Source organism: Mycobacterium sp. 852002-51971_SCH5477799-a (genome assembly GCF_001667145.1).
Classification (GTDB): Bacteria; Actinomycetota; Actinomycetes; order Mycobacteriales; family Mycobacteriaceae; genus Mycobacterium.
This window is the reverse complement of sequence record NZ_LZIF01000122.1, coordinates 1-112731: the sequence shown is the minus strand read 5'-3', so window position 1 is coordinate 112731 and position 112731 is coordinate 1. Positions and strand designations below refer to the sequence as shown.

At 65.2% G+C, this 112731-nt stretch carries 121 protein-coding genes and 3 pseudogenes (1 of these 124 only partly in view); 69 read left to right on the top strand and 55 right to left on the bottom strand.

Annotated features, from left to right (window positions below; translation table 11 throughout):
* The 4 genes in view from A5753_RS22790 to A5753_RS22775 are tightly spaced (at most 41 nt apart) and all read left to right on the top strand, a layout consistent with a single transcriptional unit that may run on beyond the window.
* Positions 1–141, top strand: partial view of an LLM class flavin-dependent oxidoreductase gene (locus tag A5753_RS22790; RefSeq protein WP_067133879.1) — the 3' end only. The gene continues 1161 nt to the left of window position 1, outside the view; only the last 141 of its 1302 coding nucleotides appear in the window; the start codon falls outside the window, past its left edge; its stop codon occupies positions 139–141.
* A gap of 41 nt (positions 142–182) precedes the next feature.
* Positions 183–1010, top strand: a complete 828-nt coding sequence (locus A5753_RS22785) for a coniferyl-alcohol dehydrogenase (RefSeq protein ID WP_067133876.1) — start codon at positions 183–185, stop codon at positions 1008–1010.
* Positions 998–1987 (top strand): cyclase family protein, encoded by a 990-nt coding sequence (locus tag A5753_RS22780; RefSeq protein ID WP_067133873.1) that lies wholly within the window; start codon positions 998–1000, stop codon positions 1985–1987. The genes A5753_RS22785 and A5753_RS22780 overlap by 13 nt, the downstream gene beginning before the upstream one ends.
* On the top strand, positions 1987–2802 hold the full coding sequence (locus A5753_RS22775) for an alpha/beta fold hydrolase (protein ID WP_067133870.1): 816 nt from the start codon (positions 1987–1989) through the stop codon (positions 2800–2802). The genes A5753_RS22780 and A5753_RS22775 overlap by 1 nt, the downstream gene beginning before the upstream one ends.
* A 69-nt stretch (positions 2803–2871) precedes the next feature.
* On the opposite strand, the gene A5753_RS22770 is transcribed toward A5753_RS22775, so the two are convergent.
* Positions 2872–3639 (bottom strand): SDR family oxidoreductase, encoded by a 768-nt coding sequence (locus A5753_RS22770; RefSeq protein ID WP_067134014.1) that lies wholly within the window; start codon positions 3637–3639, stop codon positions 2872–2874.
* A gap of 159 nt (positions 3640–3798) precedes the next feature.
* Between A5753_RS22770 and A5753_RS22765 the strand changes: the two genes are divergently transcribed.
* Positions 3799–4605: an SDR family NAD(P)-dependent oxidoreductase gene (locus tag A5753_RS22765; RefSeq protein WP_067133867.1), complete on the top strand. Its 807-nt coding sequence runs from the start codon at positions 3799–3801 to the stop codon at positions 4603–4605.
* A 30-nt stretch (positions 4606–4635) separates the two neighbouring features.
* Here A5753_RS22765 and A5753_RS22760 read toward each other — a convergent pair whose 3' ends face one another.
* The 4 genes and pseudogenes from A5753_RS22760 to A5753_RS22745 all read right to left on the bottom strand — a co-directional run bounded on the left by A5753_RS22760 (position 4636) and on the right by A5753_RS22745 (position 8667).
* The gene (locus A5753_RS22760; protein ID WP_067133864.1) at positions 4636–5514 is read right to left on the bottom strand and encodes a glycosyltransferase family 2 protein; all 879 of its coding nucleotides are present in this window, start codon (positions 5512–5514) and stop codon (positions 4636–4638) included.
* Positions 5514–6446: a glycosyltransferase gene (locus tag A5753_RS22755; RefSeq protein WP_231990147.1), complete on the bottom strand. Its 933-nt coding sequence runs from the start codon at positions 6444–6446 to the stop codon at positions 5514–5516. The genes A5753_RS22760 and A5753_RS22755 overlap by 1 nt, the downstream gene beginning before the upstream one ends.
* A pseudogene (locus A5753_RS22750) lies at positions 6385–7624 on the bottom strand (glycosyltransferase). Before A5753_RS22750 ends, A5753_RS22755 begins: the two are co-directional and overlap by 62 nt.
* On the bottom strand, positions 7621–8667 hold the full coding sequence (locus A5753_RS22745; protein ID WP_082971437.1) for a glycosyltransferase: 1047 nt from the start codon (positions 8665–8667) through the stop codon (positions 7621–7623). Before A5753_RS22745 ends, A5753_RS22750 begins: the two are co-directional and overlap by 4 nt.
* Before the next feature lie 244 nt (positions 8668–8911).
* On the opposite strand from A5753_RS22745, the gene A5753_RS22740 reads away from it, so the two are divergent.
* From A5753_RS22740 to A5753_RS22700, 9 genes are all read left to right on the top strand, one after another.
* Positions 8912–9577: a TetR family transcriptional regulator gene (locus tag A5753_RS22740; protein ID WP_067133856.1), complete on the top strand. Its 666-nt coding sequence runs from the start codon at positions 8912–8914 to the stop codon at positions 9575–9577.
* Positions 9578–9588: 11 nt separating this feature from the next.
* On the top strand, positions 9589–9783 hold the full coding sequence (locus A5753_RS22735; RefSeq protein ID WP_067134010.1) for a ferredoxin: 195 nt from the start codon (positions 9589–9591) through the stop codon (positions 9781–9783).
* 1 nt (position 9784) lies between these two features.
* Positions 9785–11029 (top strand): cytochrome P450, encoded by a 1245-nt coding sequence (locus A5753_RS22730; RefSeq protein ID WP_067133853.1) that lies wholly within the window; start codon positions 9785–9787, stop codon positions 11027–11029.
* A 153-nt stretch (positions 11030–11182) separates the two neighbouring features.
* The gene (locus A5753_RS22725; protein ID WP_197694777.1) at positions 11183–12244 is read left to right on the top strand and encodes an amidohydrolase family protein; all 1062 of its coding nucleotides are present in this window, start codon (positions 11183–11185) and stop codon (positions 12242–12244) included.
* Positions 12244–13488, top strand: a complete 1245-nt coding sequence (locus A5753_RS22720) for a Xaa-Pro peptidase family protein (RefSeq protein WP_067133850.1) — start codon at positions 12244–12246, stop codon at positions 13486–13488. Before A5753_RS22725 ends, A5753_RS22720 begins: the two co-directional genes overlap by 1 nt.
* Positions 13478–14605 (top strand): Xaa-Pro peptidase family protein, encoded by a 1128-nt coding sequence (locus A5753_RS22715; protein ID WP_067133846.1) that lies wholly within the window; start codon positions 13478–13480, stop codon positions 14603–14605. The genes A5753_RS22720 and A5753_RS22715 overlap by 11 nt, the downstream gene beginning before the upstream one ends.
* Before the next feature lie 2 nt (positions 14606–14607).
* Positions 14608–15603, top strand: coding sequence for an enoyl-CoA hydratase/isomerase family protein (locus tag A5753_RS22710; RefSeq protein WP_067133844.1), 996 nt, complete (start codon positions 14608–14610; stop codon positions 15601–15603).
* Positions 15603–18032 carry a CaiB/BaiF CoA-transferase family protein gene (locus A5753_RS22705; RefSeq protein WP_067133840.1) on the top strand — a complete coding sequence of 810 codons (2430 nt, stop codon included), beginning with the start codon at positions 15603–15605 and terminating at the stop codon, positions 18030–18032. The genes A5753_RS22710 and A5753_RS22705 overlap by 1 nt, the downstream gene beginning before the upstream one ends.
* Positions 18033–18038: 6 nt before the next feature.
* On the top strand, positions 18039–18848 hold the full coding sequence (locus tag A5753_RS22700; protein WP_067133837.1) for an SDR family NAD(P)-dependent oxidoreductase: 810 nt from the start codon (positions 18039–18041) through the stop codon (positions 18846–18848).
* Here A5753_RS22700 and A5753_RS22695 read toward each other — a convergent pair.
* Complete coding sequence (locus A5753_RS22695; RefSeq protein ID WP_067133834.1) at positions 18845–19684, bottom strand: SDR family NAD(P)-dependent oxidoreductase; 840 nt, start codon at positions 19682–19684, stop codon at positions 18845–18847. The two genes, A5753_RS22700 and A5753_RS22695, sit on opposite strands and share 4 nt — an antisense overlap.
* Positions 19685–19769: 85 nt before the next feature.
* Here A5753_RS22695 and A5753_RS22690 point away from each other — a divergent pair, with 85 nt between their 5' ends.
* Both A5753_RS22690 and A5753_RS22685 read left to right on the top strand, forming a co-directional pair.
* Entirely contained in the window at positions 19770–20261 is a 492-nt protein-coding gene (locus A5753_RS22690) for a MarR family winged helix-turn-helix transcriptional regulator (protein WP_067133831.1), read from the top strand.
* A gap of 20 nt (positions 20262–20281) precedes the next feature.
* Positions 20282–20698, top strand: coding sequence for a DUF5313 domain-containing protein (locus A5753_RS22685; RefSeq protein ID WP_067134006.1), 417 nt, complete (start codon positions 20282–20284; stop codon positions 20696–20698).
* Between the two features lie 3 nt (positions 20699–20701).
* On the opposite strand, the gene A5753_RS22680 is transcribed toward A5753_RS22685, so the two are convergent.
* Positions 20702–21550: a mycofactocin-coupled SDR family oxidoreductase gene (locus tag A5753_RS22680; RefSeq protein ID WP_067133828.1), complete on the bottom strand. Its 849-nt coding sequence runs from the start codon at positions 21548–21550 to the stop codon at positions 20702–20704.
* A gap of 232 nt (positions 21551–21782) precedes the next feature.
* On the bottom strand, positions 21783–22433 hold the full coding sequence (locus tag A5753_RS22675) for a TetR/AcrR family transcriptional regulator (protein ID WP_067133825.1): 651 nt from the start codon (positions 22431–22433) through the stop codon (positions 21783–21785).
* Positions 22434–22674: 241 nt separating this feature from the next.
* Here A5753_RS22675 and A5753_RS22670 point away from each other — a divergent pair, with 241 nt between their 5' ends.
* Complete coding sequence (locus A5753_RS22670) at positions 22675–23850, top strand: acyl-CoA dehydrogenase family protein (protein ID WP_067133822.1); 1176 nt, start codon at positions 22675–22677, stop codon at positions 23848–23850.
* An 8-nt stretch (positions 23851–23858) separates the two neighbouring features.
* On the opposite strand, the gene A5753_RS22665 is transcribed toward A5753_RS22670, so the two are convergent.
* From A5753_RS22665 to A5753_RS22630, 8 genes are all read right to left on the bottom strand, one after another.
* Positions 23859–24125: a DUF4190 domain-containing protein gene (locus tag A5753_RS22665; RefSeq protein WP_067133819.1), complete on the bottom strand. Its 267-nt coding sequence runs from the start codon at positions 24123–24125 to the stop codon at positions 23859–23861.
* A 149-nt stretch (positions 24126–24274) separates the two neighbouring features.
* Complete coding sequence (locus tag A5753_RS22660; RefSeq protein ID WP_197694776.1) at positions 24275–25033, bottom strand: acyl-CoA dehydrogenase family protein; 759 nt, start codon at positions 25031–25033, stop codon at positions 24275–24277.
* Between the two features lie 75 nt (positions 25034–25108).
* Complete coding sequence (locus A5753_RS22655; protein WP_067133813.1) at positions 25109–26206, bottom strand: acyl-CoA dehydrogenase family protein; 1098 nt, start codon at positions 26204–26206, stop codon at positions 25109–25111.
* A gap of 18 nt (positions 26207–26224) precedes the next feature.
* Positions 26225–26695: a nuclear transport factor 2 family protein gene (locus A5753_RS22650; RefSeq protein ID WP_067133810.1), complete on the bottom strand. Its 471-nt coding sequence runs from the start codon at positions 26693–26695 to the stop codon at positions 26225–26227.
* Positions 26673–27893: an amidohydrolase family protein gene (locus A5753_RS22645; RefSeq protein ID WP_067133807.1), complete on the bottom strand. Its 1221-nt coding sequence runs from the start codon at positions 27891–27893 to the stop codon at positions 26673–26675. Before A5753_RS22645 ends, A5753_RS22650 begins: the two co-directional genes overlap by 23 nt.
* Before the next feature lie 3 nt (positions 27894–27896).
* The gene (locus A5753_RS22640) at positions 27897–28220 is read right to left on the bottom strand and encodes a hypothetical protein (protein WP_067133804.1); all 324 of its coding nucleotides are present in this window, start codon (positions 28218–28220) and stop codon (positions 27897–27899) included.
* Positions 28204–29481: an aromatic ring-hydroxylating dioxygenase subunit alpha gene (locus A5753_RS22635; protein ID WP_067133801.1), complete on the bottom strand. Its 1278-nt coding sequence runs from the start codon at positions 29479–29481 to the stop codon at positions 28204–28206. Before A5753_RS22635 ends, A5753_RS22640 begins: the two co-directional genes overlap by 17 nt.
* A gap of 14 nt (positions 29482–29495) precedes the next feature.
* The gene (locus tag A5753_RS22630; RefSeq protein WP_067133798.1) at positions 29496–30041 is read right to left on the bottom strand and encodes a carboxymuconolactone decarboxylase family protein; all 546 of its coding nucleotides are present in this window, start codon (positions 30039–30041) and stop codon (positions 29496–29498) included.
* Positions 30042–30417: 376 nt separating this feature from the next.
* Here A5753_RS22630 and A5753_RS22625 point away from each other — a divergent pair, with 376 nt between their 5' ends.
* From A5753_RS22625 to A5753_RS22590, 8 genes are all read left to right on the top strand, one after another.
* A complete protein-coding gene (locus tag A5753_RS22625) occupies positions 30418–31716 on the top strand; it encodes an amidohydrolase family protein (protein WP_067134003.1) in 1299 nt (432 codons plus the stop codon).
* 127 nt (positions 31717–31843) lie between these two features.
* A complete protein-coding gene (locus tag A5753_RS22620) occupies positions 31844–33010 on the top strand; it encodes an acyl-CoA dehydrogenase family protein (protein ID WP_067133795.1) in 1167 nt (388 codons plus the stop codon).
* A gap of 108 nt (positions 33011–33118) precedes the next feature.
* Positions 33119–34273: a thiolase family protein gene (locus A5753_RS22615; RefSeq protein ID WP_067133792.1), complete on the top strand. Its 1155-nt coding sequence runs from the start codon at positions 33119–33121 to the stop codon at positions 34271–34273.
* A gap of 127 nt (positions 34274–34400) precedes the next feature.
* Positions 34401–35015 (top strand): TetR/AcrR family transcriptional regulator, encoded by a 615-nt coding sequence (locus A5753_RS22610; RefSeq protein ID WP_067133789.1) that lies wholly within the window; start codon positions 34401–34403, stop codon positions 35013–35015.
* Positions 35012–35518, top strand: coding sequence for a hypothetical protein (locus A5753_RS22605; RefSeq protein WP_067133786.1), 507 nt, complete (start codon positions 35012–35014; stop codon positions 35516–35518). The genes A5753_RS22610 and A5753_RS22605 overlap by 4 nt, the downstream gene beginning before the upstream one ends.
* A 148-nt stretch (positions 35519–35666) precedes the next feature.
* The gene (locus A5753_RS22600) at positions 35667–36938 is read left to right on the top strand and encodes a cytochrome P450 (RefSeq protein WP_067133783.1); all 1272 of its coding nucleotides are present in this window, start codon (positions 35667–35669) and stop codon (positions 36936–36938) included.
* Positions 36935–37123 carry a ferredoxin gene (locus tag A5753_RS22595; protein WP_067133780.1) on the top strand — a complete coding sequence of 63 codons (189 nt, stop codon included), beginning with the start codon at positions 36935–36937 and terminating at the stop codon, positions 37121–37123. The genes A5753_RS22600 and A5753_RS22595 overlap by 4 nt, the downstream gene beginning before the upstream one ends.
* A 32-nt stretch (positions 37124–37155) precedes the next feature.
* Positions 37156–37440, top strand: a complete 285-nt coding sequence (locus A5753_RS22590; protein ID WP_067133777.1) for a DUF1330 domain-containing protein — start codon at positions 37156–37158, stop codon at positions 37438–37440.
* A 3-nt stretch (positions 37441–37443) separates the two neighbouring features.
* On the opposite strand, the gene A5753_RS22585 is transcribed toward A5753_RS22590, so the two are convergent.
* From A5753_RS22585 to A5753_RS22560, 6 genes are all read right to left on the bottom strand, one after another.
* The gene (locus tag A5753_RS22585; protein ID WP_007777398.1) at positions 37444–37644 is read right to left on the bottom strand and encodes a ferredoxin; all 201 of its coding nucleotides are present in this window, start codon (positions 37642–37644) and stop codon (positions 37444–37446) included.
* 9 nt (positions 37645–37653) lie between these two features.
* On the bottom strand, positions 37654–38859 hold the full coding sequence (locus tag A5753_RS22580; RefSeq protein ID WP_067133774.1) for a cytochrome P450: 1206 nt from the start codon (positions 38857–38859) through the stop codon (positions 37654–37656).
* Positions 38860–38989: 130 nt separating this feature from the next.
* On the bottom strand, positions 38990–39805 hold the full coding sequence (locus A5753_RS22575) for an NAD(P)-dependent oxidoreductase (RefSeq protein WP_067133997.1): 816 nt from the start codon (positions 39803–39805) through the stop codon (positions 38990–38992).
* Positions 39805–40647, bottom strand: a complete 843-nt coding sequence (locus tag A5753_RS22570) for an alpha/beta hydrolase (protein WP_067134000.1) — start codon at positions 40645–40647, stop codon at positions 39805–39807. The genes A5753_RS22575 and A5753_RS22570 overlap by 1 nt, the downstream gene beginning before the upstream one ends.
* Positions 40648–40697: 50 nt before the next feature.
* Positions 40698–42404 (bottom strand): OB-fold domain-containing protein, encoded by a 1707-nt coding sequence (locus A5753_RS22565; protein ID WP_231990145.1) that lies wholly within the window; start codon positions 42402–42404, stop codon positions 40698–40700.
* 100 nt (positions 42405–42504) lie between these two features.
* On the bottom strand, positions 42505–42825 hold the full coding sequence (locus A5753_RS22560) for a hypothetical protein (protein ID WP_067133768.1): 321 nt from the start codon (positions 42823–42825) through the stop codon (positions 42505–42507).
* A 171-nt stretch (positions 42826–42996) separates the two neighbouring features.
* Here A5753_RS22560 and A5753_RS22555 point away from each other — a divergent pair, with 171 nt between their 5' ends.
* From A5753_RS22555 to A5753_RS22545, 3 genes are read left to right on the top strand one after another with little or no spacing between them, the layout of a single operon-like run.
* Positions 42997–43920 (top strand): NAD(P)-dependent oxidoreductase, encoded by a 924-nt coding sequence (locus tag A5753_RS22555; protein ID WP_067133765.1) that lies wholly within the window; start codon positions 42997–42999, stop codon positions 43918–43920.
* Between the two features lie 11 nt (positions 43921–43931).
* On the top strand, positions 43932–44675 hold the full coding sequence (locus A5753_RS22550) for a hypothetical protein (protein ID WP_067133762.1): 744 nt from the start codon (positions 43932–43934) through the stop codon (positions 44673–44675).
* Between the two features lie 12 nt (positions 44676–44687).
* Positions 44688–45644, top strand: coding sequence for an LLM class F420-dependent oxidoreductase (locus A5753_RS22545; RefSeq protein ID WP_067133759.1), 957 nt, complete (start codon positions 44688–44690; stop codon positions 45642–45644).
* On the opposite strand, the gene A5753_RS22540 is transcribed toward A5753_RS22545, so the two are convergent.
* The 3 genes from A5753_RS22540 to A5753_RS22530 are packed head-to-tail and all read right to left on the bottom strand — an operon-like array spanning position 45645 to position 48433.
* Positions 45645–46820, bottom strand: coding sequence for an acyl-CoA dehydrogenase family protein (locus A5753_RS22540; RefSeq protein ID WP_067133757.1), 1176 nt, complete (start codon positions 46818–46820; stop codon positions 45645–45647).
* Between the two features lie 21 nt (positions 46821–46841).
* A complete protein-coding gene (locus A5753_RS22535) occupies positions 46842–47138 on the bottom strand; it encodes a ferredoxin (protein ID WP_067133754.1) in 297 nt (98 codons plus the stop codon).
* On the bottom strand, positions 47135–48433 hold the full coding sequence (locus A5753_RS22530; RefSeq protein ID WP_067133994.1) for an NADH-ubiquinone oxidoreductase-F iron-sulfur binding region domain-containing protein: 1299 nt from the start codon (positions 48431–48433) through the stop codon (positions 47135–47137). The genes A5753_RS22535 and A5753_RS22530 overlap by 4 nt, the downstream gene beginning before the upstream one ends.
* Before the next feature lie 36 nt (positions 48434–48469).
* Between A5753_RS22530 and A5753_RS22525 the strand changes: the two genes are divergently transcribed.
* Positions 48470–48943 (top strand): hypothetical protein, encoded by a 474-nt coding sequence (locus tag A5753_RS22525; RefSeq protein WP_067133752.1) that lies wholly within the window; start codon positions 48470–48472, stop codon positions 48941–48943.
* A 17-nt stretch (positions 48944–48960) separates the two neighbouring features.
* Here the strand turns inward: A5753_RS22525 and A5753_RS22520 are convergent, their stop codons facing one another.
* The 6 genes from A5753_RS22520 to A5753_RS22495 form a co-directional block, all read right to left on the bottom strand.
* Positions 48961–49827 (bottom strand): alpha/beta fold hydrolase, encoded by an 867-nt coding sequence (locus A5753_RS22520; protein WP_067133749.1) that lies wholly within the window; start codon positions 49825–49827, stop codon positions 48961–48963.
* A gap of 15 nt (positions 49828–49842) precedes the next feature.
* Positions 49843–50241, bottom strand: a complete 399-nt coding sequence (locus A5753_RS22515) for a Rieske (2Fe-2S) protein (protein WP_064882584.1) — start codon at positions 50239–50241, stop codon at positions 49843–49845.
* A 1-nt stretch (position 50242) separates the two neighbouring features.
* Complete coding sequence (locus tag A5753_RS22510; protein WP_067133746.1) at positions 50243–51388, bottom strand: amidohydrolase family protein; 1146 nt, start codon at positions 51386–51388, stop codon at positions 50243–50245.
* 29 nt (positions 51389–51417) lie between these two features.
* Complete coding sequence (locus A5753_RS22505; RefSeq protein ID WP_067133991.1) at positions 51418–52509, bottom strand: amidohydrolase family protein; 1092 nt, start codon at positions 52507–52509, stop codon at positions 51418–51420.
* A 249-nt stretch (positions 52510–52758) separates the two neighbouring features.
* Complete coding sequence (locus tag A5753_RS22500) at positions 52759–53718, bottom strand: NAD(P)-dependent oxidoreductase (RefSeq protein ID WP_255361373.1); 960 nt, start codon at positions 53716–53718, stop codon at positions 52759–52761.
* A complete protein-coding gene (locus A5753_RS22495) occupies positions 53705–54097 on the bottom strand; it encodes a carboxymuconolactone decarboxylase family protein (protein WP_067133743.1) in 393 nt (130 codons plus the stop codon). Before A5753_RS22495 ends, A5753_RS22500 begins: the two co-directional genes overlap by 14 nt.
* A 202-nt stretch (positions 54098–54299) precedes the next feature.
* Between A5753_RS22495 and A5753_RS22490 the strand changes: the two are divergent.
* The 3 genes and pseudogenes from A5753_RS22490 to A5753_RS22480 form a co-directional block, all read left to right on the top strand.
* A pseudogene (locus A5753_RS22490) lies at positions 54300–54630 on the top strand (nitroreductase family protein); the annotation flags it as partial.
* A gap of 146 nt (positions 54631–54776) precedes the next feature.
* Positions 54777–55775 carry an acyl-CoA dehydrogenase family protein gene (locus tag A5753_RS22485; RefSeq protein WP_067133740.1) on the top strand — a complete coding sequence of 333 codons (999 nt, stop codon included), beginning with the start codon at positions 54777–54779 and terminating at the stop codon, positions 55773–55775.
* Positions 55759–56934 (top strand): acyl-CoA dehydrogenase family protein, encoded by a 1176-nt coding sequence (locus A5753_RS22480; protein ID WP_067133737.1) that lies wholly within the window; start codon positions 55759–55761, stop codon positions 56932–56934. The genes A5753_RS22485 and A5753_RS22480 overlap by 17 nt, the downstream gene beginning before the upstream one ends.
* A 5-nt stretch (positions 56935–56939) precedes the next feature.
* On the opposite strand, the gene A5753_RS22475 is transcribed toward A5753_RS22480, so the two are convergent.
* The 7 genes from A5753_RS22475 to A5753_RS22445 form a co-directional block, all read right to left on the bottom strand.
* On the bottom strand, positions 56940–58322 hold the full coding sequence (locus A5753_RS22475; protein ID WP_067133734.1) for an alpha/beta hydrolase family protein: 1383 nt from the start codon (positions 58320–58322) through the stop codon (positions 56940–56942).
* 208 nt (positions 58323–58530) lie between these two features.
* Positions 58531–59103: a hypothetical protein gene (locus A5753_RS22470; protein WP_067133731.1), complete on the bottom strand. Its 573-nt coding sequence runs from the start codon at positions 59101–59103 to the stop codon at positions 58531–58533.
* A complete protein-coding gene (locus A5753_RS22465) occupies positions 59100–59987 on the bottom strand; it encodes a hypothetical protein (protein ID WP_067133729.1) in 888 nt (295 codons plus the stop codon). Before A5753_RS22465 ends, A5753_RS22470 begins: the two co-directional genes overlap by 4 nt.
* A gap of 55 nt (positions 59988–60042) precedes the next feature.
* Positions 60043–60456 carry a hypothetical protein gene (locus A5753_RS22460; RefSeq protein WP_067133726.1) on the bottom strand — a complete coding sequence of 138 codons (414 nt, stop codon included), beginning with the start codon at positions 60454–60456 and terminating at the stop codon, positions 60043–60045.
* A 105-nt stretch (positions 60457–60561) separates the two neighbouring features.
* Positions 60562–61926, bottom strand: a complete 1365-nt coding sequence (locus A5753_RS22455) for a cytochrome P450 (protein ID WP_067133723.1) — start codon at positions 61924–61926, stop codon at positions 60562–60564.
* A gap of 46 nt (positions 61927–61972) precedes the next feature.
* A complete protein-coding gene (locus tag A5753_RS22450) occupies positions 61973–62170 on the bottom strand; it encodes a ferredoxin (protein ID WP_067133720.1) in 198 nt (65 codons plus the stop codon).
* Between the two features lie 52 nt (positions 62171–62222).
* Complete coding sequence (locus A5753_RS22445) at positions 62223–62924, bottom strand: SDR family NAD(P)-dependent oxidoreductase (protein WP_067133717.1); 702 nt, start codon at positions 62922–62924, stop codon at positions 62223–62225.
* A 367-nt stretch (positions 62925–63291) separates the two neighbouring features.
* Between A5753_RS22445 and A5753_RS22440 the strand changes: the two genes are divergently transcribed.
* The 10 genes from A5753_RS22440 to A5753_RS22400 all read left to right on the top strand — a co-directional run bounded on the left by A5753_RS22440 (position 63292) and on the right by A5753_RS22400 (position 74491).
* Positions 63292–64497, top strand: coding sequence for a CaiB/BaiF CoA-transferase family protein (locus tag A5753_RS22440; protein WP_067133713.1), 1206 nt, complete (start codon positions 63292–63294; stop codon positions 64495–64497).
* A gap of 211 nt (positions 64498–64708) precedes the next feature.
* Positions 64709–64888 carry a hypothetical protein gene (locus tag A5753_RS24475; protein ID WP_156656206.1) on the top strand — a complete coding sequence of 60 codons (180 nt, stop codon included), beginning with the start codon at positions 64709–64711 and terminating at the stop codon, positions 64886–64888.
* Positions 64878–65696 carry an ABC transporter permease gene (locus tag A5753_RS22435; RefSeq protein ID WP_067133710.1) on the top strand — a complete coding sequence of 273 codons (819 nt, stop codon included), beginning with the start codon at positions 64878–64880 and terminating at the stop codon, positions 65694–65696. The genes A5753_RS24475 and A5753_RS22435 overlap by 11 nt, the downstream gene beginning before the upstream one ends.
* Positions 65697–65710: 14 nt before the next feature.
* Positions 65711–66556, top strand: coding sequence for an ABC transporter permease (locus A5753_RS22430; protein WP_067133706.1), 846 nt, complete (start codon positions 65711–65713; stop codon positions 66554–66556).
* Between the two features lie 19 nt (positions 66557–66575).
* Entirely contained in the window at positions 66576–67838 is a 1263-nt protein-coding gene (locus A5753_RS22425; protein ID WP_067133703.1) for an MCE family protein, read from the top strand.
* Entirely contained in the window at positions 67835–68857 is a 1023-nt protein-coding gene (locus tag A5753_RS22420; protein ID WP_067133700.1) for an MCE family protein, read from the top strand. The genes A5753_RS22425 and A5753_RS22420 overlap by 4 nt, the downstream gene beginning before the upstream one ends.
* Entirely contained in the window at positions 68857–69975 is a 1119-nt protein-coding gene (locus A5753_RS22415) for an MCE family protein (RefSeq protein ID WP_067133697.1), read from the top strand. Before A5753_RS22420 ends, A5753_RS22415 begins: the two co-directional genes overlap by 1 nt.
* On the top strand, positions 69972–71390 hold the full coding sequence (locus tag A5753_RS22410; RefSeq protein WP_067133695.1) for an MCE family protein: 1419 nt from the start codon (positions 69972–69974) through the stop codon (positions 71388–71390). Before A5753_RS22415 ends, A5753_RS22410 begins: the two co-directional genes overlap by 4 nt.
* Entirely contained in the window at positions 71387–72733 is a 1347-nt protein-coding gene (locus tag A5753_RS22405) for an MCE family protein (protein ID WP_067133691.1), read from the top strand. Before A5753_RS22410 ends, A5753_RS22405 begins: the two co-directional genes overlap by 4 nt.
* Complete coding sequence (locus A5753_RS22400) at positions 72734–74491, top strand: MCE family protein (protein ID WP_067133688.1); 1758 nt, start codon at positions 72734–72736, stop codon at positions 74489–74491.
* A gap of 56 nt (positions 74492–74547) precedes the next feature.
* On the opposite strand, the gene A5753_RS22395 is transcribed toward A5753_RS22400, so the two are convergent.
* The 3 genes from A5753_RS22395 to A5753_RS22385 form a co-directional block, all read right to left on the bottom strand.
* Positions 74548–75069 (bottom strand): hypothetical protein, encoded by a 522-nt coding sequence (locus tag A5753_RS22395; RefSeq protein WP_067133685.1) that lies wholly within the window; start codon positions 75067–75069, stop codon positions 74548–74550.
* 132 nt (positions 75070–75201) lie between these two features.
* Positions 75202–75807 (bottom strand): hypothetical protein, encoded by a 606-nt coding sequence (locus tag A5753_RS22390; RefSeq protein WP_067133683.1) that lies wholly within the window; start codon positions 75805–75807, stop codon positions 75202–75204.
* Positions 75804–76523, bottom strand: a complete 720-nt coding sequence (locus A5753_RS22385) for a hypothetical protein (RefSeq protein WP_231990144.1) — start codon at positions 76521–76523, stop codon at positions 75804–75806. The genes A5753_RS22390 and A5753_RS22385 overlap by 4 nt, the downstream gene beginning before the upstream one ends.
* Before the next feature lie 212 nt (positions 76524–76735).
* Between A5753_RS22385 and A5753_RS22380 the strand changes: the two genes are divergently transcribed.
* Positions 76736–77125 (top strand): hypothetical protein, encoded by a 390-nt coding sequence (locus A5753_RS22380; protein ID WP_067133676.1) that lies wholly within the window; start codon positions 76736–76738, stop codon positions 77123–77125.
* Positions 77126–77130: 5 nt separating this feature from the next.
* Here the strand turns inward: A5753_RS22380 and A5753_RS22375 are convergent, their stop codons facing one another.
* Complete coding sequence (locus tag A5753_RS22375; RefSeq protein WP_067133674.1) at positions 77131–77733, bottom strand: TetR/AcrR family transcriptional regulator; 603 nt, start codon at positions 77731–77733, stop codon at positions 77131–77133.
* A 101-nt stretch (positions 77734–77834) separates the two neighbouring features.
* Between A5753_RS22375 and A5753_RS22370 the strand changes: the two genes are divergently transcribed.
* The 4 genes from A5753_RS22370 to A5753_RS22355 are packed head-to-tail and all read left to right on the top strand — an operon-like array spanning position 77835 to position 80293.
* The gene (locus tag A5753_RS22370; protein WP_067133671.1) at positions 77835–78620 is read left to right on the top strand and encodes a hypothetical protein; all 786 of its coding nucleotides are present in this window, start codon (positions 77835–77837) and stop codon (positions 78618–78620) included.
* Positions 78617–79432, top strand: coding sequence for a hypothetical protein (locus tag A5753_RS22365; RefSeq protein WP_067133668.1), 816 nt, complete (start codon positions 78617–78619; stop codon positions 79430–79432). The genes A5753_RS22370 and A5753_RS22365 overlap by 4 nt, the downstream gene beginning before the upstream one ends.
* Positions 79429–80007 carry a cytochrome c oxidase subunit 3 family protein gene (locus A5753_RS22360; RefSeq protein ID WP_067133665.1) on the top strand — a complete coding sequence of 193 codons (579 nt, stop codon included), beginning with the start codon at positions 79429–79431 and terminating at the stop codon, positions 80005–80007. The genes A5753_RS22365 and A5753_RS22360 overlap by 4 nt, the downstream gene beginning before the upstream one ends.
* A 4-nt stretch (positions 80008–80011) precedes the next feature.
* A complete protein-coding gene (locus A5753_RS22355) occupies positions 80012–80293 on the top strand; it encodes a cytochrome C oxidase subunit IV family protein (protein ID WP_067133662.1) in 282 nt (93 codons plus the stop codon).
* Between the two features lie 22 nt (positions 80294–80315).
* Here A5753_RS22355 and A5753_RS22350 read toward each other — a convergent pair whose 3' ends face one another.
* Positions 80316–81611: a cytochrome P450 gene (locus tag A5753_RS22350; RefSeq protein WP_067133659.1), complete on the bottom strand. Its 1296-nt coding sequence runs from the start codon at positions 81609–81611 to the stop codon at positions 80316–80318.
* Positions 81612–81804: 193 nt separating this feature from the next.
* Between A5753_RS22350 and A5753_RS22345 the strand changes: the two genes are divergently transcribed.
* Entirely contained in the window at positions 81805–82524 is a 720-nt protein-coding gene (locus tag A5753_RS22345) for a TetR/AcrR family transcriptional regulator (protein ID WP_067133656.1), read from the top strand.
* On the opposite strand, the gene A5753_RS22340 is transcribed toward A5753_RS22345, so the two are convergent.
* On the bottom strand, positions 82440–82802 hold the full coding sequence (locus tag A5753_RS22340; protein WP_067133653.1) for a hypothetical protein: 363 nt from the start codon (positions 82800–82802) through the stop codon (positions 82440–82442). The two genes, A5753_RS22345 and A5753_RS22340, sit on opposite strands and share 85 nt — an antisense overlap.
* Before the next feature lie 68 nt (positions 82803–82870).
* A complete protein-coding gene (locus tag A5753_RS22335) occupies positions 82871–83626 on the bottom strand; it encodes an enoyl-CoA hydratase/isomerase family protein (RefSeq protein WP_067133650.1) in 756 nt (251 codons plus the stop codon).
* 107 nt (positions 83627–83733) lie between these two features.
* On the opposite strand from A5753_RS22335, the gene A5753_RS22330 reads away from it, so the two are divergent.
* From A5753_RS22330 to A5753_RS24130, 5 genes are all read left to right on the top strand, one after another.
* A complete protein-coding gene (locus A5753_RS22330; RefSeq protein WP_067133647.1) occupies positions 83734–84153 on the top strand; it encodes a lipoprotein LpqH in 420 nt (139 codons plus the stop codon).
* 86 nt (positions 84154–84239) lie between these two features.
* Positions 84240–85430: an amidohydrolase family protein gene (locus A5753_RS22325; RefSeq protein ID WP_067133644.1), complete on the top strand. Its 1191-nt coding sequence runs from the start codon at positions 84240–84242 to the stop codon at positions 85428–85430.
* 90 nt (positions 85431–85520) lie between these two features.
* Positions 85521–86924: a FadD3 family acyl-CoA ligase gene (locus A5753_RS22320; protein ID WP_067133641.1), complete on the top strand. Its 1404-nt coding sequence runs from the start codon at positions 85521–85523 to the stop codon at positions 86922–86924.
* A complete protein-coding gene (locus A5753_RS22315; RefSeq protein WP_067133638.1) occupies positions 86921–87547 on the top strand; it encodes a fatty-acid--CoA ligase in 627 nt (208 codons plus the stop codon). Before A5753_RS22320 ends, A5753_RS22315 begins: the two co-directional genes overlap by 4 nt.
* Before the next feature lie 10 nt (positions 87548–87557).
* The gene (locus A5753_RS24130; RefSeq protein ID WP_082971434.1) at positions 87558–87743 is read left to right on the top strand and encodes a bacterioferritin-associated ferredoxin; all 186 of its coding nucleotides are present in this window, start codon (positions 87558–87560) and stop codon (positions 87741–87743) included.
* A gap of 4 nt (positions 87744–87747) precedes the next feature.
* On the opposite strand, the gene A5753_RS22310 is transcribed toward A5753_RS24130, so the two are convergent.
* Positions 87748–89433, bottom strand: a complete 1686-nt coding sequence (locus A5753_RS22310; protein WP_067133635.1) for an alpha-keto acid decarboxylase family protein — start codon at positions 89431–89433, stop codon at positions 87748–87750.
* A gap of 65 nt (positions 89434–89498) precedes the next feature.
* Here A5753_RS22310 and A5753_RS22305 point away from each other — a divergent pair, with 65 nt between their 5' ends.
* Genes A5753_RS22305 through A5753_RS22290 form a run of 4 tightly spaced genes read left to right on the top strand, consistent with a single transcriptional unit; the run spans position 89499 to position 92031 of the window.
* Positions 89499–89942: an SRPBCC family protein gene (locus tag A5753_RS22305; protein WP_067133632.1), complete on the top strand. Its 444-nt coding sequence runs from the start codon at positions 89499–89501 to the stop codon at positions 89940–89942.
* A gap of 5 nt (positions 89943–89947) precedes the next feature.
* On the top strand, positions 89948–91027 hold the full coding sequence (locus A5753_RS22300) for a CaiB/BaiF CoA-transferase family protein (RefSeq protein WP_067133629.1): 1080 nt from the start codon (positions 89948–89950) through the stop codon (positions 91025–91027).
* A 58-nt stretch (positions 91028–91085) separates the two neighbouring features.
* Positions 91086–91541 carry an SRPBCC family protein gene (locus A5753_RS22295; RefSeq protein WP_067133626.1) on the top strand — a complete coding sequence of 152 codons (456 nt, stop codon included), beginning with the start codon at positions 91086–91088 and terminating at the stop codon, positions 91539–91541.
* 49 nt (positions 91542–91590) lie between these two features.
* Positions 91591–92031 carry an SRPBCC family protein gene (locus tag A5753_RS22290; RefSeq protein WP_067133623.1) on the top strand — a complete coding sequence of 147 codons (441 nt, stop codon included), beginning with the start codon at positions 91591–91593 and terminating at the stop codon, positions 92029–92031.
* Here the strand turns inward: A5753_RS22290 and A5753_RS22285 are convergent.
* Positions 92028–93209: a pyridoxal phosphate-dependent aminotransferase gene (locus A5753_RS22285; protein WP_067133620.1), complete on the bottom strand. Its 1182-nt coding sequence runs from the start codon at positions 93207–93209 to the stop codon at positions 92028–92030. The two genes, A5753_RS22290 and A5753_RS22285, sit on opposite strands and share 4 nt — an antisense overlap.
* Before the next feature lie 277 nt (positions 93210–93486).
* On the opposite strand from A5753_RS22285, the gene A5753_RS22280 reads away from it, so the two are divergent.
* Together A5753_RS22280 and A5753_RS22275 are read left to right on the top strand one after the other, a co-directional pair.
* Complete coding sequence (locus A5753_RS22280) at positions 93487–94698, top strand: acetyl-CoA C-acetyltransferase (RefSeq protein ID WP_067095083.1); 1212 nt, start codon at positions 93487–93489, stop codon at positions 94696–94698.
* 4 nt (positions 94699–94702) lie between these two features.
* The gene (locus A5753_RS22275) at positions 94703–96847 is read left to right on the top strand and encodes a 3-hydroxyacyl-CoA dehydrogenase NAD-binding domain-containing protein (RefSeq protein ID WP_067133617.1); all 2145 of its coding nucleotides are present in this window, start codon (positions 94703–94705) and stop codon (positions 96845–96847) included.
* A gap of 77 nt (positions 96848–96924) precedes the next feature.
* Here the strand turns inward: A5753_RS22275 and A5753_RS22270 are convergent, their stop codons facing one another.
* From A5753_RS22270 to A5753_RS22260, 3 genes are all read right to left on the bottom strand, one after another.
* On the bottom strand, positions 96925–97530 hold the full coding sequence (locus tag A5753_RS22270) for a bifunctional 2-polyprenyl-6-hydroxyphenol methylase/3-demethylubiquinol 3-O-methyltransferase UbiG (RefSeq protein WP_067133614.1): 606 nt from the start codon (positions 97528–97530) through the stop codon (positions 96925–96927).
* Between the two features lie 25 nt (positions 97531–97555).
* On the bottom strand, positions 97556–98416 hold the full coding sequence (locus A5753_RS22265; protein WP_067133611.1) for an LLM class F420-dependent oxidoreductase: 861 nt from the start codon (positions 98414–98416) through the stop codon (positions 97556–97558).
* A 67-nt stretch (positions 98417–98483) separates the two neighbouring features.
* Positions 98484–99692: an FAD-dependent monooxygenase gene (locus A5753_RS22260; protein WP_067133986.1), complete on the bottom strand. Its 1209-nt coding sequence runs from the start codon at positions 99690–99692 to the stop codon at positions 98484–98486.
* Between the two features lie 79 nt (positions 99693–99771).
* On the opposite strand from A5753_RS22260, the gene A5753_RS22255 reads away from it, so the two are divergent.
* From A5753_RS22255 to A5753_RS22245, 3 genes are all read left to right on the top strand, one after another.
* Positions 99772–100308: a TetR/AcrR family transcriptional regulator gene (locus A5753_RS22255; RefSeq protein ID WP_067133608.1), complete on the top strand. Its 537-nt coding sequence runs from the start codon at positions 99772–99774 to the stop codon at positions 100306–100308.
* 214 nt (positions 100309–100522) lie between these two features.
* The gene (locus A5753_RS22250; RefSeq protein ID WP_067133604.1) at positions 100523–101512 is read left to right on the top strand and encodes an LLM class F420-dependent oxidoreductase; all 990 of its coding nucleotides are present in this window, start codon (positions 100523–100525) and stop codon (positions 101510–101512) included.
* Positions 101513–101572: 60 nt separating this feature from the next.
* Positions 101573–102625 carry an FAD-dependent monooxygenase gene (locus A5753_RS22245; protein WP_067133601.1) on the top strand — a complete coding sequence of 351 codons (1053 nt, stop codon included), beginning with the start codon at positions 101573–101575 and terminating at the stop codon, positions 102623–102625.
* 4 nt (positions 102626–102629) lie between these two features.
* On the opposite strand, the gene A5753_RS22240 is transcribed toward A5753_RS22245, so the two are convergent.
* Positions 102630–102923, bottom strand: coding sequence for a putative quinol monooxygenase (locus tag A5753_RS22240; protein ID WP_067133598.1), 294 nt, complete (start codon positions 102921–102923; stop codon positions 102630–102632).
* A 148-nt stretch (positions 102924–103071) separates the two neighbouring features.
* On the opposite strand from A5753_RS22240, the gene A5753_RS22235 reads away from it, so the two are divergent.
* Together A5753_RS22235 and A5753_RS22230 are read left to right on the top strand one after the other, a co-directional pair.
* The gene (locus A5753_RS22235; protein ID WP_067133595.1) at positions 103072–103485 is read left to right on the top strand and encodes a Zn-ribbon domain-containing OB-fold protein; all 414 of its coding nucleotides are present in this window, start codon (positions 103072–103074) and stop codon (positions 103483–103485) included.
* Positions 103486–103501: 16 nt separating this feature from the next.
* Positions 103502–104647 (top strand): thiolase family protein, encoded by a 1146-nt coding sequence (locus A5753_RS22230; protein WP_067133591.1) that lies wholly within the window; start codon positions 103502–103504, stop codon positions 104645–104647.
* 44 nt (positions 104648–104691) lie between these two features.
* Here the strand turns inward: A5753_RS22230 and A5753_RS22225 are convergent, their stop codons facing one another.
* Entirely contained in the window at positions 104692–105876 is a 1185-nt protein-coding gene (locus A5753_RS22225) for an FAD-binding domain (RefSeq protein ID WP_067133588.1), read from the bottom strand.
* A gap of 138 nt (positions 105877–106014) precedes the next feature.
* Between A5753_RS22225 and A5753_RS22220 the strand changes: the two genes are divergently transcribed.
* A complete protein-coding gene (locus A5753_RS22220) occupies positions 106015–106491 on the top strand; it encodes an STAS/SEC14 domain-containing protein (protein WP_255361374.1) in 477 nt (158 codons plus the stop codon).
* A 57-nt stretch (positions 106492–106548) separates the two neighbouring features.
* Here A5753_RS22220 and A5753_RS22215 read toward each other — a convergent pair whose 3' ends face one another.
* Together A5753_RS22215 and A5753_RS22210 are read right to left on the bottom strand one after the other, a co-directional pair.
* A complete protein-coding gene (locus A5753_RS22215) occupies positions 106549–108198 on the bottom strand; it encodes a DNA repair helicase XPB (RefSeq protein WP_067133980.1) in 1650 nt (549 codons plus the stop codon).
* Positions 108199–108250: 52 nt separating this feature from the next.
* Entirely contained in the window at positions 108251–110509 is a 2259-nt protein-coding gene (locus A5753_RS22210) for a helicase-associated domain-containing protein (protein ID WP_067133584.1), read from the bottom strand.
* Between the two features lie 151 nt (positions 110510–110660).
* On the opposite strand from A5753_RS22210, the gene A5753_RS22205 reads away from it, so the two are divergent.
* Genes A5753_RS22205 through A5753_RS22190 form a run of 4 tightly spaced genes read left to right on the top strand, consistent with a single transcriptional unit; the run spans position 110661 to position 112295 of the window.
* A complete protein-coding gene (locus tag A5753_RS22205; RefSeq protein ID WP_197694773.1) occupies positions 110661–110861 on the top strand; it encodes a hypothetical protein in 201 nt (66 codons plus the stop codon).
* Positions 110862–110869: 8 nt separating this feature from the next.
* Positions 110870–111394: a cyclic pyranopterin monophosphate synthase MoaC gene (gene moaC / locus A5753_RS22200; protein WP_067133578.1), complete on the top strand. Its 525-nt coding sequence runs from the start codon at positions 110870–110872 to the stop codon at positions 111392–111394.
* Positions 111391–111873: a molybdenum cofactor biosynthesis protein B gene (locus A5753_RS22195; RefSeq protein ID WP_067133977.1), complete on the top strand. Its 483-nt coding sequence runs from the start codon at positions 111391–111393 to the stop codon at positions 111871–111873. The genes moaC and A5753_RS22195 overlap by 4 nt, the downstream gene beginning before the upstream one ends.
* Positions 111870–112295 (top strand): molybdenum cofactor biosynthesis protein MoaE, encoded by a 426-nt coding sequence (locus A5753_RS22190; RefSeq protein WP_067133574.1) that lies wholly within the window; start codon positions 111870–111872, stop codon positions 112293–112295. Before A5753_RS22195 ends, A5753_RS22190 begins: the two co-directional genes overlap by 4 nt.
* A gap of 89 nt (positions 112296–112384) precedes the next feature.
* Here A5753_RS22190 and A5753_RS22185 read toward each other — a convergent pair.
* Positions 112385–112731: pseudogene (locus A5753_RS22185) on the bottom strand (resuscitation-promoting factor RpfA); the annotation flags it as partial.

The following is a 112731-nucleotide window of genomic DNA, read 5'->3' as shown; positions in this document are numbered from 1 at the left end:
TTCGACGAGGATTACTCGTTCGGTGGACTCCCGACCGGTCGCGGCGGTAAGTTCACCGCCAGCGAGATCCCCGAAGCCATGGCGGAGATCAACGAAGGCCGCGTTCAGGCGGCGCAGCGCGCGAAGGACCAGCAGAAGTAGTGCCGGACTGCATCTGAGCCGGGAGAATTTCGAGGCGAGCCTTGGGAGAGATCGACGAGCTGTGGCGCTACGACGGCCACCGCGCGGTGGTGACCGGATGTGCTTCCGGCATCGGCGAACACGTCGTACGGCAGCTCATCGAGCTTGGTGCTGAAGTCATCGGGTTGGACCAACGGCGACCGGCCTTCGCGATCGACCAGTTCCATGAGGTCGACCTGGCCGATCAAACATCGATCGAGTCGGCGGTGGCGGCGATTACCGGACAAATCGATGCACTGTTCAATGTCGCGGGCGTGTCGTCCGGGATCGGCGACCCGCTGCGCGTCGTGGCCATCAACTTTCTGGGGATGCGCCATGCCACCGAGGCGCTGCTTCCGAAGATGGTCGCCGGGTCGTCCATTGTCAGCGTGTCATCCCTCGCGGCTGCCGCGTATCGGGAGCATCTCACAGACGTGGCGCCGCTACTGCATACCGCGACGATGCAGGACGGTATCGACTGGTGCCGTGAGCATCCCGATGCGCTCGGCACCGGCTATCAATTGTCCAAGGAAGCGATCATCCTGTACACCATGCGCAGCGCCACGCCACTGGGCGCGCGGGGAATCCGCATCAATTGCACGGGTCCCGGCGTGACCGAGACGCCGATCCTGGACCAGCTGCGCACCGCCTACGGGCAGGGCTTTCTCGACGACATCCCCAAGCCGCTGGGTCGCGTTTCCGATCCCGCCGAGCAGGCCTCGGTGCTGCTCTTCCTGAATAGCAATGCCGCCAGCTATATTTCGGGCCAGGTGTTGTGGGTTGACGGCGGAAACGTGGGAGCCGCGATCGCGCGTGAACTCGAGGAAGGGCGTGCTCCGTGGCCAGTGTGACCGACTTTCGCCGCGCTGCACGCGACGTCAGTAACTGGGGCCGCTGGGGCGCTGACGACGAGCTCGGCACGCTGAACTTCATCACCTCCGAAAAGATCGCCCAGGCCGCGAGTCTGGTCCGGCACGGCAAGGTGTTTCCGCTCGGTGTGGACTTCGGGTCATCGGGGCCCCAGGGAACCTTCGGTTTCCGGCACAATCCGATCCACGTGATGACGGTCGACGGCGGCGACGCCAGCACTCTGGCCGAATACGGGCCCGATTGGGACCGCAATCCGACGGCGGCGCAGATGGGTCCGTATTTTGTCGACAATCTGTTTCGGTTCAACGACGACATGATCATCATGCCGTTGCAGGCGGCCACCCAGTGGGATGCGTTGTCGCACGTCTATTACGACGACCAGCTTTACAACGGTATCCCGGCCGGTTCGGTGACCAGCCTCGGCGCCCGCCGGCTCGGCATCGAGAAGGTGGACGGCAAGGGAATCACCTCGCGCGGTGTGCTGCTCGATCTGGTGCGTCATCGCGGCGCGGAGGTCTTCCTGGAGCACGGGAATCCCATCGCCCCCGAGGAATTGGACGACGTCGTGCGCGCGCAGGGTGTGACGATTGGTCGCGGCGACATCCTGCTCATCAAAACCGGTTGGTGGACAAGATTTCTGCAGACCGGAAACAAGACCGAACGGTATTCCGGCCTGGACTGGCGATGCGCGCAGTGGCTGCACGATCACGAGATCGCCGCGGTCGCATCCGACAACCTTCAAGTCGAAGACCCGGTGTCTGGGGTCGATGGCGTGTTTTTGCCCTTCCACCTGTTGACGCTGCGCGACATGGGCATGATGCTCGGTGAGTACTGGGACCTGACCGCACTGGCAGCCGACTGCGCGGCCGACGGCGTATATGAATTCCAGCTCATCGCGCCGCCGCTGAGATTCGTTGGGGCCGTGGGCTCACCGGTGAATCCGATCGCGATCAAGTGATGCGGCGTAACACCATATCGGTTGACGGGCTGACCACCAGCTATTTGGAAGCCGGCGACGGCGACCCGGTGGTGTTGCTGCACGGCGGTGAGTTCGGTGCCGGTGCCGAGCTCGGTTGGGAACGCAACATCGAAGCGCTTGCCGCGCGGTACCGCGTCCTTGCGCCGGATCAGCTGGGGTTTGGCGAATCGGCCAAGGTCATCGACTTCGTCGACGGCCGTGGCATGCGGATTCGGCATGTGGCGCGGTTTTGTGAACTGCTCGGCGTCGACTCGGCGCACTTCGTGGGCAATTCGATGGGCGCCATCAACCTGCTCACCGACGCCACGTCGGGCACGCCGTTACTGCCGGTGCGCAGTCTGGCGATCATCTGCGGCGGCGGGGAGATACAGCAGAACGCGCATTTCGAGGCGCTGCAGAACTACGACGCGACGGTGCCGGCGATGCGCCGCATCGTCGAAGCCCTGTTCTTCGACTCCGGCTATCCCGCCGACGACGACTACGTGCGCCGCCGCCACGAATCGAGCACCGCGCCGGGGGCATGGGAAGCCGTCGCCGCTGCCAGGTTTCGCCGCCCCGGCGCCACGTCGTCCGCGCCCCCGTCGACCACACGAGCTTACGAACGCATCGGCGTGCCAACGCTTGTCGTCGAGGGAGGAGAGGACAAGCTACTTCCGTCCGGCTGGGCCGCCGAGATCGCCAAGCAGATCGATGGGGCCCGTTCGGTCGTCGTCGACAAGTCAGGACACTGTCCCCAGATTGAGCAGCCCTCGGTGGTCAACCAGCTGCTGATGGATTTTTTGGGCGCAGTCTGAACGTCAGTGTCGCTGTGCGCGAACGTATGTGGGCCGAGCAAAGCTCGAGCGGAGTCGTCCTCGAGAACCCTATTGGGCACCGCGCGGCGCCTGCGCGGCTATCCAGTCACCGAAGGTGGTCGGGTAGGTGACCACTTCCTCGCCGTCGGTGGGAACGATGCTGTGGTCATCGAGCACGGCACCGTAGTAGCGGGCATTATCATCCGCCTGCACCGTGCGCGCGTCGCCGGTCGCCGTCAACCGGGTCCGGATGAAATCGTCCATGCCACCCCTTTCGGGGCCGGCGATATTGATCACCCCGTTGACCGGATCGCCCGTCGCCGCGCGGGTGACCGCCAGGGCCACATCCGCGGCAGCAATGGGCTGGAACGCCCCGTGCGGCGCGCGAACGGTGTCACCCTCGCTGAACGAATCGGCAATGTCGTCAACGAATTCGAAGAACTGCGTCGCCCGCACGACCGTATATGGTGCTCCCGATTCCGCAATCTCTTTTTCCTGCGCGACCTTGGCTCGCATGTACCCACTTTCGGCCGCCCGGTCGGCGCCCACGATCGAGAGGGCGACGTGGTGCTGCACGCCCGCGGCCCGCTCCGCGTCGAGCAGGTTGCGGGTAGAGGTGGTGAAGAAGTTCAGGACGTCGTCGTCGGCCCAGGATGGCGAGTTGGACACGTCCACGACCGTGTTGACTCCGGCGACCGCTTCGGCGACACCTTCGCCGGTCACGGTGTTGACGCCCGTCCTCGGCGATGCCGAAATGGCCTCGTGTCCCAGCTCGGTGAGATTGGCGACCACCTGTGACCCGATCAGCCCGCTGCCGCCGATTACCAACACCTTCATGCTCATGCCTTTCCCATTTCCCGACGAACTGGCCTACTCAGCATGGCCTAGCCGTCGACGGGCCGGAAGGCTGGCCGGCCGATCATGCCGCATACGAGGGACCCGTCTCGTTAAATCAATTGCTTGACTTAATACCGCATGCGCCGATTAACTCGTCGTGTGGCTAACGAATTGGACGGCAAGGTCGCCATCGTCACCGGCGCGGCCTCGGGCATCGGCCGCGGTCTCGCGGAGCGGTTTGTGGCCGAGGGCGCACGGGTCGTCATCGCCGACGTCGAGACCGATCGCGGCGAGGCGCTTGCGAAATCGCTCGGAGACAACGCCGCCTTCCGCCGGACCGACGTCTCCGACCCCGAACAGGTGGGAGCGCTGATTTCCGACGCCGTCGAAAAGTTCGACGGCCTGCACGTGATGGTCAACAACGCCGGGATCTCCAGCCCGCTGCGCAAGTTGCTGGACGACGACCTCAGCGATTTCCACCGCGTGATGGGGGTCAACGTACTGGGCGTGATGGCGGGAACCCGAGATGCCGCACGGCACATGGCCGAACACGGGGGCGGATCGATCATCAACATCACCTCGATCGGCGGCATCCAGGCCGGCGGCGGCGTGATGATCTATCGCGCCTCCAAAGCGGCAGTCATCCAATTCACCAAGGCCGCGGCAATTGAGTTGGCTCACCACGAGATTCGGGTGAACGCCATCGCGCCCGGCAACATACCCACGCCGATCCTGGGGAAGTCGGGGACCGGCATGGACCCCGAACAGCTGAAACAATTCGAGGCGCGGATCCGCGAGACGATGCGGGAGGATCGACCGCTGAAACGCGAGGGCACTGCCGATGACGTCGCCGAAGCGGCGCTGTACTTCGCCACCGACCGCTCGCGCTATGTCACCGGGACGGTGCTTCCGGTCGACGGCGGGACCGTGGCGGGCAAACCGATCCGATCCAAACGCAAAGATTGACAGCGTTTGCGCCAAGATCACACACCACGATCATCCGTCTGCCACAACGTGAATCCCGGTGGACGCGGGCGGATGATGGCCCTGCGATGCTGTACGGACAGGGCGCCCGTCGGTGTGGCGGTGGATCAGGCCCTTGTCCGCGAAGGAGGACAACCAGTTTTCCATCGGCCACCATCCCCAGCGTCGGTGAAAGATCGTCGCATTGCGCAGTATGTCGTCCAAGTGGTCCACAGGCGGGTCCGCGACTGCATGGTACTGATGGAACGCGTGCGCACCGCCAACCCAGCGCATCGGAACGTGTGACGCCGCTGCGCACTGCCCGAAGTCGGTGTCCTCTCCGCCGTAACCGCGGTACAGCTCGCAGAATCCACCGATTCGCTGCCAGGTAGGGACTCTTACCGCGAAAGACAGCGACCAGAACAGTGCATAATCCGTCGCGGCGACGACGGTGCCATCTGGCGGCGCGGGCCGGCCACGATGCGGGTCAGGCTTCGACCGCACCGCGGAGATCACGTAGCCGCCCGGCGGTGGCGGCGACAAATATGTGACTGGACCGTTCAGTATTGCGTCCTCGTGCTCGGTGACGCCGGCGACGGTGTGGTAGCGGTCGAGCAACTCCGCGCCCGGAATGCAGTCGACGTCGAGGAAAACCAAAAGTTCGGCCCCATTTCGGGCCGCGGCGGCGGCACCCACGTTGCGCCCCATGGCCAACGGCAGTGGGTGGGAGGCATTGCGGTCAAGCGTTATTGCCGGCGCCCCCAGCTCATCCACGACCTTGGCGACATCGGGGTCACCGAGCGCGACGACAACATGCATATCCGGCCGCAATGTGGAGGTGGCGAGACCTTGCAACTGCCTGCGCAGGTGTGCGGTCCTGCCGTGGACAACGGTGATGACGGCGGTGCGCACTACGTGCCCTGCCTACAGCGACGGGCTGTCGCCTCGATCGCTTCGGCGGCGCGGTGCGCGGCTCCATCCACTTCCCACTGCCGCCAGCGGTCCGGATCGGTCGCCGTTGCTTTAGCCAGCAGAGCGGGCCAAGCCCGTGGGTCAGGCCAGCGTTGCGCGACCACAGCTAGCCGATGGCGCTGCAGCGCCCGGGCGGTGGCGTGCTGCTCATCAAACGGGCGGGCTCGCGGAATCACCACCGCAGGGCGTCGTGCCGCAGCGACATCAGCAATACAGCCCTGACCCGCATGGGTGACGACGACATCCGCCGCCCGGATTTCGGGCCACGGATCATGCTCCCACACAGAATTCTTGCCGCCGAGCGCCGTCCACGAAAACGCGGAATGTGCTGCGGCGCAGTCCTGTAACGATGCGTCGAACGTGTCATCGGCTCCGCTCAAAACCACCACATGCGTCCGGTCCAAATGGGTAGCACGCGCAGACGATTCGGACTCGTAGCGGGGGCGATCGCGTCCCTCGAAGCGGCTGATGCCGCCGACATAGCTAGTCTTGCGTTCCCACTGCCGCAGCCAGGTCGGCACACACAATGCCCGCGGCCACCCCGCAACGATGTGATCGGCTATGCGGTGTACCAGCAGATGCGGGGCGTCCATTCGGTTGCCGGGCAAGGCCATGACGATCACAGGAACACCGAGCAGCCGGACGAACACCGCGACTTCGACCGACACGTCGACGACTACGGCTTCGGGTTGCGTTTCAGATACCCATCCCGCGATCTCGGTCATTCGCGAGCTGAACCCAGCATCGTGGTGGGGCGCCCAATGCAGCGCGCCGTGTGCCGTGACTTCGCGCGGTCGCGGATCCTCGTCGTCACGCGGCAATTGCAGGACCCTCGAAAACGGGTGTGGCTCGGGGACATTCATCGATGTCATGACGGTCACGGGGCGGCGCATTTGAGCGCAGACGCTCATGGCGCGGGCCAAATGCCCGAAACCGTGGTGGTGAACGTAGTACCCGATCATGCGGACCTGGCCGCGGAGTCGTGAATCAGTTGACGGTACAAATCTGTGTAGGCGGTTACCATCGCGTCCGCCGAGCAATGACGAATGGCGTGTTCGCGCACCTGCTTTCGCGGCAACCGCACTGCGGCGGAGATGGCGTCCGCCATCGCGGCGATATCACCGGCAACGACGAGCCGACCCGACGAGCTGTCGATGAGTTCGGGGATGCCGCCGCGGGCGAAGGCAACGACAGGAGTACCGCATGCCATCGCTTCGGCGACGACAAGGCCGTATGGCTCGTCCCAGGTAGGGGTGACAAGCGCTGCTGCGGCATGACCGACCAGGTAGGCCAGACGCTTATGGTTGAGATGACCCGCATACGTGACGTCATCATCTAGATGAGGCTCAATGTCGGTCAGATAGTACTTCTGGTCGGAGATCGGCCCGGCAAGCACCAGTTGCCTGCGACTGCGTCGGGCTACCGCTATTGCCAAGTGGGGCGCCTTTTCCGGTGTGATGCGACCAAACCACACCAGGTACCGGCCGCCCGGACCCAGCGGCCACTGGCCCGTGTGGACACCGTTGGGAACCACGGCAATATCGCCGATAAGGTCTCGCCACGCGGCCGCGGTGTGTTGGGAAACTGCGGCAAAGCGGGTGCGTTGTCCGATGGAGGCGCCGATCGCGGACTCGAGCCAGGGCGTCGGTGGGGTGTGCACCGTGGTAAGCATCGGAGTGGACAACGTCGAAGCCATCGCGACGGGCAGGTAATGCAGGCTGTGGTTGTGGATGACGTCGAACTCTTGGCTGCCGGCCCCCGCAAGCCACAGCATGAACGAGAGGTACGCATGGTGATCGGCCATGAACGCCGCTGGCGGCATCGAGACGTCGCGCCTAGCCGCGTCGGACAGATTTAGCGGACGCACGTCGAGCATCCGGCACCTCAAGCCGGGGTCCGAACCGGAAGCTGCGAACAGCGACACTCGATAACCGCTGGAAGCGAGGGCCCGGGCCAGGTGGCAGACGTGTGCTTCGAGTCCGCCCGCGAAGGGTTGCCGAATCGGATAGCGGGTTGATGCGATCAGCGCCACACGCAATGGTTCCGTCATCTCAGGACGCTCCGGTAGATGGCACGATGCGCGGCTGCAAGTTCTCGCCTTTCGGCGAGTCGCTCCTCCCAGCTGGCCCTGGGAGCTGGCTCGCCGGCAGCCCAACGCGCGTGTGCCCAATGAATCGCATGGCAGAGAGATGCTTCATCGAAACCTTCGTCGCTGTACCCGAAAACTCCGCATGGACGTTGCTGGTGATAGAACCCGCAGGTGGGCGCCACCACAGCCGTTCCGAGGTCGTAACTGGCCTCCAGCCAGCCTGAGTGGGTGCCGAACCGGTAAGGCAGGACAGACACCGTCAACGACGCGAGGTACTCCCACAGTTCGTCGTCTGTGAAGTACGGGTGCACGCGGACGTCTACGTGCTTGTACCGGTCATAACCCAGCAGCGCCGCGCCGGTCTTGGGTGCGAACCAGTGATTGTCGGGATCGAAGATCTCATCGTGGACGTCGACCTGCAGGGTCGCGTCCGGCAGCGAGGACAAGATCACCGTGAGTGCCTGCACGATGGGCAACGGGTCCATGTTGGCCCGCAAGCTCTTGGCGTGCAGCCCCACCACGAATCGCTCATTGTGTGCGCGTGGCTTTTCGATCCATTCCCTCTCCAGCACGTGGGGATGCGGCAGTACCTGAGCGCGCTGTCCCCAGGTGTGCCGAATCAACCCTGCAGCGCCGGGCGTCAGCGTAATCAGCTCATCGGCGGCGGCGATCAGGACATCTTGCTGCGCGCAGTGGGCTTCGGGTTCCGGGTGATGTGGATTGCGCAAGTCATGCACCGTGTACACCAAAGGCTTGTCGTGCATTTTGAGTTCCTGGACAACCGCGGCCAATGCCTCGGGCCCGATGGCGTCGAATCCGAAGTGGATGTGGAACACGTCGAATCGTGAGTGATTGTCGCTGACCCAGCCCGGCTCCAGCATCAACGGCGGCCACCAGCCGCCCGGTACGGTCCGTCCATCCACCGGAACTGGATCGTCCAGACGCAGAACAGAATCCACGTTTGGGTTCGCCAGGTGGCGTACATAAACGTGTGACGCCGGCACCGAAGCGACGCGTAACAAGCCGCCCCCTTTCCCAGAACGCGTAGGGGGCAGCCGCGCTTTCTGGCGGCACTGTCCCGTCTACCGAGAACCAGAACCGTCCCTCCAGCCTGAAGGACAGTGCGACCGTGCAATACCCGCCAACCGAACGCCCAAACTGCGGACTCGTGGGAGTCCGCCTGTCGGCCGGATGTCGAATTTAAATCAATCGCTTGACTTAAACTCCGGCAAGAGGTTGACTGATCGAATGACCACCGCCGGGCGGACCGTTCGCACCGATCGGGCCAGTTCCACCCAGGAGGCGATCCTGGTGGCCGCCGAGCGCCTGTACGCGGAGCACGGCATGTTCGCGGTGTCCAACCGGCAGGTCAGCGAGGCCGCCGGCCAGGGCAACAACGCCGCCGTCGGTTATCACTTCGGCACCAAGGCCGACCTGGTGCGGGCGATCGAGCACAAACACCGCGGACCCGTCGAGGAGCTCCGCGAGAAGATGGTGTCCGACCTGCTGGCATCGGGCGAGCCCGGCGAATTGCGTTCCTGGGTGGCCTGTTTGGTGCGCCCGCTCACCGATCATCTGGAGCAGCTCGGAAACCCGACCTGGTACGCGCGTTTCGCGGCCCAGGCCATGACCGATCCGGCCTACTACAACATCGTCGTCAAGGGCGCGCTCAGCTCGCCGTCGCTGGTGCAGGTCGTCGACGGCTTCAACCGCTGCCTGCCCAACCTGCCTGTCGATGTGCACTTCGAACGCAACATCATGGCCCGAAACCTATTGATGCACACCTGCGCCGATCGTGAACGCGCTTTCGCCACAGGCGCATTGACGTCCCATCGTTCGTGGCGGGCTGCGGCATCCGGGCTCATCGACGCGATCGTTGGCCTGTGGTTGGCGCCCGTGACGGCGTACGAGTGAAGGACTCGCGGATGAAAGTGACTGTTGATCAAGAAGTCTGCGCCTCTTCGGGGAACTGCGTGATGAATGCGCCCGAAGTGTTCGATCAGCGCGACGACGACGGCGTCGTGGTCCTCCTCAACCCAGATCCAACTCCCGAACAGTCCGAAGGCGCGCGGCGGGCGGCGGCGGCCTGCCCAGCGCTCGCCATTCACATCGAGGAATGACATGTCAGACACACTGACGAGCACGGCAACAGCGCAGACCTCCGACATCCCGGACTACCCAATGGCCAGGGAGCCGCGCTGCCCGTTCGCCCCGCCACCGGACGTCATGGCACTGGCGGAAGCCAGGCCGCTGTCCAGGGTCCGGATCTGGGATGGCAGCACGCCCTGGCTCATCACCGGTTACGAGAAAGTGCGCGAGCTGTTTTCGGATTCTCGGGTCAGCGTCGACGACCGCCGGTCCGGGTTTCCGCATTGGAACGAAGGCATGCTGTCGACGGTGCACAAGCGCCCGCGGTCGGTCTTCACCGCCGACGGTGAGGAGCACACCCGGTTCCGGCGCATGCTGTCGAAGCCCTTCACGTTCAAGCGTGTCGAAGGTCTGCGCCCGACCATCCAGCAGATTACCGACGAGCACATCGACGCGATACTCGCCGGACCGCAGCCCGCCGACATCGTCACCGCACTGGCGCTGCCGGTGCCCTCGCTGGTGATCAGCCAGCTGCTGGGCGTCCCCTACGAAGACGCCGACATGTTCCAGCACCACGCCAACGTCGGCCTCGCGCGTTACGCCACCGGTGCAGACACCGTCAAAGGCGCGATGAATCTGAACAAATACCTTGCCCAGCTGGTCGAAGCCAAGATGGAGAATCCGGCCGAGGACGCGGTTTCCGACCTCGCCGATCGGGTCAAGGCCGGCGAACTCAGCGTGAAGGAGGCCGCCCAGCTGGGCACCGGCCTGCTGATCGCCGGCCATGAGACCACCTCCAACATGATCGGGCTTGGCGTGCTCGCCCTGTTGGAAAACCCCGACCAGCTGGCCGTCATCCGCGGTGCCGAAGATCCGAAGGTCGTCGCCAGTGCGGTGGAGGAACTGCTGCGCTATCTCAGCATCATTCAGAACGGCCAACGCCGCGTCGCGCTCGACGACATCCACATCGCCGGCGAGACGATCCGTGCCGGCGAGGGCATCATCATCGATCTGGCCCCGGCCAACTGGGATTCGGACGCCTTCGCCGAGCCGGACCGTCTGTACCTGCATCGCTCGGGCGCCGACCGCAACGTCGCGTTCGGCTACGGCCGGCATCAGTGTGTGGGACAGCAGCTCGCCCGCGCCGAACTGCAGATCGTGTTCCACACCCTGGCAAGGCGCATTCCCACTCTGCAACTTGCCATTGCGATCGAGGAGGTTCCGTTCAAGGACGACCGACTCGCCTACGGCGTCTACGAATTGCCGGTGACCTGGTAGCCCAGCTCGCTGCCTATCCAAATTGCGGATCCGAACGGAGGGTCAATGATGACGACTCAAGCAAGCACGCTTTACCCGCCCGGAGGTTATGGCGCTCCGAAGGATCGGCGCGGCCACGCCGCGGGCGCCGATGTCGGTTTGCCGCAGGGGACCGTGGTCTTCTCGGCTGACAACCACATCTCGCTGGCGGATGACATCTTCTATCAACGTTTTCCGGACGACCTGAAGGACAAGGCGCCGCGGATCTGGTACGAGGACGGCGCCTACCAAGTCGGACGCAAGGGACAGTCCTTCCTGCCGGGCGACTTCAGCGCCGTACTCATGCAGTACGACGACCTGCCCGGTGCCGCGAGCACCAACATCGAGGCCCGGATCCAAGAGCTGCACGACGACGGCGTCGAGAAGGAACTGGCCTTCCCCAACGCGGTGCTGGCGCTGTTTCACTATCCCGACAAGCAGCTTCGCGAGCTCGCCTTCCGCATCTACAACGAATACATTGCCGAGCTCCAGGAACGCTCGAACGGCCACTTCTACGGCGCCGGGCTGATCAACTGGTGGGATCCCCTAGGTGCCCGCAAGACGCTGGCCGAATTGAAGTCGTTGGGAATCAAGACTTTCCTGCTGCCGCTCAACCCCGGCAAGGATGACGACGGCAATATCATCGACTACGGCAGCACCGCAATGAAGCCGGTCTGGGACGAGATCGAGGCCGCCGGTCTTCCCGTGACCCACCACATCGGGGAGACGCCGCCGAAAACCCCATGCCAGTTCAACAGCGTGGTGGTCGGCATGATGATCAACATCGACGGCTTCCGCGAGCAGTTCGCCAAGTACCTCTTCACCGGAATCCTCGATGATCATCCCGGGCTGCGAATCGGCTGGTTCGAGGGCGGGATCGCCTGGGTGCCTTGGGCGTTGCAGGACGCCGACCACCTGATGGGGTCGTACCAACACATGTTCAACCGGACCCTCGAGCACGAACCGCGCTATTACTGGGACACCCACATGAGCGCGTCGTTCATGGTCGACCCACTGGGGCTGCAACTGATCGACCAAATCGGGGTGGACAAGGTGATGTGGTCCAGCGACTACCCGCACAACGAAAGCACTTACGGCTATTCCGAGAAATCGCTGAAAGCCGTCGTCGAGGCGGTGGGTCCGGAGGACGCGGTGAAGATCGTCAGCGGCAACGTTACGAAGTTCCTGGGCCTGTAGTGACGACGTTCGCGCAACTGGACACCAACACCGGTGACGGGCTGGTGATACCCGAAGCCGCCGACCTGACTCGCCTGCGCCGCGAGACGGGGGCCCGGTTGCGTTCGGCGATGAACGAGCGCGGTGTCGATGCGATGATCCTGTTGGGCAACAACGCGGTGGTCTATGCCACCGGCGCCAGCTGGCCTCTCGGCGACGCCGGATTGTCCTACGTCGAACGGCCGGTGGCCGTGGTGCTCGCCGACGACGAATGGCCGCACCTGTTCCTGCCCTTCCGGGAGGGGGCCTCGCAGGAAGCGGACTTGCCCGCCGATCACCTGCATGGGCCCGTCTACCTCGAATTCGACGAGGGCGTCGAGCATTTCGCGCGTCAGCTGGCCGATCTCATGCCGGCCAAAGCGGTCGTGGCGGTCGACGAGTTCACCGGCGCCATGTCGCGCGGCACGAAGCTCCTGTTCCCGGGCGGTGCACCCCTTGATGCCGCGGCCATCGTCAGCGCCGCCAAGTCGGTGAAGACGCTGGACGAATTGTCTTGCATGCGCACCGCAATCCGGATCACCGACGAGGCGATGGTCGAGGTGCAGAAACGCCTGGCGCCCGGCATCCGCCAGATCGACTTGTCGGCAAGCTTTTTGCGCCGCGCTTTCGAACTGGGCGCCACGGCCAGCATGCTCGAGCCGATCTGGCAGGTGATGCCGCCGAGCAAGGCCGAGGGCGTGTGGACCACGCACGGCGATTTGGCACTTCCGCTCCTGACCACCGAGCGTGAGCTGGCCGAAGGTGACGTGCTGTGGACCGACGTCAGCATCACCTATCAGGGCTACTGTTCCGACTTCGGGCGCACCTGGATCGTCGGCCGGGATCCGTCCCCGCTCCAGCAAGCGCAGTTCGACAAATGGTTCGAGATCATGAGCGCGGTTCTCGGCGTCGCCAAGGCCGGTGTCACCGCGGCGGATCTTGGCCGGGCCGCCATCGAGGCCAACGGCGGCACAAAACCGTGGCTGCCGCACTTCTACCTCGGCCACGGAATCGGCGTCAACGCCGCCGAAATGCCGATGATCGGAACCGATCTCGGACAGGAGTTCGACGATAATTTCGTCCTGCAATCCGGGATGGTGCTGGTTCTCGAGCCCGTCGTATGGGAGGACGGCACCGGCGGCTACCGCAGCGAGGAGGTCCTGGTGATCACCGAGGAAGGCTGGATCCGTTTGACCGACTACCCCTATGACCCCTATGGCAACTGAAGTCCTGCCCGACGAGCGCACGCTGCGCTCCGGGCGCCGCCAGCGGGCGCTGACCCAGATGGCGGCACACGATCTCGACGTCCTGGTCCTGGGCCGGCAAGCCAATGTCCGCTACGTCACCGGGGCTCCGCAACTGTGGGTCGCCGGCACTCGTCCGTTCGGCCCGACCTGTGTACTGGTGCGCGAGAGCGGCGCCGTGCACCTGCTGAGCACCTGGGACGAAGGCGTCCCCGAAGACATCCCCCACGAAAACCTCTACGGCATCTCGTGGAACCCCATTAACACGATGGCGGCCCTGCGGCGCATCGACGGCGCGGCAACCGCACGACGCGTCGGAACCGACGCGCTCTCCCCAGTTTTCGCGCAACTCTTGCCGACCGCGTTCCCCAATGCGCAGCTGGTCGACGGAGAACTGGCCATGCGCGCCGCGCGGCGCATCAAGACGGGCGAGGAGATCGCCGCGCTGCGCGAGTCTGTCGCAGTGGCCGAGTCGGCGCTGGCGGTGGCGGTTTCCGAATTGCGGCCCGGGGTCACCGAACAGGCGCTGGCCGGCGTCTTGTTAGAGGCCTCCGCGGCCGGCGGTGTGAGCACGCCGTCGAATCAAGATGTCGCATGGGTGACATCGCGCAAGCACCCATGGCGGCGCGCTCACGGCGATGGTCGTATCCAGGACGGCGATCTGGTGGCGTTCTCCGCCGGAGTGCTGGCGGGAGGCTACGTCGGCGAAGTCGGCCGGACCTGGCCCGCCGACAACCGGCGTGCGCCCGGCGGTGCGGCGGCCCTGCACGCGCGTTGGGAACGCCTGTGGGACAAGCTGATCGCCGCCTGCCGTCCCGGCACGCGCGCCGACGAACTGCTCGCCGCCTATCAGGCCGCGGGGGAGCCCGAGCCACCGATGCCGGTGGCCCGCGGCCTGGGCATGGGGTTCGACCCACCCGTCGTTTCCAAGCACCTGCCCACCACGGCGGCCGAGGAACGCCTGGAGCAGGGAATGGTTCTGGCCGTGGCGGGCTACGTGTGGGACGAAGGAGTCGGCGCGGTCTTCGGGCGAGAAGCGGTCCTGATCACCGCCGAAGGCGCCGAAGTGCTTACCGCGAGTCCGTTCTGGCAGCCCTAGCCATGCCCGAGCCCTCGGAGCCGCCGGCCGAAGAGATCATCCGGTACCGCAAAGACGCCGCGACGCGGATCGCCACGATCACGTTCGACCGGCCGGACCATCTCAACGCGCCGACCATCGCGGCGCGCCTGCGCTACGCGGACTTGTTGCACCGGGCCAACATTGACGACGAAGTGAAAGTTCTGGTGGTCCGCGGAGCCGGCGACGACGTTGGCTCGGGCGCTGATCTGGCCGAGGTCATGCGGATACGCGACGCGGCGGACCAGGGTCAGCGGCTCGCCGAATACCGGATCGGAGCCGACGAAGTCCGGCATCCCCCGCAAGGCTCGTTTCGCAACGGCGCCTCCCTCGGCCAGTGGTATGCCAACCCGAATTCGGGCATCCGCGGCCTGCAGGACTTCAAGAAGATCAGCATCCTGGAGGCGAAGGGCTACTGCTACGGCTGGCACTTCTACCAAGCCGCCGATGCCGACCTGGTCATCTCCAGCGACGATGCACTGTTCGGGCATCCGTCGTTCCGGTACTACGGCTGGGGTCCGCGCATGTGGTGGTGGGCGCAGACCATGGGCATCCGCAAGTTCCAGGAAATGGTGTTCACCGGAAGGGCATTCACTGCAGCCGAGATGTATGACTGCAACTTCCTCAACAGCGTGGTGACGCGGGACGAACTCGAGGCCGAGGTAGAGAAGTACGCGTTGGCCTGCGCGAGTAACCGCCCCACCGACACGGTGTTCATGCAGAAGGTCTTCTTCGAAATCATGAAACAGTTCCAGGGCGAATACCTGGGCAGCATGCTCAGCGGTGTCTTCGAGTCGATGGGCTCGGTCGTCCGCGCGGATGGCGGCGACGAGCTGATGCTCGACGACGCGATGAAGCGGGGCCTTGGCGATGCGGTCAAGGACAACGACGACAAGTTCCCCGCCGAATGGCGGCTGAGCAAAAAAGCGCGCAAGAAGGCGCGTCCCGACAAGGACGCCAAAGCGAAGAGAAAGAAATAGTGACGCGACACCGCGTCGAAGTGCCGCTGAGCGGCTATACCGTCGTCGACCTGTCCGCCGGTATAGCCGGCGCCTACTGCACCAAGCTGCTCGCCGACGGCGGCGCCGACGTCGTGAAAGTCGAATCGCCGCAAGGCGATCCGCTGCGTCGGTGGTCGGCCTCGGGCGCCACCATCCCGGCCGGCGGCGACGGCGCCTTGTTCAGCTTCCTGGCTGGGGCAAAGCACAGCGTCGTGGCCGATCCCACCAGCGGCGATGACACCGAACTGGTGAACCGGCTGCTGGCATCCGCGGACGCGGTGGTGTGGTCGGCCGGCTCGAAAGTGGGAGAGCAACCGGACTTCACGCCGCACGCCATCCACGGCCGCCACCCGCACCTCACCGTCACCTCGATCACACCGTTCGGGCTGGAAGGCCCCTGGCGAGACCGCCCGGCGACCGAGTTCACCCTGCAGGCGTGGTCGGGAGGGATCGTCGGGCTCGGCCGCGGCGAGCAGGAGCGCCCACCCGCCTTCGTCGGCGGTCAGGCCGGTGAATACCTGGCCGGCGTGTACGCAAGCGCGGCCACCTTGGCGTCCCGATGGCGTCGGATCGATGGCGGCGCAGGCGAACTGCTGGACCTCTCGATGCTCGAGACACAGATACTCTGCCTCACCTATTACCCGGTGTCCTACTTCGAGGTGCTCGGCCGGCCGTGGCGAGACATGCGGCGGCCGACGATTCCGGGAGTGGCTCAGGCCAAGGATGGGCTGGTGGACCTCGGGTGTGGGACCGCGCAGCAATGGTTCGATCTGTGCGCGATGGTGGGTCATCCGGAGTGGATCGACGAGGAATCGCCGCTGTCGATCACCGAGCAGGCCAACATCCACGCCGACGAGATCTTTTCCTGGCTGGCCGCCACCCCGGTCGACGAAATCCGGGAACTGGCCTCGGCGTTTCGTATCCCGAACGCGCCGGTCGCCAACGGCGCCAACGTCACCTCCTTCGATCAGTTCGTGGAGCGCGACTCATTCGTGCGTAATCCACGCGACGGGTTCCAGCAGCCGAGTCACCCCTATCGGATGCGGCCCGCGCAGCTGCGCCCGCCGCGGCCCGCGCCGCGGCTGGGGGAGCACACCGAGTACTACCGCGCCGCGGAGCTGCCGGCGCGATCGGCGCCGGCCGGTGTGGCGAAAGCGCTTCCCCTGAGCGGACTTCGGGTCTTGGACATGACGACCTTCTGGGCGGGACCGTGCTGCACCCATGCGTTGGCCCTGCTGGGTGCCGAGGTCATCCACGTCGAATCCACTAGCCGCCCGGATGGCACACGGATGATCGCCGGCATCCCGATGACCGAGGACCAGTGGTGGGAGAAGTCGCCGATCTTCGAGGCCCTCAACACCAACAAGAAGGGGCTGACTCTCGACCTGCAGAGTCAACGCGGTCGCGAATTGCTGCGTGAGCTCATCGCGACGTGCGATGTGATCGTCGAGAACTTCACGCCGCGAGTGCTGGACCAGATCGAGTTGGATTTCGCGGCCGTTCAATCGATTCGGCCGGACACGGTGCTGGTGCGGATGCCCGGCTTCGGCCTCGAAGGCCCGTGGCGCGACAACCCGGCATTCGCCTACGTCATCGAATCGGCGTCCGGCGTGAGCTGGCTTACCGGCTACCCCGATCGCACGCCATATGACCCCTATTCGATCGGTGATCCGAACGCCGGAGTGCACGCGCTCAACGCGATACTGCTCGCGCTCGAGCACCGGCGCCGCAGCGGCGAAGGGGTGTTCGTCGAAGCGGCGATGGTCGACGCCGCGCTCAGCATCTCCGCCGAGCAGGTCATCGAATTCTCGGCGTACGGGGCGCTGCTGGAGCGCGCCGGTAACCGGGGACCCACAGCTGCGCCGCAGAATCTCTACCTCAGCGCTGACATCGATGAATTCGGCCGGCTCGATTGCTGGGTCGCCATCGCGGTGGCCACCGACGACCAGTGGGGCGGTTTGTGCCGGGCCCTCGGATCACCCTCCTGGGCAACCGATCCCGGACTCTCGAACAAAGCCGGTCGGCACACGCACCACGATTTCATCGATGAGCAACTCGCCGCCTGGTGCGGGCACCGCAGCCGCGACGAGATCGTCAAAACCCTATGGGACGCCGGCGTGCCGGTGGCCAAAGTCATGCAACCGCACCGTCAAACTGAGCTGGAACAGTTGGCGTTCCGGGATTTCTTCGAAGAGGTCGACCATCCGGTCAACGGCCCGGCTAGGCTGAGCACCGTGCCGATGAGGTTCTCAGCCGGGCCCCACAAGTTCCATACCGACCATGCGCCGCTGCTGGGCCAGCACAACCACGAACTGCTGTCCGGGCTGGGCCTGTCCGACTCGGACATCGCCCGGCTGGAATCCGACGGCGTGATCGGCCGCGCGCCGGCCATGCGCGTGAGGAGCTGACCGAGCGTGGCGATCGACCCGTCGAACATACTGCTCACCGAACGGGTCGCGGTGGTGACCGGCGGGGGAGCGGGCATCGGGCGCGGCATCGCCGCCGGGATGGCTGCCTTCGGCGCCAAAGTTGCTATCTGGGAGCGCGACTCGCAGACCTGTGCGCAGGCAGCAGGATCCATTGGCGCCCTCGGCATCACTACCGATGTCCGGGACAGCGAGCAGGTGGACGCCGCATTGCAGCGGACCACCGCCGAACTCGGCACGCCCACGATTCTGGTCAACAATGCGGGCGGTGTATTCCCCTCGCCGTTGTTAGAGACAAGCGAAAACGGCTGGGACGCACTGTATAAGGCGAACCTACGACACGTGCTGCTTTGCACCCAACGAGTGGCTCGGCAGTTGGTGACCGCCGGAGTTGGCGGAAGCATCATTTCGGTGACGTCGATCGAGGGCGTACGTGCCGCGCCGGGCTACGCGGCCTATGCGGCGGCCAAGGCCGGCGTAATCAACTACACCAAAACCGCGGCGCTGGAACTGGCATCTTATGGCATTCGTGTCAACGCGATAGCACCCGACATCACCGTCACCGAAGGCCTGGCCGCACTCAACAGCGACACCGCGACTAGCGCCATGGGCAACATCGTCCCGCTCGGGCGTCCCGGCCATGTCGACGAAATCGCCGGCACCGCAGTCTTTCTGGCGTCCGACATGTCGGCCTATCTCACCGGGCAGACGTTGCATGTCGACGGCGGCACCCACGCCGCCAGCGGCTGGTACCACGACCCGCAGACCCGGGCCTACCGTCTGGGCCCGGCCGGTTAGTGTTTCCACCCTTCGGCGGCCTGGTCGTCGAAGGTGCGATCGATGCGCTCAAACCTGCGTCTGACGGAGTCCCGGGCCGCCTCGTGCGGCAGGATGTACAAGCGGTTGGCCAGAATCGCGTCGGCGGTGAGCCGCGCGACGCCTTCGACCGACACCGTGTCATCCTGGGTCGGCGGGAGTTGTCCGAACCCACTCGTCAGGTCGGGCGTTGACGCCAGCCCGTCATCCGCGCTGCGAATTCGTTCCGAGTTTGCGACCAACCCGGTCTCGATGACCATCGGGCAGAGCACCGAGACGCCGATGCCGTTGTCCTTTACTTCCCGGGCCAGCGTCTCGGCCAGCCCGACGACCCCGTACTTGGCGACGCCGTACGCCCCGAGACCGGCGTTGGGCACCAGCCCGGCGAAGGAAGCGGTGAAGGCGATGTGGCCGCCCCCGCCCTGCTCGATCAACTTCGGCACGAATGCCTCGACGGCGTGGATCGAACCCCACAGATCGATGTCGATCACCCAGCGCCAGTCCTCGTGCGTCATCGCCGCGAGCGGACCCGCGACGACGATGCCGGCGTTACTGAACACGACATCGACCTGACCCAGCAGCCGAAAGGACTCGTCGGCCAGATGGACCATCTGATCGAGGTGCCGCACGTCGCACGCCACTCCGTGCGCGTCGAACCCCTCGCCTTTCAGGTGCGCCACGGCCCGTTCCAATGCGGCCTGATCGACGTCGGCCAATACCAGGCGGGCGCCGCGGCGGGCGAATTCGGTGGCGGTGGCCAAACCGATGCCGCTCGCACCGCCGGTGATGACTGCCCCGCGTCCCTCGAAATCGTCCATGGAGTCCGAGCGTATTACCCGTGCCGGGGACGGTGTGAGAGACATCATCTAGATAGCCCCTTAACTATTAGCGCACTATGTACGTATGGCCACACCCACCGCGCGCGACATCGATCCGCTAGCGCTCGAACACCAGGTGTGTTTCGCGCTGGCAACGACCAACCGGGCGGTCTTGTCGGTGTATCGGCCGTTGCTGGAGCCGCTCGGCCTGACCCATCCGCAATATCTGGTGATGCTGGCGTTGTGGGAGCACCGCAAAAACCCCGGGGCCGAGCAGTTCCCGTTGTCGGTCAAGCAGATCGCGGCCGCATTGCAGATGGATTCCGCCACGCTCTCGCCCATGCTCAAGCGCTTGGCGGGGCAGGGACTGATCACCCGCGCCAAGAATGCGGGCGACGAGCGGACCACCGACGTGAGGCTCACCGAACGCGGAATCGCCCTGCGGGAGAAGGCGCTTGAGATTCCGCCCGCCGTCGTTGCCCGGCTCGGTGTGGACCTGACCGAACTCGAGAACCTGCATCAGGTCCTCACCCGCATCAACGCCGCGGCCGTGGCGGCCGGCGCATTGCAGGCCTGACATCACCCCGAGGAGCCATGATGACCGACGCGAAACCCAATCTCTGGCAGCGGATCGGCTATTCCTACGGCCAGCGACTGCCCGACTCGATGCGCGCCTGGGTGGCCCGAGATCTGGCCGGCGAGGGAGCCATCCGCCGGCACATGATCAGGTGGGCCATCCTGCCCCTGCTGGTGCTTGCTCCATTCTGGCTGCTGCCCGCCTCGCTCTATGTGCACACGGAGATGACCGCGCCGCTCTACATCTGGGCGCTGCTGATAACCCTTGCCCTGAACAAGGTCTGGCGTCGGCACCGACTGGCCGTCCATGGATTGGACCCGAACCTGGTCGACGTGCTCGCCCGCCGCAAACAGGCACGGATGCACGAGGACTACATCCGCCGCTACGGGCCGCGACCCGACTCGGCCGAATGGCAGTCGAATAGCAGCCCGTTCTAACGACTACTTCAGGCAGCTGCCCGCATCGATGGGCAGGGTCACGCCGGTGACGTAGCGAGACTCGTCGGAGGCGAAGAACAGCACCGCGTTGCTGATGTCGATCGGGTCGACCCAAGGAATCGGCAGCGTGTGAAACATCTGGCAGATCGGCGCCATGTCGTCGGGGCCGGGGTTCTCCAGGTCGGGCCGGAACATCTTCCAGGTGCCCTCGTTCATGATCATTGGGGTGCTCACGTGTGTGGGGTGCACGGAGTTGACGCGAATCATGTGCTGCCCCAACTCGACTCCGAAGGCGCGCATCAGACCGACGACGCCGTGTTTGGCGGCGACGTAGTGACCGGTGTGCGGGTAGGCCTTGAGCCCGCCGACAGAGCTGGTCAGGACGATGGAGCCACCGCGACCGCCGGACAGGATGTGCGGCACACCGGCTTTCACGCTCTTCCAGACCCCGGACAGGTTGACGTCGATCATCTCTGTCCAGTCTTCTTCGCTGGTCTTGTCCAAAGTCTCACCGCCGTTACCGATTCCGGCGTTGGCCACGATGATGTCGAGCCGGCCGAGCTGCTCGACACCATTGTCCACCGCCGCCTTGAGTGCGTCGAAGTCGCGCACGTCGACTTCGGCCGTGAAGATTCTGCGGTTGTGCCCCTTGACCAGGTCGGCGGTTTCGGCGAGGTCTTCGGGCGTCGACGCGGGGATCGCGGTATCCACCACTCCCTCGCGGATCGGCTTGCATATGTCGACGGCGATGATATCGGCGCCCTCCTCGGCCAACCGCACCGCGTGGCTGCGGCCCTGACCGCGCGCCGCTCCGGTGACGAAAGCGACTTTGCCCTCAACACGTCCGGTCATGGCTACATCAACTCCTGACTATCGATCGGCACGGCTCGGCGGAGAAGGAACGCGTTCTACAGGACCGCGGGTCTTGCCGCCTAGAACTCTGTCATTGAGCCGCCGCGGGTGTCAATGACGAATCCGTTTCGGCTATTTGTGATTCTAGATATTAGAGAATCTCATTCTCACCGGCAAATTGCGTGCGCTATTTGCTCATCGCGTGAGGGGCAGGGGCGGTGTGCCTGGTGCGCTACGCGACGAATCCGCGTGAGCAGAAGTCCCACACCTCATCGGCGGTGATGGGGTGCATCGTCGCGTCGTCGGGGCCGCCGCTGGATTGCGCGATGAACATGACGGTCTGCATGGTCATGGCGGCCACCCGCTTGGGATTGATGGTGCTGCGCAACCTGCCGGCGTCGTGCGCGGCGTCCATCAGTTCCGTCAGCAACGCAAGCAGCGGTGCATGAGCGATCTTGACCTCGGCGGGATGCGTCACCAGCAGCCGCGGGGCAAAGTCAGTGAACAACGGGCGCTTGGCCGTCGGATCCGGGCGGGAGGCCTCGTAGAGAAGCTGAACGGCGACCTGCAACCGCTCCAGCGGATCGGATTGGCTCTCGGTGGCCGCGCGGATCTGGTCGGCCGATCGGCTCAGGGCATCCTCGAAGAGCGCCAGCAGCAACTCGTGTTTGCCGTCGAACTGCAGGTAGAAGCTGCGCAACGATTGGCGGGAGCGGTCCACGACCTCCTGCACGGTAAAGTCCGTGCTGCCCTTTTCGATGATGATTGCCTGGGCCGCGTCGAGGAAGCGCTGAACACGCTGAGCGGCGCGCAGTTTCGCCGTCTTGATGGACCGCTCGACGGCGCGCTGCTTCCAGGCCGGCTCTTCGCTTGGATTGGTCACGGCCGGCTCAGGTGATTGCCGCGAGGGGAGAACATGGTTGGACTGTACCGGAGAACGCCGTGACATCGCTGCGCTCGACCCCCTCACGGATCACGTGTCGGAGATTGTAACTTTCTTGCCACGAGAATACTATTCTCTTAGACGTGTGTATGGAAGCTTAATCGCAAGAGCGAACCGCGTCGTCGGCGGAAACCTGGATCTACCGACGGCGCGGTGTGCTAGGACCATCCTGGGAAGTGTTGTGCAGCTGACTTTTGACGCCGAGGTGGAGGCATTCCGCGCCGAGTTCGTGGCTTTCCTCGACGCACACGTGCCCTCGGAGGCCGAGGCCCTGGTACGGCCCCATTCGAGTTCGGACATCCCGGAGTGGGCCCGCCGGTGGCAGCGCTTGCTGTTCGACAACGGATGGCTACAACCCGGCAATCCCCCGGAGTTCGGCGGCCGCAACGCCACGCTGTTGCAGCAATACGTGTACCACGAAGAATTGTCGCGGCGGCGCATCTATCAAAGCTTCAACCCGCAGGGTGTGGGCATCATCGCGGCGTCATTGCTGTCATTCGGCACGCCCGAACAGAAGCAGCGCTGGGCCGTGCCGATCCTGCGGGCGGAGATCACCGCGTCACTGGGGATGAGCGAACCCGGCGCGGGCTCGGATCTCGCCTCGCTGAAGACGCGCGCGGTGCGGGACGGTGACCACTTCGTCGTCAATGGGCAAAAAGTGTGGACGTCTGGCGCCCATCACGCCGATGTGCTGCTGACCTTCGTGCGCACCGATCCGGACGCTCCAAAACACAAGGGCATCAGCGCTTTACTGATTCCGACCGAGACCGCGGGTGTGGTCCGCCGCCCGTTCGCCTCGATGGGTGACATCGACGACGTCGACTTCAACGAGGTCTTCTTCACCGACGTACGGGTGCCGGCCGAGAACTTGGTGGGCGAGCTCAACGCGGGCTGGCGCGTCGCGACCGGTTCGCTCGGCCACGAGCGGGCGATGCTCTGGCTGGATTACGCGGACATGCTGCACGCGTTGACCGCCGAGTCCATCCCCTCGGGTCCGGTGCAGCGGGATCACTACGCGACGCTGGTGATGGACTTCTATGCGATGCGGCTGCTGGGGTCGGCGACGCTGGCCAAAGCCGCTCGCGGCGAAGAGGACGTTCCCGCCCAGTCGGTGCTCAAGCTGCTCGGCTCGGAAGCCATGCAACGCGCCAGTGAGGACGCGCTGGCCGCCAAGGACGGCGACGGACTGGCATTGCGTGCGGTCACGGCCCCGTTCGCGCCGCTCAATCTGGATAGCCACTACGGCAGCTGGTTCGACCGGTACACCCGCACCTTCGCCGCAACCATCGCCGGCGGGACATCGGAAATTCAGCGGAACATCATCGCAGAACGCGTACTCGGGCTGCCGCGCAATTGATTCGGGCGTCAGTGCTTTCGAGCATCCAGCTGAGCGTAATAGCCGATCGCGACGAGACCCGCCACTATCGCGATCGCCCCTAAAACCATGCCGGCTACCGCGGTTCGGGGATTGTTCGCCTCCCCACGGGCAACCCTTCGACGGGCTATGTCGCCCGTCACCACCGCCGCGATGCCAAAGGGCACTCCAAGCAACAACCAGCAGGTGACGAGTCCGATTAGGCCGAGTAGAAGCGACGCGACGCCGAACTGGTTTTGCGCTTGCGGCTGATTCATCGCGTTCCACCTCCCAGGGTTACGGCCGTGGTCGACATCCACGCTCACCGAACCACTAGGTGACCCTGGAAAGCGCTAGCACCCACGCTATCGTTCCAGCGAAGCATCTCATGCCCGGCGCACGGTGCCTGGTTCCGGGGCGCGACCCGTTACAGCTGCGCGAGCCGCGGCGCAGAGCCGGTCGCCACCAACGCTTTTCCGGCTGCACGCGTCAGTTCTCGAGAGCTGCCCAGCAGTCCGTCAAGAATCAGCGACCGCTTGATGTGGTGGTGCAGCGGATGCTCGGCGGTAAAGCCGATCCCGCCGAGTACCTGCTGGCAGTGGCGTGCTGAGGTCAGCGCGGCCTGACCGGCGGCGGCCTTGGCCAGCAGGGAAGCCAGTCCCTGCGGGTCGTCGCATTGCGTCGCGGCCTGCAGTGTGGCCTCGGCGCCCTCGATCGCGACGAGCGTCTCGGCCAGGCGGTGGCGGATCGCCTGGAACGAGCTGATGTGGCGGCCGAATTGAACGCGGTCCACCGCGTGCTGACGTGCCAGCGACAACATGGCGCGGCTGGTGCCGACCAGCCACCACCCCACGGCTCGCCAGCCCGCATGCAGCGCGGCTGACGGCAAGGGATCCTCCTGCGGCACAGGGTGTATCGGCAGCAACTCGTCGATCGCCGAATCGGGGCTGTCGCGGCGTTCCCACAGCACCCAGGCACCGCCGGCGAACGGCAGCGGCAGTGCGCCTCCGGGTGCGTCGCCGGCCGCGCACAGCACCACGTCGTTGAGCACGGGTGCGTGTGCGCCGGTCTCGCCGAGCAATTTGAACACCAGAGGGATTGCGGTATCGGGCATTTCGTCTAACATGTCGCGCCAGCCGAGTTCGGTCAGCGCGGCATCGAGCTTGGCCCCCGAAGCGGCGCCCATCGTCGTCCGCAGCGAATCTGCCAGTAGGCGAAGCGATTCGGGATCTGACTCGGTATCTGCCGAAGAAGCCACGGGTCACTCCTTCCCGAGATCGAGTAACCGGCGGGCGATGATATTGCGCTGGATCTCGGCGGTGCCGCCATAGATCGTCGCCGCGCGCGAGTACAGGTATTCCGAACGCCACGGCGTGTCTTCGAGCTCGAGCGCTCCCGGCAACACATCGCGGACGGTGTCGTAGAGCCGCTGTTCCGCGGAGGCGAGCAGCACCTTGTCGATGGAGGTATCGGGCCCCAGCCGGGCCCCGTCGCGCATCCGGTGCTGAGTTGCGCGCGACCGGCAGCGCAATGTGTGAAGCGCCAGATAGGCGCCGCCGAGCGCGGATTCGTCGGGATCACCGGCTGCGGCTGCGCTCGTGATCAGATCGTCGAAACGCGAATAGAGGTACGCGATCCGCTGCCAGAAACACGCGGAACGCTCATAGGGCAGCAGGTCCATGGCCAGCCGCCAGCCGTCGCCGGGCTTGCCCAGCATCCGGCTGGCCGGTATCACCACGTCGTCGTAGTACACCTCGCAGAACTCGTCGACGCCGTGCATCGTCCGCAGCGGACGGACGGTGATGCCCGGGGTGTCGAGATCGACGAAGAACGCGGTAATTCCGTCGTGACCGGGCGCGGTGCGGGTAAGCAGGACGCACCGGGTGGAGAACTGCGCGAAGCTGGTCCAGACCTTTTGCCCATTGACGATCCAGTCGTCGCCATCCTGGACCGCCCGTGTGGTCAGCGATGCCAGATCACTGCCCGAGCCTGGCTCGGAAAAGCCTTGGCACCATTGCTCTTCGCCACTGAGCAGGCGCGGGACCATTTCCCTGGCGAGCCCGGCCGGCGCGTAGTCGATCATCGTGGGCGCGAGCACCTCGAGCATCGAATAGGGCCCGGGTTCGGCCAGGCGCCGGCCCACCACCTCCTCGCCGACGATCGCGCGCAGCACCGCGGGACCGCCCAGTCCGCCCACCTCAACCGGCCAGCCGAACCGCATCCAATCGGCGTCGTAGAGCGCACGACTGACCCGGGCGAACTGCCGCATGTGCCCCTGCAGCGAGTGGTCGGGCCCGGGGGTCAGATCGTTGTCGTCGAGCCACGCGCGCAGGTCGGCCCGGAACTGCTCGACATTCACTTCGATTGGTCGGCTCCTTTAGGTCGCTGCCTGGGCCGCAGAGTCACCGGCGGGACGCCCGATGGCGTGCGGTCGTCCGGAGTCGTGCACGCCGCTACGGCGGATGAAGGTCATGGCGCGGGTCTTCAGTCGCCACCCGTCTGCGGTACGCACATAGGTGTCACGGTAGTAGCCGATCCGCATGTCGTGGGTGGCGTGATCGATGAAGCACAGCGGTTGGGTGCCGCTGGCCGAGTCACCGTCCAGGTCGACCACCGCGGTTCCGGTGAGGAACAAGCCCTTTGGGGCCGCGGCCACCAATTCCGGGAATCGGCTCAGGCTGTAGGTCTCACCGAAGGCACTGTAGGTGCCGTCGGGCGTGAAGACGGCCACCAGGCCCTCGATGTCCTGCTGGGTGATGGTGACCGCGTAGCGGCCCAGCAGCTGCTGAATCTCGACCAGGTCGTCAGTTCGGGTTGGGCCGCTCTTAGACTGATCGGGCGTCGACATAGACCTTGCCGCCTTTCATCACGTAGCTGACGTTTCGGGTAACGGTGATGTCTTCCAGCGGATTTCCGGGTACCGCGATGATATCGGCGAGCTGGCCCGTCGCGAGGCGCCCCCGGTCGGTCGAGTTGATCAGCTCGGCCGCGGTGATGGTGGCGGCCCGCAGCACCGCCAGCGGCGGCATCCCCCATTCCACCAGCGTGACCAGCTCATCGGCGTTCTTGCCGTGTGGGATGGCCGGGGCGTCGGTGCCGACCGCGATCTTCACCCCGGCCTCGTAGGCGGCCTTGATCGAGGTTTCCGCCTTCGGAAACATCTCGGCCGCCTTGTCCTGCAAGGCCTTCGGGGCACGGGACACGTCCATCGCCTGGGCCAGCCGGCGGGTGGTCACCAGGAACCTGTCGTTGTCGACCAGCATCTGGATGGCCTCGTCGTCCATCAGGAACCCGTGCTCGATACAGTCGATACCGCACGCGACGGCGTGCTTGACCGCTTCCGCCCCGTGCGTGTGTGCGGCGACGCGCAGCCCACGGCGGTGCGCCTCGTCGACGATCGCGCGCAGTTCCTCGTCCGAATAGTGTTGCGCCCCAGCCTCACCGGTCAGCGACATGACACCGCCGGAAACGCACACCTTGATCAATTCGGCGCCGTGCTTGATCTGATATCGCACCGCCTTTCGGATCTCGTCGATGCCATTGGCGATGCCCTCTTCGACCGTGAGCTCGAGTGCACCCGGCATGAAGGCGGCGAACATCGTCGGGTCAAGGTGCCCGCCGGTAGGCGTGATGGCGTGGCCGGCCGGGACGATGCGGGGCCCTTCGATCCAGCCGGCGTCGATCGCCTTGCCAAGGGCCACGTCGAGCAGGTAGCCGCCGGTCTTGACGAACAGGCCGAGGTTGCGCACGGTGGTGAAACCGGCGCGCAGCGTGCGCCGGGCGTTGCCGACCGCGCGCAGCACCCGCGTCGGCGGGTCGTCCTGCACCTGGGACAGCCCGGGCGTCTCGCCGCGCCCGCCCATCAGGAGGTTGACCTCCATGTCCATCAGGCCCGGCAACAGAATCTGGTCGCCCAGCTCGATGATTTCGCCTTCGGGGTCGCCGCCCACGCCGACGATCCGATCGTCTTCGATCTTCAGGATGCCGGGTCGAATGATCTCACCGGCGTCGACATCGAGCAGCCCTGCGGCCTTGAGCGTCAGCACCGCCTAGATCACCGGTTCCCGGATCACTTCAACCCACGCCGCGCCGCTGTCGGGAACGCGCGGTTGCTTCCACGCCTCGATGGGGAACGACACCATGACCAGCGACTGCATCATGTGCATCAACGTCTTTGCGTCATCGGGCAGGTCGTCGAGCGGGAACTTGTCGACATACTCGATGACAGCGTTGAGCTTCGGAAACGCCACGTCGTAGAAGGCCTGCATCTCGGGCATCGTCGAGGCCAGCCGCTTGGCGTAGCGCTCGGGCTCGGTGGCCAGGTCCCATTCCAAATACGGCTCCAGGGCCGCGAATTCAGACGGTAACGCCATTGCGCTGGTGCTCCTTCACGTAGTCGGCGGTCGTCTTGTGCAGATGGCGGATCAACACTTCCTGGTCGCAGAGCAGGAACTCCTTGACCGCCCGGGTGCCGATCATGGTCTGGGTCGCTTCCAGCGTGTTGGCGTCCTGCAGCGCGTACTCCTTGAACGTCACCGCGGCCAGCTCTTGGGCCAGCCGTTCGCGCGCATTGCGCGGCGGAACGAAATACAGGGTGGACTCGAAGATGTGCTTGTCCACCGCGGTAGGCCAGTAGTGATAGGTCAGGAACCAGCCCGGCTCCCAGATCAGCAGCATGAGGTTCGGGTAGAAGAGCCACGAGTCGATACCCCACTGCGGCACCCTCTTCACGTTCACACCCGGTGGCAGCTCCAGCTTTTCGATGATCTCCGGCTTGTCCCACGGACCGAACAGCCCGCTGCGCAACGCCTGGTCCATGGGCTTGACCATGGACATGTCCGGGGGTGGTGCCTGACCGCCCCACGTCGACTGCAGGTTGTGCGGGCCGGCCAACTCGTAGTGCAGCGCCTCGTAGCCGAACTTCTGGATCTTGGCGGCTTCTTCCTTGGTGTACTGCCCCTGATGCAGGATCGGCGCGTGGTAGAACTCGACGAACGCGTCGATGAACAGCTTCCAGTTGCTGCCGACCTCGGCCCGGTAGGAGTAGGTCTCAGTCATCTCGCCGAACGGGTAGCCCTCGATGCTTTTAGCCAGCGGCCCGAGGTAGTCGATCAGCGGCGCCGCGTTGTCGTCGAAGTTGATGAAGATGAAGCCCTCCCACACCTCGCACCGGACGGGTGCCAGGCCGAAGTTGCTCTTGTCGAGGTTGAAGAACTCTTCTTCTTGTTGGACGAAGGTCAGGTCGCCGTCGAGACTATAGCGCCAGGCGTGGTACTTGCAGGTGAACTGCCGGCAGGTGCCGGAGGTCTCCTCGTTGGGAAAGTCGTTCCACACCAACTTGTTTCCGCGGTGGCGGCAGACGTTGTGGTACGCCTTGACCGACCCGTCCTTGGTCTTGGTGATGATCACCGACGTACCCTTGCCGGCCGACGGCAGTTCCCTGGTGAAGTAGCTGCCGGTGCGGGGGAGGCGCTCGACACGTCCGACGTTCAGCCACGTCTTCCTGAAGACCGCGTCGCGTTCGGCTTCGAAGAACGCCGGGTCGATCGAGTCGGTGTAGTCAACCGGCGCGGTCCCGAGGTCGGGGTAGTTTTCTGTCCAGCTGCCGGCGGCTGGCTTCGGGAAGTGCGGCAACGTTCTTACTCCTCTTATTCGACGGTGTTAGCGGCTGTGGCGTGTTCGGGCTGGATGCCGAAAGTGTTGAAGGCCATGGCCAGCAGGGCGTAGCAGCCGACCGTGAAGACGAAATCCATGCGCTGCTGGTCGTTGAGGCGCTCGCCCAGCGCCGCCCAAGTCTGGTCGGACAACTCCGACTTCTCATCCAGCTCATCGACCCCGGTGATCACCGCGCGGTCGAAGGCGTCGAAGTCCTCCGCGCTGCCATCGGCGAATCGCTGCACCGCCGCGATCTGTTCATTGGTGATCCCTTCGTCCTTGGCCATCCGGACGTGGTGCGACCACTCGTACGCGCACTGGCGACGATGGGCCACCCGAAGGATGGCCAGTTCGCGGATGCGGGCCGGCAGCGTGGACGACATCAACAGGTGGACGTTGAAGCGAAGAAACGCCTTGGCGAGCGCCGGGTGGTGAGCCAGCGTGGAAAGCGCGTTGTTGGTGTCCGCTCCACGCATGGCCGAAAGTGCCTGCTGGGTAGCCTCGTCCCACCGGTCAGCGGGGAGCGGCTGCAAGCGCATCGGCAGAATCCTCTCGGTGAAAGAGAATCATATTCTCATTTGCAACTAACAGACTGGCACGAAACGCGCGCCCGGTCAATGCCGGCGCGTCGGCGGGTGCCGCGCGTCGGCCACCTAGCGTGCCGGGGCGGCCAGTCCGGCCGAGGGCCGACAGGACCCCGACACGCCGGGTTCTACCTCACCGCCTTGCGGCTTGGTGATGGGAAATTCGCCGGACCGCTGGGGCGCTGGTCAGGCCGCTGTGGAGGCTCGCAGCAGCGTCTGGATGTTGATTCTCGTCTGACGAGAAGATAGTTTTCATTTTAGTGATCTTGGCAAGGGGCAGCGATTCGCCGAGGCTGCAATCGATCCGATGGATCCGATGAAAGGGAAGCTCATGAACAAAGAAGACATGATGCTGATCAGCGTCGACGACCATACCGTCGAGCCACCCGACATGTTCGAGAACCACCTGTCGAAGAAGTACCAGGACGACGCACCTCGATTGGTGCACAACGATGACGGCTCGGACATGTGGAAGTTCCGCGACACGGTCATCCCGAACGTGGCATTGAACGCGGTGGCGGGCCGACCGAAGGAGGAGTACGGCATCGAGCCGACGGGGCTCGACGAGATCCGCCCGGGTTGTTACAACGTCGATGAACGCGTCAAAGACATGAACGCCGGCGGCATCCTGGCCTCGATTTGCTTCCCGTCGTTCCCGGGCTTTGCCGGGCGCCTGTTCGCCACCGACGATCACGACTTCTCGATCGCGCTGGTGCAGGCCTACAACGACTGGCACATCGACGAGTGGTGCGGCGCCTACCCCGCGCGGTTCATCCCGATGGCGATCCCCGTCATCTGGGATGCCGAGGCGTGTGCCGCCGAGGTGCGCCGGGTAGCCAAGAAGGGCGTGCACGCGTTGACCTTCACCGAGAATCCGGCCGCGATGGGCTACCCGAGCTTTCACAACGAGTACTGGAACCCGCTGTGGGAAGCCTTGTGCGACACCAACACCGTGATGAACGTCCACATCGGGTCCTCGGGCCGGCTGGCGATTACCGCGCCAGATGCGCCGATGGACGTGATGATCACGCTGCAGCCGATGAACATCGTGCAGGCCGCGGCGGACCTGCTGTGGTCGGCACCGATCAAGAAGTACCCCGACCTCAAGATCGCCCTGTCCGAGGGCGGCACCGGGTGGATCCCCTACTTCCTGGAACGCGCCGACCGCACCTACGAAATGCACTCCACCTGGACGCATCAGAACTTCGGCGGCAAGTTGCCGTCCGACGTGTTTCGTGACCACTTCCTGACTTGCTTCATCAGCGACAAGGTGGGTGTGGCGCTGCGCAACATGATCGGCATCGACAACATCTGCTGGGAAGCCGACTACCCGCACAGCGACTCGATGTGGCCGGGTGCGCCAGAAGAGTTGTGGGATGTGTTGTCCATCAACAACGTTCCCGACGACGAAATCAACAAGATGACCTACGAGAACGCCATGCGGTGGTACTCGTTCGACCCCTTCACGCACATTTCGCGCGAACAGGCCACCGTCGGTGCGCTGCGCAAGGCGGCCGAGGGACATGACGTGTCCATAAAGGCGGCGGGCCACGACAAGGACAGCCGAGGCGGCTCGTCCTTTGCCGATTTCGCGGCTAACGCGAAAGCCCTCACCGGCAACAAGGACTGATAGCCACGACTCCGGAAGGCAGGTGCGCCCGTGGCGGTCGTAAGCGCGGCGAAGCCGGACGCCGCGGGCCTACACCGAAAGCCGGTGCATTTCGATCGAAGGAGTCCGAGCAGTGCCCGGCGCTGGAATGAACTTTGAGCTGACCGATGACCAGGAGCTGATCCGTCGGTCGGTGGCGGAGCTGGCCGGGAAATTCGACGACCAGTACTGGATGGAAAAAGACCAGGCGCACGAATTTCCGACCGAGTTCTACCGCGCCATCGCCGACGGCGGCTGGTTGGGAATGACGATCCCCACCGAATACGGCGGTCACGGCCTCGGCATCACCGAAGCGACGATCCTGCTCGAGGAGGTCGCCAAATCGGGTGGCGCCATGAATGCCGCCAGCTCGATCCACCTGTCCATTTTCGGCATGCAGCCGGTCGTGGTGCACGGTTCCGAAGAACTTAAGGCCCGAACGCTGCCCGCCGTCGCGACCGGCGAGGTCCACGTCTGCTTCGGCGTCACCGAACCCGGTGCCGGGCTTGACACTTCGCGTATCACCACGTTCGCCAAGCGCGACGGCGATCGCTACATCGTCAACGGTCGCAAGGTGTGGATCTCCAAGGCGATGGAATCCGACAAGATCCTGCTGCTCACCCGGACACAAAGCTACGACGAGGTCACCAAGAAGACCGACGGGATGACGCTGTTCATCACCGATCTCGACCGCAGCCGGGTCGATATCCGCCCGATCCGCAAGATGGGCCGCAACGCGGTGAGCTCCAACGAGTTGTTCATCGACAATCTCGAGGTGCCGGTTGAGGACCGAATCGGTGAGGAGGGCAAGGGCTTTCAGTACATCCTTGACGGCCTCAACCCGGAGCGGATGCTCATCGCGGCCGAGGCTCTGGGCATCGGCCGGGTGGCGCTGGAGAAGGCGGTGAAGTACGGCAACGAGCGCGAGGTCTTCGGCCGGCCCATCGGGATGAATCAGGGATTGCAGTTCCCCCTCGCCGATTCACTGGCCCGGCTCGACGCCGCCGAATTGATGCTGCGCAAGGCAACCTGGCTGTACGACAACGGCAAACCCTGTGGGCGCGAGGCCAATACGGCTAAGTATCTTTGCGCCGATGCCGGCTTCACCGCCGCGGACCGGGCGCTGCAAACCCACGGCGGCATGGGTTACGCCGAGGAGTACCACATCACGCGGTACTTCCGCGAGGCTCGGCTGATGAAGATCGCGCCGGTCAGCCAGGAGATGATTCTGAACTTCTTGGGAGCCAACGTCCTGAAGCTGCCGAGAAGCTACTAGATCTAGCGCCGAACGCGTAGTCACCGCGAATTCTGGGCGATTATTTCGCTCTCGCTACACGTTCGGTGATGATGGGACAGTCGGGCGAGAAGCAATCGGAGTAGAGATATGCGCGAAACAGTCATCGTCGAGGCCGTGCGTACGCCGGTGGGAAAGCGCAACGGCGCGCTGTCCGGCATGCACGCCGCCGACCTGTCCGCGGTCGTGCTGACCGAACTCATCGAACGCACCGGCATCGGTCCAGACATCATCGACGACGTGGTCTGGGGCTGTGTGTCCCAGGTGGGCGACCAGTCCAGCAATATCGGCCGCTACGCGGTCCTGGCGGCCGGTTGGCCCGAGACCATTCCCGGGACCACCGTCAACCGCGCGTGCGGGTCCAGCCAGCAGGCGCTGGACTTCGCCGTGCAGGCGGTGATGTCGGGCCAGCAGGATGTCGTCGTGGCCGGTGGAGTCGAGGTCATGAGCCGCGTTCCGCTCGGGTCGGCCCGGGCAACGGGGATGCCGTATGGCCCGAAAGTCCTTGCCCGCTATGACGATTTCTCGTTCAACCAGGGCCTGTCGGCGGAGATGATCGCCAAAAAGTGGGGATTCTCGCGCACCCGGCTTGACGAATTCTCCGTCGAATCCCACGAGCGGGCAGCCGCGGCCCAGGATGCCGGCGCATTCACCGAGCAGATCGTGCCGGTGTTCGTCGACGGTGCCGACAACAACGTCGTCACCGCCGACGAGGGCGTGCGGCGCGGTAGCACCGTCGAGAAACTCGGCACCCTCAAGCCGGCCTTCGCCGAGGACGGCGTGATCCACGCCGGTAACTCTTCGCAGATCTCCGACGGCGCGGCCGCGCTGCTGGTGACCACCGCCGAGATGGCGGTCGAGCTGGGCTTGACCCCGATCGTGCGGTACCTGGCGGGCGCGGTGACCGGGGCGGCCCCGGTGTTGATGCTCACCGGTCCCATCCCGGCCACCGAAAAGGTGCTGAGCAAGGCTGGCGTTGGCCTGTCCGACGTTGGCGTCTTCGAGGTCAATGAAGCTTTCGCGCCCGTGCCGCTGGCCTGGTCGGCGGAGACCGGGGCGGACCCGGCACGAATGAATCCGCTGGGCGGCGCCATCGCGCTGGGGCACCCGCTGGGTGCATCCGGGGCGGTGCTGATGACACGCATGGCGCATCACATGCGCGACAACGGCATTCGTTACGGGCTGCAGACCATGTGCGAGGGCGGCGGCACCGCCAACGCCACGCTGGTCGAGCTGGTGAGCTGACGGCGGCGGCCTGCCGCGCGAAAACGTGCTCCGCGTGACCCTTGTCACAGCGATGCAACTAACCTACTGTGTGTTCACTAGGTTGGTTTTTCCTGGTGTCGATACGACGTGTTTCAAGGGGGTTTCGGTGCCCGTCGCGCGGCGATACGACACGCTTCTCGCCAAGGGAGAGGACCGTAAGCAGCGCATCCTCGACGTCGCGCAACGCCTGCTCACCCGTAACGGGTGGCGCAGCACGACACTCGCCCAGATCGCCGGCGAGGCCGGGGTCACCCCGGCCGGGCTGCTGCATCACTTCGAATCGAAGGATCAGCTGCTCCACGCGGTGCTCGATGCCCGCGACCTCGATGACGACACCCACGCCGACCGGACCGGTGACCTTTTCGGCCAGATCGCCGCGGTCGCGGACCGTTTCCACCGCGCCCCCGAATTGGTGGGCACGTTCACGGTGCTGCTGGTCGAGAACATCCTTCCCGAGGCCCCGTTGCACGACCGCATGCTCGCCAGGCACCGCGCCGCAACCGACATCGTCGCCGATCTCATCCGTCGCGGTCAGGCCGACGGCCGGTATCGCGAAGACATAGACCCCGCCGTCAAGGCAGTAGAAATCCTCGCCTTCGTCCACGGAATGGAAACCACATGGTTACTCGATCCATCGATCCCGCTAGCCGAGGCGTTCAAGCAGTACGCCGAGACACTGGCGCGGGATTTCGCGCCTCCGAAGAAGCCCGAGGCGATATGAGGTACCGGCTCGACGTCGTCGCCGCCACCGTCCTCAACGTGGTGAGGTTCGCCGGCGGCTGGATCTTCGACCGTTCGATGGCGGGTTGGGACGTCACCGTGCTGGTCGCCGACCACCCCGACGACCGACCGCTGCAGATCATCGGCGCCCAGGTGCTCGACCTCGAAGACGCGCTGGCGTCGGTGCACTCGCGTCCCCGCCCGCAGGCCCTGGCGGCCGCGGCGGATTTGTTCGGCTGCGACGCACGGGTACGCCAAGGCGTGCTGCAGGCGCTGGATCACGGCGTCACCGAGGTCACGCTGTGGGGAGAGAACTGGCCGTCCGAACTCGACGACAGCGTCGGCCTGGTGCAACACCAGCTGAGCATGGCCGCGCGGACGTTCAAGGCCCAAGCCCTGGCGGCGGCTGCTGCGCCGCGCGCCTTAATCGGTCACGTGGAGACCTTCCGGAGCGGGCTGCTGGCTTGGCCGTCGGTCGCCGCGGACCTGGTCCCCGCCAGCTAGCCCGCGCGGCCGGACTGCGCGCGGACCCGGCAATTCTTCGCGCACTTCGACGGCTGGGCGGGGGTTTGACGACCACCATCCCGTGTGAAAATGTAATACTCATCTGCGAGAGGCACGTTCTCACTAGCCGAGATTCAAGGAGCAGGAGATGGCGAACGAATTCTCCGAGTTGGACTTCTTTCGCGGCAGCGAGCTCATCGAGAACCCGTACCCCTACTACGAGGCGCTGCGGGAGCGGTGCCCCGTCACGCGGGAGAGCCATCACGACGTCACCATGATCACCGGTTGGGATGAGGCGTGCGCGGTGCTCAACGACGCCGAGACGTGGTCCTCGTGCATCTCGGTGACCGGCCCGTTTCCGGGCTTTCCGGTGCCGCTCGAAGGTGACGACATCACCGAACTGATCGAAGAGCATCGCGACGAGCTGCCGTTCAGCGACCAGCTCCCCACGCTCGACCCTCCGACCCACACCAACCACCGCTCCCTGATGATGCGGCTGATCACTCCCAAGCGCCTCAAGGAGAACGAGGACGCCATGTGGCTGCTGGCCGACCAGGCGCTCGACGACTTCCTGGCCCCGGGACGCGGCGAGTGGATCAAGGGCTTCGCGGGCCCGTTCACGCTGCTGGTCATCGCCGACCTGCTCGGAGTGCCGATCGAGGACCGCGACAAGTTCGTCAAGGGCATCGCTGAGCACGCGGGTGGCGGCATCGGCGGCACCAAGGGATCGCTGGCCCACAGTCCGCTGGAGTTCCTCTACGGCCTGTTCGCCGACTATGTCCGTGACCGCCGCAGTGCGCCCCGCGACGACGTGCTCACCGGCCTGGCGACCGCCACCTACCCGGACGGTTCCATCCCGAATGTCGAGGATGTGGCCCGCGTCGCCAGCAACGTCTTCTCGGCCGGCCAGGAGACCACCGTGCGGCTGCTCGGCGCCGCGCTGCAGACCATAGGCGAGCGGCCCGACATCCAGGCGCAACTGCGCAAGGATCGCAGCCTGATTCCGAACTTCATCGAAGAGTCGCTTCGCTACGAGAGCCCCGTCAAGGGCGACTTCCGGATGAACCGCAGGCCGGTCAATGTCGGCGGGGTGGACCTGCCCGCGGGCAGCACCGTGATGATTGTGCAGGCGGCCGCCAACCGGGATCCACGCCGGTTCGAAGAGCCCGCCACCTTCGATCCGGCCCGCAAGAACGCGCGCCAGCACATCTCCTTCGGTCGAGGCATTCACAGCTGCCCCGGCGCGCCGCTGGCCCGGGCCGAGACCAGGGTCGCGATCGAACGATTGCTCGACCGCACGACGGACATCAGGATCGACGAGAGCATCCACGGGCCGGCGAATGACCGCCGCTACCAATATGTTCCGACGTACATCCTGCGCGGCCTGACCGAACTACACCTGGAGTTCACGCCGGCATGAAAGTTTGGGTAGACGACCAGAAGTGTCGCGGTCACGGCATGTGTCTGACGCTGTGCCCCGACGTCTTCAGCCTGACCGACGACGGTTACGCCGTGGCCATAGATTCCGACGTCCCAACCGAATTGGAGTCGGCGGCTCAGGAGGCGATCCAATGCTGTCCCGAGCAGGCGATCGGCGAGAAGTAACCGAATACACCGAAGAGTAGGGAGATCTGTCAGTGGCTAAGGGCTATGTCATCCTGACCGAGGCCATCAAAGATCCGGAAGGCATGAAGGCGTACGCCCAAGCCGCCGGCTCGGCGATGAACGGTGCCACCATCCTTGCGGTGGACACCGCGCCCAAGGTCATCGAAGGCGACTGGCACGGCGACCAGACCGTCGTGTTGGAATTCGAGTCGGTCGATGCGGCTCGGGCTTGGTACGAGTCCGACGGTTACCAGAAAGCCGCGAAACTGCGCCAGGCCGCGGCCGACTGCAACGCGGTCATCCTCTCCGGATTCTGATCGCTACTCGCCGACGATGGAGATTGCCTGCCGGGGGCATTGACGGACGGCCTCGCGCACGTCCGCCTCGTTCTCCGGGGTGACTTCTTCCTGGTGGACGGTCAGCATGTCGTCGTCGCCGAGTTCGAAGATGTCCGGGTTGATGCCCATGCAGACGCCGTTGCTCTCGCAGAGTCCCCAATCGACTTCGATCTTCTTGGTCACCGTGACTCCTTACCGAAGCACCTTGACGGGCACGTTTTTCCAGCCCGCCACGTTTTGCATGTTCACCCGTTTGCAGCCCGACCAGTCGACTTCGTAGCGCGGCATGAAGTCGAGCAGCCTCTCCAGCGCGATCCGGCTTTCCAGGCGGGCCAGCGCGGCGCCGAGGCAGCTGTGAATCCCATACCCGAGCCCGAGGTGCTGCGCCTCGGTCTGGTCACGTTCGATGTCGAATGTGTCGGCGTCGGTGAAGGCCTCCGGGTCGCGGTTCGCCGCGGCGCCGCAAAGGAACACCGGCTTGCCCGCCGGGATCACCCCGCCGCTGACGTGGGCCTCTTTCAGGGTGTAGCGGACGTTGTACTGCACCGGTCCCTCGTAGCGCAGTAACTCTTCGACGGCCCCGGGAATCTTGTCGCGGTCCTCCTGCAGCTTCTGCCACTGGTCGGGGTGACGGGCGAAGATCACCGCCGCGTTGCCCATCAGCTTGGTGACGGTCTCGGCGCCCGCCCCGCCCAGAAGGGTTGCGAACCCGCAGATCTCGATGTCGTCGAGCTTGCGAAGCTCACCGTTTTCGGCCGGGACCTCGGCCGCGATCAGCCGGCTGATCATGTCTTCCTGCGGCTCCTGACGCCGCTCCTGGACCAGGCTGAAGTAGTACATCGCCGTATCGATGTTGGCCTGCACAGCGGCCTCGGAGGGTTCGATCTGTCCCGGTTCGTGGTGCAGGCCGGTGTCGATCCAGTGCCGCACCTGTTGGCGGTACTCCTCCGGTACCCCGGCCATCCGGGTGATGACCTCCACCGGGAACGGTCCGGAGAAGTCCTGCACCACGTCGAAGTTGTCCGGGTCGGCGGCGCCCAGGTACTTGTCGATCACCTCGACGATCGTCTCGCGCTGCGATTGAATCGCCCGCGGAGTGAACGCCTTGTTGAGCAGGCTGCGCATGTGGCGGTGCTCCGGCGGGTCCATGAAGATGATCGACTTCTGCTCGGGCGGTATTCCCTTTCGCACCATCGCCAGGTCGCAGCCGCGTGCCGAGGAATAGGTTTCGAAATCCTTGAACGCGGCCGATACGTCTTCATGACGGGTCAGCGCGTAAAAATCCTCCTTTTCGTCGTAATACAGAGGGGCGTCCTCGCGCATCCGCCGATAGATGTCGAACGGATTGTTGAAGTAGTCCTCGGCGTACGGATCGAAGACAACTTTCGGTTTTGTCACTGAATCCTCCTCAGCGGCGAGGTCGGGCTGAACCTTTACAGCGGAGTCCCTGACTGTAACGCTAACGGTAATACCTTCGTGTCGAACCGGAAAGACCAAAACGCTGGCATTTCAAACCCTCTTTTGACTCTCATCGTGGGTGGTTCATCAGGACCAGCGCCGCGTCGGCAGCGTCGAGCACGGCGCCGCCGTTCGCCCCGGCCCGGTCGGCAAGGTCGACCACCAGCCGAACATCCTTTTGCAGCAGCCCGCCCGCGACGCCGGCCAGCCGATCCAGCCCCCCGATCCCGCCCAGGGCGTTCAGCGCGAAGCTGTTTCCACTGCTGCGGGAGACCACCTCGGTGAGCCGGCCCGGTTCGACGCCCAGCTCCTTGGCCAGTGAGAGGGCGGTGGCCGCGGTGGCCAGGTGGGCGGTGAACAACAAGTTGTTGAGCAGTTTCGTGGTCTGTCCGGAACCCAGCTCGCCGAGGTGAACGACCGGATCGGCATAGGTTGCGAAGACCGGGCGACAGCGCTCGACAGCATCGGTGTCGCCGCCGACCATCACCAACAGGCGGCCCTCGGCCGCCGCGCCTCCCCCGCCGCTCACCGGCGCGTCGATGACGGAGACGCCCAGCGGGGCGGCCTTGTTCGCAAGCTCTCGGCAGGTGTTCGGGTGCACCGTGCTGTGCACGGCGATGACGCTGCCGGATTTCATCGCCGACAACATTCCGTTTTCGCCGCAGGCGAGTTCGTCGATGTCGGCGTCACCGACTACGCAGAGGCAGACCAGATCACTGGCCGCGGCGAGCTCGGCCGGAGACCCAGCGACCTTTGCCCGGGTGTCGGCGAACGCGTCGAGTACCTCAGGCCTCCGCGCCCACAACGTGGTGGGGTAGCCGCCCTCGGCGATCCGCCGCGCCATGGGGCCGCCCTGGCTGCCCAGCCCGATGAATCCGACGTGCATCATCCGGCCTCCAGATCGGATTCCGTGTCCGCCGAGCCCTCGGTCACGCGTTCCTGCACGAACGCAAGGACTTTCGAGTGGTATTCGGGGGCGGCGTGGCTGAGGCTGATGTTGTGTCCGGCGTCCGGTTGTCGATGCACCACGAACTGCGGGACACCGGCGAATAAGGCGCCGATCTCGGTCACGGCCGCATCGTCGGTCTGCCAGACCTTTTCGTGCTCGGCGATGCTGAAGTGCACCGGGACGCGCACCGCGGGCGCGAGCTCCGGAAAAGTTTTGCGCGCCCAGTCCGACACCATCTGGTCCTCGTAAGCCGGGGCCGACGGCGAAACCGTGGCTCCCCCGAGGACCTGGGGCGGATAGAGCTCTTCTGGGCTCCACAGCAATTCGCGCATTCCCGACGGGCGGTGTTCGCGGGTAGCCGTTTTCAGGATCTCCTTGGCCGCGGGGTGATAGTGCCGGCCGGTGCCCGCGAGCTCGATACCGAGCAGGTCGACACCTCGCGTGTCGGCGGCCATCCGTAGCGTCAGCTCGCAACCGCCCGAATGGCCCCACACGAATACGCCTGCACCACAAGGCCGTTCGCCGACGATTCGATCGACAGCACCGTAAGAAAGGTTGACCCGCTGTTCGCCGGAGACCATCGCCTCGGGATAGGGTGCCGAGCTGCCATAGCCGGGCCGATCGAGGGCCACCACGGTGAATCCTGCTGCCGCGCCGGTGCGTAACAGCGAGTACGACGGATGGCCCGGGCAGTCGAAATAGATGGCGGTGGTGCCGCCACCGTGAATCGCCACGATCACGGCCTTCGGATCGTCGGCCTCAGCCACCAACGCCGACATCGGCACGCCGTCCACGATGACGAGCCGGGGCCGGGGAGTCGGCGCGGTACTCACGTGTCGGCCCGTAGCAGGATCACGCCGCTGGGTGTCAGTCCGCCGCTGCTGACAACACCGACGCGGGCATCGGCGACCTGACGGTCACCGGCCTCGCCACGCAACTGGGTGACGGCCTCGTGCAGCAGGCCCATGCCGTGGGTGCGGCCATGCGAGAGCTGTCCGCCGTGCGTGTTGAGCGGCAACTGCCCGTCGCGCGCGATGTTCTTACCGCCGTCGAGGAAGTCCTTGGCCTCACCGATCCCGCAGAAGCCCAGCGCTTCGATCCATGAAAGACAATTCATGGTGAACCCGTCGTACAGCTCGGCCACGTCGACGTTGGCCGGCCGCAGCGAGGTGCGCGTCCACACATGCGCCGCCTGGCCCAGCACCTGTGGCTCGTGGGTGAGAGTGCTTTGATCCCAGTCGATTCGCTCGATGATCTGCGTTCCCACGGCGTCCACCAGCACGGGCGGCTTGGCGAGGTCGCGGGCTGCGTCGACGGCCGAGACGATGACGGCGATCGCGCCATCGCAGGGCACATCGCAGTCGTAGAGACCGAACGGCGTCGTGATTGGCCGCGCGTTGAGGTAGTCGTCCATCGTCATCGGCGACCGGTAGATGGCGGTCGGGTTGAGTTCGGCGTTGGCGCGCTGATTCAGCGCGATCCAGCCCAGCGTTTCCTTGGTGGTGCCATACCGGTGAAAGTGCCGCTGCGCGTTCATCGCCAGCGTGTGCGCCGCGGACGTGGCGCCGAATGGCATCTGCCAGCCCGACATTCGCCCCATCGACGGGGCGGTCTTGCCCTGTTTCATCAGCTCGCCGCTGGTGGCTTCCCACAGCGTCCGGAAGCACAGCACATGACGCGCCAAACCGCATGCGACCGCAAGCATCGCGGCGATTACCGAGCCGCCCGGGCCGAACGTCTCCATGGCGCCGTTGTGCCATGTCGGCCGAATACCCAGCGCGCCCTCGAGAGCGGTGGTGCCTCCCTCGCCGAATCCGCCGACGTTGATCGCGCCGGGATACGTGGACAGGCCGTCGATATCGGCGTAAGTGAGGTCGGCGTCGGCGATGGCCGCTTCGCAGGCCTGCACCGTCAGCGCCAGCGGCGGCCGCATCAACCTGCGCCCGATCGGTGACATGCCGATCCCCGTCAGCGCGACCTTGTCTTCGAACTTCTCGGTGGTGAGCATCGGCCGGACGTGCTCGCCGAAGCGTTCCGGTGCGATCTCGTCGACCGGCAGGGGAGCGGGCTCGGCATCGACCCCCGCCTTCTGCATGGGCCGAAACAGCGGAAACCACACGTCTTCGACCTGTTCGAAAACGACCTGGACCTGCTGTCCGAGCTCGAGTTGATCGGGATTGCATTCAACGATGTTCGTGGTCAGCCGCACCCGCGGGTCCTCGGCGATAGCCACTTGCGCGATTACGTAGGGCGCCGCCAAGCCGGGCAGACTGAACCGCTCGTTGACGGTGAACCCCGCCAGCGTCGCCTTGCCCGAGAGCGCGCGCACCCCGATGTCCAGTGACCGGCAATAACGGCATACCGGCGCGGGCGGATGGATCAGCGATTCGCAGTTTCGGCATTCCTGCAGCCGGAGCTTCCCGTCGGCGCCTGAGGTCCAGAAGAATTCGTTGTCCTGCGTGACCTGGGGCAGTGGGCGGCCCGGTGCTGCTGACACGTCACCTCCGGGAATCCACGGCCGGCCCGGTAGGGCCATTATGCAAATTGGAGAATTACGTTATCACCCTAGGCAGGCGCGATCTAGACGGCATTGACAGCGCTCGTGCTGCATGCCTGGTGAGGTGGGCCGAGTGCTGTCAGTACGGCACCCAGGTGCCGTCGAAATAGGCACCCCATTGATGGAAACCGACACTCCACATCGGGTCGTTCGGTGACCACCATGGCCGTGGCGGCGGAGGCGGCACGTCCTGTCCGGCGAACGACGGCGCATATGGAGGTGGGGCTGCATACCACGCCGGGAGCGGCGTCGGCGGTTTGCACTCCCACGTCGCCACATTGAACGACATGTTGGGATCGCAGTCTGCCGAGCTGATTGCCGGCGTGGCGATCACCGCGGTCGCCGCCGGCACGAAGGCGAGCGCAATGACAGCGGTCAGACGACCAAAAAACCACCTCATGGCGGGCCTCTCCTTGGCGCCATCCCCACGTTGGCTGGTCTCAGCTTATTCCGCCGACGCCGCCACGACCAGATCCGGACAGAAACAGCGCCGAGTCTGGCGTGGCGTTTCCATTGGGCCGAAGGTTATGCTCGCAACGCGGTATCAAGTACTTAATATTCGGAGGGCTGGTTGCTCGACGCGGAGAAGATCCTGGTCACCGGGGCGACCGGCAAGATCGCCTTCCCCATCGCGCGTGCCCTGGCGGCGGCGGGAAACGAGGTATGGGGCGCCGCTCGCCTGAAAGATTCCGCGGCGCGGCAACAACTCGCTAACGCCGGTGTCAAACCGGTGGCGCTGGACGTCGGTGTCGGCGACTTCTCCACTCTCCCAGTCGATTTCACCTATGTTTTTCACGCGGCGGTGGACCCCGGCGCGGACGACTGGAACCGTTGCGTGCAGACAAACGCACAGGCATCCGGCGAATTGCTGTACCACTGCCGCGCCGCAAAGGGATTCGTCTTCTGCTCTACCGGCTCGATTTACGCATACCAGGGCCACCGACCGCTGACCGAGGCCGATCCGCCGGGGGCGCCGCTGCGGGCGAACTACAGCTTCTCCAAGGTTGCGGCCGAGGCGGTGTGTACCTGGGTCGCAAAGCACTACCAGGTTCCGCTCACGATCATCCGGATTTGTTCGACGTATGGCCCACAGGGCGGTGCACCCGCCGATCGTCTCGATGCGATGTTGGCGGGCAGGCCCATTCGGCTGCATCCGGACAAGCCAAACAATTACAACCCCATCTATGAAGACGACTACGTGGAGCTCGGCATCCGTGCCATGGAGGTCGCAGCCGTACCGCCCGTCGTGGTGAACTGGGCCGGTAGCGAGACGGTGAGCGTCGAAGAGTATTGCGCCTTCATGGGTGAGTTGGTCGGTGTCGAGCCGATCTTCGAGTACACAGACCAGGCGCATACCCCGCTATGGCCCGACGTCGCCCACATGCACGACGTCCTCGGGCGCACGAAAGTGCCGTGGCGAGAAGGGTTCCGGCGGATGGTCGCGGCTCGCCACCCTGAAATTCAGCTGCCCCAGCATGATTCGACGAGAGGTTGAGGACCAAGTCTATGCATCTTCCCGGCACGCCATCGGACGAGGTTGCCGAGGTTCTCGCGACCGGCAGTGGCGAGATCACCACCCTGTTCGTCTCCATGGCGACCCGGCACCCCGACGGCAAGGACGCCGAGTACCTGCGCTGGCACACCCTGGACCACCGCCCGGAGCAGCACCGGCTGGCCGCGGTGCGCGCCTCATTGCGCCTGGTGTCCACCCCGGCCTGTCGATCCGCCCGAGCGATCAGCGGCGGCCGCTTGGACACCGTCGACCACGTGATGACCTACTTCTTCACCGACACGACCGGGCTACAGGATTTCAATGAGCTGTCAACGGCATTGGGGGATGCCGGCCGTAAACTCCCGCTACTGCCCCCGGTGGAGCGCGGCGTATACGAAGTGCAACGGAAAGCTGCCGCGCCGCGCGTCAAGCTCGGCTCGGACGTCCTGCCCTGGCTGCCCGTCCGGGGCGCGTTCGTATTGGTCGAGCGAGGATCCGCGTTGCCGAACCCGCTAGTGGAAGTCGACGGAGTGGCTGGTGTCTGGTCCGCACTATCGCTTCGCGTCGACGCCAGCTTGGCAAGTGCCCAAGAAAACCAGACGATCACATACTGCTTCCTCGATGACGACCCGATCGTCACCGCGCAACGGCTGCGCCCTGTGCTCAAGGCCCGGTGGGCCGAGTCGGACATCGAACCTGTGTTCGCCGCACCCTTTTTTGCGGTCGTTCCGTACGAGTGGGATCGCTATGTGCCATAGGAGAGGGGTCGCGTGCGCATCGGCTTGATGGTTGGTTCTGATAAGGAGCGCTCACGCGCCGATCGGTTAGCCGGGCTGATAGACGATGCTGTCGCGGCCGAAAGCGACGGTTTTACCGCGTTTTGGATGCCACAGGTCCCCGGCTACCTCGACGCGATGACCGCCGTAGCCGTGATCGGTCAGGCCACCGACCGTATCGAGATCGGAACGGCCGTCGTTCCGATACAGACTCGCCATCCGATGATCATGGCGCAACAAGCCTTGACCACCCAGGTCGTGTGTGGCGGCCGGTTCACGCTCGGCATCGGGCCCTCGCATCATTGGATCGTCAACTCTCAATTGGGATTGCCCTATGATCGCCCGGCCCGCTTGGTGGGTGACTACCTCGACGTGCTCGCCGCGGCCTTCGCCGGACCGGGGACCGTCGATGTCGACAACGAAAACTATTGTGTACATTCGCCGGTCGACGTCGCGGACGGCGTCGAAATGCCGATCTTGTTGTCAGCGCTCGGCCCGACCATGCTGCAACTCGCCGGTGAGCGGACCGGCGGCACCATTCTCTGGATGGCCGACGAGCGGGCGATCGAAAACCACGTCGTTCCTCGCATCGCCGCGGCGGCTGACCGGGCCGGGCGGCCCGCGCCACGGATCGTTGCCGGCGTTCCCGTCGCGCTCTGCTCGAATGATGAGACAGACGATGCTCGCCGCTGCGCCAGCGAGGTGCTCGGGCACGCGGACTTCTCGCCGAACTATGTGCGGCTGCTGCAGCACGGTGATGCCCAAGACGTCGGCGACACCATGGCGGCAGGCGACGAGGCGGCCGTCCTGGATCGGCTGAACCGGTACCGCGACGCGGGCGTCACCGACCTCGCGGTACGAATCGTGCCGCTGGGCAAGGACATTGAGGAGCGAACCACATCGCGACGCCGAACCCAGCAGTTTCTGTCCTCCCTCTGTCCGGCGTTGTGATCAGCGCGACGGCAGTCCGAGGACGCGCTGGGCGATGATGTTGCGCTGGATCTCCGACGTGCCGCCGGCGATGGTGCCCGCGTAGCTGCTGATGTAGCGCGCGAACCAGCTGGCGGTGAAAAGATCTGGGGCGTAGGGGTTGTACGGTGCCGTGAGGGTTTTGTCGCGTAAACCCTCGGCCCCGGCCGCGTCCAGCGCGTGCCGCAGTGCGCTCTGCTCGGCTTCCGAACCGAAGACCTTCAGCACGGACAACGCCGCCACGTCTACCTCACCACGGGCCGCGCGGCCCAGCGCAGCCGAACCGAGCAGCCGCAGCGCGTAGTAGTCCATCACGATAGTGGCGTAGTGGTCCGCGTTCACCGCGTCCGCCGGGCGGTAATCCTCGAGCAGTTGCTCGAGCCGATTCGCGAAGGCCATCCACATCAGGGTGCGCTCATGGCCGAGCGAGCCGTTGGCGACCTGCCACCCGCCATTGAGCGCACCGACCAGGTTATCCGCGGGGACCCGGACATCGTTGAAGAACACCTCGTTGAAGTCCAGCTCGTCGGAGTCATAGACCGACGGAAATGGGCGACGCGCCACCCCGGGGGTGTCGGTCGGGATGATCAGCGCGCTGATTCCTTTGTGGCGGGGAGCGTTTGGGTCCGTACGAACGAAGGTCAGGATCACGTCGGCGTCATGAGCGCCAGACGTCCACACCTTCTGCCCGTTGACTACGAACTCATCGCCGACCAACTCCGCCTTGGTCCGCAACCCGGCCAGGTCGGAGCCGGCTCCGGGTTCGCTCATTCCCAGCGACGCGGTCTTTTCCGCTCGCAGGATCGGGACGGCCCAACGCCGCTTCTGCTCCTCGGTGCCGAAGGACAACAGCGACGCCGCGATGATGCCGACGCCTTGCGGATTGAAGCAGTGATAGATCCGGCGGCGCGACAACTCCTCGCGATGTACGAACTGCTGCAGGATGTTTGCGTTGCGGCCGCCGAATTCCGGTGGGTTGCCCGGCAGTAGCCACCCGTGGTCGAACTGGAGTCGCTGCCAACGACGCGACCATGCGGGCACGTGCGAGGTCGACGACGGCCGCTCCGCGGCCTGGGCCTGCGCCGGGAGATGTTCGGCCAGGAAGCTCACGAACTCGGCGCGAAACGCTTCCACATCGGCGTCAAAGGTGAGTTGCACCGAACTACTCCTCCGGACGGTTCAGCGCGTGAATCCCCACTCCGCCTCGTTCTCTTCGGTTTTGAGGTGTTCGGCCGGGTCCTCGGTGTCGGCGAGCGGGGGCTGAGAAGCGCGGTTGGTGCGCTGACCGATTTCGGTGATGGCGTGAACGGGGCAGTCGAGCAGCGCGCGCATGACCGCGTCGCGATCCGACTCCGCCACCGTGCCCTCCCCGATGAGGGATGCGTATCCCCAATCATCGAGCGAGAAGTATCCCGGCGCATGCTTGGCGCAGATGCCGAAACCGTCGCAAATGGTGCGGTCCAGACGGATTTTCATGCTTGCCTCACAGGTTCCGCCTCGTAGGGACGGTCCGCGCGGAACGCGCCGCGTGCGCAGTCCGGGCACGTGCCGTCGAGATGCACGCTGACTTCGTCGGGGAATTGATCGAGCAGGCTGGCGGCGACGTTGGTAGCGGCATCCAGGGTGGCGCATGCACCGCGTCCACGCAGCAGCACCGACCAACGCCGCAACCGTTGGACGTCCTCTGTCGTCGCGGCGCCGTCGCGCAGCGCCCCGGCGGCCGCGGCCATCGCCGCCGTCCCGTTGAAACACGATCCGCACTGCCCAGCGTTTTCGCGGTCGAAGTACGCGAGCACCGATGCCGCGACCGCAACGGGACAGTCGTCGGTGATGACCGAGATCGCTCCGCAGCCAAGTCCACTGCCGACGCGCCGCATCGTCTCGTGGTCCAGGGTCGTCTCCAACACAGAGCGGTTGAGCAGACCGGCGAAGTAGCCGCCCATCAACGCCCCGCGCACGTCGTCAGGCGAAACACCATGCAAGGCAAGCATTTCAGTGAATGCCAGTCCGTGCGGAAGCTCGTAGAGGACCGGCGGTTTGCCCCCCCCGGTGATGGTGGCCAGGAAGGTTCCCGGCGACAGTGTCGTGCCTTGCGACCGATAATCTGCCGAGCCGTGGCTTTGCAGGTAGGGCAGATTCGCCAAAGTCTCGACATTGCTCACCAACGTGGGCCGGTCGTCGACTCCCGCCTCGAAGGGCCGCGGCGGTTTGTCTGTGGGCTTGGCCGGGCCACCGTTGATGGCCCGAACCGCCGCGGTCTCCTCGCCGGCCACGTATCCCGGCTGCACGGTAAGCATGTCGATCGCGACGCCGAGCGTCTCGGGATCCAGCTCGCCGAGCGCGGCTGCAACGCTGTGCGCCGATTCCGCGTCGGACACGTAGATGCAGCCGCGGTCGGCGGCAACGATCGTCGCGGCGAGCCGCAGTCCGTCCAGGACCAGGTGCGGGCGATTACGTAGCAGCCAGCGGTCCTTGACCGAAGCCGGTTCTCCCTCTTCGCCATTCGCGACGACGACGGGGACACCCATCACGCGTCCGTTGTCGCGCACCGCGCGCAGCTTCACCGCCAGCGGAAACGCCGCACCGCCGCGCCCCACCAGACCGCTGGACTCGACCTCGCGCAGGAAGTCATCGGCATCGGCGAGCGGACGGTAGCCGCCGAGCTTTCGATAGGCCGCCAGGTCTTCGCGTCCCGTCTGCTCGCTCAGTAACCGCGCTGTGCACCCGGGTGCGCTGGCGGTGGTGATGTTGGTGGTTTCAGTGGTGTTCACGGTTGGCCCACCATTGTCTTGGTTAGGCTTGCGCACATGCGAACTGCGGTGGTGCGCGTCAATGTCGACCCGGACAGCGTGCGCACGCCTGCACAGCTACGTGACGGCATGGCGGCTCTCCTCGAGGTCGCGGCCGAGGCCGGCGTCGGCGTAGTCGAAAACGACCTCGCGTCGCTGCCGGAAAGTCGTCGCGAGGTGGAGCTGCTCATCGCGGCCGAAGATGGCGACACAGCCAAGAGCACCGCTATCGAGTTGTGCACCACGGTGTTCGGCGCCGAGCCGGTCCCCGGTGTGATCACTTTTGTCAGCCGGGGAACAGACGACGACGCGCACGGGGTGCTGTCCGCGTTCGGACTGACCGGTGACATCGAGCGCACGCCCGGCGATGACGGATTCGACATCGTCCATGTGACGCTGCGGGAATCTGACCTCGAACGGATTCCGGAAAGCCGTGTGCACACGGCCCTGGAGGCGTCGCTCAACTGTGAGGTCCACATTCGCACTCGGTAACGCACCGTTTCGCACCATTACGAACCCAGGAATTCGAGAATCGCGGGTGCCGCCTGCACCCAGGTGTCGAACATGTTGAAGTGCTGCACCCGGCCGGCCGCGCGGTCTTCGGACGCGCGCTCCCAGGCGTCCTCGGGCCAGGGCGGGTCGATGAGCTTCGATCCCTTGATCAGGCAGCTGACTTCCAGCGACGTCCGCTTCGGGTGATCCATGTCGTTCTCCCCGCCACGAATGATCAACGTGGGGACCTTGATCCGGTCGAACATTTCGTCCTCGACGCCGGGAATCGTCTGGCCCGGCTTGGAGACGAAGGCGTTGAGCCAGCGCAGCATCAACTTGAGGAACTCATCCTTGTCGAAGTCGAGGAACCGCTGCTTGTTGTTCGGGTTCTCTTCGATGCGCTCACGCCATTCGGCCACCTTTACCACGCCGTCCATGCCGGTGCCGCGCACCGCGAGGATGCTGGGAATGATGTAGAAGGAGCCGAGCACGAAGGTGCCGTAGGTGCCGCCGACAATGTTCCACACCACGAGCTTGGTGACCATCTCGGGGTAGAGCATCGTGGTCAGCATGGAATCCCTTGCCCCGCCGGACCCTCCGGCCAGAATGCAGCGCTCGAAGCCCAGGCCGGTCACCAGCTTGTGCAGCGTCTCGGCGCGCATGTGCGACTCGCTCTGCCCGTAGAACTGCACATCGGAGGCGCCGCAGTTGGGCCGGTCCCACAGCAGCACCCGATAGCCACCCGCGGCCAGGGCGTCGGCCAGCGGACGCAGACCTGGGATCTCCTTACTGAACCGGCCACCCGGTGTCAGGGCAATGAGATCGCCGGAGTCACCGAGGATTTCGTAGACGACGTTTCCCCCGTTAATCTCGATAGCAGGCACCCGATTCTCCTGTAGCTAGGCCTGAACCAACACATCGTTGCCGACGACGCGCACCGGATAGGTACGGATACTCCACTCGGGCTTGACCGCGGTGGTGCCGGTCGCCAGCTCGAAACCCCATTGGTGCCACGGGCAGTAGATGTATTCCAGGTCGCGCACCATGACGGAGTCACCCGGGGCGGTCTCGTCGACGATCGTGCGCCCCCGAGCTCGTCCCGAACACAGCGGGCCGCCTTGGTGGGGGCAGTAGTTCGCGATGGCGTAGAAGGTGCCGTTGACGTTGTAGACGCCGACGCCATGCCGTCCGATCGGCACCAGTTTGTGTGTGCCCGGCGGGATTTCGTCTACAGTTGCGACGACATGCTCGCGGCCCTGAGCGAGACGTGGCTCGGGCCGTTTGGTTTCTTCCGTCAACTCAGAGCACCCGGGTCTGACCCTCGAGGACCGGAACGGTCTCGGGCAGGCGATAGGTCGCGATGCCGTTTTTGTACATGACCGCGTTGCGGGCGTACTTGGGCAGGTGCTTGACCAACCAGCGCGGGTCGTCGAACGTCCAGTGCGGGTAGTCCGAGGAGAACAGCAGAATCTTCTCGCACTCCATCCATTCCAGCGCGCGGGTCAGTTGGGTCTTGTCTTCCGGGTAGTCAAGCGGCTGGGTGGTGAACTTGATGTGGTCCTTGACGTATTCCGACGGCTTGCGCTTGATGTCGAGCCACGACTTGCGTGCGTCGTAAATCGCGTCCATGCGCCACATCAGCGGAAGGATCCAGCTGAATGCGTGCTCGACGAACACGATTCGCAGCGTCGGGAATCGGTCGAAGACACCGTCGAAGATCAGGCTCATCACCTGGTTGGCCGCCAGCAGGGAGTAGGTCACCATGAAGTCGTGGTTATAGCTGGGGAAGCCCACCGGCGGGATCGGCAGCTCATCGAACTGGCTGCGTGACAGGTGGCAGCTCACGGTGATGTCGTGCTTGGTGGCGGCCGCCCAGATCGGGTCGTACTTCGGGTGACCCCAGGACGGACGCGGCTCGGCCTTGATCAGAATCTGCGCCATGAAGGGGTGTCCGGCCCAGCGCTCGACCTCGCGCACCGACTCTTCCGGCTCCTCGATGGCGATGCAGATCGAACCGCGCCACCGCTCGTGCCAGTTGTTGTGGCTGTCCAGCCAGTGGTTGGCCTGCCAGTCGTTCAACGCGGCCGACATCGCATGCTGCGCTTCGGTCAGGCGCGCCGGGTAAGCCGCCGGTTCCAGGATCGCGATATCGGAGCCCGCCTCCATGATCAGCTGACGGAACGCCAAATCCGGGTCGCTGCACGGAAACTCGCCGTTGGCAGGGAAGGAGTCAACGCGCATCGCGTAGGAATGCGCGTAGTCCGGCGCGTCGTAGTAGATCTGCTCGCCAACCGAGCGAGTGAGGAAGTACTTGCTGCGCCACGGCTCGGGGATGTACGGGAGCAGCTCTCCGCGCTTGGGGGCGGGGTGAACATCCGAGTCGACGCAGCGGACGGCTATGCGCTCGGTAGCGGGAACCCGCTCCTGCGAATGGGTCAGCGTCATCTGATTCTCCTCAGTCTTTCGCCATATCTCTACTGTGCGCCCACCTCGGCGGGAATGTCTATGCCGTACAGCTGCGCTGCGTTACGCCAGCAGAGCTTCTCGCGCTGCTCGGCGGACAACGCGCTGGGCAACTTCGTGACATCGCCGCACTGCCAGTGTGGATAGCTCGAGCCGAACATCACCATGTCGTCTTTGCCGGTGAAGCCGAACCATTCTCCGGCGAATTCGACGTCGCCGGGCCCATCGAGACTGCCTTGAACGAAATACACGTGACCGGGCAGGTAGTCGCTGGGAATCCGCGGGGCCCACGGTGTCTGCTCGAGGTGCGGTCGGCCGAACGTGTCCATGCGCCAGATGAACGGCGTGATGAAGTCGGCGGCGCCATCGCCCCAGACGAACTTGAGGCCGTCGAACCGCTCGAAAACTCCCTCGGCGATCATGTTCATCTGGTGATACAGGTAGTTCAGCGCCATGAAGCTGACGTACTGCTCGTAGGTCCGGGTGTTCCCGTTGGGCGTGGGCGGAAACGCGATGCCCGACCCGACCTCGATGTGCGCGGCGACGGGAAGCCCGGCATCGACGGCGGCCTCCCATATGGGCCAGAACTGCGGTTTTCCGTAAAGCTCGCGGGATTGCAGCGGCACGCCGATCTGGACCACCCGCGGATGCGCACGCCATCTCTCGATCTCGCGCAGCGCGCCGGGGATGTCGTCGGGGTTGACCCGGATGGTGCCGCGGAACCGCTCGCCGAACTCGCTGGACTCCAGCCAGTTCGACACCATCATCTCGTTGTGCGCGGCGTGCAGCGCGCTGCCCAGGTGCCGGTCCGGCATGATGCCGCGCGCCATCGGATGCAGGACGGCCACATCGACCCCGCGCTTCGAAAACAGTTCATTGGCAACGAAATCCGGATCCGAACCGGGGTACTGGCGGTCCGGGCCTTCGGTATTTGGCGCGTATTCACCGCCGGGGGCGCCGTACCAGTCCATCTCGTAGTCGGGAAACCCGCGGCTCTTGAACGGCTCGCGCAGGGTCTTCCGCAACGCCTTGTTGGACGGGAAGAAGATGTGCACGCTCGCGTCGATCAGCGGTGTGCTGGTTCCGTCACCGTGTGTGATCACGAGGGCCATCCTTCGGCGCCGGCGGCCAAAGCCGGCCGTGCGAGGTCATATGATAGCCAATCTAACATTTTTCTCAGCGGTCCATCAATGGGTTTCCGGTAAGCATTTCGTTTAGTCATCATCCCTGGTAGCGCGCGTTTTGAAGTCTTTCGGGCAAGTCCGGTTCTTCATTGCGGATAATACCATTCTCCGGGTTTAAGGCAGGTGCGATCCGAATGGTTCGCCACCACCGGGGATCACCCTCATGGGCTACTCCGAAGTGCCGCCTACCGTGACTCCGGCCGCCCGCTCGAACGGTTTGATCACCGTCGTGAAATCGGAGTCGGGTCCTTCGTCGCGGGCGAGTGCTTCCCACAGCCGGCCGACCGTCTCGGCGACTTCGGCGGGCACGCCGAGCGCTCTCGCTTCGTCGAGATAAAGGCGCACGTCTTTGAGCATCAGCCCGGTCGCGAAGCCGTAGTCGAAGGTGCGCGGCAAGATCGCCCGGGGGAACTTGTCGCGGCTTGCACTCGTCGCACCTGATCCGGCATTGAGCACCTCGATCATCACGCCTGGGTCGAGGCCGGCCTTGACGCCCATCACGACGACTTCCGCGGTCGCGGTCAAGACGTTCGCCGCCAGAATGTTGTTCGCCAGCTTCATCGTCTGCGCCGAGCCGGGCTTGTCGCCGACGTACACCGGCCGGCCGAGAGTTTCCAGTGTCGTTCGCACGGCGTCGAATTGGCCGCGTGGGCTGGACACCATGAGCGCCAGCGTTCCTTTCTCGGCCCCGCTGACACCGCCGCTGACCGGACTGTCCATGGCCACGATGTTGCGCTGGGCCAGTAGGCCATGGATCTTCGCCGCCATTTGGCTACCGACAGTGGACAAGTCGACATACCGCCGCACCCGGGCGCCGTCGATCACGCCGGCCGGACCGGTCGCCACCTCGAGCGACGCGCCCGGGGTGGGGAGGCTGGCCAGCACCGTTTCCGCGTGGTCGGCGACCTCCCTGGGTGACGACGCCCGGCGTGCTCCCAGGGCGACGACGCGCTCGAGGGCCTCGCTGCGCGTGTCGAAGGCGACGACGTCGTGCTTTTCCTGAATCAAGCGGCAAGCCATGGGGAAGCCCATGTTTCCGAGTCCGATGAACCCGAGCTGTACGGCGCGCCCCTTACCCCGATGGTGGCGGCCCGCTGTGCCCGGATCCGCCGCGCTAGCGATCGCCACTGTCCCGATCCAGTTCGGCGAACGCATCGTTCGCGATCCGGAAGCTGTCGACGGCGGCCGGCACGCCGGCGTAGATGGCGACCTGCAGGAAGACCTCGCGGATCTCTTCGCGGGTGACACCGTTGGTCAGTGCCGCCTTGACGTGTGTGCGTAATTCGTTGGGCCGGTTGAGCACCGAGATCATCGCCAGGTTGAGCATGCTGCGGGTCTTGCGTGGCAATTCCGCACGGCCCCACACGGCTCCCCAGCAGTACTCGGTGACGAGATCCTGCAGGGGCCCGGTGAAGTCATCCGCGTTGGCCAATGCGCGGTTGACGTATTCCTCGCCCAATACCTCGCAGCGGATTTGCAGCCCGCGCTGGTAGGTTTCGCGATCCAATGTTTCCTCCTTCAGGTCAGGACAGCGGCCGTCGTCGGTTCGTGTGTGAGCTGCCGAAATTCCGATTGCCTAAGCGCAATCTTGCACCGCGGCGTCTGCAGTCGAGATTCGAATGCACCCGCCAGCTCGAGTCCTAGTTGCCATTGGGAAAATGTCGGCACTTGGCTGTAAACCAATTCCCTTGCAGCGATTCGTGATACAGGTGCTGTTCGCCCAGGCGCACTACCCGACCGCGTCCCGAACTGCTGCTGGGCGGTTCGATTTTTCCCGTCATGCAGAACTTTCTGCTGGCCGCGCGCGCCCAGGGGCTCGGCGCCTGCATGACCAGCTGGGCCTCGTACGGCGGTGAACAGCTGCTCAGGGAGGCCGTCGGCATACCCGAGGGCTAGATGATCGCCGGCCACATCGTGGTCGGGTGGACCAAGGGCAAGCACGGGCCGCTGCGTCGCCGCCCGCTTGCCGAGTTCGTCAACCTCGACCGCTGGGACAACGCCGCCGAGGGCCTGGTCGAGGGTGCGCGAGCCCCGGCCTAGCCGGGCGCTCGAAGGCCTCGGCCCGGTTAGCCGGGCGCTCGGCGGGCATGGCCTGCACCGATACGCCATAGGCCGATTCAGAGATTATTACTTCCGCAACCGAGAATGTTATTCTCGCGGGACAGTCACGATGAGAGGCGGCGCGGATGCTGTTGGAGTTCGATGCTGATCAGCGACTGTGGCAGGACACGGTGCGCGACGCCGTCGCCAAGCAGTGCCCGCCGTCGCTGGTGCGCAGCGTGGCCGAAGAGGGCGTCGATCCGAGCCCGCTGTGGAAAGCGTATGTAGACCAGGGCTGGACCGAGCTCAGCGATGCGGACAGCGCCGTCGAGCTGGCCATCGTGCTCGAAGAGCTCGGCCGCGCCACCGACCCCACCCCTTTCCTGGCGACGATGAGCCAGTTCGCACCGCTTGCCGCGGACCGGTTCGACCCACACCAGTCGGGCACCGCGGTCTACGGCGGCATTGCGGCGCACCGCGACGCCGAGGGCTGGGTGCTCGACGGCACCGCGCGCCATGTGCTCGATGGCGACCGCGCGGATCGGCTGGCGGTGGTGACCGATGCCGGGGTGTTCCTCGTCGAGTCCAGTCAGGTGGCGGCCCGGCGTATGGCGGTGTTCGACCCAGTGCTGCACGTCGCCGACCTGTCGTTCGCGGAGGTTCGGGTGCCCGACAGCGAGCGCCTGACGGTCGATGCCGAGCGCGCCCACCATTTCGCGTTGACCGGCATGGCGATCACCATGGTCGGTGCCTGCCAACGCATACTCGACCTGGTGCTCGAGCACGTCAGCAGCCGACAGCAGTTCGGCGTGGCGATCGGTTCGTTCCAGGCCGTCCAACACAAGGCCGCCGACATGCACGTCGCCGTCCAACGGGCGCGGGCCCTGGCGTATTTCGCCGCGTTGACGATCGCGGCCGACGATCCCCGCCGCCGGCTGGCCGCCGCGATGGCCAAGGCATCGGCGGGGGAGTGCCAGTCGCTGGTGTTCCGGCACGGCCTACAGCTGCACGGCGCAATGGGATTCACGTGGGAGAACGACCTGCAGTTCGCGCTGAAACGGGCCAAAGCGGGTGAGCTGATGCTCGGCGGCGCGGCGGAGCACCGGGCGCGGATCGCGGAGGAATATCGTGCAGCTGACTTTTGATTCCGACGTCGAGGAGTTCCGGGCGGAGTTCTCGGCGTTCCTCGACGAAAATCTGCCTCCCGCAAGCGAAACGCTCGAGCGTCCCCGTTCGGTCTCACACATGCCGCAGTGGGCGCGCGACTGGCAGCGGCTGTTATTCGACAACGGCTGGCTGCTGCCCAGCCAACCCCCGGAATTCGGCGGTCGTAACGCGTCGGTCATCCAGCAGTTCGTCTACCTGGAGGAGCTCAGCCGCCGCCGGATCTACCACAGCTTCAACCCGCAGGGTGTGAACATCGTTGGGGCGTCGCTGTTGTCGTTCGGCAGCGACGAGCAAAAGCGGCGCTGGGCTGTGCCGATCCTGCGCGCGGAGATCACCGCGTCGCTCGGGATGAGCGAACCCAGCGCCGGCTCCGACCTGGCCTCGCTGCGCACTCGCGCGGTGCTCGACGGCGATCACTTCGTGGTCAATGGCCAGAAGGTGTGGACCTCGGGTGCCCACGATGCCGACGTCTTGTTGACGTTCGTCCGCACCAACCCAGATGTGCCGAAGCACAAGGGAATCAGTGCGCTCATCATCCCCACCGATACGCCTGGTCTGGTGCGCCGTCCGTTCCCGTCGATCTGCGGCGCCGACGATCTGGATTTCAACGAGGTGTTCTTCACTGACGTACGGGTGCCGGCCGAAAACCTGGTCGGTGAGCGCGACCAGGGTTGGCGGGTGGCCAACGGATCGCTGGGGCATGAACGCACCATGATGTGGCTGGGTTTCGCCGATCGCCTCGAGAACATGATCGACGACTTCCACCCCGGCACCGAGGTCGAGCGCGACCAATACGCGACCACCATCATGGACAAGCAGGCGCTGCGCTTGTTGGGCTCCGCGGCGCTGGCCCGCGCCGCGCGCGGCGAAGATGACGTGGCGGCGATCTCGGTGCTCAAGTTGCTCGGTTCCGAAGCGGAGTTGCGTGGCATGGAGCTGGCGTTGACGTCCGCCGGATCCGACGGGCTTGTGCAACCCGGACTGACGGGGCCGTACGCGCACATGAACCTCGACCACTACTTCGCCAGCTGGTTCGAGCGCTACGCCCGCAGCTTCTCGGGGACCATCGCCGGCGGCACGTCCGAAATTCAGCGCAACATCATCGCCCAGCGGGTGCTCGGCCTGCCGCGCGGCTAGCAGGGTCAGAGCAGCTGCTGAGAGGCGTTGCCGGGCAACGCAATCCGATTCACTCCAGGGGTGTGCAGCTGGCCGGCCATCCACGGCAGCGCGGTGGAAAACACCATGGCGGCCGTCGGCCAGTCGTGCTTTCCGGTCTGCGCGATCACTGCGCAGTCGATGCCGTTCGCCCTGCCCAGTCCGCACAGGAACGAGGCGGCCGCGGCCTGGTTACCCGGGTCGGCGGCGGCGCCGCGGCCGGCGACGGCCATCGCGGCGGCATCGACGGTCGTGATGTCGCGGCGCGGTATGCCACCCGATGAGATGGCGAACCAACCGGATACTCCGGTGTAGCGGCCGTGGCCGTTGATCACCGTGGTCGGGTCGAATTTCGCCCACGCGTCGGCATCGCCGTTGAACAGACTGGCGATGGTCTGTTCCCTGGTTCCGGCGTTGGGAGTCAGGTCGCCCTCGATGTCGACGAACGAACTGAACATGTCGGGGTGCATGACGGCCAGGTCCAGCGCGCACGTTCCGCCCATCGACCAGCCGGCGACGCCCCATCGGGACGGGTCGGGGCTCACCCCGAAGTTCGAGACCAGGTAGGGCACAACGTCTTTGGTCAGGTGGTCGGCGGCCCGGCCGCGGCTTCCGTTGACGCATTCGGTGTCGTTGTCGAACGCCCCACCCGGGTCGACGAAAACCAGCACCGGCGAATTGCCGCCGTGCGCGGCCGCGAAGGCATCGGCGGTGTCCACCGCGCCGCCGGCGCGTACCCAGTCGGCGGGCGTGTTGACCATCCCCCCGATCATCATCACCGTCGGCAGCTGCGGGGGCGGGTAGCTGGCAAACCATGCCGGCGGCAGGTAGACGAGTTCCTCGCGATGCTTGAAATGCGACGCGTCATCGGGGATCACGACAGGAACCAGGCTGCCGTGCGGCGGCTTCGAGCCCTTCGCCGCCAGCGTGGTGACGGTCGCCTTGTCCGCCTGGTTGGGCAGCGGAACGGAGGTGAACTGGTCCCACGCACTCTGCACGGTCTGGAAGTAGCCGACCCATTGGTTGAGCACGAGCAGCGAGCAGAGCAGGCACAGCGGCACGGCCAGGATCGATAGACCACGCCGCCACCACCGCGCACCGCGCCAGCCTAGGATCAGCACCGCCATGGCCATTCCGACCAGGGCGATCCACACGTAGAGCGCATCCGGTGCCGACTTGCTGGCGCCGTCGGCGATAAGAGAACGCGCCCCGAGGGCCGTCATGATCCCGACGACGGCGGCGGCGGGCAGCCACAGCAGGCGCCAACGACGTGAGCGCCACCCGGCGGCGAGCCCTAGCGCGATCGGCGTGACGGTCTGAGCCGTGATCGGCGCCCAACCGTGGATCAAAGATGTGCACAGTAGCGACATGTCGACTCCTCCTCTCAGCGGTACGAAAGAAGGATCGAACAGCGGCCTCAGCGAATCCTTGGTGGATTCTTGGGGCGAGCGTCGGGGGCGCGATTGGCGTCTCGGCTTCGAATGTGAAGCCAGCTTCACGCTCGGCTTCGAGCGGGCGATTAACTTCACGCTCGGCGAAGCCGCGGTCAGATTCGCTGGTCGAACAGCTGAAACGGCGCTAGACCGGGTCGAATTTGGTGATCAGCCAGGCGCCGTTGATCCTTGTCAAGCTCACCAGCACGCTGCTGGAAGCCATCGCGGGATCGGGATTGTCCTTGCTCGTGGTGCTCTGGTCGACGAGCACCAGCACGACGGCCGAATCCGGATGCAATTCCTGAACCGCGGCCCCCAACACCCGAGCGTTGGTTTTCAGTGACTTCTGTTTGGCTGCCGGAGCCACAATCTGTTCGGTGAACTGGTTGTAGTACGACAGGAAGTCCCCGGACAGGTGAGATTTGGCGGCGGCGAAGTCTTTGTCGAGGGAGTCGGGCGAGTACGACAGTAACGCGACCGTGCCATCGGACGCCGCGTTGGCGACGGCGCTCGCGACACGGGCGTCGGTCTGTTTGTCCGGCCGGTACTGCTTGAAGTACAGCCACGTCGCGGCGCCACCCGAAAGCACCAGCAGCACAATCAAAATCACGGGAACGATTTTCACCTTGCGCCGCGCTGGCGGGGTGCCACTTTCATTGCCGTCGGTTTGTTCGGCAGGGCCGTCGACTGTCTCGATGCTGGGCTTTTCCTCGCTCATGGAATGAACTCCACGTTGGACATCTTGTATTGGCCGCCATCGTCTTTGACGGTCACCTTGAGGCGCCAATTGCGTGGTTCGTCTTTGGCGCCCGCGGCGTTGGTGATGTGTGATGTCGCCGCGACAAGGACCAACGCGAAATCTCCGTTGATGGTTTGCACGGCCGCCGCGTTCACGGTTCCTTGAGTGACCACTTTGGACTGCTGGACAACGGTCGTGAAATCTTTTGCACGCGCCTGGAAGTCGTCGTGGAACTGGCCGGTCGAGCTGTCGATCACCCGCTGAACGTCTTCCTTGGCCTTATTGAAGTCCATGGAAGTCAGGTTGATGACACCTTGTCTGGCTCCCGCGATGAAGTTCGCGCCGCGCTGCTTGCGCTCGGTGGTTTCATGACGCTGCCAGACCATGTATCCACTGGCTGCGACGAAGGCGCAGATGAGGACGATGACGGCCGCCTTCCACGCCACGGACCACGAGGGCAGCCGCAGGCGTCGTCGAGAGCGGGCCGGCTTCGATGATCCTGCGTCTTCGGCGGCTTCTTGGCCGGATTCCGCTTCGGCGGCCTCGCTTGCATCGACGGTGTCGGTGACGTCCTCGCCGGTTGCGTCGTCGGTCTTCGCCTCGGCCGTGTCAGCTGCGTCCTCGTCGGCCCCTGAAGGTTCTTCCTCAGCGTTCGGGGCTTCTTCGGCGGTCTCGGCCGCGGCAGTCTCTGCCTCGGCAGCGGCGAGCGCTTCACGCCGGAGCCGGGCGGCACGGGCGCGGGCACGTGCCGCGGCGGCCAGCGCCTCGGCTTCGGCGGCTTCAGCCTCGGCTTCCTCGAGCAACGCCTTTGCGTCGGCTTTCGAGGTGGCCGAATCGTGTGGCGGTTTCTTCGCCTCAACCATGGTGCTGACTCCCCGTCGCCCTCATGAGCGACCGACTCCGATACGGCTCACGCGGCTAGAATCGCACGAGCGAGAACGGGTAACTGGTGGTGCCCCCCGGGCCGCCTCCGCAGCCGGTGTCGAACGTCGAGTCGACCTGACCCGTCAGCGTCGTCGCATCCCAGGAATACACGTCGTGGGAGGGAAAGAACTGGACCACGCAGCGCACACCGTCGGGCACATCGACGGACAGGGTGTAGCGGCCGTTGGCCAGGTGAGCTTCTCCTCTGTAGACCGTCGCTTGCCCGTTGGGCTGCGGAGTCGCATATACGCTCACGCATCCCGGCGCTACTGGAGTGCACGGGCTGATCGACCAAATCCAGAAGTGGCCGGGATCCCGGTTCGTGTCCACGTGGTAGTTGACAAACAGCATGTCCGCGTAGGCGGCCGGGGAAAGAGTCAGCGCGGCCGCGGCAAGCGCAAGGCTCATTGCGAAAGTCTTCACCCGAGCGTCTCCCCTCTCTGCCTACGCGCTTGCCTCAGATATTAGGACGCGGTCGTGCCGAACAGGCCTACTCGCGAAAATATGAGTGGCTTAGTCGATGACCGCGGATTCCTTGCGTTCGGTAATGGGCCTGGCGAGTTCTTGCTCGTCGCAGATCCGCTGCAGCTTTTCCAGCGTTTCGTCCAGGCCTGCTCCGACCTTACGCCCGGGCGTGAAGGTGGCCGGCAGCTTACGCATGCCCTGGATGACACCGATGGTCTCGTAGTGGACGGTGCCCTCCGGATCGCACTGATAGTCGGGCATCCGGTCCAGCACCGCGGTCAGCATGGACTTGAAGACGGTCCGCGCCACATTCGACCCGATACACCGGTGGACTCCAAGCCCAAAACTGAAGTGGCGATTGCCTTTACGGTCGAGGACGATCTCGTCCGGGTCGTGGAACACCGATGGGTCGCGGTTGGCCATCGCCCACGAAATCCACAGCCGTTCACCCTCTTTGAACTGCGTGCCGTCGAGCTCGGTGTCGTCGGCGAAGGTCCTGCCATCCCCGGGCGCCGGAGTGAAGAAGCGCAGGAACTCTTCGGTCGCGGGGTCGAGCAGGGTTTTGCGCTCATCGCTGAGCAGCTGTCGTTGCTCCGGGTGCTCCGAAAGCCATTCCAGCGAGTGGGCGGTCAGGGCGGTCGTGGTGTCGAAGCCACCGCCGATGACCAGACCCAGGTTCCCCAGGATTTCCAGCTCCGGGGCCGGCTCGCCGTCGATCCGCATCTCGAGCAGGCCGTTGACGATTCCGGGCCGCGGGTTTGCGCGGATCTCGATCATGTTGTTGACCATGTCGAGCCCCATCTCGCGGTGCATCGCGGTGACGCGCTCGATATCGGGGGAGTGCTCGGGTGTGTACACCGCGGCGTGCACCGGCTCGCTGTACATGTTCCACTTCTTTAGCGGGATGCCCAGCATCGCCAGCGTGAAGACGGCGGGCACGATATTGGCCAGGTCGTCGACGAAGTCGATGCGGCCACTCTCGATCTTCTCGTCGAGGCAGGCCCGCGTCACGTCGTCGATGAACGGCTCCCAGCGCTTGATCGCCGCCGGTGAAAGATACGGGTTGAGCACCGTCCGGTAGGTGCGGTGTTCGGGGTCGTCCATCTCCAAGATTCCGCCGCGCACCGCGCTGACCCGGCTGGCGGTGGGGATCGAAATGCCTTTGTAGCCACGGCGTTCGCCGTGGATGTCGTGGTCATTGGAGACGGCGGGGCAGCGGGCGAGCTCGAAGACCTCGTGGCTTCCGGCCGCGACCCAGTGGCCGCCGTAGGTTTCCGTCCAGGCGATGGGGCACTTTGCGTGCATCTCTTCGGTGATCGTCTTGAACTGCGACCTGTACTCGGAGGAATGCCGGTCGAAGTGGTACCGGTTCTTCTTGCGGTCGCCGTCATTGACGACGTCGTCGACACTCAACGCTCTAGTCTCCCTACGTGTTTCGCGTACTGAGGACCCTGCCGGCTCAGTCGTCGGTGATCATGATGGCCTGCTCCGGGCAAGATTGGGCGGCCTCACGGACCTTGTCCTCGCGATCGGCGGGCACCACCTCGTCGACCGCCGACGAACTGCCGTCGATGTCGCTGAGCTGAAACGATTCCGGAGCGATCATCGCGCACAGGGTGTGGCCCTGACACCGTTCTGGATCCACCGAGACCTTCACGGGCTTTCTCCTCTCACACTGGTGCCGGGCACCGCTGACAAATCGCCACCGCTCAGGTGTTTCGGCCGCCGTTGACGCCCAAGATCTGACCCGTGATGTAGCCGGCCTCCTCGGACACCAGAAACGCGCATGCCGCCGCGATGTCCTCGGGCGTGCCCATCCGGCGTACCGGGGTCCGCGCGATGGTCTCGTCGATGTCGCCGAGGAAACCGTTCTTTTCGGCCGCGCGCAGCATCGGGGTATCGATGAAACCCGGCGGCACCGCGTTGACCGTGATGCCCTTGGGCCCGTACTCGAGTGCCAGCGACTTCGTCAGGCCGTTGACCGCCGACTTGGCCGCCACGTAGTGACTCATGTAGGGCGCGCCGGAATGCGTGCTCGATGACGAGATGTTGACGATGCGTCCCCAGCCCGCCTCGACCATGTCGGGCAGCACCGCCTGCACGGTGTGGAAGACGCCGTTGAGGTTGACGTCGATTACCCGCTGCCAGTCCTCGAAGCTGATGTTGTTGAACTTCTTGAACCCGTCGAGTCCGGCGGCGTTGACCAGAACCGTCACCGGCCCAAGTTGGGCGCGGATGCCTGAGAGCGCCGCATCCACCTGCGACCGGTCCGTGACGTCGGCGGTGAAGGCGAAATCGGCGTCCGACGGGCGCAGGTCGATGGAGGCGACATTCAAACCGTCGGCACGCAGGCGTTGCGCGACGGCGAGACCGATGCCGGATCCGCCACCGGTGACTACCGCAGTCTTCACGTTGAGGCCTCGACTCCCACGGGGGCCATTTCAGTCACAAAGAATCTCCCTTACAATTATGAGAACCTTACTCTCCATGCGGAGCGGCATGCAACACGCGCGCAACAGCACGTCCTGCCTGCATGGAGAGGCCCAGGCCGACGGCGTACGGTGGCTTTTCGCCCCGGTCATCACCTCGATACCGTTCCTGAGACTTTCTTGAATTATCGAAAGTCGAATGTAAGATTCGCCGGGGAAGAGAATGAAATTATCGTGACGGCCACCACACTAGGGGGTACGTAATGCCTGCCCAGGACACGGCGGAGCCCGCCACTGGGACCGCAGCGGCCATGGGGTCAACAGCCGTCTCAGCGAAAGAGGCCGGCGCATGAGGCCGCTCGAAGGCATCCGCGTCCTCGAGGTTGCCATGTACGGGTTCGTTCCCTCGGCGGGTGCGGTCCTGGCCGAATGGGGCGCCGACGTGGTCAAGGTCGAGCATGCGGTGACCGGTGATCCGCAGCGCGGGCTGCGTCAAACCGGGATGCTGCGCGTCGAAGGCGATCCCAACCCCAACATCGAGCACGCCAACCGTGGCAAGCGCAGCATCGGACTCGACATGTCGGTGCCCGAGGGCAAGGAGGTGCTCTACGAGCTGGCCCGTCGCGCCGATGTCTTCCTGACCAGTTTCCTGCCCGACCACCGGCAAAAGTTCGGCATCGACGTCGACGACATCCGGGCGGTCAACCCGAACATCGTCTACGCGCGGGGCAGCGCGCTCGGCCCACGTGGCGAAGAGTCGACCAAGGGCGGCTACGACATGACCGCCTTCTGGTGCCGGGCCGGAACCGCGGCCACCATCACCCCGGCCGGCATGCCGGGCATGATCGCGCCGCCCGGACCGGCCTACGGCGACACCATCTCGGGTACCAACCTCGCCGGTGGCATCGCGGCGGCGCTGCTCAAGCGCGAGCGCACCGGTGAACCGTCCGTGGTCGACGTGTCCCTGCTGGGCAGCGGGCTGTGGTCGATGGGACACACCGTCGCGCTGACAAAGCATTTGGGCCAGCGACTGGAGGCGCCGCCGCCCGGAGTGCACGGCGCACCCAATAACCCGTTGGTCGGCCTGTACACAACATCCGACGGCCGCTACATCTCCTTCGTGATGATGCAGCCCACCAAGTTCTGGGCCGACGTGTGCCGTCATGTCGACCTGCCGGAGTTGGCCGACGACCCGCGCTTCGACACCGTGGAGAACATCGCCGCCAACACGGCCGACGCGGTGGAGCTGCTGACCAAGGCCATCGCCACCCGCACGCTGCTTGAGTGGAGCGAGCGCTTCGCCACACTCTCGGGCCCGTGGGCTCCCGTGCAGGACACCCTGCAAGCAGCCGACGACGCGCAGATCCGCGCGAACGAGTACCTGTTGAAGGCTGGTGAACTCGAGCTCGTGGCCAACCCGGTACAGTTCGACGTCGCAGCGCCACAGACCGGGCCTGCCCCCGGATTCGCTGAGCAGACCGACGAGATCCTGATGGATCTCGGCCTCGACTGGGACCGCATCATCGAACTCAAGACGGCCGGCGCCGTCACCTAAGACCGGAGCAGCCCTGAAATGGTTGAGCAGACTGTCGCTTGCGTTGGGACGCAGTTGCCTTGCGTCACTGCACCGACCGCGAAGAGCGCGATAACGGTTATGCATTTTTCGCTCCGCCCGGACGCGGCATGAGTCATAATCGCCGGACGCTCCAAGACGCGGAGTCCCTCGTTTTGCGGCGTGATCTCACGCAACGGGACGGAGGTTTGGCGTGAGCGACCTCGCGGCTGCATCTGCGATCGATGCCGGAACGCGCTTGCCCGCTGAGCATTTCGCCCTCGTCAGCGTGCGTTTACAGCCGTCAATTCCGCTGAACTTACCTCAGCCGTTGCGCGACAACAAGACTGTCGGTCTCGTAGCGTGGAAAGGGGCTGCTGCCGGTGGCGACTAAGGGAGCAGACCACTGGTCGACGGGATTGCCCGCGCTGCGGCTCAAGTTCAATTTCGCAGGGCCGATGCAGGCCGTCGGAGCGTTGTTCGCAATGTCGGCCGACGCGGTCAAGTACGCGTTCCGCCGGCCGTTCCAGTGGCGGGAGTTCTTGGAGCAGTCCTGGTTTGTCGCGCGGGTGTCGCTGGCTCCGACCTTGTTGGTGGCGATCCCCTTTACCGTCCTCGTCAGCTTCACGCTCAACATCCTGTTGCGCGAACTGGGCGCGGCGGATCTGTCCGGTGCGGGTGCCGCGTTCGGTGCCGTCACTCAGCTCGGCCCGCTGGTCACAGTGTTGATCGTCGCGGGCGCCGGTGCAACGGCGATGTGCGCGGACCTGGGGGCACGAACGATTCGCGAAGAAATCGACGCGATGGAAGTGCTGGGCATCAACCCGGTCCAGCGGTTGGTCACACCGCGAATGCTGGCTTCCGGACTGGTGGCCTTTCTGCTCAACAGCCTGGTCGTCATCATCGGCGTCCTTGGCGGCTACGTCTTTTCGGTGTTTGTCCAAGACGTCAATCCCGGCGCGTTCGCCGCGGGTATCACCTTGCTCACCGGCGTGCCCGAGGTGATTATTTCGTGTGTCAAGGCAGCCCTTTTCGGCCTTATCGCCGGCTTGGTGGCCTGCTATCGGGGCCTGTCGATCACCGGCGGAGGCGCAAAGGCCGTCGGCAACGCGGTGAACGAGACCGTGGTTTATGCCTTCATGTCCCTGTTTGTGGTCAACGTGGTGGTCACCGCGGTCGGCATCAAGATGACGGCGAAGTAGGGCGAGGGGCGACAATGGCGCTGAGGGCCGCATATCCGCGATTGACCCGCCAGCTCGAGCGGCCGGTTTCCCTGATGGGGCGGATCGGCGACCACACGCTGTTTTACGGTAAAGCGCTCGCCGGAATACCCTTCGCGGCCAAACATTACACACGCGAAGTCATTCGACTGATCGCCGAAATCAGCATGGGCGCAGGCACTTTGGCGATGATCGGCGGAACCGTCGTGATCGTCGGCTTCCTGACGCTCGCGGCGGGCGGCACCCTGGCCATTCAGGGCTACACCTCGCTGGGCAATATCGGCATCGAAGCGCTAACGGGCTTTCTGTCCGCGTTCATCAACGTCCGCATCGCGGCACCGGTGGTCGCAGGGATCGGCCTGGCGGCCACCTTCGGCGCCGGAGTGACGGCTCAGCTAGGTGCCATGCGGATCAACGAAGAAGTCGATGCGTTGGAAAGCATGGCCATTCGCCCGATTTCCTACCTGGTCAGCACCAGGATCCTGGCCGGAATGATGGCTATCACGCCGCTGTACAGCATCGCCGTGATCCTGTCGTTTGTTGCCAGCCAGTTCACCACGACGTTCTTGCTCGGACAGTCGCAGGGTCTATACCAGCACTACTTCAACACGTTCCTGAACCCGATCGACTTGTTGTGGTCGTTCCTGCAGGCCATCCTGATGGCGCTCACCATCCTGCTGATCCACACCTACTACGGCTATTTCGCTTCGGGCGGGCCGGCCGGTGTCGGCAACGCGACCGGTAACGCGGTGCGCACCTCGCTCATCGTCGTGGTGTCGGTGACGCTGTTGGTCTCGCTCTCTATCTACGGTACGAACGGCAACTTCAACCTGTCCGGTTAGCAGAGGAGGTGGAACCGAAGTGACTCAGAATGTGCCGGCGGGTCGCGGCGCGACGGCGGGCCGACCCCGGCGCACCGGACACGCGCGGCCACCGGCCGGACGGAACTATTTGCCGCCCCTGCTCGGGTTGGCCACCGTCCTCATCATTTGCTTGATTTTTGCCGTGGCGGTGGGTCTGTTTCAGGGCTCCTTCACCGAAACCGTGCCGGTGACTGTGATCTCGCAACGCGCCGGCCTGGTGATGAACCCGGACGCCAAGGTCAAGCTGCGCGGCGTGCAGGTGGGCAAGGTCGCCTCGATCGACTCGCTGCCCAACGGCCAAGCGGCCATTCATCTGGCGATGGACCCGTCGCAGATGCACTTCATTCCCGGCAACGTCCTCGTCAACATCGCATCATCGACGGTCTTCGGCGCGAAGTCCGTCGAGTTGGTACCACCCGACCAACCTTCGGCCCAGCGGCTACGCGCCGGCCAGACGCTGCAGGGCCAGCACGTCATGGTCGAAATCAACACGGTGTTCCAGCAATTGGTGTCAGTGCTGAGCCACATCGACCCGCCGAAGCTCAACGAGTCGCTGGGTGCGCTGGCACAGGCGTTCAGCGGACGGGGCCCACAGCTCGGCCAGGCGCTCAGCGACCTGGATTCGTTTCTGGCCAAGTTGGAGCCGAGCCTTCCCGCATTCCGTCATGACCTCACAGTCTTGCCTGAGGTGTCCAACGCCTATGCCGACGCGGCTCCCGACCTGGTGAAGACCGCCGCGAACGCGACCCGGATCAGCAAGACGATTGTTGAGGAGCAGCACAACCTGGACGCCTTGCTGATCAGCGCGATCGGCTTGGCCGACATCGGCAACGAGGTTTTGTCGACGAACCGCGGACCCCTGACGAATGTGTTGCATCTGCTCGTGCCGACCACCGATCTGACCAATGAGTACGGCCCGGCGCTCACCTGTGGCTTCGGCGGGCTGGTGCAGCTATCTCACGGCGCGCCGTTGTCGGAGCCGAGCATCAACATCTCGGCGAGTCTCACGTGGGGCGCCGAACGTTATCGGTATCCCACGAACCTGCCCAAGGTCGCCGCGACGGGCGGCCCGCAGTGCGTGGGTATGCCCAAGTTGCCGTTCAATACGAGCCCACCCCAGCTGATTGCCGACACCGGCGCGAACCCCGTGAACTTCGGGAACCCACAGCTGTTGATCAACTCCGATCTCCTCAAGCAGCTGTTGTACGGCCCGCTCGCCGGTCCGCCACGCAATTCCGCGCAGATCGGACAACCCGGATGAGAACGCGCGCCACGCTGATCAAATTCGGCATCTTCGCGGTCGTGATGGCGTTGCTGACCGCCTTCCTGTTCTTCATCTTCGGCCAGTACCGGACGGGTTCGACGACCGAGTATTCGGCGGTGTTCTCTGACGTCTCGCGCCTCAAGCCGGGCCAGTCGGTGCGCGTCGCCGGGATCCGGGTGGGCTCGGTCAATAGCGTGTCGCTGCAACCGGACAAGAAAGTTGTGGTGAAATTCGACGCCGACCGCAACGTCGTCCTCACCGAGGGCACTAGGGCGGCGGTCCGCTATCTGAACCTGGTGGGCGATCGCTACCTCGAACTCGTCGATGGTCCGGGCTCGACCAAGCATCTGCCGGCCGGCGGTCAGATTCCGGTCAGCCGCACCGCCCCGGCACTCGACCTCGATCTGCTGCTGGGCGGACTCAAACCCGTTACCCAGGGCCTTAATGCGCGCGACGTCAACGCACTCACCTCAGGATTGTTGCAGGTCTTTCAGGGTCAGGGCGGGACTCTCGACTCGCTGTTCGCCAAGACGACGTCGTTTTCGAACGCCTTGGCCGACAACGATCAAACCGTGCAGCAATTGATCGACAACCTCAACATCGTGATCGGCACGGTCTCCAAGGACGGCAAACAGTTCTCCGGCGCGATCGATCGCCTCGAGCAGCTTGTCAGCGGGCTGTCGAATGACCGCGACACGATCGGGTCCGCCATTGACGCCCTGGACAAGGGGACAGCCTCGCTGGCGGATCTGCTGGCCGAGGCGCGCCCGCCTCTGTCCGGCACCATAGCTCAGCTGAATCGCCTGGCGCCGATACTCGATGGCGACAGGGACCGCCTCGACGCCGTACTCGGCAAGGCGCCAAAGAACTACCGCAAGTTGGTCCGACTCGGCGTGAACGGTGCCACCATCCCGTACTACCTCTGCCAGTTCGGGCTCCGCGGCACGGATCTTTCGGGTAAGACGGTGCGCGCCAATATCTTCAGGTCAGAAGCAGGAAGGTGCTCGGAACCCTAATGCTCAAGTATCGCGGAGCTGGGCTGGTCAAGCCCGGACTGATCGGCGTCGTCCTGGCGGTGATGGTCATCCTGGTGGGCCTGTCGCCCGATCGGTTCACCCAATGGGCGACGATGGTCCGCTACCAGGCGCTGTTCACCGAAGCCGGCGGTCTCGCGACCGGCAACCCCGTGATCGTGTCGGGGTTGAAGGTCGGCACGGTGTCGGACGTGAAGCTGCGCCACGGCGATGCGCTGGTGACGTTCGCGATGAAGGGCAACATCCTGCTCGGCTCGGAGACTTCCGCGCATATCCGCACCGGCACGTTGCTGGGCGAGCGAATGCTGACGGTGGAGTCCGCGGGCGGCGGCACGATGCATCCGATGACGCTGATCCCCGTCTCGCGCACGTCCTCGCCGTATTCGTTGACCGAAGCGGTCAGTGACCTGACGTCGGACACGGCCGGCACCAACACCACGGCGCTGAATCAGTCGTTGGACACGCTGGCGGCGACGCTCGACCAGATCGCACCCCAGATGGGGCCGGCCTTCGACGCGCTCACCCGGTTGTCGCGAACCCTCAACAGCCGCAACAAGAACCTGGGCGAGTTGTTCAAGAGTGCCGGCGATGTCACCGGAATACTCTCCGAACGCAGCATGCAGGTCAACAAGCTCATCCTGAACTCGGATTCCCTGCTGCAAGTGCTGGTCGCCCGCCGGCAAGAGATCGTGGACCTGCTGGCCAACACGTCGGTGGTGGCCAAGCAGCTGACGGCGTTGGTGCACGACAACGAAAGCACATTGGCGCCGACGCTGGAGCGGCTGAATCGGGTTCTCGGAGTGTTGGAGAAGAACCGCGACAACATCGGCAAAGCGCTGCCAGGCCTTGCCAAATTCCAGATCACCGTCGGTGAGGCCATTTCCGGCATGTACGCCTACCAGGCGTTCGCCCCGAACTTCCTTGTCCCGCAACTCTTCCAGGAGCTGGTCGACTACCTCTGGGGATTCCGGACCTTCGATACTGCTAAGGGCCCCGGCTCCCCATCGCCGGTACCTCGGGCACTGACCCCTTGGCCATACAACTTGATTCCGCAGTGCCCTGGTTGCACCTTGGGCGGACGGATCGGAGGATCACAATGATCTCCCGGATGCCGCGCAAGCGGGTGGCCGCGGTGACCGCGATCGTGCTCGTCGGGCTGATCGTTGCCGGGGCCGCCGTGGTCATCCGTAACACGTTCTTCGGCCCACGGACGATTACCGCCTACTTCACCGTCGCCACCGCGATCTATCCCCATGACGAGGTGCGGGTTTCGGGTGTCAAAGTCGGCAGCATCAAATCCATTCAGCCGCAAGGCACTCAGGCCAAGATGGTCCTCAAGGTCGACCGCGACGTGCCCATTCCGGCGGACGCGAAGGCGGTGATCGTCGCCCCGAATCTGGTGGCCGCCCGCTACGTCCAGCTCTCACCGGCCTACCGCGATAGAGGGCCGGTCATGCGCGATGGCGCAGTCATACCGGTCGAACGCACCGCAGTGCCGGTCGAGTGGGACGAGGTCAAAACCCAGTTGATGCGGCTGGCAACGGATCTGGGACCCAAGAGCGGGGTATCGGGCACATCCGTGGGGCGGTTCATCGACAGCGCCGCCAACGCGTTGGACGGCAACGGCGACAAGCTGCGCCAAACGCTCGGTCAATTGTCAGGCGTAGGCCGGATCCTCGCCAACGGCAGTGGCAACATCGTCGACATCATCAAAAACCTGCAGACCTTCGTCGCCGCGCTGCGCGACAGCAATGTCCAACTCGTGCAGTTCAACAATCGCCTTGCCACGCTCACCAGCGTGGTCAATGACAGCAAATCGGATTTGGACGCGGCGTTGACCGATCTGTCGACGGCGGTGGGCGAAGTGCGGCGATTCATCGCCGGGACCCGCAACCAGACCAGCGAGCAGATCGCCCGGTTGGCCGATGTCACGCAGAACCTGGTCGATCACCACATGGCCCTGGAAAACATTCTGCACGCGGCGCCGAACGCGTTCGGCAACTTCTTCAACGACTACAACGCCGACACCGGAACGATCGTGGGTGGCTTCGGGCTGATGAACATGGCGAATCCCACCTGGGGCGGTCAGGTTCTGCTGTCCACACCGGGCTGCACGCAAATCGGCGCCATCGAGAACATCACCGCGGTCGAATCGGGCAAGCTGTGCTCGCTGTTCCTTGGTCCTGGATTGCGGCAGACGAGCTGGAATAACTCGCCGATTCCCATCAACCCGTTCATCGCCAAGTCAATCGACCCGGGCAGGGTTCTCTACACCGAACCGCGCCTGGCCCCCGGCGGCGAGGGGCCGAAACCCGCGGCCCCTGAGATCCCGCCGGCGGTGTCGGCGTACACCGGCCTGCCGGGTGATCCGGTGGGACCGCCGGGGGCGGTGCCGCCGGAGCGGATACCGGGCGCGGCGATGCCGCTGCCGCCGCCACCGTCGACACCGATGCCACCACCTCCGGCGCCCACCGTGTCGGGCATGCTGCTGCCAGACGGAGGGCCACAACAATGATCGCCCGGGTAGTCGCCAGGCGCGTGTTCACCGTCGGCTGTTGCGTGGTGTTGACGGCCACGGGATGCGCATTCCACGGCCTGAATTCACTACCCCTGCCCGGCGCGGTCGGACGCGGGCCGGGGGCCAACATCTACCACGTCGAGCTCCCGAATGTCGGCACGATGGAATCGAATTCGCCGGTGATGATCGACGACGTCGTCGTTGGCAGTGTCGGTGCGATGAGGGTGCAGGGCTGGCACGCCGACGTCGAGATCTCGGTCAAGCGCGATGTGGTGGTCCCGGCCAATGTGGTAGCCACCGTCGGCCAGACCAGTTTGCTCGGCTCGATGCATCTGGAGCTCAATACCCCGCTCGGACAATCGGGAAGCGGACGGCTGCAGCCGGGGGCAACCATCCCGCTGAGCCGGTCGTCGGCCTACCCGTCGACCGAGCAAACGCTCTCGTCGCTCGGCGCGGTCGTCAACGGCGGCGGATTGGGACAGATCGGGGAGGTCATTCACAATTTCTCGGCCGCCCTGTCCGGGCACGAGGGCGCGGTGCGTGATCTCATTACCCGCCTGGACACCTTCGTGGGGACACTGGACGACCAGCGGGACAACCTCGTCGCCTCCATCCAGGCGCTGAATCGGCTGTCGGCCAACTTCGCCGACCAGCGCGACGTTGTCACCGAAGCGCTGCGCAAGATACCGCCGGCGCTCGAGGTGTTGATCAAGGAGCGGCCGCGTCTGACGGCCGCGCTGGATCATCTTCGGGTCTTCAGCAACACCGCCACGCGGCTGGTCAACGACGCGCAGGCCGACTTGGTCACGAACCTCAAAAACCTGGAGCCGACCATCAAAGCGCTCGCCGACGTCGGACCGGAGTTCGGCGCGGCCATCTCGGCGGCGTTCGTGTTCCCGTTCACCCAGAACTTCGTCGACCGAGCGGTCCGAGGCGATTTCTTCAACCTGCATTTCGATTTTGACCTGACGATTCCACGGCTCAAGAAGGGATTGTTCCTGGGAACCCACTGGGGGCAACTGGACATGCCGGTGCCACCGGTGCCGGGCGACCCGTATCGCATGAATTACACACTCGATCCTCTGCATAGCCCGCTGAGGCCACCGTGGGTCGATCCCGACGCGTTGCCGCTGCCGCCACCACCGCCGGGTGCGGCTCCGCTGCCCGGCCCACCGCCGGCTGCGGGACCGGGACCGGGAAATTATGGACCGCTGCCCGGGCCTGCTCCGGGTGCGGCCCCGCTGCCCGGACCTGCTTCGGGTGCGGCCCCGCTGCCCGACGCGGGTCTCGGCCAAACGGCGCCGCCCGCAGAGGCGCCGCCGGCGGGAGCGGGTGGATAGATGCTGACGCGCTTCGTTCGTATCCAGCTGGCGATTTTCGTGATCGCCGGAATCATTGGCGTGATTGCGATGGTCCTCTTCTACATCCAAGCGCCGACCTTGCTGGGCATCGGCCGGATGACGGTGACGCTGGAGCTGCCGGCCACCGGCGGCCTGTACCGGTTTTCCAACGTGACCTACCGTGGGGTTCAGCTCGGCAAGGTCACCTCGGTGGGTTTGACGCCGACCGGCGCGAAAGCGACGCTGTCGCTGAGCACTTCACCCAAGGTGCCCGCTGACCTCACAGCGCAGGTGCTCAGTGTCTCCGCGGTGGGTGAGCAGTACGTGGACCTGCGGCCCAAAACCGATTCGCCGCCCTATCTGCACGACGGCTCGGTAATCGCCGTGCGCGACACGACGATTCCGCAGCCGGTCGCCCCAATGCTCGAACAGGTCAATGCCTTGGTCCAAAGCATCCCGAAGACCAAACTCGGACAACTGCTCGACGAGTCCTTCCAGGGCTTCAACGGTTCCGGTTACGACCTGGGGTCGTTACTCGATTCCTCGAAGACTTTGTCCCGCGACGCAAACGGCGTCGTCGATCGGACACGAGCGCTCACCGAGGACACCGCCCCGCTGCTGGATACCCAAGCGAGCACCACCGATTCGATCAGGAAGTGGGCACACAGCTTCGCCGGCATCTCGGATACGCTGGTGGATAACGATTCCCACTTCCGCACCATCTTGGAGAAGGGCCCTGACACCGCGAACGAAGCTTCGCGTCTTCTCGAGCAAATCAAACCGACGCTGCCAGTCCTGCTTGCCAACCTGACCACCATCGGGCAGATCGGCGTCACCTACCACCCCTCACTCGAGCAGCTACTGGTGTTGCTACCGTCGGGTGTTGCTGTCGAGCAGGCCGCTCAGGGTGAAAACCACCCCGACGGTAGGGCATACGGCGACTTCGCGGCCACGGTCGACGATCCGCCTATTTGCACGGTCGGCTTCATGCCCCCCAACACCTGGCGATCCCCGGACGACCTCACCGACATCGACACACCCGACGGGTTGTATTGCAAACTCCCGCAGGATTCACCGATCGCGGTTCGTGGCGCCCGCAACTATCCCTGCATGGGCCACCCGGGCAAGCGCGCACCGACCGTCGAAATCTGCAACAGCGACAAGCCGTACATGCCGCTGGCGATGCGCCAGCACACCCTCGGTCCCTATCCGCTGGACCCGAATCTGTTGTCCCAGGGTGTCCCGCCCGATGACCGGATCACTACCAATGACAGGATTTTCGGCCCGGTCGAGGGGACGCCACTACCGCCGGGGGCGGTGCCGCGCGGCGCCCCTGCGGGGCCGCGGGGGGAAAATCCACCGCCGGGCACGGTTGGGGCCGCTGTTCCCCCGGTGCCGTCTTCGGGACCCCCAGCGTTGGCGCCGATGTCGAGAATGTCGGCGGACCTTCCGCCTATCGCGCCACTCGATGTCCCTGCGGCGGGAGAACTTCCGCCGCCGCCCGCAGCGCCGGCCCCGCCTCCAGTCCCGCTCGTTCCTCCCGGCCCTGCACCGGCCGAGGGGGCCGACGGCGGAGGACCCAAGGCTGCGCCAAGCTCGTTCGGAGGCAACGCATCTAAGCCCGCGCCCTCGGTCGTGGTGGCGAAGTACGATCCGCACACGGGTCGTTATGTCGGTCCCGACGGAAAGTTGTATCAGCAGTCGGATCTCGTTGCTCCGAAAGCGCCCAGGACGTGGAAGGACATGCTGCCCACCTGAATTCGCCCGGAGACGAAGCGGCCCCAGGGGCGGGCAATCAGGTCACGACGGCGCGGTCAGGAAAGCTGGTCGAGACGCAACGGCATCGTGATGTCAAGCCACTGGTTTTGCCCGCAGGCACCGCTTGGACCGACCGTCTTGTCCTTACCCGCGAAAACCCGCGACCCGACTTGGAATCCACCATTGTCGTTCACCGGGTAGAAGAAGTATTGCTGTTGTCCGGGGAACGCGGTGCCGTCCTCGCACCGCTCCCAGTTCAGGACTTCGCGTCTGATCTTCCACATCTCCCCATCATTCATAAACAGCGCCGCACTCCATCCCTGGTCGCTCTTCACCGTGCCATGGCATTCCTGGGTTGACTCGCACGTCGAGGTGATGGTCCATACTTGGTAGACCGTCGGTTCGCCGAAATACTGATCGTTTCTCTGGGCATAGTCGCCGATGGACGTGGCGCGGAAAGTCCCATTGATGGCCACGTCTTCCTTGGTTATTGCCTGGGCTGTGGGTGCAGTGCCCAAACCGCCGAATGCAGTGGCAGCCAACAGCGTTGCGGTGGTGAGTGTTTTGACTGAACGCATCAGGTGCTCCTCGAAGCGCGTAATTCGAGAGTGCCTATGGCACCTTTTCCGCCGTCGGTTGCGGCGTTCTCGAGCGATGACGTTACACCGCTTTGGCCCGCCAGATAATGGTTAGGACAACATCTGTCGCGCTCATCCGGACGGGTCGAATTTCGCGATCAGCCAAGAACCGTTGACCTTGGTCAGCGTGACCAAGACGCTGCTCTGCGTCGTCTCGGGGTCTTTCTTTTGCACGCTTGCGGTGGTCTGGTCGACGAACACCAGCACGATGGCCGAATCGGCATGCAATTCCGAGACTGCGGCCCGAATAACCTTGGCCGTCGCCGTGAGTCGTCCCTTCTGCGCCGTCGGCGCGATGACTTCGTCGGCGAATTTGCTGTAGTAGGCCAGGAAGTCGCCGGTGAGATGCGATTTCGCGTTGTTGAAATCGCGATTCCAATGGTCATAGGAATACGACAATGCCGCCACGGTGCCATCCGACGCCGCCTGGATCGCCCGGTTCGCCGCCGCGTCGCCAACCTGCTGATCCGGCCGGTACAGGATGAAGTACACCCCAGCGGCGACTCCCACGGCGGCGATAACCAGCGTTGTCGCGACGATCGAACGCCACCTTGCCAAATACCGGCGGGCCCGACGCCGAATCGCAGCCGGCCGCCCCTCCTGGTCGACACTTGGAATCGGCGGGCCGTCACTGTCGTTCTCGGTGCCGTCCTGCGAGGAGCCATGTTCGACAGTCATCGCAGGAAATCAACTTTCGACATCTTGAGCTTGCCGCCGTCGCGGTCCAAATTGACACTGAGGCGAAACAGGGCCGGTGGTGGTTTGGCGTTGTCGGGCCCAATGGGATCGGTTTTCGCCGCCACAAGCACGACTCCCGAATTGTCGCTCACCGACTGGACCGCGACGGCTTCAACGGTGACCCTGGTGCCGACCTTCGTCTCCTCGGCCTTATTGACTAGCAGCGTCGACAGCACAGACAGCTGATTCTTCTGGTCGCCCGTGGAGGCATCGATCGAGCGCTGGACATCCTCTTTGGCATGAGCGGGGTCAATCGACATGAATGCCGTGATCCCTTGCCGGGCAGCTGCACTGAACTCCGCGGTGAGCTGACGGTTATGCAGCGCGATGTGGTGCTGCCACAGCATGAAGCCGCTCGCCCCGAGAGAAGCGGAGAAGAGCATGATGCCGATGCCGGCGGCTACTGTTCGCCGCTTTGGGCGCCGGAGCCATCGCGGCCGCCTGGGACGCCGCGGCAACCGTAACCGTTTCCGGATCGACGCCGCGGGGCGCTGCTCGACATCTTGGGCATCGTCGGCCGGGTCCCCGCTTTCGGCTGCCCCGCGCAGGCTTTCCAGGCGTGCCCGAGCCGCTCGGGCACGCGCTTCAGCTTGGGCGACTTCGTCTTCCGCGTCCACTTCCGAGAGGTCGGCCTCAGGCCCGTCCGGATCGCGCACGGAGAGCGAGCTTATCACTTCGGCCCGGGCTCAATGGCGCCGTCGGCCAGCCGCCCCCGCGGCTCTCAAATGCGGAAATGCTCGCCCCGCGGGGGAACGTGACGCAGCCGCGTCCAGTGCCTCGGCGCCGACGGCCGTGCGGGCCGACTGATCTTCTCCAACCAGGAGAATTTTCTTTTCGGGTGTGGCAGAGTAATCGGGTGCGATCAATCGTGGCTCTGGTTGCCGCATCGCTCAGCGCCGGTGTGGTGGCGGCGCCGCCAGCCTCGGCGGGGCCGACCGGCTGCGACTACCCGGCCTGCACCCCGGGCATCATGCCCCATCAGGTTCTGGGCGCGCCGTGCGACAACACCAGCTACTACGCGTTCGGTGTCGCCGACGGATACGTTTCCTTCGCCTCGGAGCCCGGGCGGCTGATGTTCTGCGGCTCGCCGCGCAGATATCAGCCGCGGTGGTTCCGGTCACCGCCGATGGCGGGAGTCAAGGAAGAAAACGCGGATTGCCAGAACTATCTGAACTACGTCGCGCAGGCGCCCGATGGCCTGTTCCTGATCTGCATCGCCCACGACGGCATAGAGAGCTGGGTCCGCGCCGACACATAGCCGACTCAGTCATGGGGTGCACGAGGCAGACCGAGTAGGCGCCGGCTCAAGTCGGTAACCCGATCGAGCAAAGTGTCGTCGTCGATGTCGGCAACCAGCGGATGCATGACCGCGGTGCTGAGCGCGCCGGAGAACATGGCCGCCTCGATCCGCCCGTCCAGACCCGCATCACTCAGCAGTACCTGGTACAAACGGTCCATGAAAAGTTGAAACGGCTTGTGCTCGGCCAGCAATCGGACGACGACGGGGTCGAACTGCAGCGTGCGCACCAACCGGCGGTCGCGCACGGCCATCTCAACCACCCGCACCAATAGGGCATCGCGCGCTTGGGGGCCGTCGTCGTATGCTTCGGCCTCCTCGAGCGCCGGTTCGAGCCGACCGAGTTCACGCTCGGTCACGGCGATGACGATCTGCTCTTTAGTCCGGAATTGGTGGTAGACAGCGGCTTTCGTGATTCCGACGGCATCGGCGATCATCTGCAGTGACGTACCGCTGACACCGTGTGTGGCGATCAGATCCAACGCGGCATCGAGTACCCGCGTCCGAGCCGGGCTGTGCTCGATGAGCCAGAATTGCTCACCGGTGACCGGCTGCCGTGCTGTTCCCACGCACCGAGACTAGACGACGCTATTGACCCTGGCTAGCCGATCGGCTAGCTTCGCTCACTAGCCGGGTTCCGGCAGCGATTTCGTGCGGGGAAGGAGTACCGATGTCCGACGTCGGCGTAAACGATGCGGGCAGTAGCCCATCTGCCCGAAGCGCTTACCGGCGGACCGAGGGCGAGCTGATCCTGCTCTGGACATTGCCGGCGGCGCTGATCCTCTGGATCGCCGCCTTCCTCCTATTCCCGGGATTCGACCCGCCGATGTCACCCACCATGCCGGCAGAGCAGGTGGCCGCCTTCTACCGCGATCCGGGGCACATTCCGCAGATCCGTTCCAGCATGATCCTGTTCAACTGGTTCGGGGTGTGCCTCGTGCCGATACTGGCGCTGATCGTGCTGCAGATCCGCCGCATGGCGCACCGGACGCCGATCTTTTCCTACGCCATGCTCGGGTGCGCGGCCGGCGGCCCGACGCTGTTTCTCGTCGCCGACGTCTGCTGGCTGCTGGCCGCCTTTCGCCCGGAGCGCAGCCCCGAACTGACGCAGCTGCTCAACGATCTCGCCTGGATCACCTTCACCATCCTGGTCCCGTTTTTCATCGGTCAATGCGTAATCTTGGCGCTGGCAATCTATTTCGATGACCCGTCCCGTCCGGTGTTCAACCGCTGGGTGGCAAACTTCAATCTTCTGGTGGCGGCCGCGCTGGTGCCGGCGACGTTCGTCGGCGCGTCGTTGACCGGCCCGCTGGCCTGGGATGGCGTGCTGTCGTTCTGGGTGAAAAACGTGGCCATCGCGCTCTGGATCATTGTGATGGGCGTCGTGTTGGGACGGGCCGTGTATCGTGAGCGCGCCGAATCTCGCGGGCGCTCAGATGAATTGATCACCGCATGAGCGCGGTGGTCGCACCGCCGGCGTCCCCGGCCACGCCGCCCGCGGGCCCCCTGCACCACCGAATCGGTTGGCACCTGAGGCGCGACCCCAAGCGAGAGCTGTGGTTGGCGTGGGGGGTGCTCATGGTGTTCTACAGTCTTTTCTTCCCGATGTTCTTCATCGTGGCGCAAGTTCAGCCGCCGCCGGAGCCCACTTGGGACCTCACGACCCAAGCTCACTGGTTTTCCGAACGGCACCTCGGCATACCCGTCGGCTTCGGGGTCATCTTCGCCATCAGCGGCATGATCGCGGTCAACAACGCCCTCATCGCTTACTCGATGCGGCGCATGTCGGTCAGCCGCGCGTTCGCTTACTCCTATCTGCTCATCTACTCGCTCAGCGCGGTTCCCGGCATGCTGCTGCTCAACATCGCCCTGATCGTCGGCACGCTGCGACCCAACCGCGACCCCGAGGCGATCGGTTGGCTCTATGACTTCGCCTTCTTGTCTTTCGACGGAACCATGGGAGTCTTCCTGATCGGCTCGCTGATCTGGATGGTGGCGATCTTGCTGGACAGGAATCGCGTATTCCCCAAGTGGTTCGGCTACCTCAACCTGTGCAACGCGCTGACCGAGGTGGTCGTGGCGCCCTGCTGGATCTTCCGGCGCGGCGTGTTCGCGTGGGACGGCGAGATCGCTTGGTGGCTGGACATGGTCGTCTTCGGGGTTTACCAGGTCACGTTCATCGTCATGCTGTTTCAGATGATCCGACGTGAAGACTTCGGTACCGGACCGCTGCCTGAGCTGCCGCGAAAGAAGGCGGTTGCGCGATGACAGACCTCGCCGAAGAGCGCGGACGCGCCAGGGCCGTGCCCGGCCAACCCGACATGTGGGCCTTCGTATTGTTCGAAACCCTGGTTTTCACAGGATATTTCGCCTTCTACCTGTTCGCCCGGGGCCGCAATCCTGAGCTCTTCTTGCACTCGCAGGCGCACCTCGACCTGCGCATCGGAGTCTTCAATACTTTGATTTTGTTGCTCAGCTCGTGGTCAGTGGCGCGGTGTGTTCAGTCGGCACGCGCCGGTGCTTACCGCGCGGCTCTCAGGGATGTCGTCGTCACGGCAGGATTCGCCGTAGTGTTCCTGTTTTTCAAGGTGTTCGAGTGGGCGCGGTTGGTCCAAGCGGGGAACGGCATAGGCCGCAACGACTTCTTCATGTACTACTTCTTCCTCACCGGGATCCACTTCGTTCACCTGCTGATCGGCTTCGTCGTCCTGGGCGTCGTCGTCTACCAACTCATGAGTCCGGCGCGGCGCTCCCAGGAAATCGTCGAAACCGGCGCAACGTATTGGCACACCGTCGATTTCCTATGGGTGCTCATCTTTGCGCTGCTTTACGTGGTGAGGTGAGCGGGTGAAATTCAACAAGAGGTTGCTGTTCGTCTGGGTGATCCTGGCCGCGCTGACGCTGGCTTATCTGGGGATAGATCACTCCGCCGGCGGACTGCTGAAGTCCAGCGCGGTGGTGACGTCGAGCGTCATCGTCATCGCACTTATCAAGGTGCGCATCATATTTCGCGAGTTCATGGAGGTGCGAGACGCCCCGGTCCTGCTGTGCCGACTCACCGACGCGTGGGTGGTGCTGATCGCCGTCGTCTTGCTCGGCAGCTACTTCGTCGGAATGCAGGTCCGGTAGCGCTCGCCAGTGGCGAGTGTTCCTAGGCCACCGGAGCGACCGCGTCCGCGGTGGTGAACGTCAGGTGCAGCTCGCTCAGTCCACGCAGGATGTAGGTCGGCTCGTAGGTGTAACGACGATCGGCGGCCGGCCCGTGATGGGCCTCGTTGATTTCAATGTGCGGCATCCGGTCCAGGATGCGCTCGATCGACACACGCCCCTCGACGCGGGCGAGCGGACCGCCGGGGCACGAGTGCACACCACGGGCGAACGCCATGTGTTCGCGAACGTTCTTGCGGCGCAAGTCGAACTCGTGCGGGTTCTGGAACCGGCGCGGGTCGCGGTTGGCGGCGCCCGGCAGGATCATCACCACGGTGCCCGCGGGGATGTCGACACCGCCGACGGTGGCTGCCTTGCGGGCCAGCCGCGAGTCGCTCTTGACGGGGCTGTCCATCCGCAGCGATTCCTCGATGAACCCGGGGATCAGGCTGCGGTCCTCGCGCAACTGTTGCTGGATATCGGGCCGGTCACCGAGAACTTGCAGGGCGGCGCTGAGCAGCTTCGCCGTGGTTTCCTGGCCCGCGGCGAAGAGGAAGGTCGCCGAGCGGACGACCTCGATCACCGGGGGCGTCGATCCGTCCGGGTACTTCGCTTCCGCCAGGAAGGTGAGCACGTCGCCGCGAGGCTCGCGGCGCCGATCCTCGATGTAGTTACAGAACTTGTCGTCGAGCCACTCCAGGGGGTTGATGCCCACCGACTCGTGGTCCAGGGCGCCCACCCGCGCGCCGGGCCGGTCGGCGCCCAAGACGGTGCGGAACTCCTTGTGGTCCTCCTCCGGGACGCCGAGCAGGTCGGCAATCACCAAGGTGGCGAAGGGCTTGGAATATTCGGCGATGAACTCGCACTCACCGAGGCTGAGGAATTCGTCGAGCTGACGGTCGGCGAGGCGCCACATGAACTCCTCGTTCTGCTTCAGCCGGCTCGGGGTCAGCAGCTTGGCGAGCACCGACCGTGCCTTGGTGTGGTCGGGCGGGTCCATGGTGACCATGTGCTCGTTCATCGGAAAGGAGCTGCGGTGCGCATCGATCTGCGGGCCGATGTCGTCGCCTTCGGGCGTGAACGGTAACGGCGGGAAGGGCCCACCGAGGGCGACGATGTTGGAGAAAGTGTCCGGGTCCTTGTAGATCTCGCAGGCTTCGTCGTAGCCGGTGACGGCGATGACCCCGTAGTGCGGCAGGCGCAACACCGGATTTTGACTGCGCAGGTAGTCGAAGTAAGGGTGCGGATCTGGGACCAGTGACGGATCGGTGAAGAAGTCGATCGAGTCGAAGGTGCTCATCGGATTGCGTCTCCCTGGGCTGCGTTTACCGGCGGTATTCGGCGGCAAGCTGTACCGCCGCCCGATTTCGAGATCGAAAATGTGCTGAGCACCTGCTTAGCATGGCGGTAATGTCAGGGTCAAGGTCGCAACGCCACGCCACGATACGATCCGTGTGGTCGGCACGGGATGGCACACAGTACGGAGCAGGGACATGACATCGGCCCGCAGAATCGGGGCGCCGGACGCGAAAAACCGCGGCTTGTTGCTCGATGCCGCCGAGCGGCTGATGCTCGAGGAAGGCTATGCCGCGGTCACCTCGCGCCGCCTCGCGAACAAGGCCGGGCTGAAGCCTCAGCTGGTGCACTACTACTTCCGCACCATGGAGGAGCTGTTCCTGGAGGTCTTCCGTCGCCGGGCGGAGGAAGCGCTCGAAGTGCACGCGCAAATGCTGAAGTTGCCGCAGCCGCTGTGGGCGCTGTGGCGATTCGGCACGGACCCCGCGTTCACGCGGATTTCGATGGAATTCATGGCACTGGCCAATCACCGCAAAGAGATGCGGGCCGAAATCGCTTATTACGCAGAGCGTTTCCGCGAAGAGCAGCGCCAAGCGGTGGCGACAGCGCTGGAGCGCTACGGCTCCAGAATTCAAGACGAAGGCCAAGACATCGACATCCCTCCGGTCGTGTGGACGGTGTTGATGAGCAGTCTGTCGCGCTTTCTGGTACTCGAGCAGGCGATCGGTATGTCCGCCGGACACGCCGAGACGTTGGAATTGGTGGAGAACTACTTGCGCCGCCTGGAAGGCGAGCCGCAGCCGATCGAGGGCGTACCGCAGACCTGGGTGGTTCACCAATTCCGCAGCGAGCAGAGCACGCCTTTGGGACCGTCCTTGGATACGACGACGGCGCCGTCTACCGCCAGATCGCAGTGAAGTCCCGGCGTGCCGGGCTCCGTGCCCGTGCTCGCCACGACCATCGCGTAATGGTCGGGGTCCGACATCTCCAGATCGAAGCCCCATGGCTTGCCCGGGGCCAGGTCGACGTCGACGTGCGGTGTGAACGAGTAGGGGTTGTGGCTGTAGTCGGAGAATTTGTCCGGCTGGTGGTCCAGGTAGTAGATGCTCGTATAGATCGGATTCTGTGCCGAGACGCTGTACCTGACGTGATGCATGACCGGGTCGGCATGTGCCCGTCCGCTTCCCACCAGCACGCCCGCCGATGTCAATAGAGCAGCCAACGACACGACGGAGCCGACGCCCATCACTGTCCTGGTTGTGGTCATGACGCTCCTCCGGCGGCCGGGCGCGGTTTGTTGTTGCGGTTCATCACCCGTTCTGCGGCCTGCCAGTGCGGGTCGGCAACCCAAAGCCGTGCGAAGGATGCTATCGCCTCCTCAGGGGAAACTCCGCGGATTACGCGCTTTACCTCGGCCGCCGGGCGGCGGGTCAGCGACCTCGCGATGGCTCGCCAACCCTCGTCGGGTGAATCGAAGACGCCGCGGGGCACGACCTGGTCCACTAGGCCGATGCGTTCGGCGTCGAAAGCGGTGAGGGCGGTTCCGGAGCCGGCCAGCAGCAGCGCCCTGCTCTTTCCGACCAGCGCGGCCAGTCGCTCGGCCCCGCCCCAGGCAGGCATGATCTCCAGCTGTACTTGGTTGAAGGCGATCTTGATGTCGTCGGCGGCTACCCGGATGTCGGCGGCGACAGCGACTTCGGCACCGCCACCGAACGCGTGGCCGTTGAGCGCGGCGATGACCGGTGCGGGGAAGTCCGCCAGCTGGTCGCAGATGGACCGCATCCGCCGGGCCATGGCCGCGGCGTCCTGCTCGGTCCGCAGCGCGCTCAGTTCCTTGAGGTCGCCGCCGGAGACGAAAGCTTTGTCTCCGGCGCCCTTGATCACCAGCGCTTCAGCGCCTTCCGCCGCAACGAGCGCCTTCTCCAGCTGGTCCATAGTGTCCAGACCGATGGCGTTGCGTGCCTGCGGGCGATCGATGGTGACCACCGCCAACCCGGCATCGATCTCCAGGTCCACCATGTGTATCGCTCCTCGACAAGAACACGATATTGGCATTCTCTTTTCGCGAGAATAACATCATCGCTGCAGGCCCAAGAACTTCAGCCAGTGAGGATAGAGGTGATCCGATGCGGAACCGAATGGTGGCCGCCGCGGCGGTCCTTGCCGTTGCCTTGGTTGGGGCGTGCACGTCGCGGTCGCCGAGCCAAATCGCCAGCACCGCATCGGTGACCGTCAACGGCAACGACCGCAGTTTTCACGTTGTGAAATGCAGTCAGAGGGAATGGACCCGGACGATCGAGATCGGCAGCGACTTTGCCGGAGCCAAGGTCGTGATCGACGAGAGTGCGCAACCGGCGACGGCCGAGTCGGTACACATCCAGAACCTGGGTGGCTTCAGCGGAATGTACTCCCGGGGCGGCGACGGGGAGGCCGGCATGAGCATGACCGGTGACAAATTCACCGTCAGCGGGACCGCCAACGGCTACCTGACCGCCAAACCCGGTGAACCGGCTACCGCCACGTACAAGATTTCCGTGGCGTGCTGAGCACGCCGAACCGCGATCCGGGGACCCACGTTGCGATTACGCGCGGGTAGAGAATAGTATTCTCATAAATTGCGAAGGAGGATTTCATGGGCCAGTTGTCGCACAAGGTGGACGTCCCGTTCCCGATCTTTGACGCGGATAATCACCTCTATGAGCCGCCGGAGGCGCTGACCAAGTTCCTGCCCAAGGAGTACAAGGACTACGTCCAGTACGTGCAGATCAACGGTCGCACCAAGATTGCCATCCGCGGCCAGATCAGCAACTACATCCCCAACCCGACCTTCGAGGTCGTTGCCCGGCCGGGCGCCTGGGAGGAGTACTTCAAGTACGGCAACCCCGACGGCAAGACCAAGCGCGAGCTGTTCGGCGAGCCGATGCGCGCGATCCCGGCGTTCTTCGAGCCCGGCCCGCGCCTGGAGACGATGAACGAGCTGGGCCTGGACAAGACCCTGATGTTCCCGACCTTGGCCAGCCTCCTGGAGGAGCGTCTGCGTGACGACCCGCTCGCCATCCACGTTCTGGTCCACGCCCTGAACGAGTGGCTAGACGAGGTCTGGGGCTTCAACTACCAGAACCGCATCTTCACCACACCCGTCATCACCCTGCCGATCGTCGAGAAGGCGATCGAGGAGCTGGAGTGGGCGGTCAAGCGTGGCGCCCGCGCCATCCTGGTTCGCCCGGCGCCGGTCCCCGGCTTCCGCGGTCCGCGGTCGTTCGCGGTGCCAGAGTTCGACCCGTTCTGGGAGCGGGTTGTCGAACACGACGTGCTGGTCGGCATGCACTCCAGCGACAGCGGTTACTCCCGGTACACCTCGGAGTGGGACGGCGCCGACCAGGAGATGCTGCCGTTCCAAACCAACGCGATGGGCATCCTCAACGAGTGGCGGCCGATCCAGGACTCGGTCGGGTCATGGGTGATTCACGGCGCGCTCTACCGCCACCCGAAGCTGAAGGTCGCGATCGTCGAAGCCGGCTCGAAGTGGATGACCCCGCTGCTGGACGGCTTGGCCGAGGTCTTCCGCAAGGCCCCGGAGGCCTTCCCGAGCGACCCCGTCGAGATGGTCAAGAGCCGGATTCACGTCAGCCCGTTCTTCGAGGACGGCATCGACGATCTGGTCAACCTCGTCGGTGTGGATCAGGTGCTGTACGGCTCGGACTGGCCGCACCCCGAGGGGCTGGCGGAGCCGACCTATTACATCGAGGCGCTGTCACACCTGTCGGTCGACGACCAGGCAAAGATCATGGGCGGCAACCTCGGTCGGCTCGTCACGGTGTGACGCGTAGCCGCCGGTCGGCGACGATGCAGAGCGCGAAGCGCGATGAGGAGGAGTCGGCCAATCGAACCTGAGTGGCAGACCATCCCGGAGATGGTCCTCAGCGCAGCGGACCGCTTCGGCGACGCGGAAGCGGTCGTTGACGGTTCGCTGCGCTTGACTTTCAGGCAGGTTGACGAGCGAATTCGTTGCGCCGCAGGCGCTTTCGCTGACCTTGGCATCGAAAAGGGCGACCGGGTCGCGATCTGGGCACCGAATTCGGCCGAGTGGATCATCGCCGCGTTCGGGTTGCTCACCGCGGGCGGTGTGCTCGTCCCGGTCAACACGCGGTTCAAGACCGAAGAAGCCGGCGACATTATCGTCCGCAGCACCGTGAAGGCCGTCCTGGTCCAAGAGGGTTTTCTGAACCAGGATTACACCGCGCCCGCCGGGGTGCCGGTCATCGACCTGAAGTCCGACTTCCTGTCCAGTGGTTCGCCATTCGAGCGTCCGGTGAGTGGCACCGACACCTCGGACATCATCTTCACCTCGGGCACGACCGGGCGCCCCAAGGGGGCGATGCTCAACCACGGTCAAACGCTGCGCATGTACGAGGAATGGGCGACGCTTGCGGATTTACGCGAGGGTGACCGCTATCTGCAGATCAACCCGTACTTCCACACGTTCGGGCTGAAGGCCGGCCTCGTGACCTCTTTCCTGCGCGGTGCGACGATGCTGCCCGTCGCGGTGTTCGACGTCGACACGGTGGTGGATTTGATTGAACGCGAACGCATCACGATGCTTCCCGGACCGCCGACGCTGTATCACTCGTTGCTGACGGTGGGGGACAAGTCCAGGCTGTCGTCGTTGCGTGCGGGAGTGACCGGCGCCGCTGACATCCCGGTCGAACTGGTGCGTCGCATCCATGACGAACTGCCGTTCAAGACGTTGATGACCGGTTACGGCCTGACCGAGGCCGGCAACGTCACCCTGTCTTTGCCCGGCGATTCGTTCGAGGATGTCGCGACCACCGCGGGCATGCCGTGCGAGGGGGTCGAGGTGCGCATCGCCGAGGACGGCGAGGTGCTGGTCCGTGGCTACGGAGTCATGCAGGGATATCTCGACGAACCGGAGGCCACTGCCGAAGCGATCGACCGCGATGGCTGGCTGCACACCGGAGACCTCGGAGACTTCACGGAGACAGGGCGGCTGCGCATCGTAGGCCGCAAGAAGGACATGTTCATCGTCGGCGGCTTCAACGCCTACCCGGCCGAGATCGAGGGCTTCTTGCTCAACCACCCGGCCGTCGCGCAGGCCGCGGTCATCGGTGTCCCCGACGAGCGGATGGGCCAGGTCGGCAAAGCATTTGTGGTCCGCAACGGCGATGTCGGTGCCGATGAATTGATCGGCTGGTGTCGTGACCGTATGGCCGGATTCAAGGTGCCGCGCACGGTAGAGTTCCTCAACTCACTCCCACTCAACGCGACGGGGAAAGTGATGAAGGACCAACTCCGATGAACAACGGCGACATCCATTCGATGGTGATCGCGTCGGACTATCGCGTCCCCGATCCCACCCGGGTATGGCCGCTGCTGAAACGCAACAAGGCCGCCCTGGCCGATATCGGCGCACACCACGTGTTGGTCTACACCTCAACCCGCGATCACGGCCGGGTGCTGGTGATGATCGGCGTTCACAGCCGCGAGCCGATCGTAGAGCTGCTGCGGTCCCGGGTCTTCTTCGATTGGTTCGACGAGGCCGGCGTCGAAGACATTCCCGCGGTCTTCGCCGGCGAGATCGTCGACAGGTTCATCGCGCAGCCACCGAAACTCCTGGCGGCGCCCGGCATCGTGGTGGCTGCCATCGCGTCCGTCAACGACGTGTCCCTGCTGACCTCCGAAGTCAGCACGGCGATCGACAGGTTCACCACCGCCGGCATCCGAAAGACGTGGGTGTTTCAGGCTTTCGACGACGATCACGAGGTGCTGATCCTGCAGGAGTTCCCCGACGAGGAAAGCGCGCGGCACTGGATCGACCACCCCGACGCGGCGGCGCAATGGATGTCGGGTGCGGGCATCGGTGCCTACCCACCTTTGTTCGTCGGCCGATTCTTCGACATGATGCGCATCGAGGCGGACTGAGGATCCGCCCGTGTTCGTGTGCCTGTGTAACGGAGTCACCACTCAGACGGTGACCGAAGCCGTTTCATGCGGAGCGTCGACCACGAAGGAAGTCGCCCAGGCGTGCGGTGCGGGAGCCGATTGCGGACGCTGCCGTCGCACGGTGCAGGCCATCCTGCGATCGTCCAGTCCGGACCGAACCCCGAACTCGCGCTAGCTCTTCAGCGGCGCGGACTGCCATCCGGTGATGTCGGTTGAACGAGTTCGACCAGCAGGTCGGGGATTTCGAGTCGCGGCAACATCACCTCTATGAACACCATGCGGTCTCGCTGCTCGGCGGCGGCGGTCAGGGCGTCGTCGAGTTCGCCGTAGGTCTGGACCTGGAACGCCAGGTGGCCGGTGACGCCCAGCGCTTTGGGAACGTCGGTCCACTGCCAACTCACGATGTCGTTGTAGGGCGCGGCCTCGCCGTGGATGGCCCGCTCGATGGTGTAGCCGTCGTTGTTCACCACCACGATGACGGGGGAGAGACCTTCGCGGGAAAAGGTGCCGACCTCCTGGACGGTCAATTGCGCGGCGCCGTCGCCGATGAGCAGGACCGTCCTGCGGTCCGGATGCGCCACCGCCGCCCCGAGCGCGGCCGGCAACGTGTAACCGATTGAGCCCCATAGTGGTTGACCGATGAAGGTCACTCCCTGCGGCAGCCGGTGGTCGGCCATGCCGTAGAACGAGGTGCCCTGGTCGGCAAGCACCACGTTGCCCGGAGTGAGGGCCACACACAGCCGGTCCCACAACATCTTCTGGGTCAGCGGTTCGTCGCGCGGCGGGGGCGGCGGCAGTGGCTCGGCCGGCGGCGACACCACCGGTGGCGAAGCGATGCCGCGCCGCGCCAGGATGGTGGCCAGCGCCTCGAGTGCGGCGTCCATTTCCAGCGGCGCGAAGACTTCGCCGGCCACGCTGCTCTGATACTGGCCGACGTCGATGGTGCGGGCCGGGTCGATCCGCTGGCTGAAGAAGCCGCTGACCATGTCGGTGAACACCACTCCGGCGGTGACCAAGACGGGTGCCTCTTCGATCGCGGTGCGCACCGCCGGCGCGCTGGCGGATCCGGCGTAGATGCCCAGGAAGGTGGGTGAACTCTCGTCGAGCAGACTCTTTCCCCACATCAAGGTGGCGTGTGGCACCACGTCGGCCGCCAGCAATGCCTCGAGTTCCTTGATCGCCTGCAGCCGGTGCACCAGCAAGTCCGCGAGCACGGTGAGTTGGTGGTCGCCGATGAGTTTGGTCGCGGCCTCGACGAACATCGCCAGTGCGCGGGGACTGGTGCCGCCGGTGTAGCGGGGCAACGGCGCGTCCGGCGGCTCGGTGGGGAAGCGGGCGACGTCGGTGGACAGCAGGATGTATCCGGGACGCTTTTGCTCCCGCACCTCGGACAGCACGCGGTCGATCTCGCGGCGTGCCGTTGCGGGCATGAGATTGGCTTGGGCGCAGGTGATTTCGCGGCTGACCCGGAAGAAGTGCTCGAAGTCCCCGTCGCCGAGCGAATGGTGCAGCGCCCGGCGGGTGTGCTGGGCATCCTTGGACGGGCCGCCGACGATGTGCACGACGGGTACTTGCTCGGCGTAACTGCCCGCGACCGCGTTGGCCGCGGAGAGCTCGCCGACGCCGAAAGTCGTTACCAAAGCCGACATTCCGCGTAGCCGCCCATACCCGTCGGCGGCGTAGCCGGCATTCAGCTCGTTGGCGTTGCCGACCCAGCGAATGCTGGAGTGGGCAATGATGTGATCAAGGAACTCAAGGTTGTAATCGCCGGGAACGCCGAAGATCTCCGAGACGCCGAGCTCGGCGAGGCGGTCCAACAGATAGTCACCGACGGTATATGCGGGATCGGTCGCGGCATCAGTCACAGGCACGACGGTACGCTCGGCCGAAGCTGTTCCGGGTGAGACGCCGGGCCAGTATCGTGCGGGCCATGGCACTCAAAGAATCCCGCGACATCGTCATCGAAGCCAGTCCGGACGAGATTCTGGACGTCATCGCCGACTTCGAAGCGATGCCCGAATGGTCGGAACCGCATCAGAGTGCGGAGATCCTGGACACCGGCGACGACGGGCGCCCCCGCCAGGTGAAGATGAAGGTCAAGGTCGCCGGCATCACCGACGAACAGGTGGTCGCCTACACGTGGGGCGACAACGTGGTGAGCTGGAAGCTGGTCAGCTCGTCGCAGCAGAAGGCGCAGGACGGGCGCTACACCCTGGTGCCGAAAGGTGACGAGACTCTGGTCAAGTTCGAGCTTCTTGCCGACCCGAATGTGCCGCTGCCCGGCTTCGTGCTCAAACGTGCGGTGAAGGGAACGATCGATTCGGCGACGAAGGCGCTGCGCGACCGGGTGCTCCAGGTGAAGAAGGGTAAGTAGCCGCCATGAGTGGCGGCCCGCTGTCCGGGGTACGAGTCATCGAACTCGGCGGCATCGGACCGGGACCGCACGCGGGAATGCTGCTCGCCGATCTGGGAGCCGACGTGGTGCGAGTGCGCCGCCCGGCGGGCGGTCTCGGAATGCCGGACGAGGACCGCGATCTGTTGCACCGCGGCAAGCGAATCGTCGACCTGGACGTCAAGACGCAGCCGCAAACGCTGCTGGAGCTGGCCGCCAAGGCCGACGTGCTGCTGGACTGCTTCCGGCCCGGGACGTGCGAGCGACTCGGCATCGGGCCGGACGACTGCGCGGCGGTCAACCCGCGGTTGATCTACGCGCGGATGACCGGCTGGGGACAACAGGGGCCGCTGGCGCCGACCGCCGGTCATGACATCAACTACCTGTCGCAGACCGGTGCGCTGTCGGCACTGGGCTACGCCGACCGGCCACCGATGCCGCCGCTGAACCTGGTCGCGGACTTCGGCGGGGGCTCGATGCTGGTGGCATTCGGCATCGCGGCCGCCCTGTACGAACGGGAGCGGTCGGGCACGGGGCAGGTGATCGACGCGGCGATGGTCGACGGGGTCAGCCTGCTGGCCCAGATGATGTGGACTATGAAGTCCACTGGCGCGCTGCGGGATCGACGCGAATCTTTTCTGCTCGACGGCGGCGCCCCGTTCTACGGTTGCTACGAGACCGCCGACGGACAATACGTCGCCGTCGGCGCCATCGAGCCGCAATTCTTCGTGGCGCTGCTCAACGGGCTTGGCCTGTCACCCGACGACGTGCCCGCCCAGCAGGACAAAGCGTCCTACCCGCGGATGCGCGAGATCTTCACCCAACGATTCGCCAGCCGGACTCGTGACGAATGGGCGCGGACTTTCGCCGGCACCGATGCGTGCGTCACCGCGGTGCTGACGTGGAGCGAGGCCGCCGCCGATGAGCACCTGCGGGAAAGGTCCACGGTCATCACCGCCCACGGCGCCGACCAGGCCGCACCCGCCCCACGCTTTTCGCGGACCCCCGCCGGACCCGTCGGGTCGCCCCCGGCGACGACCACGCCGCTCAACGAAATCGATTGGTAGGAAGTCGTTTACGGCGAACCGGTCCGCATCGCGGTCGGCGTTGCTAAGTTGATCCTCAGTGGCCGTAAAAGCATCACGGGAATTCGTCGTCAACGCGCCGCCAGAAGTGGTCATGGAGGCGCTGACAGATGTTGGCGTTCTGTCATCCTGGTCGCCCCTGCACAAACACATCGAGGTGATAGATCGGTATCCGGACGGCCGGCCGCACCACGTCAAAGCCACCATCAAGATTCTCGGGCTGGTCGACAAAGAGGTCCTGGAATACCACTGGGGACCCGATTGGGTTGTCTACGACGCCAAGGGGACCTCACAGCAGCACGGCCAGCACGTCGAGTACACCCTCAAACCCGAAGGGCTCGACCAGACTCGGGTGCGCTTCGACATCACGGTCGAACCCGGCCGGCCCATGCCCGCGTTCGTCGTGCGGCGGGCGGCCGAGAGTGTTCTCGACGCCGCGATGAAAGGTTTGCGCGACCAAGTTTTGGGCGGCGGCCATTCGGACAAGGCAACGTAAATACTGCTTTCGGCTCGCTGGGACGGGCCGATTGCTAATTTGGTAGCTGGTGGCCATACGCGCATCGTCTGAGATCGTCATTGAGGCGCCCCCGGGAGTGATCATGGAGGCGCTGGCCGACATGGACGCCGTGCCCTCGTGGTCACCACTGCACAAGCGGGTCGAAGTCGTCGACAGATATCCGGACGGCCTGCCACACCACGTGAAGATGACGCTCAGGGTGAGCGGCATCCCGGATACCGAAATGGTCGAATACCACTGGGGCCCCGACTGGATGGTCTGGGATGCGCAGAAGACCGCCCACCAGCACGCTCAGCACGGCGAATACAACCTGGAACGGGAAGGCGACGACAAGACGCGGGTGCGATTCAGCCTCACGATCGAGCTCAGGGCGCCGCTGCCCGGGTTCTGGGTGCGCTCGGCGGGCAACAAGATCCTCAACGCCGCGCTCGAGGGCCTGCGCAAACGCGTGCTGGGTGCAGTGGGCTAGCCAGCGTCTTTCAGCGCGGCCAGTCGCCTGATCGCCTCGTCGAGCGTGTCGTCGCGTTTGCAGAAGGTGAAGCGCACCAGGTGGTTCCACACGTCCGCCGGGCCGTGTGTGGCGGCCGGGTCGCAGAAGGCCGACATCGGGATCGCGGCGACTCCAACCTTTTCCGGTAGTGCCGCGCAGAACGCACTGCTGTCGTCATAGCCCAGCGGGCGCGGGTCGGCGCACAGGAAGTAGGTGCCGGCGCTGTCGTGCACCTCGAACCCGACGTCGACCAGCCCGACGGCCAGTCGATCGCGTCTGGCCTGCAAAGTGGCGCGCAGGCCGGCCACCCACGCGTCCTCGGTCGCCAGCGCCAGCGCCACCGCCGGCTGGAACGGCGCACCGCCGACGTAGCTCAGATATTGTTTGGCCGCGCGCATTCCCGTGATGAGTTGTGCTGGGCCGCAAGCCCATCCGATCTTCCAGCCGGTGCAATTGAACATCTTGGCGGCGCTGGAGATGGTGATCGTCCGGTCGGCCATCCCGTCGAAGCCGGCCAGCGGAACATGCTGGCGCCCGTCGAACACCAGGTGCTCGTAGACCTCATCGGTGATCACCAGCAGGTCGGCCGCGATCGCGACCTCGGCGATGGCCGCCAATTCTTCGGCACTGAGCACCGTACCGGTCGGGTTGTGCGGGGAGTTGACGATCAGCGCGCGGGTCCGTGGCGTCACCGCCCGGCGCAGGGCGTCGGCATCCAGGGCGAACCCGCGGCCATGCGGGACCAGCGGCACGGCCACCCGTTGCGCGGAGGCCATCGCCACCACCGGCGAGTAGGAGTCGTAGAACGGCTCGATGAGCAGGACCTCGGCGCCGGGTTCGACCAGGCCGATCACCGCCGAGGCGATCGCCTCGGTCGCGCCGACCGTCACCAGCACCTCGGTGTCGGGGTCGTAGGTGATGCCGTAGCGGCGCTGCCGCTGGGCGGCGACGGCGTGGCGCAGCGGTGCGATGCCGATGCCCGGTGGGTATTGATTGACGCCGTCGGCGATGGCCTCCTGGGCGGCCTTCAGCATGGCCGGGGGTCCGTCCTCGTCGGGGAACCCCTGGCCAAGGTTCACCGCTCCGATCCGCGCGGCCAGCGCCGACATTTCGGCGAAAACCGTGGTCGCGTAGGGCCTCAGTCGCGACACCGTCATGGTGGTCGAGCTTAGGCGGGCGTGGTTCCGCTTGAGCACGACGTCTTGGCCCTCCCACGTGAAGTCACGTGCACACTCGACGCCGAGCGTGACACTAGTTTCACGCGACGCTCGAGCGGGTGGCCATCCGCCGAGGCGGCGCGTGGCGTCCGTCACTCGGTGCCCCTGAGCTGCGCGCTTTGGCCAACCAACAGGTTGGCCGGGGGCCCTGTTAGGGTGGGGCGGGATCTAGTCTTCAAGACGGATTCGAACCCTATTCGGAGAACAGGAAGTCGTCATGTCCGAAGAAGCTTTTATCTATGAGGCCATCCGCACCCCGCGGGGCAAGCAGCGCAACGGTTCGCTGAACGAGGTGAAGCCGCTCAACCTGGTCGTGGGTCTGGTTGACGAGCTGCGCCGGCGTTTCCCCGACCTCGACGAGAACCTGATCAGCGACATGATCCTGGGCGTCGTGTCCCCCGTCGGTGACCAGGGCGGCGACATCGCCCGCACCGCGGTGCTGGCCGCGGGGCTGCCCGAGACCACCGGCGGCGTGCAGCTCAACCGGTTCTGTGCCTCGGGCCTCGAGGCGGTCAACACCGCCGCCCAGAAGGTGCGGTCCGGTTGGGACGACCTGGTGCTGGCCGGCGGTGTCGAGTCGATGAGCCGCGTGCCCATGGGCTCCGACGGCGGCGCCTGGGCGACCGACCCCGAGACCAACTACCAGATCGGCTTCGTGCCCCAGGGCATCGGCGCCGACCTGATCGCCACCATCGAGGGTTTCTCCCGCGACGATGTCGACGCCTACGCGCTGCGCAGCCAGCAGAAGGCCGCCGAGGCGTGGTCGGGCGGCTACTTTGCCAAGTCGGTCGTGCCGGTGCGCGACCAGAACGGTCTGGTCATCCTCGACCACGACGAGCACATGCGGCCCGACACCACGCTCGAGGGCCTGGGCAAGCTGAAGACCGCGTTCGACGGCATCGGTGAGATGGGCGGCTTCGACGATGTGGCGCTGACGAAGTACCACTGGGTCGAAAAGATCAACCACGTCCACACCGGCGGCAACAGCTCGGGCATCGTCGACGGCGCCGCGCTGGTGCTGGTTGGTTCGGAAGCCGCGGGCAAGTCGCAGGGGCTGACGCCGCGGGCGCGCATCGTGGCCACCGCCACCAGCGGCGCGGACCCGGTCATCATGCTGACCGGCCCGACGCCGGCCACTCAGAAGGTTCTCGACCGTGCGGGCCTGACGGTCGATGACATCGATCTGTTCGAGCTCAACGAGGCGTTTGCGTCGGTGGTGCTGAAGTTCCAGAAGGACCTCAACATTCCCGACGAGAAGCTCAACGTCAACGGTGGTGCCATCGCGATGGGCCACCCGCTGGGCGCCACCGGCGCCATGATCACCGGCACCATGGTCGACGAGCTCGAGCGCCGCAACGCGCGTCGCGCCCTGGTCACGCTGTGCATCGGCGGCGGCATGGGTGTCGCCACCATCATCGAGAGGGTCTAAGACCATGGCAGAGAACACCATTCAGTGGGACAAGGACGACGACGGCATCGTCACGCTGACCCTGGACGACCCCACCGGGTCGGCCAACGTGATGAACGAGCACTACAGCGAGTCCATGCACAACGCTGTGGAACGCCTTGCCGCTGAGAAGGATTCGATCACCGGCGTGGTCATCACCAGTGCGAAGAAGACCTTCTTCGCCGGCGGTGACCTGAAGGGCATGATCAACCTCGGCCCGGAGAACGCCGGTGAGGCGTTTGACACCGTCGAATCGGTCAAGCGTGACCTGCGTGCGCTGGAGACGTTGGGCAAGCCCGTGGTGGCCGCCATCAACGGCGCCGCGCTGGGCGGCGGCCTGGAGATCGCGCTGGCCTGTCACCACCGCATCGCCGCGGACGTCAAGGGCCTGGTCGTCGGTCTGCCCGAGGTCACGTTGGGCCTGCTGCCCGGTGGCGGCGGGGTGACCCGCACCGTGCGGATGTTCGGTATTCAGAACGCATTCATGAACATTCTGTCGCAGGGCACCCGCTTCAAGCCGGACAAGGCCAAGGAGATCGGCCTGGTCGACGAGCTCGTCGGCTCGGTCGAGGAATTGGTGCCGGCCGCCAAGGCGTGGATCAAGGCAAACCCCGATTCGCACGAACAGCCTTGGGACAAAAAGGGTTACAAGATGCCCGGCGGCACCCCGGCCAGCCCCGCGCTGGCCGGCATCCTGCCGTCGTTCCCGGCACTGCTGAAGAAGCAACTCAAGGGCGCCCCGATGCCGGCGCCGCGCGCCATCCTGGACGCGGCCGTCGAGGGCGCGCAGGTCGACTTCGACACCGCCAGCCGCATCGAGAGCCGCTACTTCACCCAGCTGGTCACCGGCCAGGTCGCCAAGAACATGATCCAGGCGTTCTTCCTCGACCTGCAGCACATCAACGGCGGCGGGTCGCGTCCGGACGGCATCGAATCGGTCAAGATCAACAAGATCGGCGTGCTGGGCGCGGGCATGATGGGTGCCGGTATCGCCTACGTGTCGGCCAAGGCCGGCTTCGAGGTGGTGCTCAAGGATGTCAGCCTCGACGCCGCCCAGAAGGGCAAGGCTTACTCGGAAAAGCTTGAGGCCAAGGCGCTTCAGCGTGGCAAGACCACCGAGGAGAAGAGCAAGGCGCTGCTGGACCGCATCACGCCGGCCGCCGACCCCGCCGACCTCAAGGGTGTCGACTTCGTGATCGAGGCGGTGTTCGAGAACCAGGAACTCAAGCACAAGGTCTTCCAGGAGATCGAGGACGTCGTCGAGCCCAACGCCCTGCTGGGGTCGAACACCTCGACGCTGCCGATCACCGGTCTGGCGACCGGCGTGAAGCGCCAGGAGGACTTCATCGGGATCCACTTCTTCTCGCCGGTCGACAAGATGCCGCTGGTCGAAATCATCAGGGGCGAGAAGACTTCCGACGAGGCGCTGGCCCGCGTGTTCGACTACACGCTGGCCATCGGCAAGACCCCGATCGTCGTCAACGACAGCCGTGGCTTCTTCACCAGCCGGGTGATCGGCACGTTCGTGAACGAGGCGCTGGCGATGCTGGGCGAGGGCGTGGAGCCCGCCAGCATCGAGCACGCCGGTTCACAGGCCGGCTACCCGGCGCCTCCGCTGCAGCTGTCCGACGAGCTCAACCTGGAGCTGATGCACAAGATCGCGACGGCCACCCGCAAGGGCGTCGAGGACGCGGGCGGCACCTACGAGCCGCACCCGGCCGAGGCCGTCGTCGAGAAGATGATCGAGCTCGACCGGCCCTCGCGGTTGAAGGGCGCCGGCTTCTATGAGTACCTCGACGGCAAGCGGACCCGGCTGTGGCCGGGCTTGCGCGAGACGTTCAAGTCCGGCAGCGCGGAGATCCCGTTGCAGGACATGATCGATCGCATGCTGTTCGCCGAGGCGCTCGAGACGCAGAAGTGCCTCGACGAGGGCGTGCTGACGTCGACCGCCGACGCCAACATCGGATCGATCATGGGCATCGGCTTCCCGCCGTACACCGGTGGTAGTGCGCAGTTCATCGTCGGTTACGAAGGTGCGCACGGTGTTGGCAAGGAAGCCTTCGTGGCCCGGGCCAAGGAACTGGCCGCCAGGTACGGCGACCGCTTCTTGCCGCCGGCATCGCTGAGCTAGTCCTGCATCACGCAGGCGCAAAAGCCCCCGGAACAACGGACGTTTCGGGGGCTTCTGCGTGGGGTGGCCGCGAAAAGCTAACGGCGCCTTTGGAATAGGTAGTACCACGCCGGCGTCTTCTCGGCGCGGTCGAGCTCGCGTTCCGCGCCGGCCGACAACAGCGTCCAGCTCTGCGTGAATCGTCGTTCCATCTCGGCGCGGTCAATTCCGCGCACGCCCACCCGACCGCCTGGGACGAACGCGACGATCAGCAGCCGTGCGTCCGGCGCCGCCAGGGCGCTGATCTCCCGGACGTAGGCGTCGCGATCGGCGTCGCTCATGTTGTGCAGGCAGCCGTTGTCGACGATCAGGTCGAAGTTCGCGCCGATGCCGGCCCGGCTCAGCTGCGTGACGTCGGCCCGAAGGAAGTCGACGGCGGCGCCGGCCGCGCTGGCCTTGGCGCGTGCGCGTTCGAGTGGCTTGGCCACGAAGTCGACCGCGGTGACCTTCCAGCCGTGTTGGGCGAGATAGATGGAGCAGTCGCCGGTACCGCAGCCGACCTCCAAGGCCGACCCGGCGGTCAGCGCCGCGGCGTCATCAGTTCCCTCGACCAGATCCCGCAGGCTCTGCGCGAGGGGATGACCATCCCATGGGGTGAACCCGATGCGGTAAAAGATCCGAAACAGCGTTTGTTTGGAAGCCATAGCTCACCTTAGGCCCATGGGCGGCTCACTTGGAGGCTGCGGCGATGCGGCGCCATTCCTCCCGCGGGAATGCCCGGGGATCGGCCCGCAGCACCTGGACGCAGACGTGGTCGGCACCCGCTGAACGATGCTCGGCGACGCGGCGCATGATGGCCTCCTCATCACCCCACGCGATGATCGCGTCGAACAGCCGATCGCTCACCTGTGACAGGTCGTCTTCGGAGAAGCCGCTGCGCAGAAGATTATTCGCATAGTTGGGCAAGGCCAAATACGCCCGCAGCCAATCGGTTCCGATCTGACGGGCCTCGTCGGCGCTGTCGGTCAGGATCACGGTCTGTTCCGGCAACAGCAACGGGCCCGGGCCCAAAGTCGAACGGGCAGAAGCGGTGTGCACAGGGCTCACGAGGTACGGGTGGGCGCCGCCCGCGCGGGTCGCCGACAAAGTCAGCATCCTCGGGCCCAGCGCGGCGAGTATCAGGCGCTCGGTGGGCACCGGCCGCGGCGCGGCGTCCAGGCCGTCTAAGAAGGATGCGGTTGCCGCCAGCGGTTTGCGGTACCGCCCGGGTTCGCCGGCATCGATGAGCGGGGCGTGGCTGACGCCGATCCCGAGCAGGAAGCGGTCACCGTGCTCGGCGGTCAGGGTCGCGTAGGAGTCGGCGACGTCGCCGGGCGAATGCATCCACAGATTCAGGATTCCCGTGGCGATCACGGTCCGTTTGGTCGCGGCGAGCAGATGCCCCACCGCGTCGAACACCGGCCCGCCGACGTCGGGAATCCATAACGCCGGGAACCCCAGTTCGTCGAGTTCAGCTGCGGCCTCGGCGGATTCGGCCGGGTCGCCGTAGCGCAGCTGACTGCTCCAGATTCCGACACCGGTCAGTTCCATGAAAGCCTTCCCTTCGTGGCGCCCGCCTGCCGCGGCCGCTCGGGCCGCGGCCCTACATGACATGCTGTCAGACGCCGCTTCCGGTGTATTCGGGCACCGGCATCGAATCGTGCATCCGGATGCCCTTGGTATTCAGCTTCGCCACAGTCCGGGACAGCGACCCGGGCATCGCCGAGACCAGCTGGGCTCCACGGGTTAACGCCCACACTCCAACCCGTGAACCGGGGATGATGCCTTTGGCGGCGCCGCGGGCGAAAGTCCGGCTGCGGTGCACAGGGTCGTGCATCCGTAGTTCGTAGGCAGCGAAGGCGCGCAGGTGGTCGCCATCCGCCTCGGCGAGTTCTCCGGCCAGCACATAGGCGCCGAGGACGGCGAGACTGGTGCTGCCGCCCACCGCGGGTCCCGGGCAGTATCCGGCGTCGCCGACCAGGGTGACCCGACGCCGCGACCAGCGGTCGGTGCGCAGTTGGGTGATCGAGTCGAAGTAGAAGGTGGGTGTGCGCTCGAGTTCCGCCAGCCAAGTGTCCACCTGTTCGTGCATTCCTGTGAACGCGTCGTGCAGTATTTCCTTCTGCCGCAACGCATCGCGATGGCCGTAGTCCAATTCGTCTTTGCTACGGAACATGAAAACCGCGCGGGCGTCGTCCAGGTGATCCGCGGTGTAGATCCCGGCGAAGCGTCCGACGCCGACGTGACCGACCATCTCGCCGGATTCGACCAGCGCCTTGGGTGCTGACACCACCGACAGGTATCCCCCGAGGAATCGTGTCAAGTCGGCGTCGTCGCCGAAGGTCAGGCGCCGAACGTTGGAATGCAACCCGTCGGCCCCCACGATGACGTCGAAGCTGCGCGCTGGCGAACGCTCGAAGGTCACGGTGCCGTCGTGGTCCATCGCGGTGATCGAGTCACCGAACACGTACTCGACGTCGTCGCGGGCGGCGTCGTAGTAGATCTCGCTCAGGTCGTCGCGCATGATTTCCACGTGCGAATCGGAGGTGGCGGCGTAGATCTTGGTGAGGTCGACTTCGATGGCCTTCGTTCGCCCTTCCCGGTACATCGTCAGTCGTTCCGTTCCGGTGGCCCGCGCCTCGATGCGCGGGAGGACGCCCATCTTCGTCGAGATTTCCATTGCGGGACGGAACAAGTCGACGGCGTGGCCACCGGTTTTGCGCAGCGTCGGTGCGCGCTCCACGACAGTGACGTCGAAGCCGTATCGGGTCAGCCAGTACGCCAGGACCGGGCCAGCGATGCTGGCGCCAGAGATGAGTATCCGCATGATCACCTCCCACGCTTACTTAACGTTCGGTAAGCTTAACATCCCACTTACCTATCGGTAAGTCAGATAAACTCGGTGGGTGAGCAGGCCCCGGTCGGACACCCGCGAGCGCATCCAAGAGGTTGCCCGCGAGCTCTTCCTGCAGCGCGGCGTGCAGCGCACCAGTCTGCAGGACATCGCGAACCAGTTGGGCATCACCAAACCCGCGTTGTACTACCACTTTCCGTCACGCGAGGACTTGGTGCGCAGCATCCTGGTGCCGCTGATCGACGAGGGCGAGCGATTCGTCGCCGACCACGAGGGCCGCGGCCGCAACGATGTGCGCGAGCTGCTGGAGGGCTACTTCGACTTCCACTATCGGCACCGCCGGGAACTCTGGCTGCTGTTGACCGAGCTGTCGGCACTGATCGACCTCGATCTCATCGACACCGTGCTGGCGTGGCGAGAACGGCTGGCCAGGCTGGTGTTCGGAAAGAAACCGACGCTCGCGCAGTCCACTCGGGCGGTGGTCGCGTTCGGCGGCCTGCAGGATTGCTGCGTGCAATTTCCCGACGCGCCTTACGAAGAGCTGCGCGAGAAGTCGGTTGCGGCCGCGCTCGACGCGCTGGGTGGCTGAGGCGCGGGGACTGCAACAGGACGTGCCCGCACCATTGGCAGTGCTTTGGTCGTGAGCGTTCTGGGCGAAGATGTTGCCAGAGGTCTGCCCCTGACATTTGATGCCACCGTCGTCGACCGCGATGACGTCTTCGTTATACGAAGGGCTCGGGCGTTGGCGGCGGCTGGACTCGAGCTATCGATCCGCTATGAGCTCGTTGGGCTACAGTCCCGGTATGCGCTTTGGTCTCTTCATTCCGCAAGGCTGGCGAATGGATCTGGTCGGCATCGAACCCGAAAATCACTGGGCGGTGATGCGCGACCTGGCCACCTACGCAGACCGCAGCGCCTGGGACTCGCTGTGGGTTTACGACCACTTTCACACGGTTCCGGTGCCAACGGGTGAAGCTACCCACGAGGCCTGGTCGTTGATGGCGGCATATGCGGCCACCACATCGCGGATCAAACTCGGCCAGATGTGCACGGCGATGAGCTACCGCAACCCCGTCTACCTCGCCAAAATCGCCGCGACCGCCGACATCATCTCCGGTGGCCGGGTTCAGATGGGGATCGGTGGTGGCTGGTACGAACACGAATGGCGCGCTTACGGTTACGGATTCCCGTCGGCGGGCGTGCGGTTGGGTCGGCTCGACGAAGGCGTACAGATCATGCGTGAGGCCTGGCGCGATGGCAAGGTCAGCTTCGATGGCAAGCACTACCAGGTTGACGGAGCAATCGTTGCGCCGAAGCCCTTGCGGGAAAACGGAATTCCGCTATGGATTGCCGGCGGAGGTGAGAAGGTGACGTTGCGCATCGCCGCCCAATACGCGCAGTACACGAATTTCACGCCAGAGCCGGAGGCGTTCGCGCACAAGTCCGAGGTCCTGGCCGAGCACTGCCGCAGCGTGGGCACCGACTTCCATGCGATTGTGCGTTCCGTCAACATCAATGCGATCGTGGGCAGCTCCGAGGCCGATGTCAAAGAGCGGCTGCAACGAGTCCGGGACCGGCTGGTGGGCTGTGTGGGCGAGGCTTCGGCGGATGCGATGATCGCCGGCACCAGCGGACCGGACTCGGCGACGGGCACACCGGCCCAAGTGATCGAACGGCTCGCGAAGATCCGCGACCTCGGGTGCGAGTACGCCATCTGCTACTTCCCCGAGGCTGCCTACGACCGTTCCGGTATCGAGATGTTCGAAAGCCAAGTCATACCCGCGCTGACTTAGGGCGGTCCCCGTGTTGTGCCGACGCTTCCACGCACCTACCGAGGGCAGTGGTGTTTGTTCATGAGGGTGGGGATCGTCGGCGGAGGCTTCGCGGGTTTGGCGGCTGCCATCGCGTTCCGGCAGGACGGCCACGACGTCACGGTATTCGAGAAGACGCCCGAACCCTCCGCAATGGGCGGAGCCATCGCGCTCGCCCCAAACGCGTTGGCGTGCTTGTCAATTCTGGGTGTACGGAACCGCGTAGCGACCGACCCGTGGTCCCGGATGGCGGCCACCGTACGTGCTCGTGACGGGCGCGTGCTGGTCAGACGCACCCTTGCACAACTCACCGGAGGTGATGAGTTCGCGACTGTTCCGCGCGCTCAGCTGATCGCCTGGTTGGCCGCGGCGCTGCCCGCACAATGTGTGCAGTACTCGTCCAGCGTTGGCGCTATCGGTGTCGACGGGTCCGTCGTCGTCGATGGCCGCGCCGCGCGGTTCGATCTAATTATCGGTGCCGACGGGGTGCGAAGCGTCACAAGGAAGTTGATGTTTGCCGACGCGCCGTCGCCGCGCCCGACCGGCATCACCGGCTGGGCCTGGATAACTGACCGCGAACTCGATACAGGTTTCGGCCCGATTTGGGGCCGCGCAGCGGATTTTGGCATCTTGCCATTGGTCGACGGTCGCACCTACGTCTACGGCGGTACCCGACACCGGCACGCGGACTTGCAGGCGTTCCGCGACTGGCCCGAACCCTTGCCGGCTCTGATCGACGCCGCGACGGACGGCGAAATGATCACACCGGAGATCTTTGAGGCCCGACCACCCCGCCGACTCGTCCGAGGCAAGGTCGTGCTGCTCGGTGACGCCGCACACGGCATGCGTCCCACATTCGGTCAAGGCGCAGCCCTGGCCATGGAAGACGCGATCACGCTGGCGCGGCACGGCACTTCCGGTCTGTCACGACGATGGCTGCGCATGCTTGCGTTGTACGGCGCGTCGAAAGCGGGCTCCCGATTCACCGCCCCGGAAAGCGCCGCCCTGGAGAGCGCTCGAAACCGGGCGCTTCGGCTGCTCCCCGACCCGCTTTTCGGGGCCATGGCGGGCTCGGTGAGCCGGTGGCGCAGCTAGCGCGCTACACGTCGCTGGTGATGTACCTGGTCTTGACCGGAGGCGCGGCCAGCAGCGGAGGGAGCTGAGTCAGCTTGCCTTCGCCGGCGCGAAACGCGCGATAGGCCTCGTCGTTTTCGACCTTCTCCCAGATTTCGTAGATGAGCCAGTGCGCTTCGTCGTCCTCGTCGACAAGCACGTCGGTGCGCACGTTGCCGTCGAATGCCCGAGTGTCCTGTAGCGCCCGGCCCATCAGCTCGCGCCCCGCAGCGACCTCGTCCGGCTTAAACCTGAGCTCAAGTATCACCGTGACCGTCATGGGCCCACCATATCTTCGCTCCTCCGTGGGTGGTTCGCCCGTCCTCCCGATGATGAGAATGTGGTTTCCACTTTTCGGAAAGCTGTTATACGGTTTCAGTCACAATTGTTCTTTTGGCACACCGTGGACGTTCCTGGAGGACCCCTCAATGCAGAAGGCACTCGCTCCCGAGATCTCAACCTGGCCCGACGAGAATCCGCAGCTGATCGGCAGTCGGTGCGGCGATTGCAGCGCCACGACCTTCCCGGTGCAGGAGCGGTGTCCGCGGTGCAGCGGCGGCGCGATGAGCGACGTCCTGTTGCCGCGGACCGGCACCGTCATCGCTTGGACCACGCAGGGCTTCCCGCCCGGGGCCCCGTACGCCGGCCCGACCGGCAAGGACTTCGTGCCGTTCGGCGTGGGTCTGGTCCAGCTCGGTGACGTGATCCGCGTCGAGGGCCGGCTGACCGAGAACGACCCCGCCAAGCTGACGTTCGGCCAGGAGGTCGAGCTCACCATGGTGCCTTTCACCACCGACGCGGACGGCAACGAGATCATCACGTTCGCTTTCCAGCCGGTCTAGACAGAAGGAGCCTGAGATGACCAACGATGTGGCGATCATCGGTGTGGGCCTGCATCCCTTCGGCCGGTTCGAGAAGACCGCGATGCAGATGGGCGCCGAAGCCATCCAAAGCGCGCTCGCCGATGCCGGCGTGGAGTGGAAAGACATCCAGTTCGGGTTCGGTGGCAGTCACGAAGTGTCCAACCCGGACGCGGTGACGCGTTTGGTCGGACTGACCGGCATCACCTTCACCAACGTCTTCAACGCCTGCGCCACCGCCGCCAGTGCGATTCAGCAGACCGCGGACACCATCCGATTGGGCAAGTACGACATCGGCATCGCCATCGGGCTGGACAAGCATCCGCGTGGAGCCTTCACCGACGACCCCGCCAAGCTGGCGCTGCCACAGTGGTACGCGCAGAACGGTCAGTTCGTCACCACCAAGTTCTTCGGGATGAAGGCCAACAAGTACTTGCACGACCACAAAATCTCCCAGGAGACGCTGGCGCGGGTGGCCAACAAGAACTTCCGCAATGGCGCGCTGAACCCGAATGCCTTCCGGCGCAAGGAGATCTCGGTCGAGGAGATTCTCAATTCGACCGTACTCAACTACCCGTTGACGCAGTACATGTTCTGCGCGCCCGACGAGGGCGCTGCCGCGGTCATCATGTGCCGCGCGGACATCGCGCACAAGTTCACCGACAAGCCGGTGTACGTGCGCGCCTGTGAGATCCGCACCCGCACATTCGGGGCATACGAGGTACATGCCACCTTCGCACCGCTCGACGAGGACGTCTCGCCGACGGTGTACGCGTCCAAGGCGGCCTACGAAGCCGCGGGCATCGGGCCCGAGGACGTCGATGTCGCCCAACTGCAGGACACCGACGCCGGCAACGAGGTCATCCACATGGCCGAGACCGGGCTCTGCGCCGACGGTGAGCAGGAGAAGCTGCTGGCCGACGGCGCCACCGAGATCCACGGCTCGATGCCGGTCAACACCGACGGCGGGCTGATCGCCAACGGCGAGCCGATTGGCGCGTCGGGGCTGCGGCAGATGCACGAATTGGTGCGGCAGCTGCGTGGCGAGGCGGGGGAGCGCCAGGTCCCCGGCAACCCGCGCGTCGGCCTGGCCCAGGTGTACGGCGCGCCCGGCACCGCGTCGGCGACCATCCTGTCGCTCTAATTGACTGAGCCCAAACCCTTCTCAGGTCCACCGCAGTCGGACGGCTACGCCGCATATTCGGGTAACGCGATGTCGTCGCGGAATTCGCTGCGGATGGCCCAGTCGGCCAGCCGCGGAATGTTCAGCAGTTTCGACGCCTGATTGCGGGTCCATACGCCCAGCGCAGTTTTCGGCGCGAACATCGTGGCGAATGCCCGCGCCGACCGCTGCCGGGCCTCGACGATCGGACGCAGCTGCCGCTCGTAGCGACGAAACGCATCCTGGTGATTGGCTCCTGCGCTATTGAGTTCGCCGGCCAGTATGTAGGCCTGCACCATCGCGAGACCGGTTCCCTCACCCGCCAGCAGCGAGACCGCGGCCGCGGCGTCACCGATGAGCGCTACACGTCCATCCGACCAGTGGTCCATGACGATTTGGCTGACTCGATCGAAGTACACATCGGAGGTCCCGTCGAGCTTGCGCAAGATCTCCGGACATTCCCAGCCCGCGTTGCCGAAAACCTCATGCAGGGTCGTCTTGGCCTGTGGCACATCCTGCGGATCGGGCCCGCTCATGTGACCAGAGGTGAAAACAAAGAGAAACATCGTCTTGTCGTCGCGCATCGTGAATCGTGTGATCATGCGCCCGGGCATGGTGTGCGCAAAGTAGACGAGTTCATCACGCGGTTGATAGCCCTCGGCCTCGAACGCCGCGACTCGGTAGCCCAGGTCGACCTCATATCGGGGTGGCGGGCCGAATACTAAATCCCGGACAGGCGAATGGATACCACCCGCGCCGACGAGCAGGTCGAATTCTCGTGACCCGCCACGCTGCAGGGTGACCTGCACGCCCGAGTCGTGTTGTTCGATGGCCGAAACGCTTTCACCGAACAGGGTTTCGGCATGATTGTCGATGGAGCGATAGATAATGGCCGCCAAATCGCCGCGGGGCACAGTCACGAACCGGCCATCGACGTTCCGCCGGAAAGCTTCAGCCGAAAAGCCGCCCACCTTCTGCGAATTCCGGTCCACTATTCGCACCTCCTGGACCGCGTATCCGGCGGCGTGCAATTCGGCGGTAAGACCCATACGTTCGGCAACGGCATACCCACCGCCCCAAAAGTCCACTGCGTAGCCGCCAGTGCGAAGACACGCCGCCTTCTCGATCAGGGTGGGCTCGTGGCCATGGCGGCAAAGCCAGTACGCAAGTGTTGGACCGGCGATGCCAGCACCGACAATGGCGATCTTCATGTCGTACCTCCGCGGCGAGTAAAGCCAAATTATCATAGCACTAGGCAATAGTTGCGGTGGGATAGTAATTTGTGGAGGGGCACGGCGAGCGCGTCGATCGTCGACACCGGAGAGGAGACGGCGGTGCTGAAGGAACTTATGGGCATGCCCGCGGGCATTCAAGCGCTGGAGGCCGTCGGAACAGTGACCGCATCCGACTATGCACGGGTCTTCGCGCCGATGATCGAAAAGGCAGGACGCGCAGGGGATCGGATGCGGCTGCTGTATGCGTTCGGCCCGGGGTTTCAGCGCATCACGGCGGGAGCACTGTGGACGGAGGCGCGACTCGGATCGGCCTATCTGCGCTTGCTCGACGGGTGCGCTGTCATGAGTGATATCGGCTGGATTCGGGCACCAAGCCGCGCCATCGGTGCCTGGATGCCATGCCCGCTTCGGGTGTACGACAACGATCAACGCGATGACGCCGTCGCATGGCTGGCCTCGCTATCGCACTGCGGTGACGTGTCCACCCGCGATATGGCCAAGGCTTACATCGGAGGAGTCGGTGCTGGCTTTGTCAGCCTCGGTGGGTTCGTCGTGTCCATGGATGTCAAGAAGCGCAATAAGATTCGATGATCGCGGCACGTCGAATAACACGGTGGCCGCCACGCTAAGCAGCGAGCCCTTCACAACCTAAATCGCGGGGCCCAGGAGGTCGTCCGCGTCGCGGATGATGTAGCCGTAGCCCTGCTCGGCCAAGAAGCGCTGCCGGTGCGCGGCGTACTCGGCGTCCAGGCTGTCGCGCGCCACCACGGAATAGAAGATGGCGCCGCCACCGTCGGACTTGGGCCGCAGCAGCCGGCCCAGCCGTTGCGCCTCCTCTTGGCGAGAGCCGAATGTTCCCGAAACCTGCACTGCCACAGAGGCTTCCGGCAGGTCAATGGAGAAGTTCGCGACTTTGGACACCACCAGGGTGGACAACTCGCCGCGCCGGAAGGCGTCGAACAGCTCCTCGCGTTCCTTGGTCCGGGTGGACCCCTGGATCACCGGGGCATTCAGCTCGGCACCGAGCTCGTCGAGCTGATCCAGGTAGGCACCAATCACCAGGGTCTGCTCGCCGGGATGTTTCGCCAGGATCGACTTGACCACAGCGATTTTGGTGTGCACCGTCGAGCACAGCTTGTACCGCACTTCGGGTTCGGCGGTGGCGTAGAGCATCCGCTCGTTGTCGGTCATGGTGACCCGTACTTCGACGCACTCGGCCGGAGCGATCCATCCCTGCGCCTCGATGTCCTTCCACGGCGCGTCATAGCGCTTCGGGCCGATCAGCGAGAACACGTCACCCTCGCGGCCGTCCTCGCGGACCAGCGTGGCGGTCAGGCCCAGGCGCCGCTTGGACTGCAGATCCGCGGTCATCCGGAACACCGGCGCCGGCAACAGATGGACCTCGTCGTAGATGATCAGTCCCCAGTCCCGGCTGTCGAAGAGCTCCAAGTGCCGATACTCGCCCTTGGTGCGGCGGGTGATCATCTGATACGTCGAGATCGTGACCGGGCGGATCTCCTTGCGTTCGCCGGAGTATTCGCCGATCTCGTCCTCGGTGAGCGATGTGCGCGCGATCAGCTCGCGCTTCCACTGGCGGGCCGCGACGATGTTGGTCACCAGAATCAGCGTCGTCGCACCGGCTTTCGCCATGGCAGCCGCGCCCACCAGCGTCTTACCGGCACCGCACGGAAGCACCACCACCCCGGATCCGCCGGACCAGAAGGAGTCAGTGGCCATCTGCTGATAGTCGCGCAGGTGCCAGCCGTCCTGGGCCAGGCTGATCGGATGCGCTTCGCCGTCGACGTAACCCGCGAGATCTTCGGCGGGCCAACCGATCTTGAGCAGCATCTGCTTGACGCGGCCGCGCTCGCTGGGGTGGACGATGACGGTGTCGTCGTCGATCCGGGCGCCCAGCATCGGGGCAATCTTCTTGTTGCGCAACACCTCTTCGAGCACGGCGCGATCCAGGCTCACCAGTGTCAGGCCGTGCGCGGGGTTTCTCACCAGCTGCAAGCGACCGTAGCGGGCCATGGTGTCGACGATGTCGACCAGCAGCGGTTGGGGCACCGCGTAGCGCGAGAAGCTGACCAGCGCATCGACCACCTGTTCGGCGTCATGACCGGCGGCGCGCGCGTTCCACAGCGCCAGCGGCGTGATGCGGTAGGTGTGCACGTGTTCGGGTGCGCGTTCCAGCTCGGCGAACGGCGCGATAGCGGCGCGCGCCGCGCCGGCCAGCTCGTGGTCGACCTCGAGCAACACCGTCTTGTCGGACTGCACGATCAACGGTCCGTCAGACATATTCAGCGCCACTCCTCCTGATCTGTGTTCACGGCGGGGGCCATGCCGACCATTATCGGCCGCCGGCCGACAACACCGACGTGATGCGGTGAATGGCGAAGTCACGCAACCGTCCCGACGCGGAGTCGAAGGCCACGAGCTGCCCACCCTTGATGGTGATGGGCGACACCACCCGCTGGGTGGCCACGCCGGCCGCATCCAGATAACCGATCACCAGGGTGTCTTGTTCCCTTGCCGCGCGCTGCAGCTGCGTCATGGTCACCGCGGGGTCGATGCGGATATTGCCGAAGGGTGCGGCGGACACCTTGCGCAGCACCGCCACCACCGCGTTTAGGCTGTCGCTGTTGGGACGCCGGACCGGGCGATAGGGCCGGCGCTGCTGGGGCGCGGCCACTCGGGCGCCGCGCGGACGCACGTCGACGATCGCGCCGGAAGAATCCTCGGCCGCCGGCGCGAAGCCCGCGGCACGCAAGGCGGCGAGCACCTCGCCGATCGGAGCCGGCGACACCGCGACCGTCGGCGCCAGGGCCCGCAACTGCACCTCCTCGGTCGCCGGTGCGGTCAAGGCCTGGGCCAGCAGCGCGGGGTCCTCGCAGCGCACGAACGACGCGGCCATGCCGATCCGCAGCTGCCCGTGGCGGCGTGCAACATCGTCGATCAGATAGGTAAGCCCTTGGGGCACTGGCGTTTTGGAATGCTTGGCGAACAGGGAATGCATCCAGTCGCGGGTCTTGCCGACATCGAGCGCGTGCCGGATCGACTGCTCGCTGACGCGGTACACCATCGCGGCGCCGGCCGATTCGACGGTGGCAACGACGGCGAGTTGCTCGGCCAGGTCGCGTTCCAACGGCCCGGGTACGACCACGGTCAGGTCCGCCTGCACCAAAAAGTGGTCGACCGGTTTGGGCAGCGCCCGGTTCATCGCCTCGATCGCGACCTGCGGATCGCCGTCGTCGTCCAATAGCGCACGGCCGGGTGTGCTGATCGCGCCGCGGCCGACCAGCCCCAGGGCGGTGCTCTCGGCGAGCAGGTCCCCGACGGGTCCGGGCTGCAACCGCTTGGCCCAGCGCGGACGCCGCCAGATCAGCGCCGCCGAGGCTGCCGCCGCGTTGACGCCGGCACCGGGGGACAGTTCGGACAGCATGCCAAGCAGCAGCCGGCGATCCAAAGGCGCGGCCGTGGAGTACAGGCCGTCGGTGAGGGCCCCATAGGGCTTGGCGTCGGGGCCGCGACTGCCGATCAGCGCCGGCCGCCCGGGAAGGTCGAGCCAGCTGCTGGCCAACAGCTGCCAGCGTTCGGCGGTCGACATTGCGGTGTACCGGTCGGTGGCGATCGTCGGCGCCCAGTACGGTGCCTCGCCGGTGACCGGCTCGGGGTCGGGCATGCCGCTGGCGATCAATCCGGCCGCGGCCGCGACTTCGAGGATCAATCCCAGCCGCGGCTCGTCGATGCCGGTCAGTTTGCTCAGCCGCTTGACGTCGCGAATCCCCAGGCCGCCGCTGCGCAGCTCGGAAACCGGTGCGGCGGAAAGCGTTTCAAGCAGGACGTCGACCTCGTGCAGCAAGTCGATGGCGGCGCCGGCGGCCACCGCGTCGGCGTCGTGGGCGGTGGTGGTAGCCACCACCGGATCGGGTGCGGTCAGCTGCATGGGCCCGGGCTGCTCGCCGCGCAGCACCTGCCCTACGTGGCGGGGCAAGATCACCGTCTCGGCGTCGATGCGCCGCAGCAGGCCCATGGCGAGCAGCTGGGGCACCGGCCGGTCGGCGGGAGCGCCGGGCGCGGCGTCGCGGGTGCGGCCCATCGGGGAGCCCTCGAGAAGCTTCTCCAACACGTCGAGCTGCGCCTGGTTGAGGTCGTCGATTAGGCCGGCGATCTGTTCGGCGCTGCGCGAGGTGTCCTCGAGAATGACCTGGCCGGCATGCCAGGGCATTCCGGTCGCGGCGTCGGCGGCCACCCGCAGGGCGGCCTCGCCCCAGACCAGGGCGCGCTCCCGGAGGTCGTCCAGGGCGTCGAGGACGTCGGTTTCGGGGGCACGGTCATCGATCAGCGCCAGCAGCTTCGCGGTCGGCACCGGCTCCGCGTCGGCCTGCAGCACCAGCAGCGCATCGAGTACAGCCAGCCGCAGGAAGTCGAGGTCGTCGGTGCCGGCCTTGATCGACTGGCGGGCCTGGGCGCGCGCGGCCAGTGCGGCGATGCTGCCGGGTGGGGGCTGGGCCAGGTCCGGCCGCAACTCCAACAGTCGGATCAGCCGCTCATCGGATAACTCGGCCAGCCAAGACCCCAGCGGGATATCCGGGGTGTTGTCGGTCATTGCTGACCAGCGTAAAGCAGGCCGCGCGTACCCAGCAGTCCCCGAAAGCCCGCCGCCTCGCCAGCACCGTGACCAGCGGCGGCGACGGGCGCGCGGCTGGAACCCCGGTCTTGCGCCGCGTGCGGTTGGGCCACCTGTCAGAATGGACCTCGTGGCTGACACTGCTGAGGGCAAAGCCCGCAAATCCAAGTATGTCGATAACGGCTGGCCGACGACCGACCCCGACGACCACGCGGTGAGCGAACTCGTGACCGATCGCACGGGCGCGCTGTCGCCCTTCGGCGAACTGGTGTTCCCGCTGCCCTCCACCGAACTGCCCTACCTGCACCCGGTCACCGTCGTCAATCGGTAGGCCGCCAAATGGCCTCTGAGGACTCCAAAGCCTCTGCGAAATGGGCGTCGGAAGACCCCGGCCCCGGCGTCCTGTCACATCTGGACGACCACGGGGCGGCGCACATGGTCGACGTCAGCGAGAAGGTGGCCACCAAGCGGACCGCGGTGGCCGCCGGCGTCCTGCGTTCCTCGGCGCACGTGCTGACGTTGATCTCCACCGGGGGTCTGCCCAAAGGCGATGCCCTGGCCACCGCGCGGATCGCCGGCATCCAGGCCGCGAAGCGCACCAGCGAACTCATCCCGCTGTGTCATCAACTCGCTCTTACGGGGGTCGACATCGACTTCACCATGCGGGAGTCTGAGGTCGAGATCACCGCAACGGTGCGAAGCACCGACCGCACGGGGGTTGAGATGGAAGCGCTCACGGCGGTCAGCGTCGCGGGACTGACGCTCTACGACATGATCAAGGCGGTAGACCCCGCCGCACGAATCGACGACATTCGAGTGCTGCGCAAGGAAGGCGGCAAAACCGGAAGGTGGGCGCGCCCATGAGCACCCGTTCGGCCCGCATCGTCATCGCCTCGACCCGCGCGTCGTCTGGCGTCTACGACGACCGCTGCGGCCCGATCATCGCCGAATGGCTGGCAGAGCGCGGCTTTTCGGCCCCGCAGCCGGAGGTGGTGGCTGACGGGCCGCCGGTCGGCGACGCGCTCCGCACCGCGATCGATGCCGGGGTCGACGTCGTCATCACCTCCGGCGGCACCGGCATCTCGCCCAGCGACAGCACACCGGACCACACCGCGGCCGTCGTGGACTACATGATTCCGGGGCTGGCGGAAGCGATCCGCCAGTCGGGCCTGCCGAAGGTGCCAACATCGGTGCTGTCACGCGGGGTGTGCGGTGTGGCTGGCCAGACCCTGATCGTCAACCTGCCCGGTTCGCCCGGCGGGGTCCGCGACGGCCTCGGCGTGCTCGCCGATGTGCTGGACCACGCACTCGACCAGCTCGCCGGCAAAGATCACCGGCGATGACGCTCGTCGTGCGCGCTGCCATGACCGGGCAACCGATTTCACTGGCCGAGCATGAAGAGTTGGTGGGTCATCAGTCGGCCGGAGCCATCGTCGGATTCGTCGGCATGATCCGCGACCATGACGGCGGACGGCGGGTGGTGCGACTGGAGTACTCCGCGCACCCGTCGGCCGACCAGGTCATCGCCGATGTGGTGGCCGAGGTGGCCGAGCAGTCCAGCGGGGTGCGTGCCGTCGCCGCCAGCCACCGCATCGGCGCGTTGCGCATCGGAGAGGCGGCGCTGGTTGCGGCCGTCGCCGCCGACCACAGACAGGCGGCATTCGCCACCTGTGCGCATCTGGTGGACACCATCAAGGCGCGGCTACCGGTGTGGAAGCACCAATTCTTCGCCGACGGAACCGAGGAGTGGGTGGGCTCGGCCTGACGCGCCAGGCCCGGCCACCGGATTGGTGCGCCATGCCCAACACGCCCCGAAAAGGAGGGGTTTCGGGGCGTGCGGGGAGTCAGGCGGTGTCAGGCGTTGGGTGACGGCTGAGCGAGAGCGTCCAGCGCGTCGTTGCCCTGAACGTCCTGGGCCCGGATCGCCTCCCACAGCTGCACGAGGTAGTTGGCGTCGGAAGCCTGCTGCGGCATGTCTTCCGGTACGGAACCGTGGAAGTCCGTGTCCGCGACGGGCGGTGCGTCCGCAGGTGGTGCTGGCGGCAGCGCCTCGGCCGGCGGCAAGTCCGTCGGTGGTGCTGGCGGCAGCGCCTCGGCCGGCGGCAAGTCCGTCGGTGGTGCTGGCGGCAGCGCCTCGGCCGGCGGCGGGGCATCGGCCGGGGGTGCCGGCGGCAGGTCCACGGGAGGCGCGGGCGGGAGGG

Bases quoted from the DNA above. Each gene is read 5' to 3' on its own strand.
- A5753_RS22775 (WP_067133870.1), top strand. From the start codon at position 1,987: ATGCGGCGTAACACCATATCGGTTGACGGGCTGACCACCAGCTATTTG.
- A5753_RS22770 (WP_067134014.1), bottom strand. From the start codon at position 3,639: ATGAAGGTGTTGGTAATCGGCGGCAGCGGGCTGATCGGGTCACAGGTG.
- A5753_RS22755 (WP_231990147.1), bottom strand. From the start codon at position 6,446: ATGACATCGATGAATGTCCCCGAGCCACACCCGTTTTCGAGGGTCCTG.
- A5753_RS22740 (WP_067133856.1), top strand. From the start codon at position 8,912: ATGACCACCGCCGGGCGGACCGTTCGCACCGATCGGGCCAGTTCCACC.
- A5753_RS22735 (WP_067134010.1), top strand. From the start codon at position 9,589: ATGAAAGTGACTGTTGATCAAGAAGTCTGCGCCTCTTCGGGGAACTGC.
- A5753_RS22730 (WP_067133853.1), top strand. From the start codon at position 9,785: ATGTCAGACACACTGACGAGCACGGCAACAGCGCAGACCTCCGACATC.
- A5753_RS22715 (WP_067133846.1), top strand. From the start codon at position 13,478: ATGGCAACTGAAGTCCTGCCCGACGAGCGCACGCTGCGCTCCGGGCGC.
- A5753_RS22710 (WP_067133844.1), top strand. From the start codon at position 14,608: ATGCCCGAGCCCTCGGAGCCGCCGGCCGAAGAGATCATCCGGTACCGC.
- A5753_RS22695 (WP_067133834.1), bottom strand. From the start codon at position 19,684: ATGGACGATTTCGAGGGACGCGGGGCAGTCATCACCGGCGGTGCGAGC.
- A5753_RS22690 (WP_067133831.1), top strand. From the start codon at position 19,770: ATGGCCACACCCACCGCGCGCGACATCGATCCGCTAGCGCTCGAACAC.
- A5753_RS22685 (WP_067134006.1), top strand. From the start codon at position 20,282: ATGACCGACGCGAAACCCAATCTCTGGCAGCGGATCGGCTATTCCTAC.
- A5753_RS22680 (WP_067133828.1), bottom strand. From the start codon at position 21,550: ATGACCGGACGTGTTGAGGGCAAAGTCGCTTTCGTCACCGGAGCGGCG.
- A5753_RS22665 (WP_067133819.1), bottom strand. From the start codon at position 24,125: ATGAATCAGCCGCAAGCGCAAAACCAGTTCGGCGTCGCGTCGCTTCTA.
- A5753_RS22660 (WP_197694776.1), bottom strand. From the start codon at position 25,033: ATGGGCGCCGCTTCGGGGGCCAAGCTCGATGCCGCGCTGACCGAACTC.
- A5753_RS22650 (WP_067133810.1), bottom strand. From the start codon at position 26,695: ATGTCGACGCCCGATCAGTCTAAGAGCGGCCCAACCCGAACTGACGAC.
- A5753_RS22640 (WP_067133804.1), bottom strand. From the start codon at position 28,220: ATGGCGTTACCGTCTGAATTCGCGGCCCTGGAGCCGTATTTGGAATGG.
- A5753_RS22630 (WP_067133798.1), bottom strand. From the start codon at position 30,041: ATGCGCTTGCAGCCGCTCCCCGCTGACCGGTGGGACGAGGCTACCCAG.
- A5753_RS22625 (WP_067134003.1), top strand. From the start codon at position 30,418: ATGAACAAAGAAGACATGATGCTGATCAGCGTCGACGACCATACCGTC.
- A5753_RS22620 (WP_067133795.1), top strand. From the start codon at position 31,844: ATGAACTTTGAGCTGACCGATGACCAGGAGCTGATCCGTCGGTCGGTG.
- A5753_RS22615 (WP_067133792.1), top strand. From the start codon at position 33,119: ATGCGCGAAACAGTCATCGTCGAGGCCGTGCGTACGCCGGTGGGAAAG.
- A5753_RS22605 (WP_067133786.1), top strand. From the start codon at position 35,012: ATGAGGTACCGGCTCGACGTCGTCGCCGCCACCGTCCTCAACGTGGTG.
- A5753_RS22600 (WP_067133783.1), top strand. From the start codon at position 35,667: ATGGCGAACGAATTCTCCGAGTTGGACTTCTTTCGCGGCAGCGAGCTC.
- A5753_RS22595 (WP_067133780.1), top strand. From the start codon at position 36,935: ATGAAAGTTTGGGTAGACGACCAGAAGTGTCGCGGTCACGGCATGTGT.
- A5753_RS22575 (WP_067133997.1), bottom strand. From the start codon at position 39,805: ATGCACGTCGGATTCATCGGGCTGGGCAGCCAGGGCGGCCCCATGGCG.
- A5753_RS22570 (WP_067134000.1), bottom strand. From the start codon at position 40,647: ATGTCGGCGTTGGTGGCTGAGGCCGACGATCCGAAGGCCGTGATCGTG.
- A5753_RS22565 (WP_231990145.1), bottom strand. From the start codon at position 42,404: ATGGCCCTACCGGGCCGGCCGTGGATTCCCGGAGGTGACGTGTCAGCA.
- A5753_RS22560 (WP_067133768.1), bottom strand. From the start codon at position 42,825: ATGAGGTGGTTTTTTGGTCGTCTGACCGCTGTCATTGCGCTCGCCTTC.
- A5753_RS22550 (WP_067133762.1), top strand. From the start codon at position 43,932: ATGCATCTTCCCGGCACGCCATCGGACGAGGTTGCCGAGGTTCTCGCG.
- A5753_RS22535 (WP_067133754.1), bottom strand. From the start codon at position 47,138: ATGAAAATCCGTCTGGACCGCACCATTTGCGACGGTTTCGGCATCTGC.
- A5753_RS22525 (WP_067133752.1), top strand. From the start codon at position 48,470: ATGCGAACTGCGGTGGTGCGCGTCAATGTCGACCCGGACAGCGTGCGC.
- A5753_RS22510 (WP_067133746.1), bottom strand. From the start codon at position 51,388: ATGACGCTGACCCATTCGCAGGAGCGGGTTCCCGCTACCGAGCGCATA.
- A5753_RS22485 (WP_067133740.1), top strand. From the start codon at position 54,777: ATGCTGTTGGAGTTCGATGCTGATCAGCGACTGTGGCAGGACACGGTG.
- A5753_RS22475 (WP_067133734.1), bottom strand. From the start codon at position 58,322: ATGTCGCTACTGTGCACATCTTTGATCCACGGTTGGGCGCCGATCACG.
- A5753_RS22470 (WP_067133731.1), bottom strand. From the start codon at position 59,103: ATGAGCGAGGAAAAGCCCAGCATCGAGACAGTCGACGGCCCTGCCGAA.
- A5753_RS22465 (WP_067133729.1), bottom strand. From the start codon at position 59,987: ATGGTTGAGGCGAAGAAACCGCCACACGATTCGGCCACCTCGAAAGCC.
- A5753_RS22460 (WP_067133726.1), bottom strand. From the start codon at position 60,456: ATGAGCCTTGCGCTTGCCGCGGCCGCGCTGACTCTTTCCCCGGCCGCC.
- A5753_RS22440 (WP_067133713.1), top strand. From the start codon at position 63,292: ATGAGGCCGCTCGAAGGCATCCGCGTCCTCGAGGTTGCCATGTACGGG.
- A5753_RS22430 (WP_067133706.1), top strand. From the start codon at position 65,711: ATGGCGCTGAGGGCCGCATATCCGCGATTGACCCGCCAGCTCGAGCGG.
- A5753_RS22420 (WP_067133700.1), top strand. From the start codon at position 67,835: ATGAGAACGCGCGCCACGCTGATCAAATTCGGCATCTTCGCGGTCGTG.
- A5753_RS22415 (WP_067133697.1), top strand. From the start codon at position 68,857: ATGCTCAAGTATCGCGGAGCTGGGCTGGTCAAGCCCGGACTGATCGGC.
- A5753_RS22410 (WP_067133695.1), top strand. From the start codon at position 69,972: ATGATCTCCCGGATGCCGCGCAAGCGGGTGGCCGCGGTGACCGCGATC.
- A5753_RS22405 (WP_067133691.1), top strand. From the start codon at position 71,387: ATGATCGCCCGGGTAGTCGCCAGGCGCGTGTTCACCGTCGGCTGTTGC.
- A5753_RS22400 (WP_067133688.1), top strand. From the start codon at position 72,734: ATGCTGACGCGCTTCGTTCGTATCCAGCTGGCGATTTTCGTGATCGCC.
- A5753_RS22395 (WP_067133685.1), bottom strand. From the start codon at position 75,069: ATGCGTTCAGTCAAAACACTCACCACCGCAACGCTGTTGGCTGCCACT.
- A5753_RS22390 (WP_067133683.1), bottom strand. From the start codon at position 75,807: ATGACTGTCGAACATGGCTCCTCGCAGGACGGCACCGAGAACGACAGT.
- A5753_RS22370 (WP_067133671.1), top strand. From the start codon at position 77,835: ATGTCCGACGTCGGCGTAAACGATGCGGGCAGTAGCCCATCTGCCCGA.
- A5753_RS22365 (WP_067133668.1), top strand. From the start codon at position 78,617: ATGAGCGCGGTGGTCGCACCGCCGGCGTCCCCGGCCACGCCGCCCGCG.
- A5753_RS22360 (WP_067133665.1), top strand. From the start codon at position 79,429: ATGACAGACCTCGCCGAAGAGCGCGGACGCGCCAGGGCCGTGCCCGGC.
- A5753_RS22350 (WP_067133659.1), bottom strand. From the start codon at position 81,611: ATGAGCACCTTCGACTCGATCGACTTCTTCACCGATCCGTCACTGGTC.
- A5753_RS22345 (WP_067133656.1), top strand. From the start codon at position 81,805: ATGACATCGGCCCGCAGAATCGGGGCGCCGGACGCGAAAAACCGCGGC.
- A5753_RS22335 (WP_067133650.1), bottom strand. From the start codon at position 83,626: ATGGTGGACCTGGAGATCGATGCCGGGTTGGCGGTGGTCACCATCGAT.
- A5753_RS22330 (WP_067133647.1), top strand. From the start codon at position 83,734: ATGCGGAACCGAATGGTGGCCGCCGCGGCGGTCCTTGCCGTTGCCTTG.
- A5753_RS22325 (WP_067133644.1), top strand. From the start codon at position 84,240: ATGGGCCAGTTGTCGCACAAGGTGGACGTCCCGTTCCCGATCTTTGAC.
- A5753_RS22320 (WP_067133641.1), top strand. From the start codon at position 85,521: ATGGTCCTCAGCGCAGCGGACCGCTTCGGCGACGCGGAAGCGGTCGTT.
- A5753_RS22315 (WP_067133638.1), top strand. From the start codon at position 86,921: ATGAACAACGGCGACATCCATTCGATGGTGATCGCGTCGGACTATCGC.
- A5753_RS22305 (WP_067133632.1), top strand. From the start codon at position 89,499: ATGGCACTCAAAGAATCCCGCGACATCGTCATCGAAGCCAGTCCGGAC.
- A5753_RS22300 (WP_067133629.1), top strand. From the start codon at position 89,948: ATGAGTGGCGGCCCGCTGTCCGGGGTACGAGTCATCGAACTCGGCGGC.
- A5753_RS22285 (WP_067133620.1), bottom strand. From the start codon at position 93,209: ATGACGGTGTCGCGACTGAGGCCCTACGCGACCACGGTTTTCGCCGAA.
- A5753_RS22280 (WP_067095083.1), top strand. From the start codon at position 93,487: ATGTCCGAAGAAGCTTTTATCTATGAGGCCATCCGCACCCCGCGGGGC.
- A5753_RS22275 (WP_067133617.1), top strand. From the start codon at position 94,703: ATGGCAGAGAACACCATTCAGTGGGACAAGGACGACGACGGCATCGTC.
- A5753_RS22270 (WP_067133614.1), bottom strand. From the start codon at position 97,530: ATGGCTTCCAAACAAACGCTGTTTCGGATCTTTTACCGCATCGGGTTC.
- A5753_RS22265 (WP_067133611.1), bottom strand. From the start codon at position 98,416: ATGGAACTGACCGGTGTCGGAATCTGGAGCAGTCAGCTGCGCTACGGC.
- A5753_RS22260 (WP_067133986.1), bottom strand. From the start codon at position 99,692: ATGCGGATACTCATCTCTGGCGCCAGCATCGCTGGCCCGGTCCTGGCG.
- A5753_RS22250 (WP_067133604.1), top strand. From the start codon at position 100,523: ATGCGCTTTGGTCTCTTCATTCCGCAAGGCTGGCGAATGGATCTGGTC.
- A5753_RS22245 (WP_067133601.1), top strand. From the start codon at position 101,573: ATGAGGGTGGGGATCGTCGGCGGAGGCTTCGCGGGTTTGGCGGCTGCC.
- A5753_RS22240 (WP_067133598.1), bottom strand. From the start codon at position 102,923: ATGACGGTCACGGTGATACTTGAGCTCAGGTTTAAGCCGGACGAGGTC.
- A5753_RS22235 (WP_067133595.1), top strand. From the start codon at position 103,072: ATGCAGAAGGCACTCGCTCCCGAGATCTCAACCTGGCCCGACGAGAAT.
- A5753_RS22230 (WP_067133591.1), top strand. From the start codon at position 103,502: ATGACCAACGATGTGGCGATCATCGGTGTGGGCCTGCATCCCTTCGGC.
- A5753_RS22225 (WP_067133588.1), bottom strand. From the start codon at position 105,876: ATGAAGATCGCCATTGTCGGTGCTGGCATCGCCGGTCCAACACTTGCG.
- A5753_RS22220 (WP_255361374.1), top strand. From the start codon at position 106,015: ATGGGCATGCCCGCGGGCATTCAAGCGCTGGAGGCCGTCGGAACAGTG.
- A5753_RS22215 (WP_067133980.1), bottom strand. From the start codon at position 108,198: ATGTCTGACGGACCGTTGATCGTGCAGTCCGACAAGACGGTGTTGCTC.
- A5753_RS22210 (WP_067133584.1), bottom strand. From the start codon at position 110,509: ATGACCGACAACACCCCGGATATCCCGCTGGGGTCTTGGCTGGCCGAG.
- moaC (WP_067133578.1), top strand. From the start codon at position 110,870: ATGGCCTCTGAGGACTCCAAAGCCTCTGCGAAATGGGCGTCGGAAGAC.
- A5753_RS22195 (WP_067133977.1), top strand. From the start codon at position 111,391: ATGAGCACCCGTTCGGCCCGCATCGTCATCGCCTCGACCCGCGCGTCG.
- A5753_RS22190 (WP_067133574.1), top strand. From the start codon at position 111,870: ATGACGCTCGTCGTGCGCGCTGCCATGACCGGGCAACCGATTTCACTG.